Below are 110,708 nucleotides of genomic sequence, written 5' to 3' on the forward strand. Positions count from 1 at the left end.
GCGCCGCGCCGAAGCCTCGCATTGCAACGTGGCGCCGGCATCGCCGCCGGCATCTTGGCGCTTTTGCTGACCGCCAAAGCCGCATTGGACTATGCCAGGACCGCCGAGATCTACAGCGGCGACGCGGAGCAAGGTCTGCTGGCGCGCCAGGTCGCCATGCATGACAACTGGTTTTTCGTGCCGCTGGCACAGTTCGCGCAGGCCGCCACGGTGCTGCCCGCTCCGGCAGCCGGCCGCGCGCAACTGCAGACCGATCTGGCCCTGCTCGACCGCTCGTCCCATGCCTGGGGCGACCCTGGCCTGCTGTCGCGCCGCATGATCGTGCTGCTGCGTTTGGGCGAAACGCAAAAGGCGCTGGATTTGGCGCGCTACACCGCGCACGCGTTCTGGCGCTACGCGCCGCAGACGGCCACCAGCTTCGGCGTTCTGGCCGCCGAAGCCGGGCTGCGAGGCGACCCGGACGTCGCCCGCATTCAGGCCATCCTGCGCAAAGCTCCGGTGTTGCGCAGAATCGTCGTCCCACGGCAATAGGCCATCGCGGCGATAGTGGCAATAGCGCGGGAAACAATGAATGGCGCGAGAAACGACACCCGGCACCGGCAAAGACTTGCGACACAACCGAGCTTGCACAGGCTCATGCCGCGGCGCAAAATCGCTCTGCCGCTGCCGGCTTTGCCGGTTCCCGGCGGCATCCATGCGCTGAGCATGCCCCCAACGGAGACTCCCCTTGCTTGCTGTCCGCCTGCGCCATTTATTGGCCGACCCATCGTTCCGCGAAGGTGCCCGCGACATGAGCGCCGTGGGCCTGGGCGTAAGCGCATGGGGGCTGGTGACCGGTGTGGCCATGGTCAAGTCGGGTCTGAACGTCTGGCTGGCGCTTGCCATCAGCCTCACGGTTTACGCCGGCAGCGCCCAGCTGGCCGCCCTGCCTTTGATCGCCGCCGGCGCGCCTTTGCTTCTGGTGTTCGGCGCGGCCTTTTGCGTCAACCTGCGTTTCGTCGTGTTCAGCGCGCAAATGCGCCCTTATCTCGAACGCCTGAGCCTGTTCAAACGGATGGCGTACGGTTATCTGATTGGCGACGTGAATCTGGTGATGATGCTGCGCCGCCATCCCGTCGCCGACGGCTCGCTTGAGCAGACCCGCTACTTCCTTGGCGGCGGGATGGCCAATTGGGCCTTTTGGCAAATTCCCTCGATCAGCGGCATTTTTCTGGCCAAATTGTTTCCCGATTCCTGGGGGGTCGGTTTTGCGGGCACCCTGGCGCTGTTGGCCATCGTGCTGGGCCTCATGGCCAATCGCGCCGTGGCCGGGGTCATCGTGATGGCCTCGGCGCTGAGCACCACCTTGTTCTGGCTGCCGCTCAAACTCAACCTGGTACTGGCCATCGCGCTGGCCCTGCTGGTGGGCATGAGTTGGGATGCCTGGAGCCAGCGCCGCACCGGGCTTGCGCTCTAGCCTGTCGAAACACGCCATGAACCTCATCACCGAAATGGCCCTGGTCGTGGGCCTCACCGCCGTGACCGTCGTCACGCGCTCCCTGTTCCTGCTGCCGCGCCGGGCGTGGGATTTGCCGTCGCGCCTACGCCTGGCCTTGCGTTATGCGCCGGCAGCGGCATTGGCCGCCGTGGTGGCGCCGGAATTGCTGCTGGCAACGGATCTGGGGCCTTCGTGGATCAAGCTCGGCGCCGCGGGGGTCGCGAGCGGCTACTACATGTGGCGCCGCGGCATCCTCGGCACCATCGTCAGCGGCATGCTGGCCTACTGGGCGCTGCTCGGGCTACAGACCTGGTTGGGCTGAACCTCACTCCCAGGCGGGAGTGACCAAAAGCGGCGTGGCCTGTAGCTCGGGATTCTGGCAAATCGCCCAACGATTCTTGCCGCCCCGCTTGGCGACATACATCGCGTCATCGGCGCGCTGCAGCAGATCGAAGTTGTTGCTCGCATGCTGCGGCACCATGGCCACGCCGACACTGGCCGTGACGAGAACCTGCGCGTGCGTATTTTCGGACGCCTTGCGCACGGCATGCACCAGTTTTTCGGCCAGACGCTCGGCGTCGCGTTCGCTGCGCAGCAGACCCACCACCACGAATTCGTCCCCGCCGAGGCGTCCGACCACGTCATCGCCGCGCACGCTGGCGGCGAGGGCCTGCGCGACATGCTTGAGCAAGCGGTCGCCCTCGTGGTGGCCAAGACGGTCGTTCACCGGCTTGAAGCCATCCAGATCGACGAAACACACGGCGAGCAATTCACCAGGCTGGCGCCGCTCGAGCGCGGCATCCAGGCGCTGCATGATGGCGCGGCGACTGAGCACACCGGTCAGCGCGTCGTATTCGGCCTCGCGCAGCAAACGCGCCTGGCGCCGGACCTGATCCGAGACGTCGCGCACGAAGCACAGCAGCGACACCATCGAGCCCGCCGGATCGCGCAGCGCGGAAAGCGTCCATTCGGTCCAGATGTTCTGGCCGTCGGGTCGCTGGTGCGGGCGTTGCACCACCGTCGATTGCAGTTCGCCGGCCCGGATGCTTTGCAGGACACCCTGCCAGCCAGCAAGTTCGTCGAGCGACACGCCACGGTCCAGGCAGGCCAGTCCCAGGCTTTGCTCGCTGGAATAGCCCAGCAGAGCTTCTGCGGCCGGCGACCAACGCGTCACGCGCAAATCGCCGTCGGTCTCCACCACCCCCCAGGGCGCATTGCGCATGTGCTGCTCGAGCATCCAGTTGGAACGGCGCAGCGCCTCGGCCAGCACCACATCGTTGTGAATGTCGAAAGCGATGGTGTAGACGGCCACGATCTCGCCCTGCGCCGTGCGCTCGGGAAACACCTGCACGCGCCCCCACCGCGGCGGATGCAGATGGGTCAGAAGACGCTCGTAGTCAGCAACCTGGCCGTTGAAGGCTTGCGCAAAAGCGTCGCGGGCTCGGGCCCATGCATCCGGTCCGAAGAGTTCGGCCAAGGTGTAGCCCAGCAAATCCTGCGCGCTGCGCTTGGCCCAGCGCAGATAGGGAGGATTGCAAAAGGTCAGGCGTGCCTGGCGATCCCAGCGGCCGATCGGCAGGTCCACGGCCTCCAGCAATCGCTGGACGGCGGCAGAATCGGCCATATCCTCGGAACGAAAGGCGTCGGACATGCCCTGGCTCAGCGACGGGCACATCGTGTCACGCCCCACGGGATGCGCCCTCGCGCCCCGGCCTGTGATGATGCTCTGCAATATGGCATCCCATCGTTCCCCCTCGCCCCGTCCCGGGCGTGTCCTGTATTTTTGATCTTGTGCGTGCCGTCAAAGCATACGTCTAGATTGGGACACCTTGACGCGAAACTGACGCGATCAGGACCTACACTGCTGCACACTTGTTCACGTTTCTGCCATTTTTCTAGGTTTCAGCGCCGCAAACCAGGTTTTTCCTCCCTCGCCTATCCACGCAGACCTTCCCATGACCCGTGCAACAAAAATCGTGGCCACGATCGGCCCAGCCAGTTCATCCGCCGACGTTCTTGAACGCATCATCCGCGCCGGTGTGGATGTCGTGCGGCTGAACTTCTCCCATGGCAAAGCGCAGGACCACATCGACCGCGCCCAGCTCGTGCGTGAAACCGCCGCGCGCTGCGGCCGCGAGGTCGCCATCATGGCCGACCTGCAAGGGCCGAAAATCCGCGTCGGAAAATTCGCCCAAGGCAAGATCGAACTCAAGCAGGGCAAGCAATTCACGCTCGATGCCAACTGCGAACTGGGTAACGAGGATATCGCCGGCCTCGACTACAAGGATCTGCCGCGCGACGTCAAACCCGGCGACCGCCTGCTGCTCAACGACGGCCTGATCGTGCTGGCGGTCGAGGCCGTGGAAGGTTCCAAGATCGTCACCTCGGTGGTGATCGGGGGCGAGCTGTCGAACAACAAGGGCATCAACAAGCAGGGCGGCGGCCTGACGGCTCCCGCGCTCACCGCCAAGGATATGGAGGACATCCGCACGGCCATGGCCTTCCAGGCCGATTTCCTGGCCGTGTCCTTCCCCAAGAATGCCACCGACATGGAACTGGCCCGGCAACTGGCCTATGTCGCCGGCGAGCCCTACGGGCACAGGCCCTCGCTGATTGCGAAGATCGAACGCGCCGAGGCCATTCCGGCGCTGGCCGAAATCCTCCAAGCCTCGGATGGCATCATGGTGGCGCGCGGCGACCTCGCCGTCGAAGTCGGCAACGCCGCCGTGCCCGCATTGCAAAAACGCATGATCCGCATGGCGCGCGACATGGACCGCGTGGTCATCACGGCCACCCAGATGATGGAGTCGATGATCACCAACGCGGTCCCCACCCGGGCTGAGGTTTCCGACGTGGCCAACGCGGTCCTCGACGGCACCGATGCAGTGATGCTCTCGGCCGAAACCGCGGCCGGGAAATACCCCGTCGAAACGGTGGAGGCCATGGCCAGCATCTGTATGGAAGCCGAACTGTTCGAGGAAATGAAGCTCGAGCATGACTTCGTCGACAAGTCCTTCACGCGTATCGATCAGTCCATCGCCATGGCCGCGCTGTTCACCGCGCATCACCTCGGTTGCAAGGCCATCGTTGCGCTCACGGAGTCCGGCTCGACGGCGCTTTGGATGAGTCGGCACCGCGTGCGTATGCCGATCTATGCGCTATCCCCGCAGATCAGCTCGGTGCGGCGCATGACCCTCTACCGCAATGTGCGCCCGGTGCATATGCAGTTCTCCAGCGACCGCGACGAGGCCCTGAAGCAGGCCGAAATCATGCTTGTGAAAAGCCACGCCTTGGTTGCCGGCGACAGTTATGCCATCACTTGCGGCGAACCCATCGGCACTGCGGGAGGCACCAATATGCTCAAGGTGATGCGCGTGGCCCGTTGATCTCGGGAACGCCCCTTCGCAGAAGGGGGCGGGCAGTTGCGGCCGGACCCGGCCGCAGCGCCTCTGCAAGCCTGGGCTTCAGGCCGGCAAGACTTGCAAGCGTGTGCCGCCCGTCAACTCGATCACATCGCCCGACGACAGCACCGCAGGCACCAGACCCAGAGCCGCGCCATTGATGCGCACGCGCTGTTCGCCCTCGATCTGGCTGAGTTCATAGCCGCGCGGATTGCGCTGGATGTTCACCACCATCACCCCATGCTGGCCGAAAGTGGTTTGCGGCTTGCTCAGGACCAACTCCGTCCCCGCAGCCGACCCGCTGACCACGCGGATCTTGAACGCCGGCAAATTGGATGCGTCATGGTGCTGCGTCTGGCTGAAGCTGGACGTGGTGTCCCCGCCCCGCGAATTACGAAAACCCGAGGCGCCGCCTGCGGAATTGCCAAACCCCGTGGGGCCGAAGCGGGAATTGCCGAAACGCGACCCGGAAAAGGCCGACTGCCGCGAATCCAGCAGCAGGCGCAAGGTGTACTTGCCGATGTCGAGGGAATCGCCCTCGTTGAAAACCGAACGCTTGATGGGTTTGCCGTTGATGTAAGAGCCGTTGGTGCTGCCCAGGTCCTGCACAACGTAGCCCTCGCCCTCGCGCAATAGCACGGCGTGCTCGCCGCTGACGGCGAGGTTGTCGATCACCACGTCGTTGTGCGGGCGTCTGCCAAGGGTGATGCGATCCTTGTTCAGAACCACTTCCTTGAGAACCTTATCGTCGAGAAAGATGACCAGTTTGGCCATGGCGATCCACCTTGTCTGTCAAGAAATTGTTCGCGATGTGAATCGGGAGTCGCGTCGGATTGGGGAGTATCGGTATCTTATTCGCGCGAATCCGGGTGTACGAGCACGATAATGACCGAAATATTATCGCGCCCGCCGGCCAGATTCGCCTCTTGCACCAAACGGCGCGCCGCAGCCGCAGGCGCGCCCTCATAATCGTTCAGGATGGTTTGAATGCTGTTGTCGGACAGCATATCGCTCAGCCCGTCCGAGCACAGAAGAATTTGGTCACCCGTCAGAACCGGATGCATGCCGAGTTCGGGCTCCAGCGCCAAATCCACCCCCAGGGCGCGCGTCACCAGATTCTTCACGGCTTTGGCGCTCTCCTCTTCGCCGCGCACCAAGCCCATGTCGATCTGCTCTTGCAACAGCGAATGATCCTTGGTGATTTGGGCAAGGCGACGCTGGCGCAGCAGATAGGCGCGCGAATCCCCGGCGTGCCCCAGAACCACGACATTGCCGGTAAACGCCGCCGCCACCAAAGTCGTCCCCATGCCCGAGTAGCGCAGGTCCTGCTTGGCCGACCGGTAGATCTGGCTGTTGACTCGCAGGATGGACTCGCGCATGGCGTTCGACAAATCCATGGCGCTGATGCGCGGATATTCGGCTTTCATGCGGCTCAGATCGGCATTGATCTGTGCCGCGGCGACCCCGCTGGCCACTTCGCCCGCCGCGTAGCCCCCCATGCCGTCGGCCAGGACCGCCACGCCCGCCATGGGGTCGCAGGCAATCGCATCCTCGTTGTGTTCGCGCACCCGGCCCATGTCTGTGCAACTGGCCATTTCAAGGCGCGTGGCATAGGGTTTCGACGCAGCAAGGGAAGCCATCGTGCCTGCTCTCTGTTAATCGGTCGAAGCAAGCCGGCGGTGCCTGCTGCGTATCCATTGTCCGATGCCCCAAACCAGCATGGCGCCCGCTGCGCCGGCGAGCATGCCCGCCCGCTGGCCCCAACTCTGGGCATGCACCCAGGATTCGGCGGCCGGATCCGTGACGACCAGACCGCCGGCGATCCAGCCCAGCAGCATAGCGCCCAGTGTGATGATGACGGGATAACGCGTCATCAGCCCGATGACCATCTGGCTGCCCCAGACAATGATGGGCACGCTCAACACCAAGCCGAAAATCACGAGAATCAAGCTATGGTCGGCCCCGGCATTCTGCGCCGCGCCGGCAATGGCGATCACGTTGTCCAGGCTCATGACTAAGTCGGCGACGATCACGGTCTTGACCGCAGCCCATAACTTGTCGGCCGCCTGCACGCTGCCATGCCCCCCTTCCGGCTCATCGTCCGGTTGCATCAGCTTGACACCGATCCACAGCAACAACACTGCGCCGATGATTTTCAAGAAGGGCAACTTGAGCAGGCTGAGCGCAAAAAAGATCAGCACCACGCGCAAGGCCACCGCGCCGATCGTGCCCCAGAAGATGGCCTTGCGCCGCTGCAGCGGCGGCAACTTTCTGCTGGCCAGCGCGATGACCACGGCGTTGTCACCGCCGAGCAGGATGTCGATCAGAACGATCTGGCCCAGTGCGGCCCAGAAAACGGGGGTGAGAAAGGACTCCAACGGCAAGGGAAGACTCCACTCGATGCGCAACGCGGCAACAACCGCAACGAGGTGCAGCATAACGGGAGGCCGGCAAAAAAGCTGCCCTCGTCAAACGCAACGGCCCCCGCTCGACTCCCTGTGGCGTGATTCAGACGACGCTTGCCGCCGGCTCCGGCACGAAACTCTCTTCAGCCCAATTTTTTCTGGATGAGTTTGCCCATTTCGGAGGGGTTTCGGGTGACGGTGAAGCCGCAGGCGTGCATGACCTCGAGCTTGGCCTCGGCGGTGTCGGCGCCGCCCGAGATGAGGGCGCCGGCATGGCCCATGCGCTTGCCCGGCGGGGCGGTGACGCCGGCGATGAAGCCCACGATGGGCTTGGTCATGTGCTCCTTGGCCCAGCGCGCCGCCTCGGCCTCGTCGGGGCCGCCGATCTCGCCGATCATGATCACCCCGTCGGTGTCGGGGTCGTCGTTGAACAGCTTGAGCACGTCGATGTGCTTGAGGCCGTTGATGGGGTCGCCGCCGATGCCCACCGCGCTGCTTTGCCCCAGCCCCAGCTCGGTGACCTGGCCCACCGCCTCGTAGGTCAGCGTGCCCGAGCGCGAGACGATGCCGATGCGCCCCTTGCGGTGGATGTGCCCGGGCATGATGCCGATCTTGATTTCCCCGGGCGTGATCAGCCCCGGGCAGTTCGGCCCCAGCAGCAGGGTCTTCTTGCCGCCGGCGGCCTCCTTGGCGCGCATCCTGGCGCGCACTTCCATCATGTCGCGCACCGGAATGCCCTCGGTGATGCAGATGACCAGGTCCAGGTCGGCCTGCACCGCCTCCCAGATCGCCGCGGCCGCGCCGGGGGGCGGCACGTAGATGACGGAGACGGTGGCCCCGGTGGCCGCACGGGCTTCGGCCACGCTGGCGTGGATGGGGATGCCCTCGAAGTCCTCCCCGGCCTTCTTGGGGTTGACCCCGGCGACGAAGGCGGCGCGCCCGTGGGCGTAGTCGCGGCACATGCGGGTGTGGAACTGGCCGGTCTTGCCGGTGATGCCCTGGGTGATGACTTTGGTGTGCTGGTCGATGAGGATGGACATACAAGCCTTTCGTCGCAAAGTTTCAGTCGCTGCGCTCCTGCGATACTTTGCGCCGGCTTGGCCAGCGCAAAAAGCTTGGGGCGGCCCTGCGCTTTTTGCGAATGATGTGGATGAGGGGTCAAAGACTGCGGAGGGGATGTGGGCTCAGGCCGCGGCGGTGACGACTTTCTGGGCGGCTTCGGCCAGGGTCTCGGCGCTGATGATGGGCAGCCCGGAGTCGGCCAGCATGCGCTTGCCCAGGTCTTCGTTGGTGCCTTTCATGCGCACCACCAGGGGCACGTTCAGGGCCACGGCCCGGCTGGCGGCGATGAGCCCCTCGGCGATGACGTCGCAGCGCATGATGCCGCCGAAGATGTTGACCAGGATGGCTTTGACCTGGGGGTTGTGCAGCATGATCTTGAACGCGGCGGTGACCTTCTCGGCGGTGGCGCCGCCGCCGACGTCGAGGAAGTTGGCGGGCTCGCCGCCGAACAGCTTGATGGTGTCCATGGTGGCCATGGCCAGGCCGGCGCCGTTGACCAGGCAGGCGATGTTGCCGTCGAGCTGGATGTACGACAGGTCGTGCTTGGAGGCTTCGATCTCGGCGGGGTCTTCTTCGTCGAGGTCGCGCAGGGCCACGAGCTCGGGGTGGCGGAACAGGGCGTTGTCGTCGAAGTTGAACTTGGCGTCCAGCGCCTTGACGCTGCCGTCGCCTTGCACGATGAGGGGGTTGATCTCGGCCAGCGAGGCGTCGTTGTCCCAGAAGGCGCGGTACAGCCCTTGCAGGGCGGCGGCGCCCTGGGCCCGGCTGGCCTCGGGCAGGCCGATCTTGGCGCACAGGGCCAGCGCGTCGGCCTCGGGCAGCCCGCCCAGGGGGTCGACCCAGACTTTGTGGATCTTCTCGGGGGTGTGGGCGGCCACGTCTTCGATGTCCATGCCGCCTTCGCTGGAGGCCATGACGACCACGCATTGCGCGGCGCGGTCGATCACCAGCCCGGCGTAGTACTCCTGGCGAATGTCGGCGCCTTCTTCGATGAGCAGCCGCCGCACGGTCTGCCCGCCGGGGCCGGTCTGGTGCGTCACCAGTTGCATGCCAAGCATCTGCCCGGCCAGCGTGCGCACCTCGTCCACCGAGCGCGCCAGCTTGACGCCCCCGCCCTTGCCGCGCCCGCCCGCATGAATCTGCGCCTTGACCACCCACACCGGCCCGCCCAGCTCTCGCGCCGCGTGCTCCGCCTCGTCCACCGTGTACGCCGCCTCCCCGCGCGGTACAGGAACCCCTCGCTCTCGCAAAAGCGCCTTGCCTTGGTATTCGTGAATCTTCATGGTGTCGTCTCTCCGGTCACTATGGGAATAAGGCCGCTGCGTAGCGGATCAAGTCGATTCGAATTGGGGTTGCGTTTGCGTCGCGGCGCCTGAGTTCGCTTGCGCCGGCGGCTTCGCCCAGCGCGGGTAATAGCGCATGACGGCGGGGCCATCGAGGCGCAAAGCATGGCAACGATCGAGCTGGAAAGGCTGCTGCTCGTCGCTCGCCTGCGGGCGTATCACTTCGCCGGCAAAAGCCTGGATGGCGGCAGTCGGCAGCACGCGCGTGAGTTCGGTGATGTGGGTGCAAGCCAGAACGCCATGCAGCCGCTGCTTGACGGCATGGCTAAAACCACGCAGCAGGTTCAGGCCGATCAGGCTGCGGTACGCCTCGCCATAGTCTTCGCAATACCCGGGATAGGGCGCGGCCAGGGTCCGGGCGCTGGCATCGACCACGTTGAATTCGGTATCGATGGTCAGCCGCAGGAGCATGCTGTGGATGGGCTGGCCGGCACGGCGCGGGCCGGTGGCGAGTTCGAACTCGCGGGTCTTGGTGTCTTCGAGCGTGGCGTCGAGATCCCATAGCAGGCCATCGTGATGCGCGAAGACCTGCACGTCAATGGCCCGCCGATGTACCAGACGGCGGCCAGGTGGGTTCTTGTCGATCATGGAAGAACCTGAAATTGGAACCCCGGCGTGTGGGGTATCGGTCAGGGGCACGGGAATTGATGCGGCGCAAAAAACAGAGTTTAGCAGCGCATCGGCGCCCGACGAATGGATCGGATCAAACCGAGGTGTGATCGTCCGGATCGTCGCCTGGATCGAAGTCGGCCTGCGCGCCCCCGCGCTGCTTCATCGCCTGCCGCACCACGTCGGATGAAAAACCGCGGGCCTGCAAAAAACGCTGCTGCCGGGCGCGTTCCTGGGCGTTCGACGGCGCTGCGGGATGGCGCTTGCACAAGATACGCAACGCGCGCGCCACGTCGTCCGCCTGCCGCGCGATCAGCGGTGCGATGACCTCGGCAGTCAGCCCATGCGTCCGCAACTCCTGCTCGATGCGCTGGCTGCCGTACTTGACCTGGCGCCTGCGCACCAGGGACTCTGCAAAACGTCGCTCATCGAGCAGGCCCAGGGCCTGCAGTTCGTCCAGCAATATGCCGAGCGCGGTGGCGTCGGGCGGCTCCTGGCCCGGCTTTCTCACGCGCGAGAGCTTGCGCTCCAGTTCGGCGCGGCTGTGCTCGCGCAAGGCCAGCAAGCGCAGGGCGCGTGCCTTCAGGCTGGGCGTTGTCGTTTGCATGTGCACCCGCCCGAGATGCGCTGCCTCGCCCCCGCATCGTCGTGCGAGGGGCGCCGGGGGCTGGCGCGCGGGCTCATTCGGTGGTTGCAGCGGCCAGTGTTTGCTGGATCCCCGGCACTCCGAGCTGCTCGCGCACGGCATTCTCGATTTCAGTGGCGATGGCCGGATTCTCCTTCAGGAACTCCCGGGCGTTGTCCTTGCCCTGGCCGATTTTCTCGCCCTTGTAGGCATACCAGGCGCCGGACTTGTCCACCACCTTGGCGGCCACGCCAAGGTCGATGATCTCGCCTTCGCGTGAGATGCCCTCGCCGTAGAGAATGTCGAATTCGGCCTGTTTGAACGGCGGCGCCACCTTGTTCTTCACCACCTTGACCTTGGTCTCCGAACCGATGACCTCCTCGCCCTTCTTGATGGCGCCGATGCGGCGGATGTCCAGGCGCACGGAAGCGTAGAACTTGAGCGCGTTGCCGCCGGTGGTGGTTTCGGGGTTGCCGAACATGACGCCGATTTTCATGCGGATCTGGTTGATGAAAATCACCATCGTGTTGGTGCGCTTGATGCTCCCTGTGAGCTTGCGCAGCGCCTGGCTCATCAGCCGGGCCTGCAGGCCCGGCAGGGCGTCGCCCATTTCGCCCTCGATTTCAGCCTTCGGCGTCAGTGCCGCGACCGAGTCGACGACGACCAGGTCGACCGAACCGGAGCGCACCAGCGCATCGACGATTTCCAGCGCCTGCTCGCCGGTATCGGGCTGGGAGATCAGGAGGTCCTGCAGATTGACGCCCAGTTTTTGCGCATATTGCGAGTCCAGCGCATGCTCGGCGTCGATGAAGGCGCAGACGCCGCCGAGCTTTTGCATCTCGGCAATGACCTGCAGGGTCAGCGTGGTCTTGCCCGACGATTCGGGACCATAAATCTCCACCACCCGCCCGCGCGGCAGGCCGCCGACGCCGAGCGCGATGTCCAAGCCCAGCGAGCCGGTGGACACGACCTGGATGTCCTCCACCACCTCGCCCTCGCCCAGGCGCATGATCGAACCCTTGCCGAACTGTTTTTCGATTTGCGACAGCGCTGCCGCCAGCGCCTTGGCTTTTTCTGCATTCACCATGGTTTTGCCCTGTTCCATTTGTCCAGCCCCGTCTGTTTGGAGATGGGTCGCAATTTATCACAGCTGTATATAAAAAAGGGGTATCCACTTAGCTCCAGTGACGCTTGGATGCTGGATAAATACCCAGTACATGCATTCTATGGCCGTCACCCAAACATTCAAGCCTTTCGCACCACATCGCGGTAGGTCACCGGTGCAGTGGCGACGGCTTGTTGCAGCAACCGGTAGAACAACAGGCCCCGCGAGTTGGACGTGCGGCGGTTGAAACGGAACACGAACTCGTCCAGATAGGCATCCAGGTGTTCGGGCTGCACCGAGCCATGGTGGGTGCCCAGAATCCAGCGTTGCACCAGAGCGGCCACCCGATGCACTCCTGCCATCGAGACATGGGCGGGGACATCGGAGCCCAGCATGACCGTGCGCTGATGGATGAAGCCCAACTCCGTCAACGACCGATAGGCGGCCGAGCCGTCCGTGCGCACCTGTGCGCCTGGCTCGATGACCTCCTGCACGAACGGCATCACACACGAGGCGCAATCGTTGGCAATGCGGCGCAGGCGGATGCGGCCAAACCCCTTGGGCTCCAGCATCTCCACTGCCATCACCACCAGCACCTTGCTCGTGCTGCTCTTGCGCCCTTTGGGAGAGATGGGGGCTTGTCTGTCCGTGATGGACAGGTAGGTCTCGTCAACTTCGACCAACCCCCTGAGTTGCTCGCGGCCCGGGCGAACCATGGCACGACGCAGTCGGTGCAGCATGGTCCACGCGGTCTGGTAGCTGCCCAGCCCCAGCACGCGCTGCAACCCCAAAGCGCTCACACCTTGCTTCTGGTTGGTCAGGTACCAGGCCGCAGCCAGCCACACGCGCAGTGGCGTGCGGGTCTTGTCGAAGATGGTGCCGGCGGTCACCGAACTCTGGTGCTGGCAGCTCGGGCACATCAGCCGGCCACGCGTGGCGCGATAGGCCTGCCCAGCGCAGCCGCAGCGTGGGCAAACAAATCCGCTGGACCAGCGCAATCGTTCCAGGTACGTCAGACACGCCTCTTCGGTGCCAAACCAGTCGAGGAACTCGTTCCAGGTCTGTGGGTAGTCTTTTCCGGGCGTTGGCGCTAAAGTCTGGATATCCATCCAGCTATTCTGCCTTCACTGGAGCTAAGTGGATACCCCTTATATAAAAACAGCCATGGAAAAAGCTTGCCGCATAAAAAAAGGGGCTTGCGCCCCACGTCAATGATGCGGAGCCGCCGATCGACGGCGGGCTGCGCGCCGGCAATGCTCAGAAACTGTAGCCCACGGCGAGCGTGTACACGATGGGATGGAAATTGATGTGCGTCTTGGACTGCGACGTGATGAGCGATGGGTTGGACGGGGAATACGAGGTGGTCGTCAGATCGCTTTGCACATCCGCCACGGCGATGGTTCCCACCACGGCCCAGCGCGCGTCGATGTGGTAGATCAAGCCCGCATGCGCTGCCGCGCCCCAGGAATCCGACAGGCTGATGTCGGTCGGGCCGAGGTGGCTGGTGAGGGAACTCAAGGCCTTGGTGTTGGTGAACCGCGTGTAGTTGATCCCCAGCCCGACGAACGGATACCACTTCGCGTCATGGCCCCAAAAGTGATAGTTGATGAAGGCCGTGGGCGAAACGGCGTCAACGTCGGTGATGCCGGTGCCGGGCTGGATGCCGAGCTTGGCCCAGTTGGCCCCCATCGCATCGGTGCGCACGCGCGGCGGATAGCCCAGCGCCAGCTCGAAGCTCCACGGCCCCGGCAGGTCGCGCACATAGGTCAGTCCCAGCGTCGCGGCATTGCCCACGTTCAGGTTCAGGCCCGGCGGCGTGTTGTAGCCGGACAGGTCGGGCAGGCTCGAATGGTTTTGCATATAGGCCACGCCAACGTAAACGGTGTTGGGCGTGGACCCATCTGCGTAAGCCACCGGCCCTGCCAGCCCCAGGGCCGCAGCGAGCGGCGCGACACGCCAGATCTTGCGCAGAAATGTAGTCATGAGAGGTCTCCTTGTCGTTGTGTGTCGGCGCGCGTCACTGCGCCCAGCCGAAGCCCTTCATGGCCTGCAGGGTTGCGTTGGCGATGACCTGATAGCCGGCGGGTGTGGGGTGGACCGAGTCGGCGAACAGCCAGCTTCCGAGGTTGGCGGTACTCGCCCCAGCCGCGGCGAAGGGCGTATTCACATTGCAGAGCAAGGAGCTGGTCGTGGCCGGATCGCACCACGGTGTCGTCACGTTCGTGAAGCCGAATTGCGCGGGATTCGCCATCTCCTGATTGAGCAGGCTGTAGCCATCGAGCACCTTCACCGGCTGGCCCTGCAGATCGTTGAGCAGGCGCTGGTTGAACAGCTGGACCAAATTGGAAAGCAGGTAACAGGGCTGGGATGGGTCCAGGTTGTTGCACACATAGCCGGCAGGCGGCGCGGCGGGCGGCGTGGCGCCGGTATAGGGCAAGCCGCGGCCGAAGGGTGTCAGCGACGAATCCGGCAAGGTATAGACCAGGACGTACTTGCCGCCCTTGGCCAGAATGCTCTGCACTACGCCGGCAAGCTGGTCGGCCGCCAGCCCGACGGCAGCCTGCGCCTGGGCCACGGCCGTGGCTTGCGGCACGCCCTGGGCGAGCTGGGCGCTGACCGTGCCCAGCGCGGTGAAGATATCGTTGTTGCCGGCCAGCACCGTGACCAGTTGGCCGCTGTTGAAGGTGGTGAACTGGGTCAGGTAATTCTGCACCTGCTGCGTCACGGGGATGGTCATCGCGCCGCCGCTATGGCCGATGCCATTGGGGTTGCTGACCATCGAGCCGCCCTGGGCGAAACCAAAGCAATTCGACTGCACACCAAAAGGACAGTACACGGGCGATGTACTCGGAGCAGGCGCCGTTGACGGGTTGAAATAGTTCCCTGCGTAACCAATCACGTTTGGCGTGATCGGCAACTGCAAAGCTGACGACAAATCACCAATCCAGTTGCCGGTAGACGCGCCATTGACGGTGAACTGCCCGCCACCAGCGTAAGGCGTTGGTGGCGACCAAGTAGGAATATTGCTGTTGTACTGCGGCGAGGCCGGATTGCCGTAGACACTATATGCAGCCAGGGTGTAACTCCCTATATCCGACAAGCTGTCGCCGAAAGACACCACGGCCTTGAATCCGCCCGAAGGTGGCGCGGTCGGTGCCGTGCTTTGTGCGTTGACGCTGCTGACCGTGGCCAGCGTGGGCGCGCTGGGGTTGCCCCCGCCCCCGCAACCCGCCAGCAACACAGCGCTGGCCAGTGCCAGCGCAGACCCATGGATGTATCGCATGCCTCTGTCTCCAAATCTGTAGGGAATGGTCTGCGCGGCGTTGACATGAGCCCGGCAGTTTGACGGGGTCGCGGCAAAAATAGAACGACCGTTCGTGCAAAGCCTAAACCTGTTTCAAGCCCTCCCGCAAGCTCGATAAACCCCTGACTTGCCAAGTTCATGGAATTTTTGCAACAAATAGTTTCCACGCGATGTATTTTGGGCGCCCGCCGCGCGGCATCCCCTCCGCCGGATCAGCGCGAACCGGCTGCCGCGCGTCGCAGGCGATCGTGCACCGCGTCCCAGGCAAAGCCCTCGGGCGGAATTTCGGCCCAGATCTCGGCCAGCCCCTGCGCGTCGAGATCGCGCAGGGCCGCGTACAGGCCATGGGCATAGCCCGCCGCATCGGCGGGCAGCGCAAGCCAGACCGCCCGGGCATTGGCCGCCGGCTGCGCGCGGGGTGCCAGCACACCTACCCGTCGCGCCGCCGGCCAATCGGCATCGACAGCGGCGGCGCAGCGCAGCAGCAAACGGGTCGCGGGCGCGTAGTGCGAAGCCAGCGCCCCCGGCACACGAGGAACCGCGTGCGCCGCGCCATCGTCAGACACGTCGCCCCCGCCCCTGGTTTCATCCGGCGACTCGGCCGACCGATCTGCTGCCAGCCCGCGTTGAAGCTGCTCGGGCCTGCAGCCGAGAACCGCCGCGATCTCCGCCGCGCCCAGCCCGCCGGGACGCAGGATGCGCGGCAAGCCGGTGGCGCCGAGATGGGAGCAATCGACGATGGTGCTCTCGACCCCCACCGAGCAGGGGCCGCCGTCCAACACCAAAGCCACGGCATCCCCGAGTTCGGCGCGCACGTGCGCGGCCGTGGTCGGGCTGATGCGCCCGAAGCGGTTGGCCGAAGGCGCGGCCAAGCCGCCCTGCCCGCCCTTGAACAGGGCCAGCACGACCTGCGCCACCGGGTGATCGGGGCAGCGCAGCGCGATGGTGTCCTGGCCTGCGGCGCACGCCTCGGCCATGCCGGGGCGGCGCGGCAGCACCAGGGTCAACGCGCCGGGCCAGAAGGCCTCGATCAGCTTGCGCGCGACGTCCGGCAACGCGGCGGCCCAGCGCAAGGGGTCGGCATTGCGGTGCAGATGGACGATGACGGGGTGATCCGGCGGGCGGCCCTTGGCGGCGTAGATCTTGGCCACCGCCCGCGGGTTGTCGGCGTCCGCGGCCAGGCCGTACACGGTTTCGGTCGGCAGACCGACGAGTTCCCCAGCCTCCAGCAGGCGCGCCGCCTGCACGATCTCGTCCGGAGACACCGGCGCCTGCGTGACCCGCATGTCAGAACGGCGCGAGGCCGAGCGCCGCACAGGCCCGCAAGGCCCGCGCCCGTGCCTCGTCGGCCTGCTGTGCGGTGAAGGTCAGATGCCCCATCTTGCGGCCGGGACGCGGCTCGCGTTTGCCGTATAAGTGCAGATGGGCGCCGGGCAACGCCAGAACGGCCTGCCAGTCCGGCTCGCGCAGACGGCCCCCGGCGTCGAACCACAGCTCGCCCAGCAGATTGAGCATGACGGCGGCGCTGTGCTGGCGCGGCTCGATCAGCGGCGCGCCGACGAGCGCGCGCACCTGCAGGTCGAATTGGGACTGGTCGCAAGAATCGATGGTGTGGTGGCCGGAATTGTGCGGACGCGGCGCCATTTCATTGGCCACCAGGCTGCCGTCGCCCAACACGAAAAACTCCACGCACAACACCCCCACATACTCCAACCCCTGGGCGATGGCATGCGCCGCGTCGATCGCTCGGCACACCGTGGCTTCGTCCAGCTCCGCGCCCGGCGCGAAGCTGGCGAACAGGATGCCGCCGCGGTGCAGGTTCTGCTGCGGCGGATAGTGCACGATGCGCCCGTCGCGCCCGCGCGCCAGCACCACGGACAACTCGAGTCGCAAGACCAGGCGCTGTTCCAGCACGCAGGTCACGCCCCCCAGCGCATTCCAGGCCTCGGCCAGTTCGGCCAGGGTTCGCACGCCGACCTGCCCTTTGCCGTCGTAGCCCATGCGCGCGGTCTTCAGGATGCCGGGCAACAAGCTTGCCTGCCTGGGGTCCCGCGCGTCCTGCTCGCACGCGATCACGGCATGCGGCGCACACGGCACGCCCAGCCGCGTGAACAAGGCCTTCTCGGCGGCGCGGTCCTGGCACACGGCCACGGCCGGCGCGTGCGGCGCGAGTTGCACATGGGCATCCAGCCATTCCAGCGCTGAAGCCGGCACGTTCTCGAACTCCAGCGTCACCGCGGCAGCCGCGCGGGCGAGCGCATGAAGCGCATCGGTGTCGTCGTAGGCCGCGCGAAGATGGGTGGCGGTGACCTGGGCCGCCGGCGCATGCGCGTCGGGCTCCAGAACATGCACCTGGTAGCCGGCCTCCTGGGCCGCCTGGGCGAACATGCGGCCCAGCTGGCCACCCCCGAGCACGCCCAGACTGGAGCCGGGCGCAATGTAGTCAATCGTCATGGCAAACAGAGGTCTGCATCCAGTCAGGCAAACGCAACGCGGGCGCGGGCCCGCAAAACGCATGCGCACATGCTCAGAGCGCGACGCGCGTGGCTTCGGCCTGCGCGGTCTGCTCGGCGCGAAACGCGTCGAGCCGGGCTTGCAGGGCCGCGTCCCCGGCGGCCAGCATCGCCACGGCGAACAGCGCGGCGTTCGCCGCACCGGCCTCGCCGATGGCGAAGGTGGCCACGGGAATGCCCTTGGGCATTTGCACGATGGACAGCAGCGAGTCCTCGCCCCGCAGGTATTTGCTCGGCACGGGCACGCCCAGCACGGGCACCGTGGTCTTGGCGGCGAGCATGCCGGGCAGATGCGCAGCGCCACCCGCGCCGGCGATGATGGCCGCCAGCCCACGCCGGCGCGCCTGTTCGGCATAGGCGAACATCGCATCGGGCATGCGGTGCGCCGAGACCACGCGGGTTTCGTGCGGCACGTCGAAACGCGCGAGGATTTCCGCCGCATGCCGCAGCACGTCCCAGTCCGAACTCGAACCCATCACCACGCCGATCATGGCCATCGCCCGCTCTCCGCAAAACCCGGCATTTTACGGGGGCCGGTATGCTTCGCGATGATGCCGTGCAGCGACCGGCCGAGCCCGGTGAATTCTGCTCCGACACCCTGGAAATACGCCACCGCGTCCCCACATCGCGTTTTTGGAGAACCCATCATGATCGACGCAACCCTTGCCAATTTCGAAACCGAGGTGGTCGAAACCTCGAAGACCTTGCCCGTGCTGGTGGATTTGTGGGCCCCGTGGTGCGGGCCCTGCCGCAGCCTCGGGCCGGTGCTGGAAAAGCTCGAGACCGCATACGCCGGCCGCTTCAAGCTGGTGAAAGTCAATACCGAGGAGGAGCAGGACCTGGCGGCAGCCTTCGGCGTGCGCAGCATCCCGATGGTGGTGCTGATGAAGAACGGCCAGCCGGTGGACGGTTTCGTCGGCGCCTTGCCCGAAGCGCAGATTCGCCAATTCCTGGACAAGCATGTGCCCAGCGCAGCGGAACAGGAATCGGCCGGGGACGACACCGAGGCGCTGGACGCCCTGGCCGCCGAAGACCCCGATTCGGCCCTTGAAAAGCTGCAGCAGGCCCTGGCCACGAACCCAGCGAACGACGTCGCGCGGGCCGACTATGTGAAGCTGCTGCTGCAGCAGGACCGCATCGACGACGCGCGCCGCGCCTTCGAGCCGCTGGCCGGCAAAGTCGCCATCGACGCCCGCGCCAATGCCCTGAAGCATTGGCTGGACGCGATCGAGGCCGCCGCCCAGGCTCCCGACGAAACCGCGCTGCAAGCCCGGATCGCCGCCGACAAGCGGGACTTTGCCGCACGCTTCCAACTCGCCCAGCGCCACATGGCGGCGCAGCGCTGGACGGCGGCCATGGACGAACTGCTGGAAATCCTGATGCGCGACAGAACCTGGAACGAGGAAACCGCGCGCAAGGCCTACATCGCCATTCTCGAACTCATCGCCCCGCCCGCAGCCAAGCCGGCGGAAGGACAAGCCCCGGCCACGGACCCTACCGTGGAGAGCTACCGCAGGCGCCTCAGCATGGTCGTGCTGAGCTGATCCGCGCGGCACGGGCCGCGCGCCGCGCGAAACCCAGGCTCAAATCCGGGCGGTGAGCCGGTCCAGTGCTTCGCGGTATTTGGCCGCCGTCCCCTCCAGCACCTCGGCGGGCAAGGGCGGGGGCGGGGGCTGCTTGGTCCAGCCTGGCACGGTTTCCAGCCAGTCGCGCAGGAACTGCTTGTCGAAGCTGGGCGGGGAGATGCCCTCGCGCCATTGATCGGCGGGCCAGAACCGGGACGAATCGGGCGTGAGGGCCTCGTCCATCCACACCAGTCTGCCCTGCGCGTCCAGGCCGAACTCGAATTTGGTGTCGGCCAGGATGATGCCGCGGGCCTGCGCATGCGCGGCTGCCCGGTTGTAGATTTCCAGGCTCACATCGTGCACCTGGGCGGCCAATTCGACGCCGACGAGGCGCACCATCTGCCCGAAATCGATGTTCTCGTCATGCTCGCCTAGCTCGGCCTTGGTGGCTGGCGTGAAGATGGGGTGCGGCAGACGCGCGGCCTGTTGCAAACCCGCCGGCAGGCTCACGCCGCAGACCTTGCCGCCGGTCTGATAGTCCTTCCAGCCCGAGCCGGCCAGATAGCCGCGCACGACGGCCTCCACGGGCAGCGGCTTGAGTCGCTTGACCACCAGCGCCCGACCGCGCACCTGCTCGCGTTCGCCGGGCGCCACCACGCTCGCGGGGTCGATGCCGGTGAGGTGGTTGGGCACCACGTCCTCGAGCAGACCGAACCAGAAGCAGGAGATGCGCGTCAGCATTTCCCCCTTGCCCGGGATGCCCTGATCCATCACCACGTCGAAGGCCGAGATGCGGTCGGTGGCGACCATCAGCAGCAAATCGTCGCCCACTGCGTAGTTGTCGCGCACCTTGCCGCGCGAGAGCAATGGCAAGGATGTGATGTTGGTCGAAAGCAGTGTGGGGGTCATGCGTGTCGAAGGTCGCGAACGGTAAACCTTTCAATTGTAGGCCCCGCCCTCGACGCCGCCGCGGGCCGAGCCAGCCGCCGCAATCGGGCGGATGATCGATCTCGAGGCCCAGCAGTGCGGCGAGGGTTTTTCCCATGAGCACAAACCCCGTGACGATCGAAATGCTTCGACACAGCCGATACATGAGCGCAACAACTACTCCACCAAGTATTGGCTAGATTGCATTGCAGCCATGACTCGCTCTCCTCGTTGCCATGGTCAGGTGCGGCAACCAGCCCAGCAGCCCGTTGCCGTGCCGCCCCCGAATCAAGCCGCGCCCGGCGAGAGCCAGGAGACATTCCCCAAGAACAACGGGACAAGCCGAGCGCGACGAAGCATTTCATGCGGCGGTTTCCACGACGCGCCGCGCGGAAGAGGAGTCGGCCTGGATCCCTGCACACGGGCCGACACACGCATGCGTGATCCTGGATGCAGTCAGAGCGTTTTGAACCGAGGAGGAGATGACAAATGAAACTCAAACAATGGATAGGAGCGAGCGTGCTGGGCCTGGGGCTTGCCGCCGCACAGGGCGCCATGGCCATGGACGTGCCTGGCCCGCTGGTCACGCCGCAATGGCTGCATGCGCACCTCAAGGACGTGACGGTGGTCGACATCCGCGGCGGCGGCAGCATGAAGCTGTTCACCGCGCAGCCGCAGTTCGGCAAGGAGCACAGGCTGGAGCGCACCGGCGGTCACATTGCCGGGGCCATCCTGGTGAACTTCAACGACATCCGTGAAACGCGGACGGTCGACGGTGTGAAGCTCAAGGCCATGATGCCCACCGCCGAAGACTTCACCAAGGTGATGGACAACGCCGGCCTCGACACCGGCAAGCCCATCGTCATCGTGCCCACCGGCAACGCCGTCTTCGCGATGGACCGCGGCACGCGTCTGTACTTCCAACTGCGCTATTTCGGCGTGCCGCACGACCAGATCGCCATCCTCAATGGCGGCACCAATGCCTGGATCAATGCGGGCTATCCGGTGAGCAGCAGTCCCGCCCCCAAGACTGCGGGCGACTGGAAGGCCAGCGGCGAAGACAAGGCCATCCTCGCCTCCATGCAGGACGTCAAGGACGGACTGCGCAGTGGCTCCGAGCAGTTCATCGATGCCCGGCCGACCGCGCAATTCCTCGGCATCGCCAAGAAGCCGATCAACAAGACGGCCGGTCATCTGGCTGGCGCGAAGTCGTTCCCCATCGACGCCATCGTCAAGGATGACCACGGTGCGGCGATGTTCATGAGCGCGGCCGACTACAGGAAAATCTTCCACGACTTCAACATCAGCCCCAACACGCCGACCACCACCTACTGCAACACCGGCCACCTGGCATCGGGCGCCTGGTTCGTGGTGCACGAGATCATGGGCAACAAAAACTCCAAGCTCTACGCCGGATCGATGAACGAGTGGACCAATCTGGGCAATCCGACCGTTGGTCTGCCGGGCTGAAACGACAGCGCGCAAGTTTCCGAGTGACTGACCTTACCCCGCCTCGCGCGGGGTTTTTTCATGGCGCCGTCATGCCGCAAGCGCGGCGACGAACCAGGCCGCGAACGCGTGAAGAGCCGGTCAAGACGCGATGCGATCCACCAGCGCGATCAGCGTCACGACGATGATCGCCGCGACGACGATCCCGGCCACCACCACATGCGCCAGCTTCAGGGTGGCGAAGTCCTTCTCGCGGTCCTGCCTGCGGCGCAACCCCACCATCGCCGTGGCCACAGCGCCCAGCGCGCGCAAAGTGCCGCGCAGGAACGACGTTTGCGGCGCGGAGTCCATGCCCGGACTCACTTGCGCTTGCGCCGTGCCTTGACGCCGGCCGCCAGCGCATCGATCAGATCCACCGAGGTATCCCACGGCAGGCAGCCGTCGGTGATGCTCTGGCCGTAGGTCAGGCAGGCGGGATCGTCCTTGCCGGGGGTGAATTTCTGAGCCCCGGCGACGAGGTGGCTTTCCGCCATGACGCCGAAAATGCAGCGCTCCCCGCCCGCAAGCTGCGCCGCGATATTGCGCGCCACGTCGAGTTGCTTCTCGGGCTGCTTCTCGCTGTTGGCATGCGAGCAGTCGATCATCAATCGGCACTCCAGCTTGGCCGCCTCCAGCGCCGCGCAGGCGCCGCGCACATGCTCCGCGTCGTAGTTGGGCGTCTTGCCGCCGCGCAGGATCACGTGGGTATCCTTGTTGCCGCGCGTCTGCACGATGGCCACCTGTCCGCTCTTGTGCACCGAGAGGAAGGAATGCGGGCGACGGGCGGCCTGGATCGCGTCGATCGCGATGCGCAGATTGCCGTCGGTGCCGTTCTTGAAGCCGATCGGCGCCGACAGGCCCGAGGCCAGTTCGCGATGCACCTGACTCTCGGTGGTGCGCGCGCCGATGGCGCCCCAGGAGATGAGGTCGCCGATGTATTGCGGCGAGATCACGTCAAGGAATTCGCTGCCGGCCGGCAGCCCCATGCGGTTGATGTCGATGAGCAGCTCGCGCGCTATGCGCAGCCCCTCGTCGATGCGGTAGCTCTGGTCGAGGTAAGGGTCGTTGATCAAGCCCTTCCAGCCCACCGTGGTGCGGGGCTTCTCGAAATACACGCGCATGACGATCTCGAGTTCCCCCGCGTGCTTGCGGCGCTGCTCGACCAGGCGCTGGGCGTATTCGCGTGCAGCCTTGGGATCGTGGATGGAACAGGGGCCGATGATCAGCAGCAGCCTGTCGTCCTCGCCCTGCACGATGCGGCGCACCGCCTTGCGCGCATCCTGGATGAAGCGCTCCACCGGCGTTCCGGCGATGGGGAAAAAACGAATCAGATGCTCGGGAGGCGGCAGCGGCATGACGTCCTTGATGCGCTCATCGTCGGTGGCGGAGGTCTTCTCGGACGGGGCGGCGCGCCACTCGGGCATCGGGGCGGACGGCTTCGAGGGCATGACGGGCTCTCCTGGCTTGGTGGACGGCTGAAGTGTCGGGATCGGGGTCGGGGTGTCGTCGAACATGGTGGGCTTCCTTGCCGGCCCGGCCAAAAAAAACCGCCGGGCTGGGCCGGCGGTTTTTTCGGGATTCGTTTCAATCAGGCTGCAAGCCGCCCTCTCCCTCCGCCGGTGCGGTGCGAGAACCAAAAGTAAAAGCTGAAACCGGCGTGGTACATGGCTGTTTGCAGAAAATCGTGGGACAAGTGTAGCGGCAAAAGTTTCCGCCCGGCAAGCCGACGCGCCAAACCCGGTTGTTCAAGTCGGCGCAAGATGCGTTCTCCCCCGCCACCGGCCCCATCGCGGCCGCGCAGTCCACGCTTACCATGCACTTTTGTTCGCGACACGCGTCACGTCCATGGACAACCTCAAGAATCTCGAGCAACTCGGCTTCGCACCGAAATCAGCGCCGCGCCTCGATAAGCGCGACACCGCCGTCGACCTTCCCGAATACCAGGACAAGAACGGCGTGGAAATCGAGTTGGCTGCGCTACGTCAGCGCATCGGCGAGATGCAGGACCGCATGTTCACACGCAAGGAGCTGGCGCTGCTCGTCATCCTGCAAGGCCTGGACTCCGCCGGCAAGGACAGTACCACGCAGGCCGTGTTCACCGGCGTCAACCCGCTGGGCATCCGCGCCGCCTCGTTCAGCTTCCCCACGCCGACCGAGCAGCGGCACGACTTCCTCTGGCGGGTGCACGCGCAAGTTCCGCCCAGGGGCTGCATCGGCGTGTTCAACCGCAGCCATTACGAGGACCCGGTGATCAACCGGGTGCATGGCAGCATCGACAAGAACGAATTCGAAGCGCGGCTGGCGCAGATCGCGGACTTCGAGCGCATGCTCGCGGAAAGCGGAACGACCCTCGTCAAATGCTTCCTGCATCTCGGCAAGGACGAACAGCGCGAGCGTCTGCAGGAGCGGGTCGACAACCCGAAAAAACACTGGAAGTTCGACCCTTCCGACCTGAGCGAACGCAAGCTGTGGGACGACTACCACGCCACCTATGAAAGCGCGTTGCAGCTGACCAATGCCAAGCATGCGCCCTGGTACGTGGTGCCGGCGGACCGCAAGCCCATCCGCAACCTGCTGGTGGCGCGGCTGGTGCTGCAGGCCCTGGAGTCCATGCCGATCAAGGATCCGAAGCCGAAACCCGAACTCAGGGCGTTGAAGGTGATTTGAGGGGGGCCAAACCGGCTCGGGCACGCTGCGCTGCCTGGGCCGACGCGTGGATCAGCGCCTCCAGGACACCAGGATGCGGCGCATCGTGCCGTCGCGCAGAACCACCTCGTGGTAGGCCGTGGCCAGCACGTGCAGGCCGATGAGCACCAGCAGACCGATGGCCACGGCCTGGTGCACATCGCCCATCTCATGCCCCCAGGACGAACCGCTCGGCGACAGCGCGGGCAGCGGAATCAAGCCCAGCAGCTTCACGTCCCAGCCGCGCGACGAAGCATTCATCCAGCCCAGCAGCGGCAGGACGATGAAGCCGAGATAGAGCAGCCCATGGGTGAACTTGGCCGCGACGGCCTGCCACTTCGGCATGGGCAATTCCGGCGGCGCCCTGCGCGAAGCCCGCCACAGCACACGCAGCAACATGGCGGCCAGGATCAGGGTGCCGAAGAAGATGTGCCAGGCAATCAGTCCGTGGGGCAAGGTGTCGCGGCGCACGTCGGGCATGGTCCACGCGATCGGGAATTCGATGAGCAGCAGGATGAAAATCGCCCAGTGGAAAAAGCGTGTGGGTGCGCTGTAGGACGGCTGTGGTCGGTGCATGGTGTGGTGGTCGTCATGGGTGAAGCGGGCTGGCCGCGTGTATCAAGCTAAACGCGCAGGCTTAGCGACGGCTTAGGCGCCATGCGCGCAGGCAGCCCCCGCGATCTGCGCCGGGTCCGGCGCCTCAGCCCGTTCCGCCGACGGTCATCTTGTCGATGCGCAGGGTCGGCTGGCCGACGCCGACGGGCACGCTCTGCCCCTCTTTGCCGCAGGTGCCCACACCCGGGTCGAGCTGCAGGTCGCGCCCGATCATGCTCACGTGCGTCAAGGCGTCCGGCCCGTTGCCGATCAGGGTGGCGCCCTTCACCGGATATTGCAGTTTGCCCTTCTCCACCCACCAGGCTTCGCTGGCGGAGAACACGAACTTGCCGCTGGTGATGTCGACCTGGCCGCCGCCGAAGTTCACCGCGTAAAGGCCGCGGTCGAGGCTGGCGACGATCTCCTGCGGGTCCTTGTCGCCCGCCAGCATATAGGTGTTGGTCATGCGCGGCATGGGCACATGCGCGTAGCTTTCGCGCCGCGCGTTGCCGGTGGGCGCGCGCTTCATCAGGCGCGCGTTGAGGGTGTCCTGCATGTAGTCGACCAGAATGCCGTCTTCGATCAGCACGGTGCGCTGGGTGGCATTGCCCTCGTCGTCCACGTTCAAGGAACCGCGCCGGCGCTCGAGGGTGCCGTCGTCCAGCACGGTCACGCCCTTGGACGCCACGCGCTGGCCGAGGCGTCCGGCGAAGGCGCTGGAGCCCTTGCGGTTGAAGTCCCCCTCCAGACCGTGGCCGATGGCCTCGTGCAGCAAGATGCCGGGCCAGCCGGAGCCCAGTACCACGCTCATCTCGCCGGCCGGAGCCGGGCGCGATTCGAGGTTGAGCAGCGCCTGGCGCACGGCCTCGTCCACATGATGTTCGACGGTCGCGGCGTCGAATTCGCTCAAGGGATAGCGCCCGCCGCCGCCCGACGAACCGGTTTCGCGCCGGCCGTTCTGCTCGGCGATGACCGAAACGTTGAAGCGCACCAGCGGGCGCACGTCGGCGGCGAGCACGCCGTCGGAGCGCATCACCATCACCACGTCGTACTCCCCGGACAAACTGGCCATGACCTGCGCCACACGCGGGTCCTTGGCGCGTGCCAACGCATCGGCCCGCTTGAGCAGTTCGACCTTGGCGATGGAATCCAGCGCCGCCAGCGGGTCGATGGCGTCATACAGGGCGCGGCCGTCGGCCGGGTTCGCCCCGCCGCCCAGCTTGACGCGCCCGCGCCCCTGGCGGGCAATGCCGCGCACGGTTCCCGCCGCCTCCATCAGCCGCGCCTCGGAAATGTCGTCCGAGTACGCAAAAGCGGTCTTGTCGCCCTGCACGGCACGGATGCCGAAACCCTGCTCGATGCCGAAGGAGCCCGACTTGACCAGCCCCTCCTCCAGACTCCAGCCCTCGGAGCGCGTGTACTGCATGTAGATGTCGGCATAGTCGAGCTTGTGCTCGAAAGCCCGCGCCAGCGTGCGCTGCAAGGTGGATTCGTCGATGCCATACGGCGCCAGCAACAAGCGACGGGCTTCATCCAGGCGCAACAGCGTGTGATCGGTCAGGGTGTTCATGGGGCGATTGTAGGAACGGGGCTTGTCCCCTGGGTGGGCATGGGTGCACAACAACTGATATTGGGTGCCGCCGTCACCCTGCAAGAGCCTAGGGCGACGGCGGTTCGGCCTGCCAATGTCCGCTCTTGCCACCGGCCTTCTCGAGCAGGCGGATGTCGGTCATCAGCATGCCGCGGTCCGCGGCCTTGCACATGTCGTAAACGGTGAGCAGGCCGACCTGGACGGCGGTGAGGGCCTCCATTTCCACGCCGGTGCGGCCGCGCGTTTCGGCGCGCGCGGTGCAGTGCACGCTGCTGTGGTCCGGGTCGATTTCGAACTTGACCGTCACGCGCGTGAGGGCGATGGGGTGGCACAAGGGAATGAGATCGGCGGTGCGCTTGGACGCCATGATGGCGGCGATGCGCGCCACGCCGAGCACGTCGCCTTTCTTGGCGCTGCCGGACTGGATCAGCGCCAGCGTGGCGGGCCGCATGCGAATGGTGCCGGCGGCCACGGCCACGCGCTGGGTTTCGGCCTTGTCGCCCACGTCCACCATATGCGCCTGGCCAGCGTGGTCGAAGTGGGTGAGCGGGGATGAAGCGGGAGTTTCGGGCATGGGAGGACAGGTCTTCAGACCGGCAGCGCGGCGGCGATGGCCTGGCGCAACCGCGCGGCCTCGGTGCGCGCGGCCGATGCATAGTCGGCGTCGGCGCTGGCATAGAGCACGCTGCGCGAGGCGTTGATCAGGAAGCAGCGGCGTGCGGCGCCGACGGTGGCTTGCAGGTCGCCGCCCTGCGCGCCGATGCCGGGAATGAGCAGGGGCGCGTCCGGCGCGATGGCGCGGATGCGGGCGATGTCGTCGGGCCGCGTGGCGCCGGTGACGAGGCCGATCTGCCCGCTGCGGTTCCACGGGCCGGTGGCCAGGCGCGCGACGCGCTCGAACAGGCGCTCGGCGCCGAGGTGGGGATGCGGCCCGCCGTCGGCGAGTTGCAGCGCCTGCAAATCCTCGCTGCCGGGGTTGGATGTGCGGCACAGCACGAACAGGCCCCGGTCCGGGTGGCTGTCGATGTACGGGTCGAGCGAATCGGAACCCATGAAGGGCGAAACGGTCAGCGCGTCGGCGCCGTAGCGCTCGAAGGCTTCGCGCGCGTAGTGCCGCGCCGTCGAGCCGATATCGCCGCGCTTGGCGTCGAGGATCACCGGCACGCCGGGCGCATTGCGGTGGATGTGGGCGACCAGGCGCTCGAGCTGGGCCTCCGCGCCCACGGCGGCGAAGTGCGCGATCTGAGGCTTGAAGGCGCAGACCAGATCGGCCGTGGCATCGACGATGGCGGCGCAGAAGTCGTACAGCCGCGTGGTGTCGTGGGTCCAGGGAGCGGGCAGGCGCTCGGGTTCCGGGTCCAAGCCCACGCACAGGCTGCTGGCGTTGCGGCGGGCAGCCTGCTGCCATTGGTCGATGAATGTCATGGGCGGTATTCTAGGAAGCGGTCGTGGCGGGGGCTTGGCGAGGCGAGGCCAGCGTGTCCTGGGCGAAGCACAGGTCGGCCCAGGCCTTCGACTTCTCCAGTGGGCTGCGCAGCAGGTAGGCCGGGTGGTAGCTCACCACCACGGGGATGCCCTGGTAGTCGAACACGCGCTGGCGCAGGCGGCCGATCGGCTCCTGGCTGCCGGTCATCGTCTGCGCGGCGAAACGTCCCAGCGCCAGCAGCAGGCGCGGGCGGACGAGTTCGATCTGCCGCTTGAGAATGGGCTCGCACTGGGCGATTTCGTCCACTTCCGGGTTGCGGTTGCCGGGCGGGCGACACTTGATGACGTTGGCGATGAACACCGTGCGCGCGGGATCGTCGCCACTTCGCGCAAGCCCGACGGACCGCAGCATGTTGTCGAGCAGCTTGCCGGCGGCGCCGACGAAAGGCTCGCCCAGACGGTCCTCCTCGGCTCCTGGGGCCTCGCCGACCACCATCACCTGGGCCTGGGCATGCCCGACGCCGAACACGGCCTGGTGGCGCAGGCCGCCCAGCTTGCAGGCCCGGCAGTCATGCGTGAAAGCGCGCAGGCCGTCCATGTCCAGCGCGGCGATCTGGTCGGCACGCGGGCCGGTGAGCGGCGGGCGCACGACGCGCGGCTGCGGTTCGATCGGCATCGTGGGCATGGCCTTGGGCGGACGGGAATCCGGCGCGGGGCTCGGCGCCTGAATCCGCGCCTGCGGCGCTGTCGGGACAGGCGCACGCGCCGCCTGCGCGCCGGCCTCGACCGCCCAGCCGGGCAACTCCGGCAGCAGGCCGGCCAAGGCATGCGGGCTCAGCAGGCTGCGGCGCACGTACGCCACGGGCAGGCCCAACGCCCGCAGCATGGCCAGGCGGTTCGGGTCGAGAACGGGATGCTCCATGGTGCCCCCGGGCGTCAATTCACGCCGCGGCGCTCGCGCAGCACATCCACCGGGGCCGACATCACCAGTGCGTCCTCCTTGCTGGGCTGGCCGTAGGCGTCGAGCGCCGGATAGTAGTTGCGGCGCTTGGCCACGGCGTGGAAGCCGTAGCGTTCGTACAGCCGGATGGCGCGGCGATTGCTCGGCCTGACCTCCAGCCACAGCAGGTGCGCGCCGTGCATCACGGCGGCCAGCAACACGCCATCGAGCAGATGCAGACCCAGGCCGCGGCCGTGCAGGGCCGGATCGACCGTGATGTTGAGGAGGTGCATTTCCTCCACCCCCGGCATGGCGACGAAATAGCCCAGCACGGTGCCGTCCGGCAGCGCCATGACCTGCACCACGTAGCGCGAGTTGAGCGAATCCGCGAAATTGCCGCGACTCCAGGGGAATTCATAGGCGCGCGTCTCGATGGAGACGACCCCGCGCAGGTCGGACTCGGTCATGTCGCGCAGCGCGGCTTGCCGCAAGGGATCGTCGACCTGCGCGCTCATATGAGCCCCCGGCGCTGCGCGCCGACTTCCGCGAGGGCTTCGCGCTCGACGGTGGTCAGCGCCACCTTGTTGCGCACGTAGACGGGCTGCGCCATGGCTGCCGGCAGCGCCTCGCCGCGCGCATGGGCGGCGCGCGCCAGCGCCGCAACGGCAGCCGCGGACGGAGCGACCGTGCGCGCCGCCGCGAGGGCGGGCGCCCACCCGGCGGGCAAACTGGCGGCAAGCGTGGCGCGGTGCGCGTCCCACGCATTGCCGCAAAGCGTCAGCGTGGATGCGGGCGCAGCGCCCAGTTCAAGGCTCCAGGCCGCAGCCGCGGCCGCAGGAGCATCCACGCGCGCCGCGCCTTGCAGGCGCCAGGTTGCGTCCGCTCGGACGCATCGAGCCCAGTACAACTCGCCCATGCGGGCGTCGTTGGCGACGAGCACATCTGCAGCATTGGGCAATTCGGCCGAAGCCGCCACGGCCAGCAGCGTATGCACGGGAACCACGGCAACGCCCAACCCGAACGCCAGCCCTTGCGCGGCCGCACATGCGGCGCGCAGTCCCGTGAACGCGCCGGGGCCGGCGCCAAAGCCGATGAGTCCGATCTCGCGCAGGGCGATGCCGGCCTCGGCCAGCAGTTCCTGCACCAAGGGCAGCAGGCGCTGCGAGGCTCGCGCGCCGCCCGGTTCGGTGCGTGCGACAACCCGGCCCTGCCCGAGGTCGAGCGCGACCGACAGCCACTCGGTACTGGAGTCGAAAGCGAGCACGTGCAGGGGGGAGGTCATGCGGTCGGGCGGGCGTGGAAGGCGGGAACCGTTGGGGCGGCCCATGGGCGCGGCGCGGTGGAATGCGAGCGAGTTTAGCCGCCCCCTGTTTCACCTTCAGCGCCCCAGCCATGCGACCGCCCGATCCGCGCTCGCCGCGGCGATGCGATGCACGGCGCCCGCGCTGCGCGCCGAGGGGTTCAGGCCGGCTTCAGCCAGGGCGCGGACAACGGCCTTAGCATGCTCCGCTGATCTGCGCCCCCCAGCCTTTGCCCATGAATCCGACCCGCCGCGCCTTGTGTTCGAGCCTGGCCCTGGCCGCCCTGCCCCTGGGCCTTCCTGCGGCCGCGCGAGAGCGCCCCCGACACCCCGCAGCGCCCCCCACCCGCTTGCCGACGGCCGTGGCCAGCGCCCTGGCGCAAGCGCGCATTCCCGCCTCGGCCTGCAGCTTTGTCGTGCAGGCGCTGGACGAGGCGCGGCCGAGCCTGGTCTTCAATCCCGCGCAGGCCATGAACCCCGCCTCGGTGATGAAACTCGTGCCCACCTACGTCGCGCTGAACATGCTGGGGCCCTCGTACCGCTGGAAAACGCCGGTCTATGCCGTCGGCCCCCTCGAGGACGGCGTGCTATCGGGCGACCTGGCCTTCGTCGGCAGCGGCGATCCGCATTTGATGGCCGACAACCTCTGGACCCTGGCGCTGCGCCTGCGCGACCTCGGGCTGCGCAAGCTCGACGGCAACGTGCTGGTCGACCGCAGCGCCTTCGACCTGCCCCCGCACGACCCCGGCGGCTTCGACGGCGACGCGCTGGCGCCCTACAACGTGGGGCCGGATGCGTTTCTCGTCAACTTCAAGGCCATGCGGCTGGGCTTCCAGCCCGCGGCCCAGGGCGGCGCGGTCGACGTGACGGTGGAGCCGCCGATGGCCGGCTACGCGGTCCGACACCCACCACGGCTCGACCAGGGCGCATGCGGCGCCTGGAAGGACCGGCTGGGCGCGGACTTCAAACAGCCTTTCGCCCCCAGCTTCGACGGCCGATATGCCGCGTCCTGCGGCGACCAGACCTGGAACATCGCCGCGCCGATGCCGGCCGACACCTTCGTCCAGGGCATGCTGGCCGCGCTGTTCGCCCAGGTCGGCATTCAATGGCATGGGCAAGTCGTCTCTGGCCGGCTGCCGGCCAGCGCCACGCTGCTGACCACCTGGGACTCGCCCCCGCTGGCCGTGGTGGTGCGCGACATCAACAAATACAGCAACAACGTGATGGCCCAGCAGGTGTTCCTCACGCTGGCGTTGCAGACCTATGGCCCCCCGGCCGATTTCGCCAAGGCCGCACAGGCCACCACCCAGTGGCTGGATACGCATGGCCTGCCCATGCCAGACCTGGTGCTGGACAACGGCTGCGGGCTGTCGCGCATCGCGCGCATCTCGGCCGACGACATCAACCGCCTGCTGCGGGCCGCCTGGGCCAGCCCGGTGATGCCCGAGTTCATCGCCTCGCTGCCGCTGGCCGGCGAGGACGGCACGCTCAAACGCCGTTTCGACGGCAGCCCCGAAGCCGGCCTGGTGCATGCCAAGACCGGCAGCCTGCGCAATGTGCTGAGCCTGGCCGGCTATGTGCAGTCCCCAGGCGGACGGCGCTCCACCGTGGTGGCGCTGATCAACGATCCGCGGGCGGCGGGCGGTTGGGGCGCCATCGAGGCCCTGCTCGACGTGGCGCTGCGCACGGCTTGACGCCGCGATGGTGCAGCGCAACCGGGCCTGGCCGCCCGATGCACGCGCCACCGGGCAGATGATCGAGGGGTGCGAATATATTCTGATTAATAATCTATAAAACTATAGTAATTTGAAATTATATCTGTTTATTTTGGGTTGAAATTGTCTTACAATTTAGTTTGTAATGATTTCTCGCCACAAGTCTCGCTTGTGAGTACGCGGCGGTCACGCTAACCCAGTTTCGCGCCTTCCGGGCGCGACGCAACATCCGGCGCCAGACCGCGCGCCGCGATCTTCCCGCCATCCAGGCGCGCCCTGATGCGCGCGCCTTCGGTGCCGTGCGGCCCAACGCACGGCCCACCCAAGTCGCCATGGCCGGCACAAGACGGCCATCCTGCAACGGGTGCGCTCCAACAGCCACCCACGACTGAGGAGATGCGATGTACGCGATCATCGACACCTTTGACGCCCCCATCGGCCAGGTGGACGGCGCCTGCCCGCCGCCCATCGCCAGGGTTGCCGTCCTGGGCTCGGGGGCCTGGGGTACGGCGCTGGCAGTCGCCCTGCGCCGCAGCGGCGCCCGCGTGGCGCTGTGGACCCGGCGCGCCGATCTGGCGCATGCCATTCAGACCCAAAACCGCAATCCGCGCCATTTGCCCGGCATCGACCTTCCGGCCGGGCTGCGTGCGGACACCGACATGGCCAAGGCGCTTTGCGATGCGGATTGCGTGATCATCGCCGTGCCGTGCGCGGCCCTGCGCCAGGTGGCCCGGCGCGCCGCGGGCCTGCTGGGGCGGCATCGGGTGCCGGTGCTGGCCGCATGCAAGGGCATCGAGCACGGCACGGGCGCTCTGATGACCGAGGTTCTGCGCGAGGAACTGGGCCGCGGCACGCCGGTCGGGAGTCTCGGCGGGCCGAGTTTTGCCCATGAGGTGGCCCAGGGCCTGCCCACCGTCCTGACGCTGGCCATGCCAGCCTTGAACGCCGCAAGTCCGGATGCCAGGCTTGCGCGCGACTTCGCCCGCAAGCTGCACCGCCAGCTGGCCCCGGCCGGGATTGGACTGGAGTTGACCGACGACGCCGTGGGCGCCCAGGTGGGCGGTGCGCTGAAGAACATGATCGCCATCGCCTGCGGCATGGCCACGGCCCGCGGCCTGGGCGAGAACGCACGCGCGGCCATCGTCACGCGCGGCCTGGACGACATGCGCCGCCTCACCGTCGCCCTGGGCGGCCGGGTCGAAACCCTGTTGTCGAGCTGCGGCGCGGGCGACTTGTTCCTCACCTGCTCCAGCGAACAGTCGCGCAATACGCGTTTGGGCCTGCGCCTGGGACGCAACCAGGCCGCGGGCGACACCGAAGAGCTTGCGGAAGGCGTCGCCAGCAGCGTGTCGGTGCGGGTGCTCGAACAACGCCTCGGGCTGCGGCTGCACGTGGCCCGCGCGGTGCGTGACGTGCTGATGCAGCACGTCACGCCGGAACGCGCCCTGGAGCGCCTGATCCATGCCGCGCCTGCCGATCAAACCAAGATGACGATCGCCCAGGCCCTGACGTCGGCGCCGAAGACGGCACACGAAACCGGCACGCTGCGTCCGGCGGCGCAGCGCCAGCCCTGCCTTCACGCGCAATAAGGGCGGACCATGGAACAGACCATCCTCGCCACCGATCTGGACGGCACCTTTCTCGGCGGCAGCCCTGCGCAGCGCGCCGCGCTGTACGACTGGATCGCCCGCCACCGCGCGCGCATCGTGCTCATCTTCGTCAGCGGCCGCGGCCAGGACTTCATGCGCCAGCTGGCCAACGAGCTCCCGGTCCGGCCCGACCACCTGATCGGCGACGTCGGCACCAGCGTGGCCGTCGGCCCGGCCTACGCGCCGCTGCCGGCGGTGGAGCGATGGCTCGATGCCCGCTGGCCCGCGGATGCCGGCGCGCAGATCGACCGCGTCATGCGGCGGCATCCAAACCTGCGCCCGCAGTCGGTCGTCAGCGGGCGCAGGCGCTCCTACGACTACGAAGACCCGGCGCACGCGCTGCAGGCGTGCGGCGACGTGCAGCGCCTGGGCTTCGACACCCTGCTTTCCGACGGCCGCTTCTTCGACGTGCTGCCGCGCGGGGTGCAAAAGGGACCGACCCTGCTGCGCACCCTCGCCGCGCTTGGGCTTCCCGCCCGCCGCACTTTGGTCGCCGGCGACACGCTCAACGACCTGTCCATGTTCCAGACCGGCCTGGCCGGCGTGGCCGTGGCCAACCGGGAAGCCGCGCTGGACGCCGCGATCCGGAACAGCAACAACGTCTACCGCAGCCCGCACCCGGGCGCAGCCGGCGTGCTCGACGCCTTGCGGCGTTTCCATCAACCGGGGGATGCAAATGGCTTCATCGCTGGTCATCGTCTATCACAGGCAACCGTATGAGGAAGACGTCGAGAACGGCAAGACCGTCCTGAGGGAAAACGCCAGCCCCAACGGCATCGTCCCCGCGCTCAAGGGCTTCATCGGCCGGGTCGCGCGGGCGAGCTGGATCGCGTGGAAAAAATCGCCGGCGGGCAAGCCGCCGAAATTCGAGCGCCGCATCGGCATCACCGACAGCTTCGGCAGCTACGACGTGGTCCGCCTGCCGCTGTCGGCCGAGCAAGTGCACCAGTTCTATCACGTCACGTCCAAGGAGGCGTTATGGCCCATCCTCAACGCCTTCCCCAGCTTGTACAGCTCGGCCAACACCGATTGGGCCACGTTCCGCGAAGTCAACCGCCTGTTCGCGCAAGCCGCGTGCGAGGAAGCCGCGCCGGGCGCGGTGGTCTGGGTGCACGACTACAACCTGTGGCTGGTGCCGCGCTTCGTGCGCGAACTACGCCCGGACGTGCGCATCGCGTTTTTCCATCACACGCCGTTTCCGCCGCCCGATGTGTTCAACGTGCTGCCGTGGCGCGACGAAATCCTCGACAGCCTGCTCGCGTGTGACCTCATCGGCTTTCACATCCCGCGCTACGCGCGCAACTTCGCGGCGCTGGCGCAGAGCCTGCGGACTGTGGACGACATCGTCGAGCGCGACGTGCCGGCCGAACTGCGCGGCGGCCGCACCGCGCTGGCCGAACCCCGCACGCCGGTGTGCATACGCTTGCGAGGGCACTCCGTGCACATCGACGCCACCCCGATCGGCACCCATGCCGAGCTGATTCGCGCCACGGTGCAACGCCCGGAGAACCTGGCGCGCGCCGCCCAGATCCGCGCCGAACTCGGCGCGGACAAACTCATCGTCTCGGTCGGCCGGGTGGATTACGCCAAGGGCACGCGCGAGCAGCTCGCCGCTTTCGAGCGCCTGCTCAAGCGCCGCCCCGAGTGGCTGGGCCGCGTCAAGCTGCTGCTCACCGCAGTCGCACCCGCCGAAGGCATGACCGCGTACCGCGCCACGCAGACCACGATCGAACAGCTGGTCGGCCGCATCAACGGGCATTTCGGCACCCTGAGCTGGCAGCCCATCGTGTTCTCCACCACGTCCATGCCGTTCACCGAAACCCTGTGCCACTACCGCGCCGCCGATATCGCGTGGATCACGCCGCTGCGCGACGGGTTGAACCTGGTGGCCAAGGAATTCGTCGCCGCGCACGTCAACGACAGCGGGGTGCTGGTGCTGTCGGAGTTCGCCGGCGCCGCGGTGGAGCTGGCCGACGCCGTGCTGGTCAACCCCAACAGCATCAGCCAGATGGACGCCGCGATCGACCGCGCGCTCGACATGCCGATCAACGAACAACGCCAGCGCATGCAGCGCCTGGACGCCGTCGTCTGCCAGCGCGACATCGGACACTGGACCCGGCACATGCTCGCCGCCTTCGGCGCCCTGCGGCGCCCGCAAGGTGGGAAAGCCAAGGCCGCCTGAGGCGATGGGCGCGGCCACGGCACTCCACACACTGGATTGGGCGGCGATCCGCGCCTGGCTGCCGCGGCTTCCGGCCGACACCTGGGCCTGGGCCGCGCTCGTCGCGCTGGCGATCGTGGCGATCCTGTGGGTGTTTCGATGAGGCGCGCACGGCCATGAACGATCGCGTTGCGCCGCTGCTGCAAGCCCTGGCCTGGGCCACGTCACACCGGCCTGAAACCCTGGCGATGGCGCTGGCCCTGTTGGCGGCCCCCGCATGGCTGCTGCTGGAGCAGCTCGTGCGCAGGCCGCTGCGGCGGCACCCGGTCGCGCTGGCCTTGGCGCAGCGCCTGCGCTGGGCGCTGCGCGCGCTGTGGCTGGCGCTGGTGTTGCGCGCCGAGGTCGTGCTGCTGCACGCCCATCTGCGAGAACTCGACTGGCTGCCGCCGCTGATGCGCCTGTTGCCCATCGGCGTGCTCACCTGGCTGACGATCCGCCTGGTGCAAGCCGCCGGCGAAGTGGCGCTGCTGCGCCGCGGCGGCGTGCAACTGCCCGACGATCCCCGGCTGCTCGACGTCGACCTTCACGCCCGCGGCGCGATCACGCGGGCGCGCGTGTTCACCCGCGTGGCCAGCCTGCTCATCGCGCTGGTGGGTCTGTCGGGGATGCTCATGAGCATCCCCGACGTACGGCAGATCGGCACCAGCCTGCTGGCCTCCGCCGGCATCGCCGGGGTGGTGGTGGGCTTTGCCGCGCGGCCGGTGCTCAGCAACCTGCTCGCCGGCCTGCAGATCGCGCTGACCGAGCCCATCCGCATCAACGACGTGCTGATCGTCCAAGGCCAGTGGGGCCGGGTGGAGGAAATCACCGGCACTTACGTGGTGTTTCGCATCTGGGACGAGCGGCGCATGATTTTTCCGCTGCAGTGGTTCATCGAAAACCCGTTCGAGAACTGGACGCGCACCAGCGCCAGCCTGCTGGCGAGCGTGTACGTCTGGGTCGATTACGCGATGCCCATCGAGCCCATCCGCGCCGAGTTGCAGCGCCTTTGCGCGCAAGACCCGGACTGGGACGGACGGCTGACCAAGGTGCACGTCACCGACGCCAACCAGTTCGGCCAGCAGGTGCGCCTGCTGGTGAGCGCCGCCAACTCGGCGCGCTCCTGGGAGCTGCAGTGCCGGGTGCGCGAAGGGGTGATCGCCTACTTGCAGCAGCACTGGCCGCAGCATCTGCCGCGGCATCGGCTGCAACTGCAACCGGACGCGCCCGGCCCGCACGATCCTCCCGGCCCGCGACCCGTTGATTGATGTCGTTCAAAGGATCTGCGCGTCGAAAGGCAGCCTGCGGACTGGGGATCGCAGTTTCGACGTGTTCGGGCGCCGCGCGGGACCACGGTGTCCCTAGAATCAACCTCACATGACCCGCCAAGCGGCACCCACAACGAGGAGACAGCGATGCGCATCCTGATCGCCGAAGACGACCAGGTCCTGGCCGACGGCCTGACCCGGTCGCTGCGCGCCAGCCACTATGCCGTCGATCAGGTCGCCGACGGCGCGGCGGCGGACTCGGCCCTGCAGACCAGCGAGTTCGACATGCTGATCCTCGACCTCGGCCTGCCACGCCTGTCCGGCTTCGAGGTCCTGCGCCGCCTGCGCAGCCGCGGCAGCCTGCTGCCCGTGCTCATCCTCACCGCGGCCGACAACGTGGAAGACAAGGTGCGCGGCCTCGACCTCGGGGCCGACGACTACATGGCCAAGCCTTTCGAGCTGGCCGAGCTGGAAGCGCGCGTGCGGGCGCTGACCCGCCGCGGCATGGGCGGCGCCAGCTCCATGATCCGCCACGGCCCCCTGAGCGTGGATCTGAGCGGGCGCGTGGTGATGCTGGACGACCGCGTGGTGGACTTGTCCGCGCGCGAACTGGCCCTGCTCGAAGTGCTGCTGCAACGCGCCGGTCGCCTGGTGAGCAAGGACCAGTTGGTCGACCACCTCTGCGTGTGGGGCGAGGAAGTCAGCACCAATGCGATCGAGGTCTATATCCACCGCCTGCGCAAGAAGATCGAGGTCGGTCCGGTGCATATCGCCACCGTGCGCGGCCTGGGTTACTGCCTGGAAAAAATCCCGGGCAACCCGCAACAGACCGCCTGAACCGATGGCGGTCAGCGCCGCCAACCCACCAGCCCGAACCATGGCGAGCCTGCCCAAGACCACCGAGCATGGCGATGCGCCGCCAAACACCGCGCCGCTCGATGAAGTCGCGCATCCGCGGCGCAGGCCCAGGCAACGCTCGTTGTTCGGTGAAATCCTGGACTGGATGCTGGTGCCGCTGCTGCTGGTGTGGCCACTGTCCATCGGCATCACCTACCTGGTGGCGCAGGCCATCGCCACCCATCCCTTCGACCAGGGCCTGGAGCGCCGCGTAGCCGTCCTGGCGGAACTGGCGCAGCGCAGTCCCGCGGCCGCGCTGCCGCTGCTGCGGCGCACGCAAACCGATGCCCTGTCCAGCGGCGATCGGGTCTTCATGCAGCTGCGCGGCGCGGGGGGACAGGTCTTGGGCGGCGACCCGGCCATCCCGCCGCCGCCCGACGCCGCCGCGCCATGGACGGGAGGCGTGCACATGCGCGACGCCGAGGTGGGCGGCCGCACGCTGCGCATCGCCTGGCGCTGGATCCCCGCCCCCGCGGCACGCACGGCAGGAGCGGCAAGCCCCGCGCCGGCCTTGCTGCTGGTTCAGGTTGCCGAGGGGCTGGAAAGCCGAACGGCGCTGGCACGGGAGATCGTGCGCGGGGTCATCCTGCCCCAGTTCGTCATCGTGCCCATCTCGATTCTGCTGGTGTGGTTCGGCCTCGGCCAGGGCATCGTGCCGCTCAATGAACTGCAGGCCCGCATCCGCCGGCGCCAGCCCGGTGACCTCAGCCCCATCGACCAGTGCGAGGCGCCCGAGGAAATCGCGCCGCTGGTGGACTCGATCAATGGCCTGCTCGGCCGGCTGGAGCAATCCATCCTCACGCAAAAGCGTTTCATCGCCGATGCCGCGCACCAGCTCAAGACGCCGCTGGCGGGACTGCGGATGCAGGCCGAGCTTGCGGCGCGCCAAACCGATCCGCAGGAATTGCGCGCCAGCCTGCGCCAGATCAGCCTCTCGGTGGTGCGAACCACGCGACTGGTGAACCAGTTGCTCCTGCTTGCTCGCGCCGAAAATCAAGGTGTCGCGGCACTCGGCGCATCGGCCACGCTGGATCTGCGCCGCCCGGTGCGCGACGCGGTGCAAGAACTGGCGCCGATGGCCCTCGACAAGGGCCAGGACCTGGAGTTCGACGCCCCGGACGCGCCGCTCTGGATACGCGGCCACGCCTTGCTGCTGCACGAGCTCACCAAGAACCTGCTCGACAACGCCATCGCCTACACCCCGCGCGGCGGCAGCGTGACCGTGCGCCTGCAGGCCGATGTCGCGAACTGGCGCGTCGAACTGAGTGTGGAAGACAGCGGGATGGGCATCGCGCCCGCCGAACGCGAACGGGTGTTCCATCCGTTCTACCGCGTCCTCGGCACCGGCCACGACGGCAGCGGCCTGGGGCTGTCCATCGTGCAGGAAATCGCGCGCCAGCACGGAGCCGGCGTCGAACTCGGCGACAACCCGGCCTGCGCGGGGCGGGAGGCGCCTGGGCTGGTCGTGCGCTTGCGTTTCGCCGCGGCCGACCCGGCAGAACTGGGACGGCGCACGATCTAGGGCCTGTCAGCCCGCGGCCTTGCGAGTTCCGGCCTTGCGCGCAGGGGCCTTGCCGGCTGCTGCCGATTTGACCGCGGCTGCGGGACGCGGCGCGAACTCGAAACCGACCTTGCCGTCCGGCTGGCGCACGAGGAAGGCCTTGAACTTGCGCTTGGTGCGCGCGGAAACAAAACCGTCGAGCAGGTCGGTGCGGCCGTCGCGCAGCAACTTTTGCATCTGCGTGGGTTCGACGGGTTGCTGCAGGATGATCTTGCCGCTGCGGAAGTCGCACGTCGGCGCCGGACCCACGCTGTGTTCGCAGACATAGGCATTGCCGGCATCAAAGACCGCCCCGCTGCACTTGGGGCAGGCGCCCAGCGGCTCCTGGCCGGTGAAATCCGGGGCCTCGGAGCCTTCGCCGCTGATGGGCTGGCCGAAGTCGAATTCGAGCTTCCACTGTCCCGCCTCGCCTTCGCGGGCGAGTTTGAGCTCGGCGGCGAAGGGCCGGCCCATCTTGCTGCGAAAACCGGTGAGCGGGCCCAGGCGCTTGTTGGCCAGCAGTTGCTCGACCTCGGCGATCTCGAAACTGCGCCCGGCCGGGTGTTTGCCGATGGAAAAATCGCATTGGGTGCAGGCGAAGCGGTGATAGTTTTCCTTCACCACGCCGCCGCAGCTCGGACAGGGCGTCTCGAGCGTGGCGTAGTCGCCCGGCACGCTGTCGCGGCTGTATTCCTTGGCGCGCTTGACGATGGCCTCGGTCATCGCGGCGATTTCCTGCATGAAGGCGTCGCGCTGCATCTGGCCGCGCTCCATCTGCGCCAGCTTGAGCTCCCATTCGCCGGTCAACTCGGGCTTGGTCAGTTCCTCCACGCCCAGGCCACGCAAGAGGGTCATGAGCTGGAAGGCCTTGGCGGTGGGCACCAGTTCGCGACCTTCGCGCAGCATGTACTGCTCGGCCAACAGGCCTTCGATGATGCTCGAGCGCGTGGCAGGCGTGCCCAGTCCCTTGCCGGCCATGGCTTCGGCATAGTCCTCGTCATCGACCATCTTGCCGGCGTTTTCCATCGCGCTCAGCAGCGTGGCCTCGGTGTAGCGCGCCGGCGGCTTGGTCTTGTGCTCCAGCAGTTCCACCGTTTCGGCGGCGACCTTCTCGCCGGGCTCGACCGCGACCAGATTGGCGTCGTCGCCCTGTTGCGCGCGGCCATATATTTCCAGCCAGCCGGGCACCACCAGCACGCGGCCCTCGGTGCGGAACTGATGCGCGTCGATGCGGCTGATGCGGGTGGTGACGTGGAACTCGGCCGCCGGGAAAAACACCGCGAGGAAGCGCCGCGCCACCATGTCGTACAGCTTGGCCTCGGCCTCGCTCAGCGCCTTGGGCACTTGCGGCGTGGGAATGATGGCGAAGTGGTCCGACACCTTGGCGTTGTCGAACACCCGCTTGTTCGGCTTCACGTAGCCACGCTCCAGCGCGGTGCGGGCAAAACCGGCCAGCGGCGCCGCGGCGCCCTCGCCCGCCCCCAGCACCTTGAGGGTGTCGCGCGCCACGGCCACGTAGTCTTCGGGCAGGTGGCGCGAGTCGGTACGCGGATAGGTCAGCGCCTTGTGCTTCTCGTACAGCGACTGCGCCAGCGCCAGCGTCATCTTGGCCGAAAAACCGAAACGCGAATTGGCCTCGCGCTGCAGGGTTGTGAGGTCGAACAGCGCGGGCGAGATCTGCGTTGCCGGCTTGGATTCGTCGGTGACCTCGGCCGTCTTGCCGATACACGCCGCGACGATGGCGTCGGCCTGGGCGCGGTCCCACAAGCGGTCGGCGCGGCGGTCGCCGTCGTCGGCGTCCTTCTTGAACGCCGGGTCGAACCACTTGCCGTTGTAGTTCCCGGCGGCGGCGGCGAAACCGGCCTGCACTTCGTAGTAGGGCCGCGCAACATGGCGCCGGATCTGTTCCTCGCGTGCCACCACCACCGACAGCGTCGGCGTCTGCACCCGACCCACCGGGGTGAGGAAAAAACCGCCGTCGCGCGAGTTGAACGCGGTCATCGCCCGCGTTCCGTTGATGCCCACCAGCCAGTCGGCCTCGCTGCGGCAGCGCGCGGCCGCAGCCAAGGGCTGCATCTCGGCGTCGCTGCGCAAATGCGCGAAACCGTCGCGTATGGCTTGTGGCGTCATCGACTGCAACCACAGCCGCTGCACGGGTTGCCGGGCAGCGGCGTATTGCTGGATCAGACGGAAGATGAGTTCGCCCTCGCGCCCGGCGTCGCAGGCGTTGACCACAGCGCTCACGTCCTTGCGCTTGAGCAGTTTGACGATGGCCGACAGGCGCGACTTGGTCTTCTCGATGGGCTTGAGGTCGAAATGCGGAGGCACCACCGGCAGATGCGCGAAGCTCCACTTGCCGCGCTTGACTTCGAAGGCCTCGGGCGCGCCGATTTCCACCAGATGGCCGACGGCCGAGGTGACCAGATAGGTGTCGTTCTCGAAAAATTCGTCGCGCTTGTCGAACTTGCCGGCAACGGGCGTGAGGGCGCGGACGATGTCCTGCGCCACGCTGGGTTTTTCCGCAATGACCAGAGTCTTGCTCATGAGGGACCTAGAAAAATTAGAGGTGCTTGGCGATGCCGGCGATATCTTCCGGGAAGATCTCGCCGGACTCGGCCATCTTGACCCGGCCGTCCCGCCCGATGACGATGGTCACCGGCAGTCCTGGCGGCTTGGGCAATGTCTTGGCCAGTTCGGGCGACAGCCAGGCGACCGGGAAGGTCGTGCCGCGCTGCTTGACATAGGGCAGCACATCGGCGGCTTTCTTGTCGATGGACAGCCCCAGCACCACCAGGCCCTGCTTGTGGTGCTGGGCGTACAGCTTCTGCATGTGGGGCATCTGCCTGGCGCAGAACGGGCACCAGGTGGCCCAGTATTCCAGCACCACCACCTTGCCCTTGAGGTCGTGCGCCGAAAGCGTCCTGCCATCGATCAGTTCGATGCTCGGCGGCCGCGGCAACGCCGCCGGCAAGGGCCTTGAGATGCAAACGACGCTGCTGACGCATGATGGTGCTCCTACAATTCCAGCGCAAGAAGCGCCGGCACTCCTGTCTCCCGCGGGTAGCCCGCACCGCGCCGGCACGGCGCCGCTGCATGGCGCCGCAGTGCCGCGGCCGATCTCCCACTCCTTTTTTTACTTTAACCAGTTTCCCGTCGCAGGTGAAACCGCAAGGCCGCGACATCCTTCTTCCCATGCCTCCAACCAAGACCGCCCCTGCCTCGAAGGTTCCCTCCCATGGCCCGCGCACCGAGGTGCGATCGTCCCCCGTGCACGGCAAGGGGGTGTTCGCGCGCAGGCCCATCGCCGCCGGTTCGCGCATCCTCGAATACCGCGGCGAGCGCATCGCCTGGAAAGAGGCCCTGCGCCGCCACCCGCACGACCCGGCCCAACCCCATCACACCTTCTATTTCTCGCTCGACGACGGCCGCGTGATCGACGCCAACGTCGGCGGCAACAGCGCGCGCTGGATCAACCACGCCTGCGCGCCCAATTGCGAGGCCAGGCAGGAAGGCGAACGGGTCTACATCCACGCGCTGCGCGACATCGCTCCCGGCGAGGAGTTGTTCTACGACTACCGCCTGAGCCTGGACGCCCGCTATACCCCCAAGCTCAAGCGCGACTATGTCTGTCGCTGCGGCGCCGTCGCCTGCCGCGGCACCATGCTCGCGCCCAAGCGCTGAACGCCATGACCGCCCCCCCATCGCGCCTCGCCGATGATCCGCAGCACGCGCAGGCCTTGCAGGCCGCGCTCGCGGCCCAGAACCTGCGCTGCGCCGTCGCCTGGACGCCCGAGACCGCATCGACCAACGCCGATCTGCTCGAGCGCGTGCGCAGCGACAACTGCGCGCTCGACCCCCAGTTGCGCGTGGCCGGGCACCAGACCGCCGGACGCGGGCGTCAGGGCCGGCCCTGGCTGGATGGCAAGCGTGACGGCAGCTTGTTGTGCTCGCTGGCGTGGCCCTTCGCGCCCGGCACGCCCATTGCCGGCCTGAGCGTGGCGGTGGGAGTCTGGCTGGCGCAAAATCTGCACGCGCTGGGCGCCTCCGGCGCGCAGCTGAAGTGGCCCAACGATGTGCTGCTGCAAAACCGCAAACTTGCCGGAATCCTGGTTGAACTGGCCGATACCGCGCAGGCGCGCTGGGCCGTGATCGGCATCGGCCTGAACCTGCAGACCCCGCCCGAATGGCCCGAGGCCGTCGGCCTCGATGCCTGCGGACTGCGCACCAGCCGCTGGGACATGCTGCGCCTGCTCGCCCCCGCCATGCTCGCCGGTCTTCCGATCTACGCCCAAACCGGCTTCTCGCCCTGGGCCGAGGCCTGGAACCGGCTGCATGCCTGGCGCGGCGAGAGCGTCGCGGTGCTGGACCACGGCGAGCGGCATACGGCGGGGCTGGCATTGGGCGTCGACGACCAAGGCTGCCTCTTGCTGCAAACACCGCAAGGACTGCGACGCGTGGCCAGCGGCGATGTTTCGCTGCGCCGCGCGGCGGACCTGCGAACGACCACCCCGTCCTGAGCCACAATCCACCCATCCCGCCGGTCCCATGCCATTTCCACCATGCTGCGTTCCTTCGTCCTGCTGCTCATCCTGGCCAATCTGGCGTTCTATGCCTGGTCGCACGGCTACTTGCGCGCTGCGGGTCTCGGCCCGCACGACGTGGCCGAACCCCAGCGCTTGACGCAACAAATCCACCCGGAGCGGCTGGTGATCGCCGCACCCGAATCGGGCGCCTCGGCCCCCGCGTCGAGTCCGGCATCCGGCGCCGCGTCCGCCGCCTCTGCGCCTGCGCCGCCTTCCGCCGCTTCGGCGGCGAAACCCGCCGCATCAAACGCGGTGAGCGCCGCCGCGGGGCCGAAGCTCTGCCTGCAAGTCGGTCCCTACCTGACCGCCGGCCCTGAGGTCGGCGCGGCGCTGCGCGCAGCCGGCCTGGCTCCCGTGGAAAAACAGCAAGCACTCGGCCCGCAATGGATGGTGTTCATGGGCCCCTACCCGGACGCGGCGGCCCTCAAGAGCAAGCTGGCCGAATTGCAGCGCCTGGAACTTAAGGAAGGCAGCTACGGCGCCGTCACCGACCGTCCACGGTATATGCCGGGCATTTCGCTGGGCATTCTGCCCACGCAAGCCGCCGCGCAACAGCAATTGAAGTTGATGCAGGCCAAGGGCGTGAAGAGCGCGCAGGTGGTGCCGCGCAATGCCGGCATGTCGGCGGTGGTCTGGGTCCTCGACGGTCTGACGCCGGCACAGGCCGCAACCCTGCGCCGGCTGGATCCCGCCCTGCTGAAGGACCAGAAGCCGCAAGCCTGCAAGACGGGTTGATGCCGAGACGGCGGCGACCTCAAGCTTGCGCCAGCCACCGCCGGCTGAGTTCGACCCAGAAGCTCGCGCCCAGGGGAATGATGTCGTCGTTGAAGTCGTAGCTGGCGTTGTGCAGGGTGCAGGGACCGGCGCCGTGGCCGGGGCTGCGATGATCCCCGCCGCCGTTGCCGATGATGACGTAGGCCCCTGGGCGCTTCTCCAGCATGAAAGCGAAGTCCTCGGCCCCCATCGAAGGTTCGAATTCGTGGATCGCCTCCTCCCCCACCAGTTCGGCCATGACGCGATGCGCGAAAGCGGTTTGCGCGGCGTGGTTCACGGTGGGCGGGTAGTTGCGCACGAACTCGAAATCGCATTGCACGCCAAAGGCGGCCGCGATGTGCGTGGCGATTTCGCGCATGCGGGTTTCGATCAGGTCCAATAGGGCGGTGGTGAAGGTGCGCACAGTGCCCTGGATCTCGGCCGTGTCGGGCACGACGTTGGTGGCTTCGCCGGCATGGATCATGGTCACCGAGATGACTCCGGCCTCCTGCGGGTTCTTGTTGCGCGTGAGGATGGTCTGGAAGCCCTGCACCATCTGACAGGCCACGGGCACCGGGTCCAGACCCAGGTGTGGCATGGCGGCGTGCGAGCCCTTGCCGCGCACGACGATGCGGAACTCGTTGCTGGAAGCCATCACCGGCCCGGCCTTGAGCGCGAAATGCCCGGCCGGCAGTCCGGGCCAGTTGTGCATGCCGAACACGGCATCCACCGGAAACTTCTCGAACAAACCGTCCTTGATCATCTCGCGCGCACCCCCGCCGCCCTCCTCGGCCGGCTGGAAGATGCACACCACGCGACCGGCGAAATCCCGGTTCGCGCACAAGTGGTGGGCTGCCGCCAGCAGCATCGCGGTATGGCCGTCGTGCCCACAGGCGTGCATCTTGCCCCGGTGGACGCTGGCGTGGGCGAAGGTGTTCTTCTCGGTCACGGGCAGGGCGTCGATGTCGGCGCGCAAGCCGATGCTGCGCCCTGGTCCGCGCGAGCCGGAAATCACGCCCACCACGCCGGTCTTGCCCAGCCCGCGATGCACGTCGACGCCCCATCCGGCCAAGAGCGCGGCGATGGTGTCGCTGGTGCGGACCTCCTCGAAGCACAGTTCGGGATGCGCATGGATGTCGCGCCGGATGTCGCGAAAGCGCGCCGCCTCGGTGGCGATGGAATCGATGATCTTCATGGTTGTCCCCTGCTTTGTCGCGTCGGTCCGTGGCATTTTCGCCCAAGCCTCGCCCGTCTGCCGAAAGCCTGCGCCGCCGCCATGGGCTGAGGCGGCCTAAACTCGACCTGTGCTTCAGCCCAGCCATCCGACGAACCCCATGCCCAACGCCACCGCCCCCGAAACCATCGTCCGCGCGGCCTGCCCGCACGACTGTCCGGACACCTGCGCCCTGCTCGTCACCGTGCGGAATGGCGTGGCGGTTTCCGTCCGCGGCGACCCGGAACATCCCACGACCCATGGCGCGCTGTGCACCAAGGTCTCGCGCTACACCGAGCGCACCTACCACCCGGACCGCTTGCTGCACCCGCTCAAGCGCAGCGGGCCCAAGGGCAGCGGGCAATTCGTGCAGGTGGGCTGGGACGAGGCGCTGGACGACATCGCCGCCCGGCTCCGGACGATTGCCGCGCGCGATCCGCAGGCCATCGTGCCCTACAGCTACGCCGGCACCATGGGCCTGGTGCAAAGCGAATCGGTCGCGTCACGTTTTTTCCACCAGCTCGGCGCGAGCCGGCTCGACCGCACCATCTGCTCGGCCGCGGGCGGCGCCGGCCTGGGGACGGTTCTCGGTGGCAAGGTGGGCATGGACGTCGAGCAGTTCGAGCACAGTCGGCTTATCCTGATCTGGGGCAGCAACAGCATCACCAGCAACCTGCATTTCTGGACCTACGCGCAGCGCGCCAAGCGCGCCGGCGCCAAACTGGTGTGCATCGATCCCTGGCGCAACGACACCGCCGAGAAATGCCATGAGCATGTGCAGCTGCGCCCCGGTACCGATGCCGCGCTGGCCTATGCGCTGATGCACGAACTCATCACCCACGACTGGCTGGACCACGATTACATCGGGCGCCATACCCTGGGTTTCGACGCCCTGCGCGAGCGCGCGCTGCAATGGCCGCCGCAGCGCGCGGCGTCCTTGTGCGGCGTGCCGGCCGAGCAGATCCGCGCCCTGGCGCGCGACTACGGCACCACGAAGCCTGCGGCCATTCGCGTCAATTACGGCCTGCAGCGCGTGCGCGGCGGCGGCAATGCCGCGCGCGCCATCGCCTGCCTACCCGCGCTCGTGGGCGCATGGCGCGACGCGGCAGGGGGCTTGCTGATGTCCGCGTCCAGCCATTTCGCCGTGAACGGCAAGGCGCTGGAGCGGCCTGACCTGCTCGCCGGGCGCATGCCGCGCACCATCAATATGGTCACCATCGGCGACGACCTGCTGCGCGACTCCAGTGCTGCGTTCGGACCGAAGATCGAGGCGCTGATCGTCTACAACAGCAACCCGGTCGCCGTGGCTCCCGAGAGCGCGAAAGTCGCGCAGGGCTTCGCCCGCGAAGACCTCTTCACCGTGGTGCTCGAGCATTTCCAGACCGACACCGCCGACTACGCCGACTACGTGCTGCCGGCCACCACCCAGCTCGAGCACCTGGACGTGCACAAGGCCTACGGCCACCGCTACTGGCTGGCGAACAACCCGGCCATCGCCCCGCTGGGGGAGGCTCGGCCGAATAGCCGGATTTTCCGCGACCTCGCGGCGCGCATGGGGTTCACCGCCCCCTGTTTCGCCGAGACCGACGCGCAGATCGCGGCCCAGGCCATCGCGGCCGATGCCCGCAACGGCAAGATCGATTTCGACACCTTGCGCGAGAAAGGCTGGATGAAGCTCGCCGTGCCCGACGCACCCTTTGCCGCGGGCGGATTCCCCACCGCCTCGGGGCGTTGCGAATTCTGGTCGGCCGGCGAACAGGCCGCCGGACGCGATCCCCTGCCCGAGGTGCTGCTGCCCTATGAATGCGCCGAAACCGCGCCCGAGCTGGCGGCGCGCTTTCCCCTTGCGATGATCTCGCCGCCGGCGCGCAACTTTCTCAATTCCAGCTTCGTCAACGTGACCTCGCTGCGCCAGGCTGAGGGCGAGCCGCTGCTGCTCATCCACGCCGACGACGCCGCGCCGCGCGGCATCGTCGACGGCGCCATGGTGCGCTGTTTCAACGAGCGCGGCAGCTATCGATGCCGGTCGCGCATCAGCGACCGCACCCGCGCCGGCCAGGTGGTGGCGTTCGGCATCTGGTGGCGCAAGCTCTCGCCGGCCGGCGTCAACGTCAACCAGCTCACCCATCAACACCTGACCGACCTCGGTGCCGGCCCTTGTTTCTACGACTGCCTGGTCGAGGTCGCCCCGGCCGACACCGACGCCGCCTGAATGCGAAGAGACCCGCACAAGGCGGGTCTCTTCAAGGCTTTCGTACAGGCTGAGTTCAGACGCCGGCGCGCTGCATGGAATTCAGGAACGTCTTGGCGTCCTCGAAGCCGACCACCCTCCCGACCTCCTTGCCGCCCTTGAAAAAGATGATGCCGGGCGGACCGAACAACTCGAAACGCTTGAGCAGTGCCTTGTCGTCGGCGTTGTTGGCGGTGACGTCGGCCTGCAGCAGCGTCATGCCCGCCATCTGCTGGATCACGGCAGGATCGGTAAAGGTGAAATGCTCCATCTCCTTGCACGACACGCACCAGTCGGCATAGAAGTCCAGCATCACGGGCTTGCTGCTGTTGGCGACGATCTGGTCCAGTTCCGCGACGGTTTTCACGCGCTGAAACTGCGGTGTCACGCCTTCCTGTGCGACAGCGCCCCCCGCCATTCCGCCCATGCCCGCCAAGGGCTGCAGCAAATTGGTGCTGCCGCCTGCCAGGCCCACCACCAATACGGCTCCCACCAGCGCCAACACCACGCCAAAGCCCTTGAACAAGCGCCGCCAGCCCGACGCATCGTCCGGAAGACGGTCGAAGGCATGGAGATAGGTGGCGCTGACGATGAACAGCGCGGCCCACGCCAGCATCAGCAGCCAGCCTGGCAGCACGGGGGCGACCATATACAGCGCCGTGGCGAGCAGGAGCACGCCGAAGAAGTATTTCACGCCGTCCATCCAGCCGCCGGCTTTGGGCAGCAAAGCCCCCGCGCTCCAACCCGCCAGCAGCAGCGGCACGCTCATGCCCGCGGCCAGCGAGAACAGCGCGATGCCGCCGATCACGGCATTGCCCGTCTGGCTGATGTAGAGCAGGGCGCCTGCCAACGGTGCCGCGACGCAGGGGCCGACGATCAGCGCCGAAATACCGCCCATGATGAACACGCCGGCGAAATGGCCGCCGTGCAGTTTTCCCGACGTGGCCGACAGCTTGCTTTGCCAGCTGGCGGGAATCTGCAATTCGTAAAAACCGAACATGGACAACGAGAGCAACACCAGCAACAAGGCGAACACCGACAGCACCCAGGGGTTCTGCAGCGACGCCGCGAGCCCTTGGCCGAGCAGCCCGGCGGCGACGCCGAAGGCGGTATAGACGAGTGCCATGCCCAGCGAATACACGGCCGCCAGAAACAGCCCGCGCAGGTGCGAAACCTTTTCGCCGTGCCCGACGATGATGCTGGAGAGAATGGGGATCATGGGCAGCACGCAGGGCGTGAGCGCCAGCAGCAGGCCGAACACCAGGAACATGGGCACGATCGTGATGAGACTGCCGGATTTGAGCGCCGCACCGATACGCGATGATTCTCCGCTGGTGGCCACTCCCGTCGCGGCTGGAGCCGGAGCCGCCGTTGCAGGACTCGACGCCGTGGTCGCCGCGCTCGGCGAGGACGCCGCGCCGCTTGGCCCTGCGCCCATCAGCCGGCCCAGCAAGCCCCCGGAGGCTGCCGCCGTGGACTGCCCCTCGTCACCTTCGATGCTGGCGGTGCCCTTGCCACCAAAACCCTGCAGACTGACGTCGACGGTTTTGTCGATGGGCGGATAGCACAGCCCCGCGTCGGAGCAGCCCTGATAGGTCACCTGCAGCTTGAAATCCGCCGGAGCGGCCTCCACCGGCAAGGGAAACACCACCTGATTGCGGTAGTGGAACACCTCGTGCCCGAGGTTCTTGTCGAACAACTTCTCCGCCGGGGGAAAACCCGGCTTGCCCAAGGTCACGCCAGGCGTTTGCGGCTCGAAGTGGAACCGCTCCTGGTACATGTAATAGCCCTTGGCGATGTTGAACGTCAGCAGCAGGGTCTTGGGGCCTTGCGGCTTGATGCTGAACTGGAACGCCTGGTCGGGTGGGAGGAATTTCCCATCCTGGGCCTGGGCGGGCCAGGCGCCGAACAGCGTGACCAACAGCACGACCACGCCACCGAGCCGACCCCACAGGGATCGGGCGGCGAGCGTGCGCAAGGCATGGAACCGGCAGCGCGCGGCGTGCTGGGAAGGATTCATGTAGGCGTCTCCTGATCCGTCTTGATGCATCGCTTGACGCGGGGGCAAGCACCCCGCGTTGGGAAAAGGCGAGGCATCGACGTATCGTGAAATATAAGCTGAGATCGATATTCCCATACGCTGTGAGCCCTTCGGGCCACTGTCGTTCCCCGCGTCCGGGCGAATTCCGAGCTCTAAAGCCACGATCAGGCCGCGAACCGGCGGTGTGTCAGCCAGCGGGCGATGAACCAGCCTGCCGCCAGATAGGCCAGCAAGACGGCGAGATGCTGCGGTGCGTGGGCGTCCCAACGACCGAAGAACAACGGGCGCACGAGTTGCACCGCGGCCTGCAGCGGCAGTACGCGCGCCAGATCCTGCAACCAGCTTGGCATGGCCGACAAGGGAAAGAAGATGCCCGACAGAAAGGTCATGGGCGTCAGCACCAGCGTGAAGTAATAGGTGAAGAAGTCATAGGACTTCGCCAGGGCGTTGATGATGAGTCCCAGCGCCGAGAACATCATCCCCACGAGCGCCAGCAGGGGCAGAACCGCGAGCAATGTGGGTTCCCGGCTGATCCCCAGCAGCGCCACGACCGCCACCAGCGCCACGCCGCTTGTCAGCGCCTTGGTCGCGGCCCAGAGCAACTCGCCGAACAGCACGTCGTCCAGCCCGGTAGGTGTCAGGAGTATCGCATCCCAGGTCTTTTGCACATGCATGCGCGAGAACGCGGAATACAAGGCCTCGAAGCTCGCCGAATTCATCACGCTCATGCTGACCGTGCCCGAAGCCAGGAACAGGATGTACGGCACCCCATCCACGCTGCCGACCAGCGAGCCGACACCCCAGCCAAAAGCCGCAAGGGTCAGCAAGGGCTCGGCGATATTGCCCAGCAGACTGGGCAATGCGAGCTTGCGCCAGACCAGGGCATTGCGCCGCCATACCGGCCAGAAGCGCCAGCGCGGCAAGACAAGCTCCGGTTCGGGCGCGTCGGCGGATGGTCCGGCCGGTGTGCGCTGTGCAGGGTCCGCGTTCATGTCGTGGGCAGTGTGGGGAAGCGGGATCTTGGGAAGGGACGCGAAAACCTCGTCCGTGAAGCACGGGGCATCTGCGAGGGCCTCAATCGCGCAATTGCCGGCCGGTCAGCTTGAGGAACACATCCTCCAGATTCGCCGACCGATGCAGGATGCGCAAGCCGTCCGCCAGCGGCTGCACGGCGGCCAGCACGGGCGTGGCGTCATGCGCGTAGGCGAACAGGGTGTCGCCGCTGCGCTCCAGGCGATGGGCATGCGCGGACGCCAGCGCTTCGGCCTCATCGACACGCGGCCCGTACATTTCGATAACCTCGGGTTCGACATGGCGCGAGATCAGAGCCAGAGGCGCATCTTCGTCCAGGCTCAGCCCATGATCCAGCACCAGCAGGCGTTGGCACAGCCGTTCGGCCTCGTCCATGAAATGCGTCGTCAGGAGAATGGATTTGCCTGCCGCCACCAGGGATTTCAGCCTGTCCCAGATGAGGTGACGCGCCTGCGGGTCCAGCCCCGTGGTCGGCTCGTCGAGAAACAGGATGTCGGGATCGTGAATCAATGCGCGCGCCAGGCTCAGCCGTCGCTTCATGCCCCCCGAAAGCTCGGCAATGCGCGCCCTGGCCTTGCCCTCCAGGGCGGCAAACGCGAGCAGGCTCGCAATACGCGGCTGCATCTGCCGAACGGACATGCCAAAGTAGCGCCCGTAGATCAGCAAATTCTCCTCGACGGTGAAGTCCGGATCGAGGCTGTCGAACTGGGTCACCACCCCCACGCGCATGCGCGCCAGCCTGGCGTCCCGAGGAATGTTTCGCCCCATCAAGGCGATGCTGCCGGCATCCGGCGTGGCCAAACCCAGGCAAAGACGGATGGTGGTGGTTTTCCCGGCGCCGTTGGGACCGATGATTCCGTAGCATTCGCCGGCCTTGATATGGAAGCTCAGCCCACCCACCACCTCCTGGGCGCCATAGCGCTTGCGCAGATCGCGCACGTCCAACAGCGTCCGCCCGGCTTGCGCTTGGGATTGCGCCCGGGGTGCGGGCGCAAGCGGCGTTGTCGTGCTCATGCGCGTATTCGTTGATGGTTGTGCGGACGGGTTAGATGGCCACGGCGCGCCAGGCACAAATGAAAAAACCGGATCGAGCCCGAGATGAGGCCGGATCCGGTTTGCCGGCAAGCTCCGCGGAGCTTGTCATGGGCGGTCTTACTCGCCTTGGGATGCTGCCTTGTCCGCGCCTGTCGCGGTTTCGTCGGGACGATCCACCAGTTCGACCAAGGCCATGGGAGCGTTGTCGCCCACGCGGTAGCCAAACTTCAGAATGCGCGTGTAACCACCCGGGCGCGTCTTGTAGCGCTCGCCGAGTTCGCCGAACAGTTTGACCACGGAGTCGCGATCGCGCAGGCGATCGAAAGCCAGGCGGCGATTGGCGAGCGACGGCTTCTTGCCCAGTGTGATCAAGGGCTCGACGACCCGGCGCAGTTCCTTCGCCTTGGGCAGCGTGGTCTTGATGGCCTCGTGGGCAATCAGCGAGTTCGCCATATTGCGCAACATGGCCAGCCTGTGGCTGGATGTGCGGTTGAGTTTGCGTAAACCGTGTCCGTGACGCATGGTGCTTTCCTTTCTTTATCGAGATGGGCCAGCCGGATCAGGTACTGGCCTTGCACTGTACGGCGGCATGAGCAAACCATGCCGACCGCGGTTGACGTGAAGAACCTTGCACAACAAGGCCCGACACAACAATCAGCTGGCGCGCTTTTCCAGTTCCGCGGGCGGCCAGCTTTCCAGCTTCATGCCCAGGGTCAGGCCACGCGCGGCCAGAACTTCCTTGATTTCGTTGAGCGACTTGCGCCCCAGATTCGGGGTCTTGAGCAGCTCGGTTTCGCTACGCTGGATCAAATCGCCGATGTAATAGATATTCTCGGCCTTGAGGCAATTGGCCGAACGCACGGTGAGTTCCAGATCGTCCACGGGACGCAGCAGAATGGGGTCGAACTGCTGGGCGCTGGCCGAACCGCCCGTTTCCAGCGTCTTCTCGGCACCTTCCAGGCTGGCGAACACCGATAGCTGTTCGACCAGAATGCGCGCGGAGGTACGGATGGCTTCTTCGGCACTGATGGAGCCGTTGGTCTCGATCTCCATCACCAACTTGTCCAGGTCGGTGCGTTGCTCGACACGCGCGTTTTCCACGGCGTAGCTGACGCGGCGCACCGGCGAGAATGACGCGTCCAGCACGATGCGACCAATGGTCTTACCGCCCTCGTCGGCATAGCGGCGCAGATTTCCAGGAACGTAACCACGCCCCTTCTCGACCTTGATCTGCATGTCGATCTTGCCCTGCTGGGACAGATGGGCAATCACGTGCTCGGGATTGATGATTTCCACGTCATGCGGCGTCTGAATATCGGCCGCGGTGACCACGCCTTCGCCTTCCTTGCGCAGCGACAGGGTGACTTCATCGCGGTTGTGGAGCTTGAACACGACGCCCTTGAGGTTGAGCAAGACGGCGATGACGTCTTCCTGCAGGCCATCGACCACCGAATACTCGTGCAACACGCCGTTGATACTGACTTCGGTGGGCGCGTAGCCCACGAGCGACGACAACAGCACACGCCGCAAGGCGTTGCCAAGCGTATGGCCGTAGCCGCGCTCGAACGGCTCAAGCGTGACCTTGGCGCGCAAGGGGCCCAGGGCTTCGACTTGGATGGATTTGGGGCGCAACAATGCAGTTTGCATGAATTTCCTTTCAAGACCCTCCGCTCGTTACACGGATAAGGCTGATGGAGTCAAAAGACAAAGGGCGCTTGAAGCGCCCGGGCGAAAAACCCGCCGCAAGAGGCGGGTCGAACTTTAGCGGGAATACAGCTCGACGATGAGCGATTCGTTGATGTCGCTGCCGAACTCGTCGCGGTCCGGAGTCTTCTTGAACACACCTTCCATTTTGCTGGCGTCAACCTGGACCCAGGCGGGAAAACCGTTGCCTTCGGCGAGCTTGAGCGCGTCGGCGATGCGCAACTGCTTCCTGGCCTTCTCGCGCACGGACACGGTCTGGCCCGGCATCACGCGGGCGGACGGAATGTCCAGCACCTGACCGTCGACCAAGATGGCCCGGTGGCCAACCAACTGGCGCGCCTCGGCGCGGGTCGAGGCGAAGCCCATGCGGTAAACCACGGTATCCAGCCGCGACTCCAGCAAGGTCAACAGATGCACACCGGTATTGCCACGCAGGCTCTGCGCCTTCTCGTACGTGCGGCGGAACTGCTTCTCCAGCACACCGTACATGCGCTTGACCTTCTGTTTCTCACGCAGCTGGGTTGCGTAATCGGATTGCCGCGCACCCGATGTGCGGCCATGCTGGCCAGGCTTGGTATCGAATTTGGCTTTTGATTCGATACCGCGACGCGCGCTCTTGAGAAAGAGGTCGGTGCCTTCGCGGCGGGAAAGTTTGGCCTTCGGGCCTAGATAACGTGCCACTTTCTTGTCCTTTCAATTAACTGCCGCAACACGAAATTGCGGGAGCTGGAGCCCGCAGGCTTCAGCAGTGGGCTTTGCGATGCAGAGATTATTAGATACGCCGGCGCTTCGGAGGACGGCAGCCGTTGTGCGGCACAGGCGTGACGTCGGCAATCTGAATCACCTTGATGCCGAGGCCATTGAGCGCGCGCACCGCTGATTCACGACCAGGGCCGGGGCCCTTGATGCGCACTTCGAGCTGCTTGATGCCGCATTCGATGGCCTGGCGACCGGCGTTTTCCGCGGCCACCTGCGCAGCGAACGGCGTGGACTTGCGCGACCCCTTGAAACCCTGGCCACCGGACGAAGCCCAGGACAACGCATTGCCTTGGCGGTCGGTGATGGTGATGATGGTGTTGTTGAACGATGCATGCACGTGCGCAATACCGTCCGCAACATTCTTGCGAACCTTCTTGCGCGCGCGCTGCGCGGAACCTTGAGTTGGGGCTTTAGCCATGACTATTCCTTGTGTCCTTATTTCTTCAACGCCACGCCGCCCTTGCGTGGTCCCTTGCGGGTGCGCGCGTTGGTGCGCGTGCGCTGACCGTGGACCGGAAGGCCGCGGCGATGGCGCATGCCGCGGTAGCAGCCGAGATCCATCAGGCGCTTGATATTGATCGACACCTCGCGCCGTAAATCACCTTCGATCACGTATTGACCAACCTGCTCGCGAACCCGCTCCAGTTCGGCGTCGGTGATGTCCTTCACCTTGGTCGAATACGCGATACCAGCTGCTTCGCAGATTTTGCGCGCCGTGGTACGGCCAATGCCATAAATCGCAGTCAGACCGATCTCGGCGTGCTGATGCGGTGGAATGTTGATACCAGCAATACGGGCCATGGAATTCCTCGTCTCAGATTAGGCCGATCAACCCTGGCGCTGCTTGTGGCGCGGGTCTGTGCAGATTACGCGAACGACGCCTTTGCGGCGAATGATTTTGCAATTTCTGCACATCTTTTTGATGGACGCACTAACTTTCATGATTTACCTCGTTTATTTGGCGCGGAATACAATCCGCGCTCGCGTCAAATCGTAGGGCGTCAGTTCAACGGTGACCTTGTCGCCCGGCAAAATACGGATGTAATGCATACGCATCTTTCCCGATATATGGCCGAGCACAACATGGCCATTCTCGAGCTTGACGCGAAACGTCGCATTGGGGAGATTTTCCAAAATCTCACCCTGCATTTGAATGGCATCGTCCTTGGACATAGATTCTTTTTTGGGCTCAGCGCAAGGTCATGCCACTTTTGAAATTCGCACGCTTCAGCAAAGCATCGTATTGATGCGACATGGCATAAGCCTGCACCTGCGCCATAAAATCCATGGTCACCACCACAATGATCAACAAGGACGTGCCGCCAAAATTGAACGGCACGTTGTACTTCAAAACGAGAAATTCAGGCAGGAGACAGACCAAAGTGATATAGAGGGCGCCCGCCAAGGTGAGACGCATCAAAATTTTATCAATGTAGCGGGCAGTCTGGTCGCCAGGTCGAATACCAGGAATGAAAGCTCCGCTCTTTTTCAAATTATCCGCGGTTTCACGGCTGTTAAAAACCAAGGCTGTGTAGAAAAAACTGAAGAAAATGATCGCGGTCGCGTACAGCGCGATATAAATTGGCTGTCCGGGCGATAGCAGCGCCGCAGCATCCTTCAACCAATTCATGCCCGGGCTCGAACCAAACCAGCTCACGACGGTCGCGGGCAGCAGAATGATGGATGACGCGAAAATCGGAGGAATGACGCCCGACATATTCAACTTTAGTGGCAAATGCGAGGATTGCCCGCCGTAGACCTTGTTGCCGACCTGACGCCGTGCGTAATTGACCAGAATCTTGCGCTGGCCCCGTTCGACGAAGACAACAAAATAGGTCACCGCCACCACGATGGCCAAGACGAAAATGGAAACGAGAATACTCATTGCGCCGGTGCGGACCAACTCCAGCAACCCCCCTAGCGCGGTCGGCAATCCCGAAGCAATGCCCGCGAAAATAATGATGGAAATACCATTCCCCAATCCGCGCTCCGTGACCTGCTCACCCAGCCACATCAGAAACATCGTCCCTGCCGTCAGGCTGACCACCGCCGTCAGTGTGAAGCCAAGCCCGGGGTTGATCACCAAACCCTGCGTGGACCCCAGCGCGACAGAAATGCCAAGCGATTGAAAAACCGCGAGCACAAGCGTGAAATATCGCGTGTATTGCGTGATCTTGCGCTGTCCGGCCTGTCCCTCTTTTTTCAGGGCCTCCATCGATGGGATGACATAAGTCAGCAACTGCATGATGATGGAAGCCGAGATATAAGGCATGATCCCCAGCGCAAAGACCGTGAATCTAGACAACGCCCCGCCAGAGAACATATTGAACAACCCGAGGATGCCCCCGGAATTATTCTGGAATAACTGCTGCAACTGCTGAGGGTTGATGCCCGGCACAGGGATATGCGCGCCAATCCGGAACACAATCAAAGCGCCCAGCAGGAACACGAGACGCTTGGTCAGGTCCCCGTACTTCCCACCTCCGAGTGCGCTGGATTGATTGGCCATGAGTGAACTCGGTCTCAGTCCTGCTGCGCGACGATACGACCGCCCGCCGCCTCAATGGCGGCGCGTGCCCCGCGGGTCACGAAAACGCCGGATACGGTGAAGGCGCGAGACACTTCGCCGGAGGCAAAAATTTTCGCCGATTGCGCCTGATCGGAAATCAGCCCGGCAGCCTTCAGCGTCAACAAATCCACTTGATCGCCTGCAACAGCAGCAAGCTCGGACAAACGCACCTCGGCCTTGAATTTTGCCGATAACGACTTAAAACCGCGCTTCGGCAAACGGCGCTGCAAAGGCATTTGACCGCCCTCGAAACCAACTTTGTGGTAACCGCCCGAACGTGATTTCTGGCCCTTGTGGCCGCGCCCCGCAGTTTTCCCTAGACCTGAGCCGATCCCCCGCCCAACGCGCTTATTGCTATGGCGTGAACCTTCCGCAGGTTGAATGGTGTTGAGTTGCATGCTGAATCTCACAAATAGAGGGCGGCAATATGCCAGTTTAGGCAATGACCTTAACCAAGTAATCGACCTTACGGATCATGCCACGCACCGAGGGCGTATCTTCCAAAGTGCGCTCATCACGAATATGGCGCAAGCCGAGGCCGCGCACTGTATCGCGGTGATCAGCACGTGTGCCGATCACACTCCGCACCAACTTCACTTTGACGACATTCTTGTCTTGCATGATGTGCCTCAACCGAGTATTTCTTCGAGAGTCTTGCCGCGCTTCATGGCGATTTCCGACGGCGTATTCGCCTTGGTCAACCCGTCCAGCGTTGCGCGAACCATGTTGTACGGATTCGTTGAGCCATGGCTCTTGGCGACCACATCGGTGATGCCGACGACCTCGAAAATGGCGCGCATGGGGCCGCCCGCGATGATGCCCGTGCCCTGCGGCGCAGGCGACATCATGACGTCGGAAGCGGCATGGCTGCCATACACCTGGTGATGCAAGGTGCCATTCTTGAGTTTGATCTTGATCATGTTGCGCCGTGCCTGATCCATCGCCTTCTGGACAGCCACAGGCACTTCGCGCGCCTTGCCCTTGCCCATGCCGATACGGCCATCGCCGTCGCCAACCACGGCCAGCGCAGCGAAACCAAGAATGCGACCGCCCTTGACCACCTTGGTCACACGGTTCACGGCGATCATTTTTTCCCGCAACCCATCATCACGGGCTTCGGTATTCATCTTTGCTTGGACTTTGGCCATCTCAACCTCAGAATTTCAAACCGGCTTCACGAGCGGCTTCAGCCAAGGCTTTGACGCGGCCGTGATACTGAAAACCAGAGCGATCGAAAGCCACTTGCTCGATGCCTGCGGCACGGGCCTTCTCAGCGATGCGTCGACCGACGATTTGCGCCGCACCGACGTTCCCACCCGAGCCTTGCAGCTGCTGACGCACCTCGGCTTCTGCGGTCGATGCCGTCATCAGGACACGGGTGCCATCATCGGAAATGATGCTGGCGTAGATGTGGGCATTCGAGCGATGCACAGCCAAACGCGTCACATGCATGCGTGCAATGTGCGAACGGGTGGCCTTGGCGCGGCGCAGACGGGCTTGCTTCTTGTTCAACATGTCACAACCCCTTATTTCTTCTTGGTTTCCTTGATCACCACGACCTCATTGGCGTAGCGCACACCCTTGCCCTTGTAAGGCTCGGGGGGACGGATCGCGCGAATATCCGCAGCGACTTGACCGACAAGCTGCTTGTCAACGCCCTTGAGCACGATTTCAGTCTGCGTTGGCGTTTCGACCTTGATCCCCGCGGGCATGTCGCGAATGACCGGGTGCGAAAAACCCAGCGACAGATTGAGCTTGGCCCCCTGGACTTGAGCCTTGTAACCCACCCCGACCAAGGTCAGCTTCTTTTCGAAGCCCTTGTCCACTCCAGCCACCATGCCGGCAACCAGCGCACGGTAGGTACCGGACAGGGCATGCGCCTCACGGCTCGCATCAGACGGAGCGAATGTCAGAGCACCGCTCTGCAACTCGACCTTCACCAAGGGGTTCAAGGGACGCTCGAGACGACCCAGACCGCCCTTCACGGCAATCTGCTCCTGCGTCAAGGACACCTCAACGCCTTTGGGCACGACTATAGGATTTTTGGCGACACGCGACATGGCCAGCCCTCAATTAGGCAACATAGCAAAGGACCTCACCGCCAACACCCACTTGACGGGCCTTGCGATCGGTCATCACGCCTTGCGGCGTGGAAACAATGGCGACACCCAACCCGTTGAGCACCTGTGGGATGGCGTGACGCCCGCGGTAAATTCGAAGCCCGGGGCGACTGACACGCTCAATGCGCTCGATGACCGGACGCCCGGCGTAATACTTGAGCGCAATCTGCAGGTCCGCCTTGGCTCCGTCGCGCAACAGCTCGAAGCCGTCGATATAGCCCTCGTCTTGCAGCACTTGCGCAATGGCAGCCTTCAACTTGGAGGCCGGCATCCTGACCGTAGCCTTCTCGACAAGCTGCGCATTTCGAATGCGAGTCAGCATATCGGCAATGGGATCACTCATGCTCATTGAAATATTCTCCGGTGAGTTCCGATAGCCGCATTACCAGCTTGACTTGGTGACGCCAGGGATTTCCCCGCGGAACGCCAACTCACGAATCTTGTTGCGTGCCAGCCCGAACTTGCGAAACGTGCCGCGCGGACGACCTGTCAGGGCGCAGCGGTTACGCAGACGCGTGGGATTCGCATTGCGGGGCAATTGCTGCAGGGCCAGGCGCGCTTGCAAATGTTCCTCATGCGACTTGGCCGAATCGGCAATGATGGCCTCCAGAGCGGCGCGCTTGGCTGCAAATTTTTGAACCAGCTTCTCGCGCTTCTCTTGCCGGTTGATCAGTGAAAGCTTTGCCATGGCGATCTCAATTCTTGAAAGGAAAGCGAAAAGCGGAAAGCAGCGCCTTGCACTCATCGTCGGTCTTGGCGGTCGTGGTGATGCTGATATTCAAGCCCCGCAGAGCATCCACCTTGTCATACTCAACCTCAGGGAAAATGATCTGCTCTTTCACGCCGATGTTGTAATTCCCGCGCCCATCGAAGGCCCGCGACGAAACGCCACGAAAGTCGCGCACCCGCGGCAGCGCCACGGTCACGAGGCGGTCAAGAAATTCGTACATGCGGCGACCGCGCAAGGTGACAGAGCAACCAATCGGCATGCCCTCGCGCACCTTGAATGCGGCGATTGCCTTCCTGGCCTTGGTCACGACGGGCTTTTGCCCCGCGATCTTGGTCAAATCCCCCACCGCATGCTCGATGACCTTCTTGTCAGCCACCGCCTCGGATACGCCCATGTTCAGCGTGATCTTGGTAATGCGCGGAACTTCCATGACCGACGCATAGCCGAACTGCTTTTGCAGACCCGGCACGACTTGACCTGTGTAAAACTCTTGCAAGCGCGACATAACGCCCCCAGTTAGACCTTGATCTCTTCACCACTCGAACGGAACACGCGCACCTTGTTCCCATCCGAGAGCAAACGAACACCAACACGATCGGCCTTGCCGGATGCCGGATTGAAAATGGCCACATTGCTTTGATGGATCGGCATCTCCTTGGAAACGACACCGCCCGGCTGGTTTTGCATCGGATTGGGCCGGGTATGCCGCTTCACCAGGTTCACACCCTCGACGAGCACATGCTCATCACCATGGCGAGCCAGCACTTTCGCACGACGCCCCTTATCCGCACCAGCAATCACGACGACCTCGTCGCCCTTATGGATTTTGTTCATGACTTACCTCTCAAAGCACTTCCGGCGCGAGGGAAACAATTTTCATGAAGCGCTCGGTGCGCAACTCGCGCGTGACCGGGCCAAAAATGCGCGTGCCGATCGGCTCAAGCTTGGCATTGAGCAACACCGCAGCATTGGCGTCAAACTTGATGAGCGAGCCATCCGCACGCCGCACGCCCTTGGCAGTACGCACCACGACGGCATTGAAAACCTCGCCTTTCTTCACGCGCCCACGCGGAGCCGCCTCTTTGATGCTGACCTTGATCACATCCCCAATGCCAGCATAGCGGCGCTTGGAGCCGCCGAGCACCTTGATGCACATAACGGTTTTTGCGCCAGTGTTGTCAGCAACATCCAGCCTTGATTGCATCTGAATCATGTGGAATCCTTTTCCCAACTTGCCCGCAGCATCAAGCAGCGGCGTGCAGTCTTGGGCCCAGCTCGTGGGTCAATGAAGCGCCAAAATGGCGAACTTGTAATTTTTACCGAAAAAAATCAGGCCGTCAAGACCTGTTTTGATCTTCTTGCCCGCCGCCACAGTCTAGAAGTGCGGCGGCAGACGATCTGAAGATCGGCGCGACTGTGCGCCAGACTGCGCACGCGCGCCGACAACGCCTGGCGTTCAAACGAGCGTCGATTTCTCAAGAAGTCGGGTGACAACCCAGGACTTCGTCTTGGAGATCGGACGCGACTCAGCAATCTCGACCAGATCGCCAAGATGGAATTGGTCCTGCTCATCATGCGCACTGTACTTCTTCGAGCGCACGATGTACTTGCCATAAAGCGCATGTTGCACGCGGCGTTCGACAAGCACGGTAACCGTCTTGTTACGCTTGTCGCTCACCACACGCCCCGTCAACACGCGGGTCAAACTCTCAGCTGCCGACATCATGACTCCTGCATAGTGTTTTGGCGAATGAGCGTACGGATTCGCGCGATATCGCGGCGCACCTTCGTCAATTGGCTGGTGTTTTGCAACTGTTGCGTTGCCTTTTGCATGCGCAGGCCCATGTGCGCCTTGAGCAAAGCATTGAGCTCATTTTGCAAACCAGCCGCGTCCAATTTGCGCATCTCTTCTAGATTCATCATCTCACCTCAAAGGCCAAAGCGGCGACCGACGAAAACCGTGCGAAACGGCAGCTTGGCTGCCGCGAGCTCGAAAGCTTCGCGCGCCAGTTGCTCGGGCACACCGTCAATTTCGTACAGGACCTTCCCCGGCGTGATTTCAGACACGTAATACTCGGGGTTGCCCTTGCCGTTACCCATACGCACTTCCGCGGGCTTGATTGAAATGGGTTTGTCCGGGAACACACGGATCCAGATGCGCCCACCACGCTTGACATGCCGGGAGATGGCGCGACGCGCAGACTCGATCTGGCGCGCGGTCAAGCGTCCGCGTGTCGTCGCCTTCAAACCATACTCACCGAAAGCCACCGAGGCGCCGCGTGTTGCAACGCCCTTATTTCGGCCCTTTTGCTCCTTGCGGTATTTACGACGCGCAGGTTGCATCATGACGATTCTCCTTGCTTGCTCGGCACGGCGGCCGGCGATTCAGGTTTACTGACTTTGCGTACACGCTTTTCGGGCGCTGCTGCAGGTGCTGCGGCCGCAGGAGCCGCATGTGCGTCACCACGTCCGGAATCTGCACGACGGTTACGGCGTGGATTGGTTTTGTCGTCACGACGGGGGCGGCGCTCGACTTCTGCGGCTTCAGCCGGCTTTTGCGCCAAAGCGCCACGCCCCAGGGTGTCGCCCTTATAGACCCAGACCTTGACACCGATGACGCCATAGGTGGTCTTCGCCTCCGAAAATCCATAGTCAATATCGGCGCGCAAGGTCTGCAGCGGAACACGGCCTTCTCGATACCATTCGGTACGGGCGATTTCGATACCATTGAGCCGCCCCGAAGACATGATCTTGATGCCCTGGGCACCAAGGCGCATGGCGTTCTGCATCGCGCGCTTCATCGCACGGCGGAACATGATGCGCTTTTCCAGCTGCTGGGTGATGGAGTCGGCGATCAGCTTCGCATCGATTTCGGGCTTGCGCACCTCTTCGATGTCGACCGCCACGGGAACCCCCAGCCGCTTGGTCAGTTCGGCCTTGAGCGCCTCGATGTCCTCACCCTTCTTCCCGATCACGACACCAGGCCGCGCACTGAAAATCGTGATCCTTGCATTCTTCGCGGGGCGCTCGATCACAATGCGCGAAACCGACGCCGCCTTCAGCTTTTTCGCAAGAAATTCGCGAACTGCAATATCCTCATTGAGCATTTTGGCGAATTGCGCTCCGCTGGCGTACCAGCGCGAGGTCCAATCATGCGTGACCGCCAGCCTAAAACCGGTTGGGTTAATTTTCTGTCCCATCTCGTGTCCTTAGTTCCCAACGGTGATATAGATATGGCAGGTCGGCTTCACGATCCGATTGCCTCGCCCTTTGGCCCGCGCCGAAAAACGCTTCAATGAAGCGCCGCGCTCGACCATGATGGACTTCACCTTCAACTCGTCGATATCGGCGCCATCGTTGTGCTCGGCATTCGCAATCGCAGACTCGAGGACTTTCTTGATGATTTGGGCGGCCTTCTTCGGCGTGAAAGCCAATGTATTGAGGGCATGGTCGACCTTTTTTCCCCGGATGAGGTCAGCGACCAGACGGCCTTTTTGCTCTGACAAGCGGACGCCGCGCAGAATTGCTCGTGTTTCCATGGTTTCTTACCTCTTGGCAGCCTTCTTGTCCGCGGGATGGCCCTTGAACGTCCTGGTCAGGGCAAACTCACCGAGTTTGTGGCCCACCATCTGGTCCGTGATGTAAACAGGCACATGTTGACGTCCGTTGTGTACGGCAATGGTGACGCCAATGAACTCGGGCAACACCGTGGAACGGCGCGACCAGGTTTTGATGGGCTTCTTATCTTTCGTGGCGACAGCGCTTTCGATCTTCCGGATTAGATGAAGATCGCAAAACGGGCCTTTTTTGAGAGAACGAGTCATAGTGGCCTCTTACTTACTTCTTGCGACGCGAGACGATCATGCCCTGCGTGCGCTTGTTCTGGCGCGTGCGGTAGCCCTTAGTCGGCGTGCCCCATGGGCTGACAGGGGTGCGACCTTCACCGGTCTTACCCTCGCCGCCACCATGGGGGTGATCGACCGGGTTCATTGCCACACCGCGTACCGTGGGACGTATGCCCTTCCAGCGCTTGGCGCCGGCTTTGCCATATTGGCGCAGGCTGTTTTCCTCGTTGCTCACCTCGCCAATCGTGGCGCGGCACTCGACGTGGATTTTGCGCACCTCGCCGGAACGCAAACGGACCTGGGCATACACGCCTTCGCGCGCCATCAGGACCGCCGAGGATCCTGCCGATCGAATCATTTGCGCCCCCTTGCCAGCCAAAATCTCGACGCAGTGTATGGTCGAACCCACGGGGATGCTGCGGATCGGCAAGCAATTGCCGACCTTGATCGGCGCCTCAGAGCCACTCACAAGAGTCGCCCCGACTTCGACTCCTCGCGGAGCGATGATGTAGCGCCGCTCGCCATCGGCGTAACACAACAAAGCGATGTGCGCCGTGCGGTTCGGGTCATATTCGATGCGCTCGACCTTGGCAGGGATTCCATCCTTGTCACGACGGAAATCGATCACGCGGTAGTGCTGCTTGCTGCCGCCGCCACGATGGCGCACCGTGATATGGCCGTTATTGTTGCGGCCGGCATTCTGCTTCTGCGGCTCCAGCAGGCTCTTTTCCGGCGCGCCCTTGTGCAGATGCTTATGCACCACCTTCACGACAGCGCGACGCCCGGCCGAAGTGGGCTTGACTTTGACGACAGCCATGGTTAGACACCCTCCTGGGCGAAATTCAATTCCTGTCCTGCAGCCAAGCTGACATAGGCCTTGCGGACGTTATTGCGATGGCCCACGCCGCGCGCCGTGCGCTTGACCTTGCCTTTCTGGTTCAGAACCTGCACACAGGTCACCTGGACCTTGAAAAAAGCTTCGACGGCCGCCTTGATCTCCTCCTTGCTCGCGTCCTGGCGGACACGGAAAGCAACTTGGTTACGCTTCTCGGCAAGCATGGTGGCTTTTTCAGAAATGATGGGCGCAAGCAGCACCTGCATCAGGCGCTCTTCACGTGTCTGTTGCTGGTTCATGACAGCATCTCCTGCAGCTTGGCAAGCGCACCCTTGGCGATCAAGACTTTCTTGTAATAAATCAGGGAAAGCGGGTCCATATAGCGTGGCTCGACCAGCAAAACATTGGGCAGATTGCGCGCCGCCAGCATCAAGGTGTCATCGATGTCATCGGCGATGTAGAGCACCGAATCCAGACCCATGGCGCGAAGCTTGGTCGCCAGAAGCTTGGTTTTGGGAGCCTCGACGGCCAGCTCGTCGACCACCATGACCCGCCCCTCCCGCGCCAATTGGGACAGGATCGAGCGCATGCCGGCCCGATACATTTTCTTATTGATCTTCTGCGTGAAATTCTCATCCGCAGAATTCGGGAAAATACGCCCGCCCCCACGCCACAGAGGTGAACTGGTCATTCCAGCGCGGGCGCGACCCGTGCCTTTTTGGCGCCACGGCTTACGCGTGGAATGCTTGACTTCGGCGCGGTCTTTCTGCGCACGATTGCCTGCCCGCGCATTGGCCTGGTAGGCAATCACGATTTGATGGATCAAAGCCTCGTTGTACTCACGACCGAAAATCGTATCGGGCGCCTCAAAAGCAGGGCCTTGCGCGCCATCCGCAGCAACGTAGTAGAGCTGAGTCATGACTGAACCCCCGCCTTCTTCACAGCCGGCCGGACCGTCACGCAGCCCGAATCCGCACCAGGGATGGACCCCTTGACCATGATCAGATCGCGAGCCTCGTCGACACGCACAACCTCAAGATTCTGGACCGTGACATTCACGCCGCCGAGCCTGCCGGACATACGCTTGCCCGGAAAGACGCGCCCGGGATCCTGAGCCATACCGATGGAACCCGGCGCACGCGTCGTGACGGAGTTGCCATGAGATGCGCGGTTAGACGAAAAATGATGGCGCTTAATTGCACCGGCATAACCCTTACCGATCGTGACGCCACGCACATCAACCCGCTGCCCGACCGCAAACAGCGTCGCCGGCAGCTTGGCACCGGACTGATAGTTGGCGGCGACCTCTGCGGGAACGCGGAACTCGCACAGAACCTTGGCGGGCTCGACGGCCGCCTTGGCCAAATGCCCGGCCTCGGCCTTGGTCAAAGAGGAGGATTTGGCCGCACCGAAGGCAACCTGAATGGCGCTATAGCCATCCTTATCGGCTTGGCGAATTTGCGCCACAGCATTGCGGGACACGTCCAAAACGGTGACCGGGATCGAGACCCCATCGGCCGTGAACACCCGCATCATGCCGACCTTGCGCGCAACAAGGCCGAGTGCTTGCGTACTCATTGTTTTCTCCATGCCAGCTGCGATTGGCTGGCGTCATTTGATCATTGGAGTGAGCCCCCGACCCCGCAAGGCCGGACCACGCACTTCAGTTTTGCACCCAGCGCAAGTTGTCAAACAAGGCGCCGCGATGCGGAAAAGCCAAGCAGTATAACGAGACGCGAACTGCTTGGCTAGTGCCTACTGCAACTTAATTTCAACATCCACGCCTGCGGGCAGATCCAGCTTCATCAGCGCATCCACGGTCTTGTCCGTCGGATCGACAATGTCCATCAAGCGCTGATGTGTGCGGATCTCGAACTGATCGCGCGAACTCTTGTTCACATGGGGTGAACGCAGAATATCGAAACGCTGCAGCCGCGTCGGCAGGGGCACCGGTCCCTTGACGATGGCACCGGTGCGCTTGGCTGTTTCGACGATCTCCAGCGCGGATTGGTCGATGAGTCGGTAGTCGAAGGCTTTGAGGCGAATTCGGATTTTTTGACTTTGCATTGCAGTTCCAAAGAGCGAGGAAGACGAGGCGCGCCTCGGATTTACTCGATGATTTTTGCGACGACGCCGGCGCCGACGGTGCGGCCGCCTTCGCGGATGGCGAAGCGCAGGCCTTCTTCCATGGCGATGGGGGCGATGAGCTTGACGGTGATGCTCACATTATCGCCGGGCATGACCATTTCCTTGTCCTTGGGCAGTTCGATGGCGCCGGTGACGTCGGTGGTGCGGAAGTAGAACTGCGGGCGGTAGTTGTTGAAGAAGGGGGTGTGGCGGCCGCCCTCGTCCTTGCTCAGCACGTACACCTCGGCGGTGAAGTGGGTGTGGGGCTTGATCGAGCCGGGTTTGCACAGCACCTGGCCGCGCTCGACTTCTTCGCGCTTGGTGCCGCGCAGCAAGATGCCGACGTTGTCGCCGGCCTGGCCCTGGTCGAGCAGCTTCCTGAACATTTCCACGCCGGTGCAGGTGGTCTTGAGGGTGGGCTTGAGGCCGACGATCTCGATTTCCTCGCCGACCTTGATGATGCCGCGCTCCACACGCCCGGTGACCACCGTGCCGCGCCCGGAGATGGAGAACACGTCTTCCACGGGCATGAGGAAGGCGCCGTCGACGGCGCGCTCGGGCGTGGGGATGTAGGTGTCCAGGGCCTCGGCCAGCTTGAGAATGGCGCCTTCGCCCAGTTCGCCCTTGTCGCCTTCGAGGGCCAGCTTGGCCGAGCCCTTGATGATGGGGGTGTCGTCACCGGGGAAGTCGTACTTGGACAGCAGCTCGCGCACTTCCATCTCGACGAGTTCGAGCAGCTCGGCGTCGTCGACCATGTCGCACTTGTTGAGGAACACGATGATGTAGGGCACGCCCACCTGGCGCGCCAGCAGGATGTGCTCGCGGGTCTGGGGCATGGGGCCGTCGGCGGCGGACACGACCAGGATGGCGCCGTCCATCTGGGCCGCACCGGTGATCATGTTCTTGACGTAGTCGGCGTGGCCGGGGCAGTCGACGTGGGCGTAGTGGCGGTTGGCCGTCTCGTACTCGACGTGCGCGGTGTTGATGGTGATGCCGCGCGCCTTTTCTTCCGGCGCCGCGTCGATCTGGTCGTACGCCTTGGCCTCGCCGCCGAACTTGCTCGACAGCACGGTCGTGATCGCCGCCGTCAGGGTGGTCTTGCCGTGGTCCACGTGACCGATCGTCCCCACGTTCACGTGTGGCTTGGTCCGCTCAAACTTGCTCTTCGCCATGATGAATGCCTCTAGAACTTGGAAAGAATCAACTGAATTATTTGCTTGAACGCGCGCTGATGATGGCTTCCGCCACGTTACGCGGAGCCTCTGCGTAATGCTTGAATTCCATGGAATACGTTGCACGACCCTGCGACATCGAACGCAGGGTGGTCGAATATCCAAACATTTCGGATAAGGGAACCTCGGCACGAATCACCTTGCCGCCCGTCACGATTTCATCCATACCCTGAACCATGCCGCGGCGGGAAGAAAGATCACCCATCACGTTGCCTGCGTAGTCTTCAGGCGTCTCGACCTCGACGGCCATCATGGGCTCAAGGATCACAGGATTGGCCTTGCGACACCCTTCTTTGAAGCCAATGGACGCCGCCATCTTGAATGCCTGCTCGGAAGAGTCGACTTCGTGATACGAACCAAAGTGCAGCGTTACCTTGACGTCGACCACGGGATAGCCGGCAAGCACGCCGGAATTTAGCGTCTCTTCGATGCCCTTTTGCACTGCGGGAATGTATTCACGCGGCACCACGCCACCCTTGATCGCGTCCACGAACTCAAAGCCCTTGCCGATCTCATTCGGTTCGATCTTCAGAACGACGTGGCCATACTGCCCCTTACCACCCGACTGGCGCACGAATTTACCCTCGGCGTTGTCGACAGTCTTGCGGATCGTTTCCCGGTATGCGACTTGCGGCTTGCCGACATTGGCCTCGACGCCGAATTCACGCTTCATCCGGTCGACAAGAATCTCCAAATGAAGTTCACCCATCCCGGAAATAATGGTCTGGCCCGACTCCTCATCCGTCTTCACGCGGAAGGACGGATCCTCCTGCGCGAGCCGTTGCAACGCAATACCCATTTTCTCCTGATCGGCCTTAGTCTTGGGCTCAACGGCCTGAGAGATCACAGGCTCCGGAAACACCATCTTTTCCAGTGTGATGATGGATTCCGGATCACACAAGGTTTCACCAGTCGTGATTTCGCGCAGCCCGACGCAGGCGGCAATGTCTCCCGCGCGCACTTCCTTGATTTCATCGCGCTGGTTGGCGTGCATTTGCAGCAAGCGACCAATACGCTCCTTTTTACCCTTAATCGGGTTGTAAACAGTATCCCCCGACTGAAGAATGCCAGAATAGACGCGGATAAAGGTCAGCTGCCCCACATAGGGGTCTGTCATTAGTTTGAACGCAAGCGCAGAAAATTTTTCATCATCGCTAGCTCGGCGCACAGTATCATGTTCGTTGTCATCCGTCCCGTGCACTGGCGGAATGTCAACCGGAGAAGGAAGAAAATCAATGACGGCGTCCAACATGCGCTGCACGCCCTTATTCTTGAAGGCCGTGCCGCAAAGCATAGGCTGGATTTCACCCGCGATCGTACGCGTTCTCAAGCCAAGCTTGATTTCTTCTTCCGACAATTCGCCGGACTCAAGATAGCGATTCATCAATTCTTCATTAGCTTCTGCCGCGGCTTCAACCATGGCAGAACGCCACTTTTCGGCATCGGAAAGGAGTTCCGCAGGGACCTCCTGATACTCGAATTTCATGCCCTGGGAGGCCTCATCCCAAATGATGGCCTTCATCTTCAGAAGATCGATAACGCCTCTGAAATTTTCTTCAGCACCAATGGGGAAAACCACGGGCACGGGGTTGGCCTTAAGCCGCCCCTTCATTTGGTCGTAGACCTTGAAAAAGTTTGCGCCGGTGCGGTCCATCTTGTTGACGAATGCAAGGCGAGGAACTTTATATTTGTTGGCCTGGCGCCAGACCGTTTCAGATTGCGGCTGAACGCCACCGACAGCGCAATAGACCATGCAGGCCCCATCGAGAACACGCATGGAACGCTCCACCTCAATGGTGAAATCCACGTGACCCGGGGTATCAATGATATTGATCCGATGCTCTGGCAGGGAAAGATCCATCCCTTTCCAAAAACAAGTTGTGGCAGCCGATGTAATCGTAATGCCACGCTCCTGCTCCTGCTCCATCCAGTCCATGGTGGCCGCGCCGTCATGGACTTCGCCGATTTTGTGATTCACACCGGTATAAAACAGGATGCGCTCGGTCGTGGTGGTTTTACCAGCGTCGATATGCGCGGAAATTCCGATATTTCGGTACCGCTCGATTGGAGTTTTTCTAGCCATCATGAGCCCCGAAAATTAAAACCGGAAATGCGAGAAAGCCTTATTGGCTTCGGCCATGCGATGCACCTCATCGCGACGCTTCATGGCCGCCCCGCGCCCCTCCGACGCTTCCACCAATTCATTGGCAAGCCGCTGCGCCATGGATTTTTCCCCACGCTTCTTGGCTGCTTCCCGAATCCAACGCATTGCCAATGCCGCACGTCGCTGAGGCCGCACCTCGACGGGAACTTGATAATTGGCACCGCCAACACGGCGCGACTTGACCTCGACCATAGGCTTGACGTTACTCAAGGCCTGACTGAAGATTTCAATCGGGTCTTTACCCGTCTTGTTTTGAATGGCTTCGAAGGCGCCGTAGACGATGCTTTCGGCGATGGCCTTTTTGCCAGACAACATCACCACATTCATAAATTTGGCAACATCGAGATTACCAAATTTCGGGTCGGGAAGAATTTCGCGCTTGGCGATAACACGACGGCGAGACATAGCAGTTCCTTATTTTCAGTCGGGCAAAATGCCCAAGCCCCGGCAAAGCCGGGGCACTTACTCAACTCCACGTGCAGGAGTTGAACAGGATGGCCAATAAATTATTTCTTGGGTCGCTTGGCACCATATTTGGAGCGGGATTGCTTGCGATCCTTCACACCTTGCAAATCGAGAGAGCCGCGCACGATGTGATAGCGGACGCCAGGAAGATCCTTCACACGGCCACCACGCACCAATACGACGGAGTGCTCCTGAAGATTATGCCCCTCACCACCGATGTAGGAGATGACCTCGAAGCCATTCGTCAGACGCACCTTCGCAACCTTGCGAAGTGCAGAGTTGGGCTTCTTTGGCGTTGTCGTATAGACACGGGTACAGACTCCTCGGCGCTGAGGAGAATTCTCCATCGCCGGGCTTTTGGATTTGATCGTTTCCGCAACACGCCCTTGGCGAACCAACTGATTGATGGTTGGCATTATGGTTCCTTGTAGGAGGTACTTCTAGAAATCATCCAATAAAACATGACAAAAGCCCGGCCATTCAGTAAATGGCCGGGCTTGATGGTGTGCCTGACGATGTCCTACTTTCACACGCGAATGCGCACTATCATCGGCGCTGAGGTGTTTCACTGTCCTGTTCGGGATGGGAAGGAGTGGGACCACCTCGCTATGGTCATCAGGCGTAACTTGTCGGCGCAGAGCGCCCAATTCGAAAAGCTGTTGCGATTACATCAATCTTAAGTCAAAGTTATAGGATCAAGCCTCACGGGCAATTAGTACTGGTTAGCTCAACGCATTACTGCGCTTCCACACCCAGCCTATCAACGTTGTCGTCTTCAACGACCCTTTAGGGAGATCAAGTCTCCAGGGAAGCCTAATCTTGAGGCGAGTTTCCCGCTTAGATGCTTTCAGCGGTTATCTCTTCCGCACATAGCTACCCGGCGATGCCACTGGCGTGACAACCGGTACACCAGGGGTGCGTCCACTCCGGTCCTCTCGTACTAGGAGCAGCCCCTCTCAAGCTTCCAGCGCCCACGGAAGATAGGGACAAAACTGTCTCACGACGTTTTAAACCCAGCTCACGTACCTCTTTAAATGGCGAACAGCCATACCCTTGGGACCGGCTACAGCCCCAGGATGAGATGAGCCGACATCGAGGTGCCAAACACCGCCGTCGATATGAACTCTTGGGCGGTATCAGCCTGTTATCCCCAGAGTACCTTTTATCCGTTGAGCGATGGCCCTTCCATACAGAACCACCGGATCACTATGTCCTGCTTTCGCATCTGCTCGACTTGTCAGTCTCGCAGTTAAGCACGCTTATGCCATTGCACTATCAGCACGATTTCCGACCGTACCTAGCGTACCTTCGAACTCCTCCGTTACGCTTTAGGAGGAGACCGCCCCAGTCAAACTGCCCACCATGCACTGTCCCCAGTCCTGATTCAAGGACCAAGGTTAGAACCTCAAACACACCAGGGTGGTATTTCAAGGTTGGCTCCACCGGAACTAGCATCCCGGCTTCAAAGCCTCCCACCTATCCTACACAGATCTGTTCAAAGTCCAATGCAAAGCTACAGTAAAGGTTCATGGGGTCTTTCCGTCTTTCCGCGGGGAGATTGCATCATCACAAACATTTCAACTTCGCTGAGTCTCGGGAGGAGACAGTGTGGCCATCGTTACGCCATTCGTGCAGGTCGGAACTTACCCGACAAGGAATTTCGCTACCTTAGGACCGTTATAGTTACGGCCGCCGTTTACCGGGGCTTCGATCAAGAGCTTGCACCCCATCACTTAACCTTCCGGCACCGGGCAGGCGTCACACCCTATACGTCCACTTTCGTGTTTGCAGAGTGCTGTGTTTTTAATAAACAGTCGCAGCCACCTTTTCACTGCGGCCCCATTCTGCTCAGCCTGTACGGCGTCACATACTAGGGGCGTACCTTATCCCGAAGTTACGGTACAAATTTGCCGAGTTCCTTCTCCCGAGTTCTCTCAAGCGCCTGAGAATACTCATCTCGCGCACCAGTGTCGGTTTGCGGTACGGTCACGTCTAGCTGAAGCTTAGTGGCTTTTCTTGGAAGCAGAGTATCAGTTACTTCAGCGGCAAGCCGCCTCGTCATCACATCTCAGCTTAGCCCCCCGGATTTGCCTAAGGGGCACGCCTACCTGCTTGAACCAGGACATCCAACACCTGGATAACCTAACTTTCTCCGTCCCCACATCGCACTAGACAGTGGTACAGGAATATTAACCTGTTTCCCATCAGCTACGCATTTCTGCCTCGCCTTAGGGGCCGACTCACCCTACGCCGATGAACGTTGCGTAGGAAACCTTGCGCTTACGGCGAGGGGGCTTTTCACCCCCTTTAACGCTACTCATGTCAGCATTCGCACTTCCGATACCTCCAGCATTCCTTACAGAACACCTTCGCAGGCTTACGGAACGCTCCTCTACCATGTGCTTACGCACATCCGCAGCTTCGGTATATAGCTTAGCCCCGTTACATCTTCCGCGCAGGACGACTCGATCAGTGAGCTATTACGCTTTCTTTAAAGGATGGCTGCTTCTAAGCCAACTTCCTGACTGTCAAAGCCTTCCCACTTCGTTTCCCACTTAGCTATATTTAGGGACCTTAGCTGGCGGTCTGGGTTGTTTCCCTCTTGTGTCCGGACGTTAGCACCCGGTGCACTGTCTCCCGTGCTGACACTCTTCGGTATTCGGAGTTTGCCTTGGTTTGGTAAGTCGCCATGACCCCCTAGCCAAAACAGTGCTCTACCCCCGAAGGTGATACACGAGGCACTACCTAAATAGTTTTCGAGGAGAACCAGCTATTTCCGGATTTGTTTAGCCTTTCACCCCTATCCACAGCTCATCCGCTAATTTTGCAACACTAGTCGGTTCGGACCTCCAGCTGGTGTTACCCAGCCTTCATCCTGGCCATGGATAGATCATCCGGTTTCGGGTCTACACCCAGCGACTGAACGCCCTGTTCGGACTCGGTTTCCCTACGCCTTCCCTATTCGGTTAAGCTTGCCACTGAATGTAAGTCGCTGACCCATTATACAAAAGGTACGCCGTCACCCTTGCGGGCTCCGACTTTTTGTATGCATACGGTTTCAGGATCTATTTCACTCCCCTCCCGGGGTTCTTTTCACCTTTCCCTCACGGTACTTGTTCACTATCGGTCGACTACGAGTATTTAGCCTTGGAGGATGGTCCCCCCATGTTCAGACAGGATTACACGTGTCCCGCCCTACTTGTCGTACGCCTAGTTCCACGCAAATATTTTTAGGTACGGGGCTATCACCCACTGTGGCTCTCTTTTCCAAGAGATTCCCCTGATATCTACGCTAAAACGTACAGGCTGGTCCGATTTCGCTCGCCACTACTTTCGGAATCTCGGTTGATTTCTTTTCCTCGAGTTACTTAGATGTTTCAGTTCACTCGGTTCGCCTTCTTTGCCTATGTATTCAGCAAAGAATACCCTTGCGGGTGGGTTTCCCCATTCGGACATCTACGGATCAAAGCTTGATTGCCAGCTCCCCGCAGCTTAACGCAGGCTTCCACGTCCTTCATCGCCTGTAGTCGCCAAGGCATCCACCGTATGCACTTAGTCGCTTGATCCTATAACCTTGACCTAAGCCAAAGAAATAGTACGTTGACAAAGTTTTGATGCAATCGCAAATGCATATACAAATGCAATTATCAGCTTTTCGAATTGTTAAAGAACGCAGCCTATTGAAAATCAAACGCAAATACACAAATAAAATATGCACTTGCGTTTGATGGTGGAGGTGAACGGGATCGAACCGATGACCCCCTGCTTGCAAAGCAGGTGCTCTCCCAGCTGAGCTACACCCCCAGGTGAATCGCACCAATCGTAGGGTGGTGGGTCTGGTTGGGCTCGAACCAACGACCCCCGCCTTATCAAGACGGTGCTCTAACCAGCTGAGCTACAGACCCAAGAGGGCTGCAATGAAACGCCACCAATCACCGCAAACATTGTTGCAGGCTGCCGAGCCGATAAGCGTGAGCGCTTGACCTTCAAGCGTTTTCCAGAAAGGAGGTGATCCAGCCGCACCTTCCGATACGGCTACCTTGTTACGACTTCACCCCAGTCATGAAGCCTACCGTGGTAATCGCCCTCCTTGCGGTTAGGCTAACTACTTCTGGTAAACCCCACTCCCATGGTGTGACGGGCGGTGTGTACAAGACCCGGGAACGTATTCACCGCGGCAAGCTGATCCGCGATTACTAGCGATTCCGACTTCATGCAGTCGAGTTGCAGACTGCAATCCGGACTACGAACGGTTTTATGGGATTGGCTCCCCCTCGCGGGTTGGCAACCCTCTGTACCGTCCATTGTATGACGTGTGTAGCCCTACCCATAAGGGCCATGATGACTTGACGTCATCCCCACCTTCCTCCGGTTTGTCACCGGCAGTCTCATTAGAGTGCCCTTTCGTAGCAACTAATGACAAGGGTTGCGCTCGTTGCGGGACTTAACCCAACATCTCACGACACGAGCTGACGACAGCCATGCAGCACCTGTGTTCTGGCTCTCTTTCGAGCACTCCCAAATCTCTTCGGGATTCCAGACATGTCAAGGGTAGGTAAGGTTTTTCGCGTTGCATCGAATTAAACCACATCATCCACCGCTTGTGCGGGTCCCCGTCAATTCCTTTGAGTTTTAACCTTGCGGCCGTACTCCCCAGGCGGTCGACTTCACGCGTTAGCTTCGTTACTGAACAGTTTCCCGTCCAACAACCAGTCGACATCGTTTAGGGCGTGGACTACCAGGGTATCTAATCCTGTTTGCTCCCCACGCTTTCGTGCATGAGCGTCAGTACAGGTCCAGGGAGCTGCCTTCGCCATCGGTGTTCCTCCGCATATCTACGCATTTCACTGCTACACGCGGAATTCCACTCCCCTCTACCGTACTCCAGTCGGGCAGTCATAAATGCAATTCCTAGGTTGAGCCCAGGGCTTTCACATCTATCTTTCCCAACCGCCTGCGCACGCTTTACGCCCAGTAATTCCGATTAACGCTCGCACCCTACGTATTACCGCGGCTGCTGGCACGTAGTTAGCCGGTGCTTATTCTGCGGGTACCGTCATCAATCCGTGGTATTAGCACAGACCATTTCTTTCCCGCCAAAAGTGGTTTACAACCCGAAGGCCTTCTTCCCACACGCGGCATTGCTGGATCAGGCTTTCGCCCATTGTCCAAGATTCCCCACTGCTGCCTCCCGTAGGAGTCTGGGCCGTGTCTCAGTCCCAGTGTGGCTGGTCGTCCTCTCAGACCAGCTACGGATCGTTGCCTTGGTGAGCCTTTACCTCACCAACTAGCTAATCCGGCATCGGCCGCTCCATCGACGCAAGGCCTTGCGGTCCCCTGCTTTCACCCGTAGGTCGTATGCGGTATTAGCAACGCTTTCGCGCAGTTATCCCCCATCGATGGGCACGTTCCGATGCATTACTCACCCGTTCGCCACTCGCCACCAGGGTTGCCCCCGTGCTGCCGTTCGACTTGCATGTGTAAGGCATGCCGCTAGCGTTCAATCTGAGCCAGGATCAAACTCTACAGTTTAATCTTGGTTTGCCAATTAAGGCTAGCTCTTCAAGGAATTACGGATTTTTCCGTACTTCTTTGCGAGCGTTTAACTTTTGATTGCTCTCAAGCCAAACGCCCACACTTATCGGCTGCTTTTTTTTAATGAACCCGCTTATTTGCGGCTGCTGCATCAGCAGCGGAGAATCGATATTCTTGCACAACTTTTATTTCCGAGTCAAGCGTAAGGTTTATTTTTAACCAAACTTGCTTAACTTAACTCTTGCCGCTTGCAGTGGCTTGCAGGTGCTTTTGCAGGCCTTCGCCGCGAGCAACGAAGAACGAAATTTTGCATCACCCCAGACGGTCTGTCAACATCTATTTGCGGCTCGAGACCGAAGCCGCGAGCTTGTCCATTGCCACTCCCTCTCTATCTATACATACACAGCCCCGATGCACAGCACGAACGCCTATTCCTTCGAGGGGTTCCGCGGCGCCTCGGGCCCATACAAGCGGCGTTCGACTTCCTCGACAAGCTTGACGTGCCGCTGTTGGGCTTGCGCTTGGCGTGTGAGCCACATCCGCAATGTGAGTGCAGGATTCTGCGAACCGATGCGCGCCATTGCCCAGAGCGCCTCGAGTGTGCGTGCGTCTTGATTCAGGCCGATCGCAGTCCATCGTCGTTTTTCTCTGCTCGCCTGGAACACCTTGTAGGCGGATCCGGCGACAGCGGAAAATCCGATGAAGGAAAGGATAGCGAGCGCCCATTGACGCAAGCGACGCGCCCCAGGATCATCGACCTGAACGCGCCCCCAGTTGGCCTCTGCGGCTTGCGGCGCGCCGAGCTCTGGATCCTCATAAGGCAAACGCAGGATGGGATATCGCACCAGGCCGGCGCGCTCCACGCGAAATGGCCAATCGATCAGCCATATCTGTTGCAAACCTTGGTCCGGCGCATCGAGTTGGCGGATGCGTGGCGGGTACATGTTCAGCCCATCGGGCACCACGGACGCCGCAACGATGCTTTCCAGCATCTGCGCACTCAGCCCCACTGCGCGGAGCCGGACCCGCAAGATGCCAAGCCCGCCGACATGCAACTGCCCCGGGGCCGACGGGGCGAGGAATTGCGGACGCCCCACAGGCAGCCCGGCTGGCCAAAATGCGGGCAGGGGCCGGACCTGGAAAACGAGTTTTGAGGGCGGGTAAATCAGCAGTTGGCCGAAGCGCCTGGCCTCGAGCAAGCCGAAATGCATCGTGAGCGGCCCTGGGCGTAGCGGCAGGAGGTCCCATACATAACGCCATTGCGTCGCTGTATCGCCTCGGGCCGAGGACGCCGTGTCGGTGGCGGAAAGCTCACGCAGGCTGGCGTTCGTCGCCTGGGCGACGATGGGCCCCCAAACCACCCCCCCGGGCCCGCCGAGATCGAGCTCGATTCGCGTCATCTGCCCCACCATCGGCCGGGCTGGCGCGATACGCGAAGCCATACGCAACGGCGCCTCTCCCGGCGCATGCCCAGCGACATCGATCTGGGTGGCAGCGCAATGCAGACCGCCGATATCCAATGACGGCAGCTTCAATCCGCCCGACGCCATGGGATAGAGGGTGATTTCCGCCGATTGGAGCGTGTGCCCCCTGGAGTCGACCGATCGTGAGGTGCTTTGCCCATGCAAGAGCCAATCCTCACCAAAATCGCCAGGGCGCCAGTCGGGCAGAGGCTGCGACAGATCCAGACCGCGAATTCTCCAAAGAACGGGTTGGCCGAGCACGGGGTGGGCGGGCTCGGATCGGCAGGTCAAGATTGCCGCCGCTGCCGGATCGGCATGCATGTAGCGCAGCAAAGCCGCCGCGCACAACACATGGCGGATGATTCGCGTCGCCGCAACGCGTGCGGCGCCTGGCGCGCATCGAATCATCATCATGGCGTCGATTGCACGGCCAACACTGCGCGCCTGTTGTCCTGCTCCAGCAAGCCCCCAAGCAGTTGCGCGGCATGATCGTGAAGCAATTGCATTTTGCGCAGGGCAGGCTGCAAGTCGATGACCGGCGGGGATAGGTCGTGACGCGAATCCCGCGAAAGCTCGTCTTGCTGCAGCAAACCTCCCGCCTGCAGGGACTGGTCGCTTGCAACAAGCCTGGAGTCGGCCTCGGGCTTGTGGTCCATTTGACTGGGCGGTCGCCCGCTGTCCACGCCGAAATGATCGTGATGCGACGCCGGACCGCGCTTGCGTATCCCGGTGATGGCACTTTCCGGATGCTCCTGGCTCCATTGCGCCTCAGCCAAGCGCAAGTTGCGTAGCGTCGCTGAATCAGCGGGGGCGAGAACCAGACTGGCCCGGTAGGCATCGATGGCTTCACGCAGATGGCCGGGAAGATGAAACGCCGCATTCCCCAAATTGAAGAGTGCCTGGGTGCGCTGGACATCAGTATGCGCATCGAGCATGGCGCGGCGATAGGCCTCGAGTGCCGGTCCGAACGCACCGAGGCGGTAGGCGCTGCCGCCCTCGCCCATGCGCGCATGAAATCCCGGGATGGCGGCATACAAGCGCATGGCCTGGGCGTAGCGTCCGCCGCGCCAGGCCTGCCAGGCCGACCAGGCTTGCGTGTTCGTGTCCTGCGCATGGGCCGGTTGCGGCGGCACGGCAAGGAGGCACGACACGGCGATCGGCAGCGTCAGAGCAGACGCCCGGGCACCCAAACCCCTGCGGACATCAACGAAGGCGAGCAAGAATGTCAGGGCCATGGCGCACAACAGCGGTATTCCATAAAGCTCCCTCCAGCCCGCCAGCGCGGCAGGCGGAATCGGATTGGAAGGCAGGCGTGCCAAGCCATCGCCGTAGAGCACCGGCCATGGATCCGCGTCGAGGCCGACCGCCATGCCTCCTGTTGCTTGCGCGAGGCGCTCGATCGGGTCCGCATCGAGCCGCGATGCGGACCGACTGAACCAAGAGCGCTGCTGCAGCAGCAGCGCAAAAACAGGGACGCCGTCAGCGCGCAATCTCACCGCCTGCTGCCGCAATTGCGCCTGCAGGCGCGCGCTGGCCGGACTGGCCGGATCGGCCCCGGCGATCAACAGCACGGCACGGGAAGCCCCGGGCGTGCGCAGCAACGCACGCCGGGCGAGTTCAAGAGCCCCGGGCAAACCGGCGCTTTGCGATGCCTGCAGCAGTTCCGGCCCCGCTTGCTGCACGCCCAGGGTGAAGATATGCATGTCATCCGTGCAGGGAAGCAATTCACCCGCGCCCTTTCCGTAGACGGTCAGCCCAAGCCGCTCGCCACGCAGATGCGGCAGCAAGTCCAGCAACGCGAGGCGTGCCCGTTCCATCAGCGAGACGCCATCGGGCCCGGCGGCCTCCATTCCCGGCGAGGCGTCGAGCACGACCATGACGTTCACGGCATGCCGAGTCTGAGGCGGCCCCCCTGCGGTCCGCGCGAGCGGCAGACGCGGACCGGCCAGGCTCGCGGCAAGCAGCAACCCGACGAGCACTTGCATGACTTGTCGCCAGACAGGCTGAGCGCCTGATCCGGTACGAACGGCCCAGGGATGGAGATGCGCATCGGCGTAGGCGAAGGCGTCATGGCGCGACCGCGACGCACGCCACAACCTCAAGCCCGCGACAGCAAGAGGCAAGGCTGCCAGCCCCCAGGCCCAGGGATGCGCCCACTGCAACCCTGTGAACCACGTCACGTTCACCGCGTCACCTCGCGCCTGGCGCCCTGCCGAGCCGCCAGCCCATACGCGGCCATGGCCACTGCGCCAAAAACCAGAGCAAGACACCCAGACCCAGGGGCCAGGCATAGAGTTCCTCCGTCATGCGCCGATGCGGCGGCGGCTGCAGCGTGGGCGTGAGCTGGCCGATCGCGCGAATGGCCGCTTCCTGCGCGCCCGCCGATGAGGCGTAGAAAAACCGGCCTCCGCTCTGCGCGGCAATCCCGAGCATGTCGGGCTGCGGCCCACGGTACGCAGGCACGTCGTAGGGCTTGCCACTGGCGGGGGTATCACCCACCTGCACGGTGAAAATGCGCACGCCGAGGGCGCGTGCCAGCGCCACGGCCTGGGCCGGGCTGATCTGTCCGGCGTTGCTGGCGCCGTCGTCCGAATACAAGATGATCACGGGTTTGAGCCGGCCTTCGGGTCGAACCTGACGCAGTGCGAGACCGATGGCATCCCCCAGCGCAGTGTTGTCGCCCAGCATGCCGACGCGGGTGCGCTCCACCATGGCGGCGGCGAGCTGGCGGTCGAAGGTGGGCGGCAACATGGTGGCAGCGTGTGAACCGAAGGCGATGATGCCGAAACAGTCGCCCGCGCGCGCCTGGACGAAGCGGGAGAACACCTGCTTGACCACGGCCAGGCGTTCGGCAGGTTTGCCGTTCCAGCGCAGGTCGTGGATGCTCATGGTGAGGGAAGTGTCGAGCAGGACGACGATGTCGCGGCCCTGCGGCGGCGGCAAGATCCAGGCCCCCGGCCGTTGCGGCCGCGCCAGCGCCAGCACCATGCAAACCAGCGCCAGGGCCGGCAGCATGCGGCGGAAAACGCCGCCGGAGATACCGCTCTCATGCCGCCCGTGCAACAAACCATGCAGATCGGGATGGAGCAGAACCGGGCGCGACGCGGCACGCTCGTTTTCCGGCGCACGACGCAAGCGCAGCCAGGCCAGGATCAGAGGCAGCGGCATCAAGATGAAAGCCAGCGGCTCACCCCACTGCAAGTCGCGCAGGAATTGCCAGGCGATGACGACGGGAGATAGCACCGGACTCATGGCGCTTGCTTCCCGCGCGGATGAGCCCCCTGCACAGAAATGGCGCGAGCAGGCGAACTCTTCGCCTGCTCGCGCGGGCCTGACGGAGCCTCGGCCGCGTTCGAGGCCGGCGCGCGCCGGGACACCACACGCAGCCAAGCCACATCGCGCAAGGCCGCGTTCAAAGCGCTGAACACGGGCTGCAAGTCCGCGCCGGTCAGACCCGGCCTCTGGTAACGCAGGGCGTCGAGCTGGGCGCGACACGCTGCCGGCAAGTCATGCGCCTCGACGCCTCCCCGCTGCGCGCAGGCGAGCGCCGCGCTGGCCGCAAAGCCGATCTGGTCCGCGGCAGGCGGGCTGGCCAATGACCTCTTTCGCAAACGGCGCAACGCCCGCAGTGCGCGCAGCTGGCCACGTGTGCGCCAGACCGCCCAAATCAAACACAGCGCAGTGCACAGCAGGGCGCCGGCAAGTGCGGCACCCCATGGCCCGAACCACCAGGGCTGGGGCGGGGGCGGCATGGCGGGTGCCGGCGGCACGATATCGGCCAGCGCTGCGATACGGTCGATCATGTCGGCATGGCCGGTTTGCGCGGGGCACCGGCCGTCTGCGCGGCCAGACCGCCCGAGCCGGTTTGGGTCCGCGCCGGCAAGGCCAGGGCTTGCAGGATTTCGGCGGCATTCTCCGGCGTCAGCACTTCGCCCAGCGGCACGCCGATGCTGCGCAAGGCGCGGGCGCGGGCCGCCGCCGCGCCGGCTGCCGCGTTGGCATGGTGTTGACGCGCGGCTGAGTCGAGCTCGACCCAACCGCAAACGCCTCCGGCCGCGTCCTCGAACCAGGCGCCGGGCATGGCGGGCAGCTCGATCTCGGCCGGGTCGCGCACGCGCGTGGCGCGCACATCGACGAAAGCCGCGACCCGCCATAGCGTGGCATCGGTCTGGGCATCGGCCCAGGACCAGTCGCTCGCCAAGGCCAATCGCGACGGGCCCGGCTGCCCGGCCAGCAGCGACTTGACCCAGGATGCAAAGGCCTCGCGCGGCCGATCCGCACGATCATCCTGGCCCGCGACGGCGCCGGGGGCCGGCAGGGGCTCGGCCATCAACCACGCCGCCAGGCGCCGCACGGCGACGGAGCCACGCCCAAAGCCGCGCCCATGTAATCCGTCGGCACGCCACAGGGTGCAGGCGATCAGGGTTTGCGGCGAGGCCAGCGCCTGCAATCCGGCCGCGAGCAGCGCAACGCGCGCCGCCTGCTGCGCCTTGGTGCGCACGCGGGTGCCGAACAACATGGGGCCTCGCATGTCGATCAAACCATGCCAGGATCCGGCATGCTCCTCGTGATACAGCTTGACGTGAGGCTTGCCGGTGCGCGCCAGCAGTTGCCAGTGCATGCTGCGCATGTCGTCACCGGCCTGGTAAGGCCGGCTTTCGGCGTAGTCCATGCCGCGCGCGACGAAGATCGAACGGCCCTCGCCCGGGTTGCGCTGGGTCAAAGGCCTCGCTGCCGCGTCGGCGACGGCACGCTGACGCAGAACGGCGCGAATTTCGATCCAGTCCACCACATGCAACAAGCGGCCCGTTTCCGCGCCATGCACTGGCGTGGTCCCTCGCCGTCGAAGGCGAAGGCGCATGGCCTGCAAAGCTGCGCGCATGGGGGAGACGGTCTCCGTCGGCTAGGGCCCGCCGGCCCTCAAGGCACGGGAATGGCTTGCAGCAGCGCTGCGATCAGGTCATCGCGGCTTTGTCCCTGCAAATCCGCCTCCAGCGCCAGCACGATGCGATGCCGCAGCACGTCCGGTGCCAGTTCGATGATGTCGTCCGGCAGCACGAAGTCGCGCCCGCGCAGATACGCCAACGCCTGCGCCGCATGCGCCAGCGCCAGGACCGCGCGCGGCGACGCCCCCGCTTCCACCATGCCTTGCAGGCGCGGCACCTGCGCGCCTGGGTTGCGCGTGGCGCGCACGAGTTCGACGATGTAGTGCCGCAGGACGGGCGCCAGGTGGATGCGCCGCACCGCTTGCCGCGCCTCCAAGACCGCCGCGGCATCCATCGCCGGCGCGTTGCCGGGCGCCGCGCCGGGCTCAGGATCGGTCGCGTTGCGCTGCAGGTCTTGGTCGAGAATGCGCAGTTCCTCGTCGGCCTGCGGATAGTCCAGCACGACATGGAGCAGGAAACGGTCGAGTTGCGCCTCGGGCAGGGGGTAGGTGCCGGACTGCTCCAGCGGGTTCTGCGTCGCCATGACCAGGAACAGCGGCGCAAGCGTGCGCGTGACGCCCCCCACCGTGATCTGCCGCTCCTGCATGGCCTCGAGCAGCGCCGACTGCACCTTGGCCGGGGCGCGGTTGATTTCGTCGGCCAGCACGATATCGTGGAACAACGGTCCCGGCACGAAGCGCATCGAACCCTCGGCCGGCAGGTAGACATCGGTGCCGGTGAGATCGCCCGGCAACAGATCGGGCGTGAACTGAATACGCTGGAAACTGGCATGCACCGCGGCCGCCAAGGCCTTCACCGCCGTGGTCTTGGCCAGCCCGGGCAACCCCTCCACCAGCAGGTGTCCGCCGGTGAGCAGGGCGATGACCAGGCGGTCGAGCAGGGCCTGCTGACCGACGATGGAGTGTCCGAGTCGCTCGCGCAGGACGTTGATGGAATGTTGCGGGTGTGCTGTCATGCGGATGGCTTTGTCGTTGCAGGCGCCGGCAGGTCGACTATCGACGCTCCAGCCAGCAGGGGAATGCTAGCGCCGCGCGCATCGGCACATGCATCGGCCCATATTGCGTCTGGCATCGGGATCAACCAGAAGCCGCCTTGCCGGCCGCATCGCCCTCGCCCTATCCCAGCACAGAAATAACCAGGCCAAGCGCGGCACAGGCCCCCACCACCTGCATGATGCCCGCACCGCCCCGCCACAAGGCGACGAATGCGCCCAGCGCGATCAGGGCCGGCAGCACTTGGAACCCGCCCGCGAAGGGCGCCGCAGATGTGGCATGCGGCCACAACACATGCCAGGCAAAGAACAGGGCCAGATTCAGGACCACGCCGACCACGGCGGCCGTCACGCCTGTGAGCGGCGCGGTGAAACGCAAGTCGTCGCGCGTGGCCTCCACCAGCGGGCCGCCGGCGAGAATGAACAGAAAGCAGGGCAGGAAGGTGAAAAAAGTGGCCACCACGGCACCCACCGCTCCAGCCAGCAACAGCGAGTGCGGGCCGAACACCTGGTGCGTCCAGGCGCCGACGAAACCGACGAAGGCCACCACCATGATCAACGGCCCCGGCGTGGTTTCGCCCAGCCCCAGGCCGTCGATCATCTGCGGGCCGCTGAGCCAGTGAAAATGCCCGACCCCGGCCTGATAGACATAAGGCAGCACGGCATAAGCGCCGCCGAAAGTGACGTAAGCGGCCTTGGTGAAGAACAGCCCCATGTCGCGCAGCGCGCCAGCGGGAAGCAGCGCGAAAGCCCCCGCCCACAGCGCCAGGAAAATGGCCAGCAGCGCGACCAGGCGCCAGGGCCGGAAGCGGGCGTGCGCGGGCGTCGGCGTGGCGTCGTCGATCAGGGCCGGGCCGTACGCGGCGTGCGCCGCGGCGTGGCCGCCGCCGATCTGGAACTTGCCCGGGATGATGCGTCCGCCGATCCAGCCGACCACCCCGGCGCTGAGCACGATGGCCGGAAACGGCAGGCCCAGCGCGAAAATGGCGATGAATGCCGCCGCCGCGATCAGCCACAGCACCCCGTTCTTCAAAGCGCGCGAGCCGATGCGCCAGACCGCGAACGCCACCACTGCCACCACTGCCGGCTTGACCCCGGCGAACGCGCCCAGCACCAGCGGCTGGTTGCCGTAGGCCATGTAGACCGCGCTCAGGCCGATGAGGATGACCAGCGAAGGCAGCACGAACAACACCCCGGCAGCGATGCCGCCGCGCGTGCGATGCAGCAGCCAGCCCATGTAGATGGCAAGTTGCGTCGCCTCCGGCCCTGGCAGCACCATGCAGTAATTGAGCGCGTGCAGAAAACGCCGCTCGGAAATCCAACGCCGACGCTCGACCAGTTCCTGGTGCATCACCGCGATCTGCCCGGCCGGGCCGCCGAAGCTGATGAAGCCGAGCTTGAGCCAGAACAGCAGCGCTTCGGTGAAACGCGGGCTCACAGGCGGTGCGGTGAGCGGCATGAGCGCGGACGGCGGCGAGGCGGGGGAAACGGGGTTCGGTGAACTCATCGGGGCTCCGTTTGATTGCTCTGCAGCAGCCAGTCGAACACCTTCATCGCTTCGGTCAGCAAGGCGTCGTCGTCGGGCTGGCTGACGCGCAGACCGGTCAGTAGCGCCTCGACCCCGGGAGCTTCGGCCACCTGCAAACCGCCCATATCCAGCGCATGCACCAGGGCACCCAGGCGCGCGAGCGGAGCTTCGGCGTCCAGGCCGAAGCTCGCCAGCAGGGTTTCGAAAGTGACACGGGCTCCGACATGGCTGAATGCTGCGCCGTCGAAATCGAAGCCCAGCCAATCGGGCTGGCAATCGGCAGGAGCAGCCAGCCAGACGATGCGGGCCTGCGGGTCGATGCGGCGGCGAATCAGCCAGGCCGACGCCAGCCGATCCACCCAGGGGCGGGCGCGTGCCGCCCAGACGCGCCCCTGGTAATCCGCCGGGTTGAGACGGACGATAGGGCCGGCAGATGCCGCATGGGGCTCGTCAGGAGTGAAATGGCGACTCAGCATCGTGCGCAAATCCTCCAGTCGTGCGCCGATTTGGCGCCGTGTTTCTCCAGCGAAATAGTCGACTGCGCAAATCTGGGCAAAGCGGCGCTCCAGCGTTTGCAGCCGTCGCTGCGCGGTGCCAACGTCCAAGACACCCAGGCCGCTTTGCAGGTCGCGCAAGGCCGTTGCCAACGCGGCGTAATCGGAGCGACGGTCGAACAAGGCGCGTAAGGCAACGTCCTGCGCCGGATCACGGCCACTGAGATGGAAGATTTCCGCCGTACCCTTGGCGGCCAACACTGCGGCGGCGACTGTCTCCAGCGCCTGCGCATGTTCCGGTGCGTCCGGCAGCAGGTAAACACCATCGCGCAAGGTGGCGCAACCCAGCGCTTTGAGTTCGCGCCACACCCGCATGCGACCGGTGCCCGCCTTGGCGGGCAGGCTGAGGAAAAGGGCGAGCCAGGTCATGGTGTGCGCGGAATGGGGAAGCGAAAGCGACAAACACGACGTTTGTAATAGTTAATACTATAACGCTATAGTTGAAACAAACATCGGATCTCCTGGCTCCTCGTCGTTGATCGGAACACTCATGCAGCCCATCACCCGCTTTCTGCTTTTGCTGGTCGCGCTGCTATTGCCGAACCTTGCTAGCGGCCGCGGCAGCCCGCCCGACACCATGCAGCGCATGGCCGAAATCGTGCTGCCGGGCGCGGCGGGCCGCTTCGACTACATGGGGCTGGATGCGGCCAAGGACCGCCTGTTCATCAACCAAATGGGCGCTGGACGCACCCTGGTGTTCGACCCGCGACAGCAGCGCCTGATAGGTCAGATTGTCGGCCTGGCTGCGCCCACCGGCATCACTCTCGCTCCGGCGCTGCACCTGGCGTTCATCAGCGATCCCGGCGCTGGACTGGATCGGGTCTGGGGCGACGGCCGCGTAGTGGCGGTCAGCCTGCGCACCTTGGCAGTGGTGCAACGGTTTGCTGCGGGCGGCTTTCCCGACGGCAGCGCCTGGGTGCCGGCCTTGGGTCGATTGTTCGTTTCGAATGAGCGCGGCGGCGTGGAAACCGTCATCGGCGGTGATGCGCCCCTGCGGGTGGAACAAACCCTCGAACTTGGCGGCGAGGCAGGCAACAGCGCGTTCGACGCGGCCTCAAACCGGGTGCTGGTGAATGTGCAGTCCCGCGGCCAAATCGTCGCCATCGACCCCGAAACGATGGAGATTGAGGACCGAGTCACCCTGCCCGCGACCTGCCAGCACAACCACGGCCTGCTGGTGGACGACGCCGACCATCTGGCCTTCGTCGCCTGCGATGGCAACGCCCGCTTGTTGACCCTCGGCTTGCCCAGCCTGCGCCCGGTACAACTCAACCGCCTCGGCCGCGACCCCGACGTGCTGGCGCTTGATGCGCGGCGTCAGCGTCTGTGGGTTGCCAGCGAAAGCGGGGTGGTGAGCGTGTTCAGCATCGCTGCCGGCAAGCTGCGGACGCTGTGGCGCGGTTTCGTTGGGCCTGACGCGCATAGCGTGGCCATCGACCCGACCACTGGTTGGGCCTGGTTCCCGCTGGCGAACGTGGGCGGCAAGCCAGTGCTACGCGCCATGTGCTTGACCATGGGTTGATCCTGCGAACGCCCTTTGCACGCAAAACTCACAACACCACGGCGACCATCGGATGGGAGGTCAGCGCCGTGTAAAGCGCGTCAAGCTGGGCGCGGCTGGTGGCGCGGATGGTGCAGGTGCAGCTGAGGTAGTTGCGTCCGCTGGACGGGCGCAGTTCCACGCTGGCGGGGTTGAAGTCGGGCGCGTGCTGCAGGACCACGGCGATCACCGCATCGGCAAAACCATCGGCATTGCGGCCCATGATCTTGATGGGAAAGTCGCTGGGATATTCGATCAAGCTGGCTTCCGGCTTGGAGGTCAGTTGGCTCGCGGACTTGAGGGTGTTCATGATGGCAGTGGCCCGGCGCCGCATCTTCAGTGGGCAGGGCGCGGAAAGACTCGAATGCGTCGATTGTCCCCCAGATCACGCGCCACAACCGGCATGGGGATTCCTGACGGTCGGCGGTGTTGTCCCGGGACAACGGCCAGGTCCTGCAAGCAAACCGGCCTGGGCCGCCTCGCAAGAAAACGCCGGGCGGCTCCCAAGCGTTCTTGAGTCCCAACGGGCGGGGTGGGGTGCCGAACCTGGTGACTCAGACGGTCTGTTTCGCCGCCTGATAAGCGGCGTGCAGCGCGGCATAGACCGGGCCGGGGCGCCCCGTGGCCACAGCGCGTCCGTCGAGCGTGGTGACCGCGAGAACCTCCTTGGTCGCCGAGCTGAGAAGAATCTCGTCGGCACAACGCAGCTCCCACTCCGCCACCGGGCGACGCTCCAGGGGCACGCCGGCGACTTGCGCCAGTTCGTCCATCAGCCCCACGCGCACGCCCTCGAGCTTGAGGTTGTCCATCGGCGGACACACCAGGCGGCCATGGCGCACCAGCCACACATTCGAGGCCGAAGCCTCGGTGAGCCAGCCATCCCGGATCAGAATGGTTTCCTGCGCGCCGAGTTCGGCCGAAGCCTGCCGCGCCAGCACATTGCCGAGCAGCGCGATGCTCTTGATGTGCGCGCGCAGCCAGCGCGTGTCGGGCAGGGTGATGCAGGCTGCGCCCTGCTCGCGCAAGGCCTGCGGCACGTGCGGAAAAGGAAAGCTGTAGGCGAACACCGTCGGCGCGGTCGCATCCTTGGGGAAGGCGTGGTCACGCCGGGCCACGCCGCGCGTGATCTGGATGTAGATGCATTGATCGGCGGGATCGTTATCCGCCAGCAGGCGCGTCACCAGGGCCCGCCAGGCCTCGCGCCCGAGCGGGTCCGCCATGCCGATCTCGCGCAGCGAGCGGCCAAGGCGGGCGATGTGCTGCTCGAACCGGAAGGGGCGGCGGGCATAAGCCGGCACCACCTCGTACACGCCGTCGCCGAAGATAAAGCCGCGATCGAGCACGGACACGCGGGCCTGGTCCAGCGGCAGGTAGTCGCCATTGAGGTGGCAGATGGATTCGCGCATCTTGTGCCGTTGTCAGCGCACCAGGCCGCGGCGCGCCGCCTCCAGCGCGGCCTCGGCGCGCGAGGAGATGTCGAGCTTGCGGTAGATTTGCTTCACGTAGTCGGCCACGGTGTGACGCGACAAGCCCAGTTGCAGCGCGATCTCGGGCAGGGTGTAGCCCTTGCCCACACGCTGCAACACCTCGGTTTCGCGCTCGGTCAGCACCACCTCGGGCTCCTCCACCATGCCGGGCCGGGCGTTGGCCTGGGGGCTGAGGTAACGCGCCAAGTCCTGTGGATCGGTCGGCGGGTTGCCGCCCACGTCGGTCACGCGGCGGCCCCATTTCACGGGATTGCCCTGGCCATCGGTCTGGCTGACAGCCTGCTTGATCGCCGTGAAGTGCTGCAGCATGCGGCGGGCGATGGTGGAGCTCAGCGGCGGCTCGCCTTCCTGGATGCGCCGCAACTGCGCCACCAACTCGATCTCGGGACGATCCTTGAGCACGTAGCCGAACGCGCCGGCCTGCAGCGCGGGAAACAAGTGGGAGTCGTCATCGAACATCGTGACGACCACCCCGCGCGCTTCGGGCTGGTTGGTGTGAAGGAAGCGCAACACGTCCAGCCCGCTGCCGTCCGGCAGGCCGAAATCGATCAGGGCCAACTCAATGGGGCGGGAACGGATCAGGGTTTCGGCCTGCGCGCGCGTGCTGGCTTCGCACACGGGCAGATCGGGCAAAACCTGGCTCAGCAGGCGCGCCAATGCGGTCCGCGACTCTGGCAAATCTTCGACGATCAGGGTGCAACGCGAACCTTGGGGCATGGGCAGTGTGCAGAAAGATCGGGATACGTAGGGGATGCGTAAGCATCCGATTGTAAGGACGGCGCACAGCCACCCCCAAACCCCATGCGCCAGACCGGCTTGCCGCACAATGTGGCCTCGATGCCGGGCCGGCATCAGCTCACCGGATGCGACACACCCTTGATTCTTCGACACCAGTTCTCGCCTGCCGACAACGTCCGGCTCGCCCATTTGTGCGGGCCTCTGGACGAAAACCTGCGGCAAATCGAAATCGCTTTCGACATCGCCATCCGCCATCGTGAGCAGCATTTCACGCTGGAAGGCGCGCGCGCGCGTTCGGCGCTGGCCCTGTTGCAGGCCTTGTGGCTGCGTGCCGAGCGGCCGCTGAACCTGGACGACATCCAGCTCGAACTCACCCAGGCCGCGCAGGGACAGGAGCCGCAACTGCAAACGGCGGACGACGAGCCCGTGCTGCACACCCGGCGCGCCGGCCTGCATGGACGCACCGCGCACCAGAGCGAATACATCCGCAACATCCTCGGCCACGACCTGACCCTCGGCCTGGGACCGGCCGGCACCGGCAAGACCTTCCTGGCCGTGGCCTGCGCGGTGGACGCCCTGGAGCGCAACGCGGTGCAGCGCCTGGTGCTCACGCGCCCGGCGGTGGAGGCCGGGGAGCGCCTGGGTTTTCTGCCCGGGGATCTGGCGCAGAAAATCGATCCCTATCTGCGCCCGCTGTACGACGCGCTCTACGACCTGCTCGGCTTCGAGTCGACGCAAAAGTTGTTCGAGCGCGGCACCATCGAGATCGCGCCGCTGGCCTTCATGCGCGGGCGCACGATCAACAGCGCCTTCATCATCCTCGACGAGGCGCAGAACACCACGCCCGAGCAGATGAAGATGTTCCTCACCCGCATCGGCTTCGGCTCGCGCGCCGTCATCACCGGCGACCTGAGCCAGGTCGACCTGCCGCGCGGCGCGCAAAGCGGCCTCACGCAAGCCGAGCGCATCCTGCGCGGCGTGCGCGGAGTGGCCGTCACCCGCTTCACCACGGTGGACGTGGTGCGCCATCCGCTGGTCGCGCGCATCGTCGAAGCCTACGAGCGGGCCGAGAGCCAGGCCCAGGCCGAAGAAGCACGGCCAGACCGGCGCGCGCGCCCCGTGGCGGCGCAACGCAGACCGCGCAGCGCGCCCGAACCGGCCGCAACAGCGGTCCCCGAAACCGACGACGCGCCAGCGCCTCGCCAAACCCGCGCACGCCGCAAGCCCCCCGCCTGAGCCGCCGCATGCGCGCCCCGCCCCCTGCCCTGCGTCTCTCGGTGCAGTTCGCCAGCGCCGCGCACCGCGCCGAACTGCCCCGTCACCGGCTCGCGCGCTGGGTGCGCGCGGCGCTGCGCGCCGGCCCCGCCGAGCCTGGCTTGCGCGACGCCGCTTCGCCAGACGCCGCTGCGGAGATCACCCTGCGATTCGTGACCGCCGACGAAGGCCGCGAGCTCAACCGCAGCTACCGCGGCAAGGACTACGCCACCAATGTGCTGACCTTCGACTACCAGCCCTGGCCACCGGCGGCCGACATCGTGCTGTGCGACGCCGTGGTCGCGCGCGAGGCCGCCGAGCAGGGCAAGCCCCTGCAGGCGCATTACGCCCACATGGTTCTGCACGGCGTGCTGCATGCCATGGGCTGGGATCACGAAAACGAAGCCGACGCCGAACGCATGGAAGCCGCCGAACGCGAACTGTTGCGCACGCTCGGTTTTGCCGATCCCTATGCCTGAGAAACGCCCCGCCCTGCCCGATCACCCGCCGTCCATCCGCCTCTGGAGCGGCCGCCGCCGTTTGTCGCAAGGAGTCCGGCCATGAAACCGAATCTCGCTGCCACCCGCTGGCGAGGCCTGTCCTCCGCCCTGCTCGCCCTGCTGCTGGGCCTGGCGCTGGCGCAAACCTTCGGCCGGCCCCGGTTCGGTCCGTTCTCGGTCCTGGCACTGGCCATTTTCATCGCGCTGCTGTGGCGCACGCCCGCCGCCAGCGCCACAGCGCGCGCCCGGCGCGGCGCCGCACTGGGCCTGGCGTTCGGCCTGGGCTGGTTCGCCGGCGGCGTGTGGTGGCTCTATATCAGCATGGCCGTCTACGGCGGCATGCCGCCGCCCCTTGCAGGGGGCGCGGTGCTGCTGTTCAGCGCCTACCTGGCCATCTACCCGGCCCTCGCCAGCGCTCTCGCCGCGGCGCTGGCCCCGCCCGCAGCGCGGCAGCCCTGGCACGCGCTGCGCGCGCTCGGCGCGGCGCTGGCCTTCGCCGGGGCCTGGGCGCTGTCGGAAGTGCTGCGCGGCACCGTGTTCACCGGCTTTCCCTGGCTGGCGCTGGGTTACGCGCAGGTGGGCAACCCGCTGGCGGGCTATGCGCCCATCCTCGGCATGTACGGCGTGGATTTCGCCGCCGCGCTGACCGCCGCGCTGCTGGCCCTGCTCACCCAGGTGAGTCTGCGCGGCGCCGGGTTGAGCGTGGCACTGATGCTGGCGCTGACCGCCGGCGGCCAGCAGCTCGCCAAGGTGCGCTGGACCCACCCCGAAGGCCCGCAACTCACGGTGGCGCTGTTGCAGGGCGACGTGCCGCAGAGCGAGAAATTCCGCCCGGAGCGGCTCAAACCCACGCTCGACCTGTACGGCGACTGGCTCACCACGCTGCGCGCCGACCTCATCGTCACGCCCGAAACCGCGGTGCCCGTGCTGCCCGAGGATCTGCCGCCAAGCTATCTGCGCGCCCTGACTTCCGCGTTGATGGCGCACCACGCCCATGCCCTGCTCGGCATCCCGCTCACGCGCGGCGCCGACCAATACACCAACAGCGTGCTGGGCCTCGGCGGGGCCCAGCCCTACCGCTACGACAAGGCGCACCTGGTGCCGTTCGGCGAATTCATTCCCTACGGCTTCCACTGGTTCGTGCGTCTGATGGACATGCCGCTGGGCGATTTCGCGCGCGGCACGCTGGACCAGCCTTCGTTCGACGTGCATGGCGTGAAGGTGGCCCCCACCATCTGCTACGAGGACTTGTTCGGCGAACAACTCGCGCAGCGCTTCCGCGATCCCCGGCAGGCGCCGAACATCATCGCCAACCTGACCAATCTGGCCTGGTTCGGCGACACCATCGTCATTCCGCAACATCTGGAAATCGCCCGCATGCGCTCGCTGGAATTCCAGCTGCCCACGATACGCGCCACCAACACCGGGGCCACCGCCATCCTCGACGCGCAGGGCCGCGTGCAGGCCATGCTGCAGCCCTACACCGTGGGCGTGCTGAGCGGCCACGTGCAGGGCTACGCGGGACTCACGCCCTTCGCCTGGCTGGCCTCGCGCTACGGCTATCTGCCCATCGTCGGCCTGAGCCTGCTCGCGCTCGCGGCGGGCGCGGCGCTGGCGCGCAAGCGGGCTTCTTAAAATCGCAATTTCATCTCCGAACCGACGCGCCGTCTTCCGTGTGGTGCTTCGAGCCTTTCAAACGCCCGCTCATGCTCACTTTCCAACAGATCATCCTCACCCTGCAGCGCTACTGGGCCGAGCAGGGCTGCGCCCTGCTGCAGCCCTACGACATGGAAGTGGGCGCCGGCACCAGTCACACCGCCACCTTCCTGCGCGCCATCGGCCCCGAACCGTGGAGCGCGGCCTATGTGCAGCCCAGCCGGCGCCCGAAGGATGGGCGCTACGGCGACAACCCCAACCGCCTGCAGCACTACTACCAGTTCCAGGTGGTGCTCAAGCCCGCGCCGGCCAACATTCTGGATCTGTACCTGGGCAGCCTGCGCGCACTGGGTTTCGACCTGCGCGCCAACGACATCCGCTTCGTCGAGGACGACTGGGAGAACCCCACGCTGGGCGCCTGGGGGCTGGGCTGGGAAGTGTGGCTCAACGGCATGGAGGTCACCCAGTTCACCTACTTCCAGCAGGTGGGCGGCATCGACTGCAAGCCCCTCACCGGCGAGATCACCTACGGCCTGGAGCGTCTGGCCATGTACCTGCAGGGCGTGCAAAGCGTGTACGACCTGGTGTGGACCGAAACGATGGTCAACGGCACCAAGCGCCCGCTGCTCTACCGCGACGTCTATCACCAGAACGAGGTGGAGCAGAGCGCGTACAACTTCGAGCACAGCGACGTGGACTTCCTGCTGCAGGCCTTCGGCGCCCACGAGCGCCAGGCCAAGCACCTGATGGGCGCGCAGCTGGCCCTGCCCGCCTACGAGCAGGTGCTCAAATGCGCCCACACCTTCAACCTGCTGGACGCGCGCGGCGCGATCTCGGTCACCGAACGCGCCGCCTACATCGGCCGCATCCGCAACCTGGCACGCGGCGTGGCGCAGGAATACCTCGACAGCCGCGCCCGCCTCGGTTTCCCGATGGCGCCGAAACCCTGGGCCGACGAGGTCCTGGCGCAGCTGGCGCAGAAAAAAGCCGCGTGATCCCTACCCAGACGCTCCAAGCGCCGAGGACTGTGGCCCTTGCGCGCCAAGCCCGGCCAGCCCCGGCCCCGACCATCACACCATGAACAATCTGCTCGTCGAACTCCTGGTCGAAGAACTTCCGCCCAAGGCCCTGTCCGCGCTGGGCGAATCCTTCGCCAACACCCTGGCCCACCGCCTGAAGGAACAAGGACTGGCCCCGGCCGACGCCGTGGTCACACCCTACGCCAGCCCGCGCCGGCTGGGGGTGCATGTCACCGGGGTCTTGCCCCGTGCGGCCGACCGGCCCCTGGCGCAAAAGCTCATGCCGGTCTCGGTGGGCCTGGACGCTGCGGGTCAACCCACGCCAGCGCTGATCAAGAAACTCGCCGCGCTGGGCCTGGACCCACAATCTGTGCAAAAACTGCGGCGCGAAGGCGAAGGCAAGGCCGAGACCCTGTTCATCGACACCATGGCGGCCGGCGCGCAACTGGCGGACGCCCTGCAGAAAGCCCTGCACGACGCCATCGCCAAACTGCCCATCCCCAAGGTGATGAGCTACCAGCTCGCCGACGGCTGGACGACGGTGAAGTTCGTGCGCCCGGCCCATGGGCTCGTGGCGCTGCATGGCGCCAACGTGGTTCCGATCGAAGCCCTCGGCCTGCACGCCGGGCGCCAGACCCACGGCCACCGCTTCGAAGCGCAGGCCGACCCCATCGTGCTGCGCGACGCCGACAGCTACGCCGCGCAACTGCGCGACGAGGGCGCGGTGATCGCCAGCTTCGCCGAGCGCCGCGCCGAAATCCGGCACCAGCTGCGCGCCGCGGCGGCGGAAGTCGCCGCCGAGCATGCCGGGTCCACGGCTGGCGAGGTCAAGCCCATCGAGGACGACGCGCTGCTCGACGAAGTCACCGCGCTGGTCGAACGCCCCAATGTGCTGGTGTGCGAGTTCGGCCGCGAATTCCTCGACGTGCCGCAGGAATGTCTGATTCTGACGATGAAGGCCAACCAGAAATACTTTCCCCTGCTCGACGCGCAAGGCAAGCTGACCCACCGCTTCCTGGTGGTGAGCAACATCACCCCCATCGACCCTGGCGCGGTCAAGCTCGGCAACGAACGCGTGGTCCGCCCGCGCCTGGCCGACGCCAAGTTCTTCTTCGACCAGGACCGCAAGAAAATGCTGGAAGACCGCGTGCCGGGGCTGGACAAGGTGGTCTACCACGCCAAACTGGGGTCGCAGGGTGAACGGGTGCGGCGCGTGCAAGCGATTGCGCGCGGTATTGCAGAGCAGATCGGTTGGGCGCCTGATCAAGTGGCCTTGGTCAACCGCGCAGCCCTGCTGGCTAAAGCCGACCTGCTCACCGACATGGTGGGCGAGTTCCCCGAACTGCAAGGCATCATGGGCCACTATTACGCCCTGCATGACGGCGAAGAGGCGCAGGTGGCCGAGGCCATCGAAGACCACTACAGGCCGCGCTTCGCCGGCGACGATCTGCCGCGCAACGACGTCGGGCTGGTGCTGGCGCTGGCCGACAAGTTGGAAACCCTGGTCGGGTTGTTCGGCGTCGGCGAAAAGCCCAGCGGCGACAAAGACCCCTTCGCGCTGCGCCGCCATGCCTTGGGCGTGATCCGCATGCTGATGGAACGTGCAACAGGCATTTCTCTGACCGACACGCTCAAGAAGGCAGCAGAGTCCTTCGCCGGGGTGCCCGGTTTTGCCGACCCCGTTGCCGCCGTGCGAGATTTCATGTTCGACCGCCTCGACAATCTGCTGCGCGAGCAGGGCTTCTCAGCGCCGGACGTGGACGCCGTGCTCGCGCTGCGGCCGGACATCCTGGCCACCGTGCCGCAGCGCCTGCAGGCCGTGCGTGTCTTCGTCTCGCTGCCTGAAGCCCCGGCGCTGGCGGCGGCGAACAAGCGCGTCGTCAACATCCTGAAAAAGTCCGAGCAGCCGGCCAACCCTGCCGCGTTGCGCGACGACCTCCTCCTCGAGCCGGCGGAGAAGGCCTTGGCGCAGGCGCTCAGGACGGTGGCGCCTGCCGCCGACAGCGCGTTCGATCACGGCGATTACACGCAATCCCTGAAATATCTCGCCGCCCTCAAAGTCCCGGTCGACGCCTTCTTCGACCACGTCATGGTGAATGTGGAGGACCCCGCGTTGCGTGCCAACCGCCTCGCCTTGCTGGCACGGTTGCAAACCGCGATGAACCGCGTGGCCGACCTGTCGCGTCTGGCCTCCTGAGCGCTGCGGGACAATAGCGGCATGAAACTCGTCATCCTCGACCGCGACGGTGTAATCAATGAAGACCGCGACGACTACATCAAGTCGCCCGACGAATGGGTGCCGGTGCCCGGCAGCCTGGCGGCCATCGCGCGGCTGCACCATGAGGGCTGGCGCGTGGTGATCGCCAGCAACCAGTCGGGATTCGGACGCGGCCTGTTCGACATGAACACCCTCAACGCCATTCACCTCAAGATGCAGAAAAGCCTGGCGACGGCCGGCGGGCGCCTGGACGCCATCTTCTTCTGCCCGCACGCGCCGGAAGATCACTGCAATTGCCGCAAACCCAAGCCCGGCCTGTTCCAGGACATCGCCAACCGCTACGGGCTGGACGACCTGCGCGACGTCCCCGCGGTGGGCGACAGCCTGCGCGACCTGCAGGCCGCGCAGCCTCTGGGCTGCGGCCTGCATCTGGTGCGCACCGGCAAGGGCGAGCGCACCCTGGCGGCCGAAACCTTGCCCACCGGCACGCACGTGCACGACGACCTCGCCGCCTTCACCGACTGGCTGCTGTCGCAGCCGGCCAAGCCGCAAGCCACGGCATGAGAAAACCCACGTTCGATGCGGACTGGCTGGCGGCGCGGGCATGCCCGCGCGCCGTCGCGCCGGGGCCATCCGCCTGCTTGCGCCCATGATGCAACCCGAAGCCGAATCGACGCGCCGGCGAGCCACCGCGGACCTGCCGCCCGTCACGCTCGGGCTGTGGCTGCGCTCGGCCGCCTATATGGCCTGGCTCATCGGCACCGTGATCCCCTACGGGACCGCGGCGGTGCTGATGTCCCTGTTCGTGCGCGGCACGCCGCTCTACCGTTTCTGCATCGGCTGGGTGCGCATGGCGCTGTGGGGCGCGGAGGCCATCTGCGGCATGCGCGCGCATGTGCAGGGCATGGAGAATCTGCCGAATGGTCCCGTCATCCTGCTGGCCAAGCACCAGTCGGCCTGGGAAACGCTGGCCTTCCCGGTGATGATGCCGCGCCCCATGAGCTTCGTGTTCAAGCGCGAACTGCTCTACGTGCCTTTTTTCGGCTGGGCCCTGGGTCGGCTCGACATGGTCCACATCGATCGCAGCCGCCGCGCCGAGGCCTTCAGCCGGGTGGAAAACCAGGGCCGCAAGCTGCTGGAGCAAGGCAACTGGATCATCATGTTCCCCGAAGGCACGCGCATCGTGCGCGGCGCCAAGGGCAGCTACAAGCTGGGCGGGGCCAAGCTGGCGACGGTGACCGGCGTACCCGTGGTGCCCATCGCCGTGACATCCGGCCGCTGCTGGCCGCGCCAGGCCTTCATCAAGCGGCCCGGTGTCATCGAGATGTCGATCGGACGACCGATCGACTCGGTCGGCCGCACGCCCGCCGATCTCATGCTTGAAGTGGAAACATGGATCGAGGCCGAAATGCACCGGCTCGACCCGCTGGCCTACGCCGAACCCGCGCCGAACCATGCCGCAACCCGTCCGGCCGCCTGAACCGCGCATGAACGACAAGACCGAACCCAGCAAACAACTCAGCCTGTTCGACGGCGTGGACCTGGCGATTCCCGCCCTGCAGCCGAGCCCGCCGCCGACGCCTTTCCCCCAGGCCCCGGCGCCACGCCAAGCGCCGCAGGTCGAGGCGCCCGAGCCGCCGGCCACGCGGCGCTACGACGACGGCAAGCACCGTTTCGACTACGTGCTGCGCCGCGCCAGCCGCCGCTCCATCGGCATCCGCATCGACGACCAGGGCATCGTCGTCAGCGCGCCGCGCTGGGTAGGCCAGGGTCAGGTGCAGGCGATGCTGGCCGACAAGGCAGCCTGGGTGATGCGCCAGCACGGCCTGCGCGAGCAACGCCGCCAGGCGCAGCAGGCCGCCCGCATCGACTGGCGTGAAGGCGGCCGGCTGCCCTATCTCGGCCGCACGCTCACGCTGCGCCTGGGCGCAAGCGGAAGGGACCCTCGCCTGCTCAGCGAAACCGGCGAACTGCACCTACCCTTGCCAGCCGATTGCGATGCGCGCCGCGTGCGCGACAGCGCCCAGGCCTGGATGCAGCGCGAGGCCATGGCCCTGTTCGCGCAGCGCACCGACCATTTCGCGCGGCAACTGGGCGTCACGGTCAAGGCCATCAAACTCACCTCGGCCGCCACGCGCTGGGGCAGCGCCACGGCCTGCGGCACGCTGCGCCTGCACTGGAGGCTGCTGCACTTCTCGCCCGCCATCGTCGATTACGTGGTCGCGCACGAAGTGGCTCACCTGCGCGAAATGAACCACAGCCCGCGCTTCTGGCAAACCGTGGGCGAACTCTTCCCCGAATGGCGCGACGCGCGCAGCGAACTTCGGCATAGCCTGCTGCCCCCGTGGTAAGACCGCGCGGCGCCCTGCACGCCGCGGCGGATTTGCCGACAATGCCGGTTTGCCCCGCCGATCACCCGCGATCGGCCCAACCGGAGTTGATTCATGCACATCCTGCACACCATGCTGCGCGTCGGCGACATGCAGCGCTCCATCGATTTCTACACCCGCGTGCTCGGCATGAAACTGCTGCGCACCACGGACCGCCCGGCGCAAAAGTACAGCCTGGCCTTCGTCGGCTACGAAGCCAACCCGATGCAGGCCGAAATCGAACTGACCTACAACTACGGCGTCGACCACTACGACCTTGGCACGGCGTTCGGCCACATCGCGCTCGGCGTGGATGACGCCTACGCCGCCTGCAGCCGGATCAAGGCCGCGGGCGGCAAGGTCACGCGCGAGGCCGGTCCGGTGGCCGGCGGCAGCACGGTCATCGCCTTCGTCGAAGACCCGGACGGCTACAAGATCGAACTGATTCAGAACGGCACGCTCTGAGCGCCCCCAGGGCCGGGCCGCGCCCGGCCCGCCCCCCGTGGAGTCAACCAAAATTGGGGCGGCCCGGCGTTTCCTTGAGATGACCACGGCGCCACGCCGCGCGGGCGCCAACCCGGCTAAGTGAGTGCTCGGCCAAGGCTAAGCGCGGGCTCATTCGCCTGGCGGAAACTCCTCCTCGTCCGCGAACCGTTTGCGGCATGCCGGCCACGCCGGCCATCCAGCCTTCACACCAGGAGTTCTCATCATGGCAACGCCACGCAACATCATCTCCGCTTCCCTGCTCGTTCTCGGCGTCCTCGTAGCGTCGGCTTCGGCCTGGGCCTTCGACGGGCAGCCACTCGCCAAGGAAGCCAAGCTCAGCCTCGAGCAGGCGCGCGCCGCCGCGCTGAAGCAGGTCCCCGGCGGCACCATCGCCGACGAGGAACTGGAACGCGAGCCGGGCGGCAGCGGTCTGCGCTATTCCTTCGACATCAAAGCCGGCAAAACCGTGCGTGAAGTCGGCGTCGACGCCAAGACCGGGGCCGTGCTGGAAAACAGCGTCGAAAGCGCGAACGCGGACTGATCCGTCCGCGCCCTGGCCGTTTCGCACGGCCCGGGCGCGCATGCCTATGATGCGCGGAAACCATAAGACTCCCGCGCATGAACGCAACCCTCCCCGACACCGACCGCGCCCGTCTCGACCAATGGCTGTGGGCCGCGCGCTGGTTCAAGACCCGCGCGCTGGCCGCCGAGGCTTGCGAACGTGGCCGGGTTCACGTCAACGACGCGCCGGCCAAACCGGCCAAGGCATTGCGCATCGGCGACAGTGTCGATCTGCAGATCGAGCGCGGCCGCTTCCGCGTCGAGGTGCTGGCGCTCGGCACCCAGCGCAAGTCGGCCAGCCTGTCCCAGGCGCTGTACCGCGAAACCGAGGCGAGCCGGCTGGCGCGCGAGCAGGCCGCCGAACTGCGGCGCCTGAGCCCCGAGCCTGAAGCCACACGCCATGGCCGCCCCACCAAGCAGCAGCGCAGGGCCTTGCAACGCCTGCGCGACGGCGCCTAGCCTCGGCCGTGCGCACCCATTTTGGCCTCGTGCCCAGCACACGCCACGTCGCGCTTGATGGCGCTGACCGGCCTTCTCGACAGCTCGGAGATCACGTATGACGCGCACCGCGCAGCTGCTGCCACACCATCCAGCAACCTTCCGCCCCCTGGTTGGCGTGCGCGTGCTCAGCCTGGCGCTGAATCTGCCCGGGCCGGTGGCGTTGGCCAGGCTGCGCGCGCTCGGCGCCCACGTGCGCAAGATCGAGCCACCCTCCGGCGACCCGATGCGGAGCATGTCCGCCGCGCTCTACCGCGCCATGCACCGCGGCGTCGCCGTGCAGGCGCTGGACCTGAAGACCGAGCCCGGCCAAGCCGCCCTGCACGAGGTGCTGCGCGCAAGCGATCTGCTGCTCACGGCGTTCCGTCCGCCGGCTCTGGCGCGTCTGGGTCTGGACCGCGCAACGCTCTCGGCCGCGCATCCCCATCTCTCCACGGTGTCCATCGTCGGCCACCCGGGGCGACGCGCGAATCAGCCCGGCCACGACCTGACCTACCAGGCCGAAGCCGGATTGCTCGACACCGCGCGCCTGCCGTCAACCCTGCTGGCGGACATGACCGGGGCACTCGTGGTCATGGAAGCCGCCATGGGCGCCGTCATGCAAGCGCGCGCCAGTGGTTGCGGCGTGCATCTGCAAGTGGCCTTGTCCGATGCCGCGGGGTTTGCGGCACTACCCCGCGACGTCGGCCTCGCCGGAGCCGGCGCCTTGCTCGGCGGAGGACTGCCGGGCTACGCCGTGTACCCCTGCCGCGACGGGCTGGTCGCGCTGGCCGCGCTGGAGCCGCATTTCGCCGAATCTCTGGCCCGGATTGCCGGCGGCGCCAGCCGCGCCGCCATCGCACGCTGGTGCAGGGCGCATGGCGCCGCGCAACTCGAGGCCCTGGCCGCAGAACACGATCTCCCGCTGCGGGCTTGGCCGCTGGAGCGGGCGAAGCCCCGCCGGCCCGGTCAAGTCAACACATAATGCCGGGGCGCGGTGGGCTGAGGCAAATCGGTTTCTCCCAGCATTTCGCGCAGTGTGATCTCGATGCCCAGGGTCAAGTGGTCAAGCGGAAGGTCGTTGGGCAAGGTCCCGAAGGGCTCCTCCAACTCCTCGTTGAGGGCGTCGAGGGCAAGAAAGGTGTAGGCCACGAAGGTCACGATCAATGGCGTCATGAGCCCGATGCTGCCGACCAGGCCGAAGGGGAGCAGAAAGCAATAAAGGTAGACCGTGCGGTGCACGATGACCGAGTAGGTATATGGAATGGGCGTGTTGGCGATGCGCTCGCAGCCGCCGAGAACGGCTGTCAGATCGCTCAAGGTCTGGTCCATGCGGGCAGCGAGCTGGGGATGCAGCCTGCCCTGCGCGCCGACCTGGCCGAGCATCTCCCCGAGGTGCAACAGAAGCATGGCGGGCTTGGCGCGCGCCGTGACCAGCCGCTTGGTCCGTTCGGCGCCGAGCAGCACACGCAATTGCGGTTCCGGATCCGAACCCCTGAGTTGGTGCCGCAGCGCGTGGGCAAAGGCGATGATGCCGTACACGAAGTCCCGGGCATCGACCGGATGATCGACCCATGTGAGGTACTGGCGCGTCAGCGAGCGCGACGCATTGAGGAGTTCCCCCACCAGCTTGCGCGCCTCCCAGTATCGCTCGTAGCTGGCGCTGTTGCGGAAGCCCAGGAAGATGGCCAGGGCAATGCCGATCAGGCTGAACGGCACGAAGGTCAGGCCCACCTTCCAGCCCAGCAACTCGCCGCCGCTGAGCGTGATGCCGGCGGCGATGGCCGCAATCAGCATGAGCTGGAACGCAATTTTCGGCAGCACGGATCCGTGCAGCACCAGCAGCATGCGGAACCAATGCAAGCGGGGACGAACGATCATGGTGTCGGGAGGCGGGTATCGGTGAGCGCCATACTTTACGAATTTGCGCGCGTGCGCGCCGGACGGTCGTGGGAGACGTAACGCGCGTAACGCGATGTCAGGGCTGATTGACCAGCGCATGGCGGCGAGCCTAATGTGGCGGGCCTGTGGGCGTCGTTCCACCCCATCACCGGAGTTCCGCATGGTCAAGGCCACCTCAACCCGCCCCGCGCACCTGTTGCGGCGCAGCCCTCTTCACATCGCCGCGATGGTCGGCGCGGCCGCCTGCATGGCGGGAACCGCGCAGGCGGCCGTACCGCCGGTCTACGTGCACATGAACGGCGCAAACATGTTCCTGGAAAACGTGGTCGCGGTGCGCCCGGGCCAGCCGGTGGTGTTCGTGGACGAAGACACCGGCGCGCACACCATCATCGGCTTCAACCCCGCAACCGGCGCGACCAGCAAACGCTTCGAAGGCGCAGTCCAGGGCACGCCCGGACCCGGGCACCCCGTGCATACCTACTCCATCACCTTCAAGCATCCGGGCCTGAAGTTCTATTACTGCTCGGTGCATGCCGAATTGACCCAGGAACCCGGCGGACGCTACGTGGCCAAGAAGCGGCCGACGGTGCATGGTTTCGGCGACCCGATGGCCGGGCTGATCATCGTCACCACGGACCCGCACCTGCTGGCCGACGACCCGAAGACGTCCAGCGAGAAAATCCTGCCCGGCTATTTCGGCGGTTGACGCCACGCGCCGGCAAGCGCTGGCATGGATCCCGAACCTGACGCATCATTGCCCCATGTGGGCGCGTGAACGCCCTTGGCAAGGGGGCCGCGTCTGGGGCCGGGGCTTCGCGGCAGCCGACATTTCAAGCGCGGGCAGGCAGGAGACATCCGAATGAACGAAACGGGTTGCACACGGCGCGAGGTCTTGCGCGGTTTGGCATGGGCCGGCGTCGCCGGCCTCGGGCTTGGCGCGCGGGTGCCGGCCTATGCGGCGGGCGGCGAGGCGCAGCAAGCCGACCGTCTGCACCTGCTCCCGCCGGGGGCGGATTTGCTGGAGGCCCTCGGCAAGAAGCTTGCCGCGGCACCGCGGCGGCGCGATTTCAAGACCGTTCCAATGACGCTGACCGATCCCGACGCATGGGACGACCAAGCCATGCAGGACGTGTTGCACTACCCAGGCAACCCGAAGATGGTGTGGCACAACACCGAACTCGGCGGCCCCTGGTTGAACCTGATGCGGCTGACCCTGAATTCCCAGATCTGGGCGTTCAAGCATCCGAACTTCCTCATCGCCTCCGTCACCCACAGCTCGGCCGCGCTGGCGCTGTTCGATCAGGCGGCCTGGGACAAGTACAACTTCGCCAAGCTGACCAAGGGCAAGTTCAAGCGCAACACCTTCATCGACATACCCTCGGCCGCGCTGGCCGACCCGGCGAACTTCCAGAACCCCGAAGGCCCCTTCTCGAAAAAGGCCACCAGCATCACCGTCCTGCAAAAGCGCGGCGTGGTCTTCCTGGCCTGCCACGACGGCATCTGGGGGCTGGCCGCGCACTTGCGCAAGGAGCGCCAGAACCCGGACAAGCTGTCACACGGAGAACTGGCGGCGGACCTCACCAACCACCTGATTCCGGGCGTGATTCTGACGCCGGACGTGGTGGGCGAACTCGTCGAACTGGAACTGGCCGGCTTCACCTACGCCCATAGCTGAAGCGCGGGGTGCCGGTGCACGGGGTCTCAACCGCCCGCGCCGTGCAAAAAAGCCCAGACGACCACCGCCGTCATCACCACGACGTAGAGCCGCAAACCCCAGAACACAGCTTGCTGCCGGGACGTGAGTTGCACGCGCCGCACATCCGGCAGCGGCTCATGCCAGCCCTCGTCCTCGACCAGGCGACGCACGTCTTCGGTGTCGAACTCATGGAGTTGCTTCATGCCTCAACCTCCGAGCGCGCGAGGGAACAAGGTGGCGATGCCATACAGGACATTGCACGTGATCAGCCCGGCCATGATGGCGACCGAGGCCATGTTGCGGCGTGCCGAATTGACATGCGCGCCCATCAGTTCCCGGTCGTTGAGCAGCATGAGCAGGAACAGCATCGCGGCCGGCATGAACACCGTGGCGATGACCTGCACGCTGATGTTGAGGAAGCCCAGCGGCAGGCCCGGACTCAGCACGGCGATGGCGGCCAGGGCCGTGCCGACGATCGCCGGCAGGTAAAACCCGATGGCCTTGCGCGGCGACGCGTTGATCGAACGGTCGATCTCGAACGCCTCGCCCACGGCCCAGGCGGTGCTGGCGGTGATGACGATGGAGGCGATCAGACCGGCCTCCATCAGCCCCAGGGCGAACAAGGCCATCATGCCGTCGCCCAGCCGGCTGCGAATGGCGCCGAGCACGAGGTCGGCGTCCAGATTCTGCACCTTGGGCACGCCCTTGAGGGTTTGCGCGGCCAGGACGATGATGGCCATGGCGACCAACACCATGCCGACCACCCCGAGCATCAGATCGCGCCGGCCGGCGCGGATGTCCTGGGGCAGCAGCCCCTTGTCGACGACGCAGGATTGCTGGAAGAACAGCTGCCAGGGCGCGATGGTGGTGCCGATATTGGCCGAGATCAGGACCAGAAAGGTCAACGACAGGAACCCGCCCGGCACGATCCAGCCATGCCCGACGAAGGCCTGCGCCACCGCATGCCAGTTCGGATGCGAGAGCAGGGCCAAGGGCACGAAGATCAGATTGAACACCGCGATGAACAGAGAGATGCGCTCCCAGGTCCAGTAGCGCAGGAACACCAGCACATAGGTGATGAAAACCAGCGAGGCGGGCACGGTCAACCAGGGCGAAAGCCCCAGCGCCTGGCCACCCAGGCGGATGCCGATGAACTCGGTCATCAGGGTCAGCACGTTCGCCACCACCAGGTCGATGAGCGAGAACCAGCCCCAAAAGGCGCCGTAGCGTTTCCAGATCAGCTCGGCATGGCCGCGGCGCGTGACGGCGCCCAAGCGGACGGTCATCTCCTGCACCACATAGGCGACGAAGCCCAAAAGAATCATCATGGGAAGAAAAATGCCCAAGCCATAGGTCGCACCAGTCTGGGCATACGTGACGACACCGCCGGCGTCGTTGTCGCCCAGCATCACCAGCACGCCGGGGCCGATCAGGGCCAGCCCCAGCGCCAGACGGGTGCGCCAGTTCTGCTTGCCGCGGCGCAGTTCGTCCAGGTACAGGCGATCGCGCAGACGGTGTTCGAGGTCGTCGGGCAGGGGCGCACGCTCCGGGCGGAGCTTGGAATCGAGGACCGCGATTTCGGTGTTCATGCGCGGACCTCGGCACCGGTGGCGTCACGGCGTTCGAGCGTGCCCGACTGTTCCAGCACGATGCTCAGGGACGCCAGACGCATGTCGACCAACGCGATGCGCGAGGCCGCACACCAATCCGCCGGCGGGCTTGAGGCTGCTCGGACCTCCGAGTACGAGGGCCGGGCAAACATCGCTATCTTTTTCTTGAACACAAACATCGTGTCCTCCTGTCTCGTGGGAAGGCTGAACAGGTCGCGCGCAAGCGTCTACGAAACGCACGCGCGTCGACTCACACGAAGAGGGGGGAGGTATAAGGACGCGCTGGGCGTCCCGGGGCCACCGCCAGCCTGAAGGCGGCGGCGACGCAGACAGAGTCTGGTGTCGAAAGCCTTCAGGCGGTCACTTCAACGATCGACAACTGTCACTGTCCATGGGGTCGGGTTGGGCCGCATCGCGGCTCGAAGTCAAAACATCCACTATCGTAAAAGCCCGCGCAGCCGGGCGTCAAGCGTGGTCTTGTCGCTGCGCCGCTGCGACCAGTTGCCGCACGGCGGCGCCAGCGGCGGACCGGCCAAGAAATCTTCGGGAGCGTCGAAAAATCGATGAGAGGGCGGAGGCGAGTTCGCGGGTCAGAGCCCACGTGCCCAAGGCCCCAGAGCCACGCGCTCAAGCTCTCCCAACTTGCGCTCAAAGCGAGCCGAGGCAAGCAGCGAGCACTCGATCAGGCCGGCTCGGACAGCGCTGGCGTATTGCTCGCGCATGGCATCGAACGGCACGCGCAGAAACGTCTTGGCTGCGCTGGTAAACGGCGCGGGATTGTCCGTTCGCGCCAGGCCTGCCGGCGATTGGGAGCCCTGAATTGGATCGCGGCCAGACGTGCAGGCAATTACCACAGCGCCCTCCGACCTTGGCGCGCGGGGAATGCCGCATGCAGCGGAAAGCTCTGCTGCTCGGTGCCCCGGTACTCCAGTTCGTGGATGCGACGCTCAAGGTCCGATGCGTCGACAGATTGCGCCAAATAGTCTTCATCGCGTTGCTCTTGCGATTCGATACCTGAAAAAATCTTGTGGAGGAATTGCGTGAACGTGCTCATGATGTATCTCCCTTGTGAGAAGAACCTTGCGTGGTGATTAGGGTTAACCCTAATCTAGCAGGTCCCGGCCACGATTCAAGAGCCCTCACACTATTTGTTGCTTTGCAGCATCAAAGCAGGGCATGCGCGCGTCACCAAGCCAGCCGAGGGTCATGCCCCCGTAGCGTCATGCCAATCTCATTCGGCGCGGGCGTCGCCATGGCTGGGACCGCGGCAACGCCCAAACCGGCCTCGACGAGGCCAAGCAGCGTGGTGCCGCTTTGCGTTTCGTACGTGATCTGCGGGCGCTCCGCGATTCCGGCGAGCGCCCGGTCGAGCAATAAACGGATTCGGCCAGTTCCTCGGAGGCAACCGCCAGCTCAAATGACGTAGTGGAATCCGTTGCGCTGCATCACGGCAACGGTGGCGAGAATGCCTGGGGTGAGCACGGCGCCCTCGACAAGGTGGTTGGTCAGGTCGGCTGCGAGTTGTCCGTGCGATAGCTTGTCAGGGTTGTGGCCAGACTTCATCAGGGCTTCGCTGAGTTCCCAAATCGCGTTATGGCAAGCCAGGAATACCACGCCGCGGCGCTGAAGCGCGGGGATGTTGTTGCCAACCGCGGAAAAAGGACCCGTTTCATTCTGGACATCGTCGGCTGATGCTTTCGCCACAGATTTTTCCTCGATGAAGGTGTTTCTGTCGATTTTCTTATCCAGCTTCCGGGCGATGAACCCTGGTAGGTTGTATTTGTCCCAAACGTGCTGGTCGTATAAGGCCATGGCCGCAGGACCGTGGGTGGCTGAGGTGGCGAGGAAATCAGGCTGCTTCCATGCATACACCATGGCGTTCATGGTATTGCGCATGAGGTTCAGCCAGGGTCCAAAAAGATCCGTGTTATCGAAGATCTCTTTGGGCTGCCCGGCATAGGCGAACAGCAGTTTCAAGGCCTTGTCGTCCCAGTCAGACGGGTCCGTCAGAATCATGGGCACTTCACGAAAATCACGACGCCCGACATTCGCCTGCAGAGCGCTCATCAGGCCGCGGAGATTCTTGGCGGAAACCGGCTCGGGATTCGCCTCGGCGGCGATAGTCGCCGAACTGGTGCCAGCCATGACGGCGCCGACGGTTGCAAGACCGGCGCTCTGGAGAAGCTGGCGACGGGATACTGGAGACTGTGAAGACTGTTGCATGATTTTGTAGTCCCTTGCAGGTTGTGCGCTGCGTTATCCCTTGGTCGATGCCTAGCACCGTGCTCTTGCCGCAAGCGCTCAAGGCTGAGCATGAAACCATGGGAGAAAGCCGTGAATGCGTTTAAAGCGATGCTTTTCGACTGTTTCGCCAGATACTGATGGCAGTATCACAAGAGCGCCGCGGCATGGGCATGATGTACGACAAACTGCAAGCAGAAAATCCTTGTGGCCGAGGTGACAGCACACCCGAATCCGAGTGTGCGCAGCAACTGGGGGCCCGTCTGGCTCTCGGGCTCAATCGGCGGCCAGAGGGAAGTCGAGCACCAGCTTGCTGCCGCCTACCGGGTCAGCAATGCGGTACGCAACGCGAGGGCGCCCAGAACGATGAACATGACGGCCGCGACGGCATGAATCCACCGGCTTGGCAAGCGATCCGCGAACCGGTGTCCGAATAGCACCACCGGAACGTTCGCCAAAAGCATGCCCAGCGTCGTGCCGGCCACCACGGGGATCCACGCGCTGAAACGCGCAGCCAGCGCGATGGTCGCCACCTGGGTCTTGTCGCCCATCTCGGCAAGGAAGAACGACAGCGCGGTCGTCAGGAAAATGCCTCGCGCGCTGCGCTTGGACAGGTCCTCCTCATCCAGCTTGTCGGGAACCAGAATCCACAGCCCCATGGCGACGAAGGACAGGACGACGGCCCAGTTCAGGATCGACGGTTCCAAGACACGGGCGAGCATGTCGCCCACGCCGGCGGCGATTCCATGGTTCGCCAGGGTTGCCACCAGGATACCCAGGACGATGGGGATGGGCGCGCGATAGCGGGCCGCCAGCAACAGTGACAGGAGTTGCGTCTTGTCGCCAATTTCGGCCAGGGCGACCAGAGCGGTCGAGGTGAGGAAAGGATGCATGCGTCGATCACCAGGAGGAATAGGGGGGTAGGCTATGATAGGCGGATGAGCCACACCATTCGCCAGAAAACAAAGCTCCTGAATCGGGTGCGCCGCATCCGCGGACAAGTCGACGCCATCGAGCGCGCACTCGAGTCCGAGGCGGGGTGCGAGCAAGTGATGCATGTGATCGCCGGTTGCCGCGGTGCGCTCAACGGCCTGCTCGGCGAGGTCGTCGAGGAACATATCCAGAGCCATCTCGTCGAGCCCTTGAAGGACAAGGATCCGATGGCCGCCGGCGCGGCCGAGGAACTTGTTGACGTGTTCAGAAGCTATTTCAAATGAACGCCACCACGCCACTCACGGTGCCGGACCACGAGCATGTGTTCCTCGGCGAAGGCCATGATCGCAACGCGCGCAAAACCTGGTCGGTGATCGCCCTGTGCAGCGTCGTGATGGTGGTCGAGATCGTCGGCGGCCTGCGCTTCGGTTCCCTCGCGCTGATCGCCGACGGCCTGCACATGAGCACCCACGCCGCAGCGATGTTGATCGCGGCCCTGGCCTACGCCTATGCGCGCCGCCACGCGCGCGACAATCGCTTCAGCTTCGGCACGGGCAAGGTCGGCGATCTCGCCGGGTTTTCCAGCGCGATCATTCTGGCGATGATCGCGCTGTTGATCGGCTACGAGGCGGTCGACCGTCTACTCCATCCCGTGCGCATCGATTTCGACGAAGCGATCGCAATTGCCTTCCTCGGACTGGCCGTGAACATCGTCAGCGCCTGGATGCTCAGCGGCGGCGACCATGGTCACGGTCACGGCCATGGTCACAACAACCATGCGCACGAGGATGAACCACGCGTGCTCGACACCCCCGCCGGGCGGCTGCGTCTGAGCATCGAAGAAGATGGGGTGCCACCGCGCTTCCAGGTGCGCCATCTCCAGGAGCCCGGCCCGGCACACGCGCTGCGTGCGGCCGACGTCACGCTGACCACGGTCCGCGCCGATGGCCGGCAACAGCGTTTTGCCTTGCGCGATGCCGGCAACTGCTGGGAATCCGTCGACGAGATTCCCGAGCCACACGATTTCGACTTGCACGTCGACCTCGGGGCGCGCTTCGCGCCGTTCGGCGCAACACTGCATTACGAAGAGCCTGCACACCCGGCGCATGGCGAACACCACCGCGACCACAACATGCGTGCGGCGTTCGTTCACGTGGCGGCGGACGCGGCGGTCTCGGTGCTCGCGATCCTGGGCCTGGCCGCAGGCAAGTTCTTCGGCCTAAATTTCATGGATCCGGTCATGGGCATCGTCGGCGCACTGGTGATCGCGAATTGGTCCTTTGGCCTGGTTCGCGACACCGGGGCGATCCTGCTCGACATGAACCCTGACCGTCGGCTCAGCCACGACATCACCATGCTGGTGAAAGCGCAGGGTGACAACATCCGCGATCTGCACCTCTGGCGCCTCGGCCCCGGCCACCTGGGCGCCATCGTCGCGGTGCAAAGCCAGGACGTTGCCAGAGATTGCGCGCATTACCAACGCCTGCTGACCCGCTTCACCGATTTGTCCCACGTGACGGTGGAGGTCAGGCGCTAGATTTGCCGAGATCGATGCGCGGCGGGAAGCGCCCCTGTTACCCCAAACCTGCCGACTTGCTCTGGGCTGAACAACACTTCGCAGGCGTGCGTTGCGAAGAACGGATGTGCAGCCATACGCATGTGGCGTTCGACCAGAACATCCACGGCACACGGGTGGTGAGCAATCCGCGCGGCTATGACGAAAAGTCCACGGAGTTCGATGCGGGGAAGGTGATCGTGTTGGCAGGGAATGTCTCGATCGCTTCTGATGCCTGAGTGTTGGTGCCGATGCCGAATTGACCAGGGTGCCGGCAAAGTTTTGACCAGAGGTGATCGCCAGTACCTGCATCACCCCAATGTCGATGGGTAATGTCCCGCCGAGTGGTGTAAGTCTTTGGCGCGGTGAGCTGCTCCGGGCTAC

The 110,708-nt window shown here is 64.7% G+C and carries 119 protein-coding genes, 2 tRNA genes, 3 rRNA genes and 1 pseudogene (1 of these 125 only partly in view); 37 read left to right on the forward strand and 88 right to left on the reverse strand.

Annotation, left to right across the window (positions count from 1 at the left end; translation table 11 throughout):
• From THIARS_RS00340 to THIARS_RS00350, 3 genes are all read left to right on the forward strand, one after another.
• Positions 1–531: the end of a PglL family O-oligosaccharyltransferase gene (locus THIARS_RS00340; RefSeq protein ID WP_094158998.1), read on the forward strand. Its footprint begins 1,335 nt before the window's first position; only the last 531 of its 1,866 coding nucleotides appear in the window; its start codon lies beyond the left edge, outside the window; it ends in the stop codon at positions 529–531.
• 196 nt (positions 532–727) lie between these two features.
• Positions 728–1,456 (forward strand): AzlC family ABC transporter permease, encoded by a 729-nt coding sequence (locus tag THIARS_RS00345; protein WP_245845407.1) that lies wholly within the window; start codon positions 728–730, stop codon positions 1,454–1,456.
• A gap of 16 nt (positions 1,457–1,472) precedes the next feature.
• Complete coding sequence (locus tag THIARS_RS00350; RefSeq protein WP_094158999.1) at positions 1,473–1,799, forward strand: AzlD domain-containing protein; 327 nt, start codon at positions 1,473–1,475, stop codon at positions 1,797–1,799.
• A gap of 3 nt (positions 1,800–1,802) precedes the next feature.
• Here the strand turns inward: THIARS_RS00350 and THIARS_RS00355 are convergent, their stop codons facing one another.
• Entirely contained in the window at positions 1,803–3,128 is a 1,326-nt protein-coding gene (locus tag THIARS_RS00355; RefSeq protein WP_245845408.1) for a sensor domain-containing diguanylate cyclase, read from the reverse strand.
• A gap of 304 nt (positions 3,129–3,432) precedes the next feature.
• Between THIARS_RS00355 and pyk the strand changes: the two genes are divergently transcribed.
• Positions 3,433–4,863, forward strand: a complete 1,431-nt coding sequence (pyk, locus tag THIARS_RS00360) for a pyruvate kinase (RefSeq protein ID WP_094159001.1) — start codon at positions 3,433–3,435, stop codon at positions 4,861–4,863.
• 78 nt (positions 4,864–4,941) lie between these two features.
• Here pyk and THIARS_RS00365 read toward each other — a convergent pair whose 3' ends face one another.
• From THIARS_RS00365 to purE, 14 genes are all read right to left on the reverse strand, one after another.
• Entirely contained in the window at positions 4,942–5,652 is a 711-nt protein-coding gene (locus tag THIARS_RS00365) for an FHA domain-containing protein (RefSeq protein WP_094159002.1), read from the reverse strand.
• A gap of 77 nt (positions 5,653–5,729) precedes the next feature.
• The gene (locus THIARS_RS00370) at positions 5,730–6,518 is read right to left on the reverse strand and encodes a Stp1/IreP family PP2C-type Ser/Thr phosphatase (RefSeq protein ID WP_094159003.1); all 789 of its coding nucleotides are present in this window, start codon (positions 6,516–6,518) and stop codon (positions 5,730–5,732) included.
• A 15-nt stretch (positions 6,519–6,533) separates the two neighbouring features.
• Positions 6,534–7,256 carry a TerC family protein gene (locus THIARS_RS00375; protein ID WP_094160530.1) on the reverse strand — a complete coding sequence of 241 codons (723 nt, stop codon included), beginning with the start codon at positions 7,254–7,256 and terminating at the stop codon, positions 6,534–6,536.
• 170 nt (positions 7,257–7,426) lie between these two features.
• A complete protein-coding gene (sucD, locus tag THIARS_RS00380; protein WP_094159004.1) occupies positions 7,427–8,323 on the reverse strand; it encodes a succinate--CoA ligase subunit alpha in 897 nt (298 codons plus the stop codon).
• A gap of 144 nt (positions 8,324–8,467) precedes the next feature.
• Positions 8,468–9,628, reverse strand: coding sequence for an ADP-forming succinate--CoA ligase subunit beta (sucC, locus tag THIARS_RS00385; protein WP_094159005.1), 1,161 nt, complete (start codon positions 9,626–9,628; stop codon positions 8,468–8,470).
• A gap of 48 nt (positions 9,629–9,676) precedes the next feature.
• On the reverse strand, positions 9,677–10,276 hold the full coding sequence (locus tag THIARS_RS00390) for a DUF2889 domain-containing protein (RefSeq protein ID WP_094159006.1): 600 nt from the start codon (positions 10,274–10,276) through the stop codon (positions 9,677–9,679).
• A gap of 115 nt (positions 10,277–10,391) precedes the next feature.
• A complete protein-coding gene (locus THIARS_RS00395) occupies positions 10,392–10,904 on the reverse strand; it encodes a regulatory protein RecX (RefSeq protein WP_094159007.1) in 513 nt (170 codons plus the stop codon).
• 73 nt (positions 10,905–10,977) lie between these two features.
• The gene (recA, locus tag THIARS_RS00400) at positions 10,978–12,027 is read right to left on the reverse strand and encodes a recombinase RecA (RefSeq protein ID WP_094159008.1); all 1,050 of its coding nucleotides are present in this window, start codon (positions 12,025–12,027) and stop codon (positions 10,978–10,980) included.
• A 140-nt stretch (positions 12,028–12,167) separates the two neighbouring features.
• Positions 12,168–13,136, reverse strand: a complete 969-nt coding sequence (locus tag THIARS_RS00405) for an IS1595 family transposase (protein WP_094159009.1) — start codon at positions 13,134–13,136, stop codon at positions 12,168–12,170.
• A gap of 148 nt (positions 13,137–13,284) precedes the next feature.
• Positions 13,285–14,010 carry an OmpW/AlkL family protein gene (locus THIARS_RS00410; protein WP_094159010.1) on the reverse strand — a complete coding sequence of 242 codons (726 nt, stop codon included), beginning with the start codon at positions 14,008–14,010 and terminating at the stop codon, positions 13,285–13,287.
• 34 nt (positions 14,011–14,044) lie between these two features.
• A complete protein-coding gene (locus THIARS_RS00415) occupies positions 14,045–15,310 on the reverse strand; it encodes an SGNH/GDSL hydrolase family protein (RefSeq protein ID WP_094159011.1) in 1,266 nt (421 codons plus the stop codon).
• A 233-nt stretch (positions 15,311–15,543) separates the two neighbouring features.
• Positions 15,544–16,617, reverse strand: a complete 1,074-nt coding sequence (locus tag THIARS_RS00420; protein ID WP_094159012.1) for an L-threonylcarbamoyladenylate synthase — start codon at positions 16,615–16,617, stop codon at positions 15,544–15,546.
• Between the two features lies 1 nt (position 16,618).
• A complete protein-coding gene (locus tag THIARS_RS00425; RefSeq protein ID WP_094159013.1) occupies positions 16,619–17,785 on the reverse strand; it encodes a 5-(carboxyamino)imidazole ribonucleotide synthase in 1,167 nt (388 codons plus the stop codon).
• A 73-nt stretch (positions 17,786–17,858) separates the two neighbouring features.
• The gene (gene purE / locus THIARS_RS00430; RefSeq protein WP_094159014.1) at positions 17,859–18,341 is read right to left on the reverse strand and encodes a 5-(carboxyamino)imidazole ribonucleotide mutase; all 483 of its coding nucleotides are present in this window, start codon (positions 18,339–18,341) and stop codon (positions 17,859–17,861) included.
• Between the two features lie 150 nt (positions 18,342–18,491).
• On the opposite strand from purE, the gene trxA reads away from it, so the two are divergent.
• The gene (gene trxA / locus THIARS_RS00435) at positions 18,492–19,388 is read left to right on the forward strand and encodes a thioredoxin (RefSeq protein ID WP_094159015.1); all 897 of its coding nucleotides are present in this window, start codon (positions 18,492–18,494) and stop codon (positions 19,386–19,388) included.
• A 39-nt stretch (positions 19,389–19,427) separates the two neighbouring features.
• Here the strand turns inward: trxA and THIARS_RS00440 are convergent, their stop codons facing one another.
• The gene (locus THIARS_RS00440; protein WP_094159016.1) at positions 19,428–20,318 is read right to left on the reverse strand and encodes a phosphoribosylaminoimidazolesuccinocarboxamide synthase; all 891 of its coding nucleotides are present in this window, start codon (positions 20,316–20,318) and stop codon (positions 19,428–19,430) included.
• A gap of 507 nt (positions 20,319–20,825) precedes the next feature.
• On the opposite strand from THIARS_RS00440, the gene THIARS_RS00445 reads away from it, so the two are divergent.
• Positions 20,826–21,806 carry a sulfurtransferase gene (locus THIARS_RS00445; RefSeq protein WP_094159017.1) on the forward strand — a complete coding sequence of 327 codons (981 nt, stop codon included), beginning with the start codon at positions 20,826–20,828 and terminating at the stop codon, positions 21,804–21,806.
• A 120-nt stretch (positions 21,807–21,926) separates the two neighbouring features.
• On the opposite strand, the gene THIARS_RS00450 is transcribed toward THIARS_RS00445, so the two are convergent.
• Positions 21,927–22,136 (reverse strand): DUF2970 domain-containing protein, encoded by a 210-nt coding sequence (locus THIARS_RS00450; RefSeq protein WP_094159018.1) that lies wholly within the window; start codon positions 22,134–22,136, stop codon positions 21,927–21,929.
• Positions 22,137–22,144: 8 nt separating this feature from the next.
• Entirely contained in the window at positions 22,145–23,272 is a 1,128-nt protein-coding gene (locus tag THIARS_RS00455) for a 3-deoxy-7-phosphoheptulonate synthase (RefSeq protein ID WP_094159019.1), read from the reverse strand.
• A 397-nt stretch (positions 23,273–23,669) separates the two neighbouring features.
• On the opposite strand from THIARS_RS00455, the gene THIARS_RS00460 reads away from it, so the two are divergent.
• Positions 23,670–24,491: a PPK2 family polyphosphate kinase gene (locus tag THIARS_RS00460; protein WP_094159020.1), complete on the forward strand. Its 822-nt coding sequence runs from the start codon at positions 23,670–23,672 to the stop codon at positions 24,489–24,491.
• A gap of 51 nt (positions 24,492–24,542) precedes the next feature.
• On the opposite strand, the gene THIARS_RS00465 is transcribed toward THIARS_RS00460, so the two are convergent.
• From THIARS_RS00465 to tsaB, 7 genes are all read right to left on the reverse strand, one after another.
• Positions 24,543–25,085 (reverse strand): cytochrome b, encoded by a 543-nt coding sequence (locus THIARS_RS00465; protein WP_094159021.1) that lies wholly within the window; start codon positions 25,083–25,085, stop codon positions 24,543–24,545.
• A gap of 124 nt (positions 25,086–25,209) precedes the next feature.
• Entirely contained in the window at positions 25,210–26,673 is a 1,464-nt protein-coding gene (tldD, locus tag THIARS_RS00470; RefSeq protein WP_094159022.1) for a metalloprotease TldD, read from the reverse strand.
• 88 nt (positions 26,674–26,761) lie between these two features.
• Positions 26,762–27,268 (reverse strand): cyclic pyranopterin monophosphate synthase MoaC, encoded by a 507-nt coding sequence (moaC, locus tag THIARS_RS00475; protein WP_094159023.1) that lies wholly within the window; start codon positions 27,266–27,268, stop codon positions 26,762–26,764.
• Between the two features lie 14 nt (positions 27,269–27,282).
• A complete protein-coding gene (pyrF, locus tag THIARS_RS00480; RefSeq protein WP_094159024.1) occupies positions 27,283–28,119 on the reverse strand; it encodes an orotidine-5'-phosphate decarboxylase in 837 nt (278 codons plus the stop codon).
• A gap of 10 nt (positions 28,120–28,129) precedes the next feature.
• Complete coding sequence (locus tag THIARS_RS00485; protein WP_245845409.1) at positions 28,130–29,041, reverse strand: uracil-DNA glycosylase; 912 nt, start codon at positions 29,039–29,041, stop codon at positions 28,130–28,132.
• A 14-nt stretch (positions 29,042–29,055) separates the two neighbouring features.
• Complete coding sequence (rimI, locus tag THIARS_RS00490; protein WP_094159025.1) at positions 29,056–29,574, reverse strand: ribosomal protein S18-alanine N-acetyltransferase; 519 nt, start codon at positions 29,572–29,574, stop codon at positions 29,056–29,058.
• Complete coding sequence (gene tsaB / locus THIARS_RS00495) at positions 29,571–30,341, reverse strand: tRNA (adenosine(37)-N6)-threonylcarbamoyltransferase complex dimerization subunit type 1 TsaB (protein WP_186436524.1); 771 nt, start codon at positions 30,339–30,341, stop codon at positions 29,571–29,573. The genes rimI and tsaB overlap by 4 nt, the downstream gene beginning before the upstream one ends.
• Before the next feature lie 254 nt (positions 30,342–30,595).
• On the opposite strand from tsaB, the gene dacB reads away from it, so the two are divergent.
• The 8 genes from dacB (at position 30,596) to THIARS_RS00530 (ending at position 39,610) form a co-directional block, all read left to right on the forward strand.
• Positions 30,596–32,053, forward strand: a complete 1,458-nt coding sequence (gene dacB / locus THIARS_RS00500; RefSeq protein ID WP_094159026.1) for a D-alanyl-D-alanine carboxypeptidase/D-alanyl-D-alanine endopeptidase — start codon at positions 30,596–30,598, stop codon at positions 32,051–32,053.
• A 422-nt stretch (positions 32,054–32,475) separates the two neighbouring features.
• Complete coding sequence (locus THIARS_RS00505; protein WP_094159027.1) at positions 32,476–33,663, forward strand: NAD(P)H-dependent glycerol-3-phosphate dehydrogenase; 1,188 nt, start codon at positions 32,476–32,478, stop codon at positions 33,661–33,663.
• 9 nt (positions 33,664–33,672) lie between these two features.
• Complete coding sequence (locus THIARS_RS00510) at positions 33,673–34,443, forward strand: HAD family hydrolase (protein WP_094159028.1); 771 nt, start codon at positions 33,673–33,675, stop codon at positions 34,441–34,443.
• Complete coding sequence (gene ggpS, locus THIARS_RS00515; protein WP_094159029.1) at positions 34,400–35,905, forward strand: glucosylglycerol-phosphate synthase; 1,506 nt, start codon at positions 34,400–34,402, stop codon at positions 35,903–35,905. Before THIARS_RS00510 ends, ggpS begins: the two co-directional genes overlap by 44 nt.
• A 4-nt stretch (positions 35,906–35,909) precedes the next feature.
• Positions 35,910–36,047 carry a hypothetical protein gene (locus tag THIARS_RS18485; protein ID WP_186436525.1) on the forward strand — a complete coding sequence of 46 codons (138 nt, stop codon included), beginning with the start codon at positions 35,910–35,912 and terminating at the stop codon, positions 36,045–36,047.
• 13 nt (positions 36,048–36,060) lie between these two features.
• Entirely contained in the window at positions 36,061–37,191 is a 1,131-nt protein-coding gene (locus tag THIARS_RS00520; RefSeq protein ID WP_094159030.1) for a mechanosensitive ion channel family protein, read from the forward strand.
• A 147-nt stretch (positions 37,192–37,338) separates the two neighbouring features.
• Positions 37,339–38,028: a response regulator gene (locus tag THIARS_RS00525; protein ID WP_094159031.1), complete on the forward strand. Its 690-nt coding sequence runs from the start codon at positions 37,339–37,341 to the stop codon at positions 38,026–38,028.
• Between the two features lie 40 nt (positions 38,029–38,068).
• Positions 38,069–39,610, forward strand: a complete 1,542-nt coding sequence (locus THIARS_RS00530; protein WP_094160533.1) for a sensor histidine kinase — start codon at positions 38,069–38,071, stop codon at positions 39,608–39,610.
• Between the two features lie 6 nt (positions 39,611–39,616).
• Here THIARS_RS00530 and THIARS_RS00535 read toward each other — a convergent pair whose 3' ends face one another.
• Together THIARS_RS00535 and THIARS_RS00540 are read right to left on the reverse strand one after the other, a co-directional pair.
• Positions 39,617–42,172: a DNA topoisomerase III gene (locus THIARS_RS00535; protein WP_094159032.1), complete on the reverse strand. Its 2,556-nt coding sequence runs from the start codon at positions 42,170–42,172 to the stop codon at positions 39,617–39,619.
• Between the two features lie 16 nt (positions 42,173–42,188).
• Positions 42,189–42,599 (reverse strand): TlpA family protein disulfide reductase, encoded by a 411-nt coding sequence (locus THIARS_RS00540; protein WP_245845411.1) that lies wholly within the window; start codon positions 42,597–42,599, stop codon positions 42,189–42,191.
• Positions 42,600–42,820: 221 nt separating this feature from the next.
• Between THIARS_RS00540 and THIARS_RS00545 the strand changes: the two genes are divergently transcribed.
• From THIARS_RS00545 to THIARS_RS00555, 3 genes are read left to right on the forward strand one after another with little or no spacing between them, the layout of a single operon-like run.
• Positions 42,821–43,309 (forward strand): SET domain-containing protein, encoded by a 489-nt coding sequence (locus THIARS_RS00545; RefSeq protein ID WP_094160534.1) that lies wholly within the window; start codon positions 42,821–42,823, stop codon positions 43,307–43,309.
• Positions 43,310–43,314: 5 nt separating this feature from the next.
• Positions 43,315–44,145: a biotin--[acetyl-CoA-carboxylase] ligase gene (locus THIARS_RS00550; RefSeq protein WP_094159034.1), complete on the forward strand. Its 831-nt coding sequence runs from the start codon at positions 43,315–43,317 to the stop codon at positions 44,143–44,145.
• Positions 44,146–44,187: 42 nt separating this feature from the next.
• Complete coding sequence (locus tag THIARS_RS00555) at positions 44,188–44,946, forward strand: hypothetical protein (RefSeq protein WP_094159035.1); 759 nt, start codon at positions 44,188–44,190, stop codon at positions 44,944–44,946.
• 19 nt (positions 44,947–44,965) lie between these two features.
• On the opposite strand, the gene THIARS_RS00560 is transcribed toward THIARS_RS00555, so the two are convergent.
• The gene (locus THIARS_RS00560; protein ID WP_094159036.1) at positions 44,966–46,159 is read right to left on the reverse strand and encodes a M20 aminoacylase family protein; all 1,194 of its coding nucleotides are present in this window, start codon (positions 46,157–46,159) and stop codon (positions 44,966–44,968) included.
• 139 nt (positions 46,160–46,298) lie between these two features.
• Here THIARS_RS00560 and THIARS_RS00565 point away from each other — a divergent pair, with 139 nt between their 5' ends.
• Entirely contained in the window at positions 46,299–48,389 is a 2,091-nt protein-coding gene (locus THIARS_RS00565; RefSeq protein WP_094159037.1) for a molybdopterin-containing oxidoreductase family protein, read from the forward strand.
• A 55-nt stretch (positions 48,390–48,444) separates the two neighbouring features.
• Here the strand turns inward: THIARS_RS00565 and dsbD are convergent, their stop codons facing one another.
• From dsbD to THIARS_RS00810, 49 genes are all read right to left on the reverse strand, one after another.
• On the reverse strand, positions 48,445–50,427 hold the full coding sequence (dsbD, locus tag THIARS_RS00570; protein WP_094159038.1) for a protein-disulfide reductase DsbD: 1,983 nt from the start codon (positions 50,425–50,427) through the stop codon (positions 48,445–48,447).
• 185 nt (positions 50,428–50,612) lie between these two features.
• Positions 50,613–51,440, reverse strand: coding sequence for an ABC transporter permease (locus tag THIARS_RS00575; RefSeq protein WP_094159039.1), 828 nt, complete (start codon positions 51,438–51,440; stop codon positions 50,613–50,615).
• A gap of 82 nt (positions 51,441–51,522) precedes the next feature.
• Positions 51,523–52,494, reverse strand: coding sequence for an ATP-binding cassette domain-containing protein (locus THIARS_RS00580; RefSeq protein WP_094159040.1), 972 nt, complete (start codon positions 52,492–52,494; stop codon positions 51,523–51,525).
• Positions 52,495–52,632: 138 nt separating this feature from the next.
• Complete coding sequence (gene rplQ, locus THIARS_RS00585; protein WP_094159041.1) at positions 52,633–53,037, reverse strand: 50S ribosomal protein L17; 405 nt, start codon at positions 53,035–53,037, stop codon at positions 52,633–52,635.
• 132 nt (positions 53,038–53,169) lie between these two features.
• Positions 53,170–54,162 carry a DNA-directed RNA polymerase subunit alpha gene (locus THIARS_RS00590; protein ID WP_094159042.1) on the reverse strand — a complete coding sequence of 331 codons (993 nt, stop codon included), beginning with the start codon at positions 54,160–54,162 and terminating at the stop codon, positions 53,170–53,172.
• A gap of 114 nt (positions 54,163–54,276) precedes the next feature.
• Positions 54,277–54,900: a 30S ribosomal protein S4 gene (rpsD, locus tag THIARS_RS00595; RefSeq protein ID WP_094159043.1), complete on the reverse strand. Its 624-nt coding sequence runs from the start codon at positions 54,898–54,900 to the stop codon at positions 54,277–54,279.
• A 91-nt stretch (positions 54,901–54,991) separates the two neighbouring features.
• The gene (rpsK, locus tag THIARS_RS00600) at positions 54,992–55,396 is read right to left on the reverse strand and encodes a 30S ribosomal protein S11 (protein ID WP_094159044.1); all 405 of its coding nucleotides are present in this window, start codon (positions 55,394–55,396) and stop codon (positions 54,992–54,994) included.
• Positions 55,397–55,413: 17 nt separating this feature from the next.
• Positions 55,414–55,779, reverse strand: coding sequence for a 30S ribosomal protein S13 (gene rpsM, locus THIARS_RS00605; protein ID WP_094159045.1), 366 nt, complete (start codon positions 55,777–55,779; stop codon positions 55,414–55,416).
• A 27-nt stretch (positions 55,780–55,806) separates the two neighbouring features.
• The gene (rpmJ, locus tag THIARS_RS00610; protein WP_081858059.1) at positions 55,807–55,920 is read right to left on the reverse strand and encodes a 50S ribosomal protein L36; all 114 of its coding nucleotides are present in this window, start codon (positions 55,918–55,920) and stop codon (positions 55,807–55,809) included.
• Positions 55,921–55,932: 12 nt separating this feature from the next.
• Positions 55,933–56,151 (reverse strand): translation initiation factor IF-1, encoded by a 219-nt coding sequence (infA, locus tag THIARS_RS00615; protein ID WP_031408885.1) that lies wholly within the window; start codon positions 56,149–56,151, stop codon positions 55,933–55,935.
• Between the two features lie 16 nt (positions 56,152–56,167).
• Positions 56,168–57,487, reverse strand: a complete 1,320-nt coding sequence (gene secY / locus THIARS_RS00620) for a preprotein translocase subunit SecY (protein ID WP_094159046.1) — start codon at positions 57,485–57,487, stop codon at positions 56,168–56,170.
• Between the two features lie 14 nt (positions 57,488–57,501).
• On the reverse strand, positions 57,502–57,945 hold the full coding sequence (gene rplO / locus THIARS_RS00625; RefSeq protein WP_094159047.1) for a 50S ribosomal protein L15: 444 nt from the start codon (positions 57,943–57,945) through the stop codon (positions 57,502–57,504).
• Between the two features lie 37 nt (positions 57,946–57,982).
• A complete protein-coding gene (rpmD, locus tag THIARS_RS00630) occupies positions 57,983–58,168 on the reverse strand; it encodes a 50S ribosomal protein L30 (RefSeq protein WP_094160535.1) in 186 nt (61 codons plus the stop codon).
• A gap of 8 nt (positions 58,169–58,176) precedes the next feature.
• Entirely contained in the window at positions 58,177–58,695 is a 519-nt protein-coding gene (gene rpsE / locus THIARS_RS00635; protein WP_094159048.1) for a 30S ribosomal protein S5, read from the reverse strand.
• Between the two features lie 7 nt (positions 58,696–58,702).
• Complete coding sequence (gene rplR / locus THIARS_RS00640; RefSeq protein WP_094160536.1) at positions 58,703–59,059, reverse strand: 50S ribosomal protein L18; 357 nt, start codon at positions 59,057–59,059, stop codon at positions 58,703–58,705.
• Between the two features lie 14 nt (positions 59,060–59,073).
• On the reverse strand, positions 59,074–59,607 hold the full coding sequence (gene rplF / locus THIARS_RS00645; RefSeq protein ID WP_094159049.1) for a 50S ribosomal protein L6: 534 nt from the start codon (positions 59,605–59,607) through the stop codon (positions 59,074–59,076).
• A gap of 13 nt (positions 59,608–59,620) precedes the next feature.
• A complete protein-coding gene (rpsH, locus tag THIARS_RS00650; RefSeq protein WP_094159050.1) occupies positions 59,621–60,016 on the reverse strand; it encodes a 30S ribosomal protein S8 in 396 nt (131 codons plus the stop codon).
• A gap of 33 nt (positions 60,017–60,049) precedes the next feature.
• Positions 60,050–60,355: a 30S ribosomal protein S14 gene (gene rpsN / locus THIARS_RS00655; RefSeq protein ID WP_094159051.1), complete on the reverse strand. Its 306-nt coding sequence runs from the start codon at positions 60,353–60,355 to the stop codon at positions 60,050–60,052.
• 7 nt (positions 60,356–60,362) lie between these two features.
• Positions 60,363–60,902 (reverse strand): 50S ribosomal protein L5, encoded by a 540-nt coding sequence (gene rplE, locus THIARS_RS00660; protein WP_094159052.1) that lies wholly within the window; start codon positions 60,900–60,902, stop codon positions 60,363–60,365.
• A gap of 11 nt (positions 60,903–60,913) precedes the next feature.
• On the reverse strand, positions 60,914–61,231 hold the full coding sequence (gene rplX / locus THIARS_RS00665) for a 50S ribosomal protein L24 (protein ID WP_094159053.1): 318 nt from the start codon (positions 61,229–61,231) through the stop codon (positions 60,914–60,916).
• A 10-nt stretch (positions 61,232–61,241) separates the two neighbouring features.
• A complete protein-coding gene (gene rplN, locus THIARS_RS00670) occupies positions 61,242–61,610 on the reverse strand; it encodes a 50S ribosomal protein L14 (RefSeq protein WP_094159054.1) in 369 nt (122 codons plus the stop codon).
• A gap of 243 nt (positions 61,611–61,853) precedes the next feature.
• On the reverse strand, positions 61,854–62,123 hold the full coding sequence (gene rpsQ, locus THIARS_RS00675; protein ID WP_094159055.1) for a 30S ribosomal protein S17: 270 nt from the start codon (positions 62,121–62,123) through the stop codon (positions 61,854–61,856).
• On the reverse strand, positions 62,120–62,317 hold the full coding sequence (gene rpmC / locus THIARS_RS00680; RefSeq protein WP_094160537.1) for a 50S ribosomal protein L29: 198 nt from the start codon (positions 62,315–62,317) through the stop codon (positions 62,120–62,122). Before rpmC ends, rpsQ begins: the two co-directional genes overlap by 4 nt.
• A 9-nt stretch (positions 62,318–62,326) precedes the next feature.
• The gene (gene rplP, locus THIARS_RS00685; RefSeq protein WP_031408911.1) at positions 62,327–62,743 is read right to left on the reverse strand and encodes a 50S ribosomal protein L16; all 417 of its coding nucleotides are present in this window, start codon (positions 62,741–62,743) and stop codon (positions 62,327–62,329) included.
• A complete protein-coding gene (rpsC, locus tag THIARS_RS00690) occupies positions 62,740–63,597 on the reverse strand; it encodes a 30S ribosomal protein S3 (RefSeq protein ID WP_094159056.1) in 858 nt (285 codons plus the stop codon). Before rpsC ends, rplP begins: the two co-directional genes overlap by 4 nt.
• 9 nt (positions 63,598–63,606) lie before the next feature.
• Entirely contained in the window at positions 63,607–63,936 is a 330-nt protein-coding gene (rplV, locus tag THIARS_RS00695; protein ID WP_094159057.1) for a 50S ribosomal protein L22, read from the reverse strand.
• 6 nt (positions 63,937–63,942) lie between these two features.
• Positions 63,943–64,221: a 30S ribosomal protein S19 gene (gene rpsS, locus THIARS_RS00700; RefSeq protein ID WP_094159058.1), complete on the reverse strand. Its 279-nt coding sequence runs from the start codon at positions 64,219–64,221 to the stop codon at positions 63,943–63,945.
• 13 nt (positions 64,222–64,234) lie between these two features.
• The gene (gene rplB / locus THIARS_RS00705; protein ID WP_094159059.1) at positions 64,235–65,059 is read right to left on the reverse strand and encodes a 50S ribosomal protein L2; all 825 of its coding nucleotides are present in this window, start codon (positions 65,057–65,059) and stop codon (positions 64,235–64,237) included.
• A 2-nt stretch (positions 65,060–65,061) separates the two neighbouring features.
• Positions 65,062–65,376 (reverse strand): 50S ribosomal protein L23, encoded by a 315-nt coding sequence (rplW, locus tag THIARS_RS00710; RefSeq protein ID WP_094159060.1) that lies wholly within the window; start codon positions 65,374–65,376, stop codon positions 65,062–65,064.
• Positions 65,373–65,996, reverse strand: a complete 624-nt coding sequence (gene rplD / locus THIARS_RS00715) for a 50S ribosomal protein L4 (protein WP_094159061.1) — start codon at positions 65,994–65,996, stop codon at positions 65,373–65,375. The genes rplW and rplD overlap by 4 nt, the downstream gene beginning before the upstream one ends.
• Positions 65,993–66,655, reverse strand: coding sequence for a 50S ribosomal protein L3 (gene rplC / locus THIARS_RS00720; protein WP_094160538.1), 663 nt, complete (start codon positions 66,653–66,655; stop codon positions 65,993–65,995). Before rplC ends, rplD begins: the two co-directional genes overlap by 4 nt.
• A 177-nt stretch (positions 66,656–66,832) precedes the next feature.
• Positions 66,833–67,144 carry a 30S ribosomal protein S10 gene (gene rpsJ / locus THIARS_RS00725; protein WP_094159062.1) on the reverse strand — a complete coding sequence of 104 codons (312 nt, stop codon included), beginning with the start codon at positions 67,142–67,144 and terminating at the stop codon, positions 66,833–66,835.
• A 41-nt stretch (positions 67,145–67,185) separates the two neighbouring features.
• Positions 67,186–68,376 (reverse strand): elongation factor Tu, encoded by a 1,191-nt coding sequence (gene tuf, locus THIARS_RS00730; RefSeq protein WP_094159063.1) that lies wholly within the window; start codon positions 68,374–68,376, stop codon positions 67,186–67,188.
• A gap of 37 nt (positions 68,377–68,413) precedes the next feature.
• Complete coding sequence (gene fusA, locus THIARS_RS00735; RefSeq protein ID WP_094160539.1) at positions 68,414–70,519, reverse strand: elongation factor G; 2,106 nt, start codon at positions 70,517–70,519, stop codon at positions 68,414–68,416.
• 15 nt (positions 70,520–70,534) lie between these two features.
• The gene (gene rpsG / locus THIARS_RS00740) at positions 70,535–71,005 is read right to left on the reverse strand and encodes a 30S ribosomal protein S7 (RefSeq protein ID WP_094159064.1); all 471 of its coding nucleotides are present in this window, start codon (positions 71,003–71,005) and stop codon (positions 70,535–70,537) included.
• Between the two features lie 101 nt (positions 71,006–71,106).
• On the reverse strand, positions 71,107–71,481 hold the full coding sequence (gene rpsL / locus THIARS_RS00745) for a 30S ribosomal protein S12 (protein ID WP_094159065.1): 375 nt from the start codon (positions 71,479–71,481) through the stop codon (positions 71,107–71,109).
• A gap of 91 nt (positions 71,482–71,572) precedes the next feature.
• Positions 71,573–71,685, reverse strand: a 5S ribosomal RNA gene (gene rrf / locus THIARS_RS00750).
• A gap of 71 nt (positions 71,686–71,756) precedes the next feature.
• A 23S ribosomal RNA gene (locus THIARS_RS00755) occupies positions 71,757–74,631 on the reverse strand.
• A gap of 162 nt (positions 74,632–74,793) precedes the next feature.
• Positions 74,794–74,869: transfer RNA gene (locus tag THIARS_RS00760), tRNA-Ala, on the reverse strand.
• A 24-nt stretch (positions 74,870–74,893) separates the two neighbouring features.
• Positions 74,894–74,970 (reverse strand) — tRNA-Ile (locus THIARS_RS00765).
• 96 nt (positions 74,971–75,066) lie between these two features.
• A 16S ribosomal RNA gene (locus THIARS_RS00770) occupies positions 75,067–76,597 on the reverse strand.
• Together the 16S, 23S and 5S rRNA genes with 2 tRNA genes alongside form the textbook arrangement of a ribosomal RNA operon.
• A 431-nt stretch (positions 76,598–77,028) precedes the next feature.
• Positions 77,029–78,396: a hypothetical protein gene (locus THIARS_RS00775; RefSeq protein ID WP_141202304.1), complete on the reverse strand. Its 1,368-nt coding sequence runs from the start codon at positions 78,394–78,396 to the stop codon at positions 77,029–77,031.
• A gap of 77 nt (positions 78,397–78,473) precedes the next feature.
• Positions 78,474–80,048 carry a VWA domain-containing protein gene (locus THIARS_RS00780; protein ID WP_094159067.1) on the reverse strand — a complete coding sequence of 525 codons (1,575 nt, stop codon included), beginning with the start codon at positions 80,046–80,048 and terminating at the stop codon, positions 78,474–78,476.
• Positions 80,049–80,253: 205 nt separating this feature from the next.
• The gene (locus tag THIARS_RS00785) at positions 80,254–81,315 is read right to left on the reverse strand and encodes a VWA domain-containing protein (protein WP_094159068.1); all 1,062 of its coding nucleotides are present in this window, start codon (positions 81,313–81,315) and stop codon (positions 80,254–80,256) included.
• Positions 81,312–81,866 (reverse strand): hypothetical protein, encoded by a 555-nt coding sequence (locus THIARS_RS00790; RefSeq protein WP_094159069.1) that lies wholly within the window; start codon positions 81,864–81,866, stop codon positions 81,312–81,314. The genes THIARS_RS00785 and THIARS_RS00790 overlap by 4 nt, the downstream gene beginning before the upstream one ends.
• The gene (locus tag THIARS_RS00795) at positions 81,863–82,855 is read right to left on the reverse strand and encodes a DUF58 domain-containing protein (protein WP_245845720.1); all 993 of its coding nucleotides are present in this window, start codon (positions 82,853–82,855) and stop codon (positions 81,863–81,865) included. The genes THIARS_RS00790 and THIARS_RS00795 overlap by 4 nt, the downstream gene beginning before the upstream one ends.
• Positions 82,856–82,983: 128 nt before the next feature.
• A complete protein-coding gene (locus THIARS_RS00800; protein WP_094159071.1) occupies positions 82,984–83,964 on the reverse strand; it encodes an AAA family ATPase in 981 nt (326 codons plus the stop codon).
• Between the two features lie 160 nt (positions 83,965–84,124).
• Complete coding sequence (chrA, locus tag THIARS_RS00805) at positions 84,125–85,507, reverse strand: chromate efflux transporter (protein WP_094159072.1); 1,383 nt, start codon at positions 85,505–85,507, stop codon at positions 84,125–84,127.
• Complete coding sequence (locus THIARS_RS00810; RefSeq protein ID WP_094159073.1) at positions 85,504–86,451, reverse strand: chromate resistance protein ChrB domain-containing protein; 948 nt, start codon at positions 86,449–86,451, stop codon at positions 85,504–85,506. Before THIARS_RS00810 ends, chrA begins: the two co-directional genes overlap by 4 nt.
• A 121-nt stretch (positions 86,452–86,572) precedes the next feature.
• Here THIARS_RS00810 and THIARS_RS00815 point away from each other — a divergent pair, with 121 nt between their 5' ends.
• Positions 86,573–87,604 carry a YncE family protein gene (locus THIARS_RS00815; RefSeq protein ID WP_094159074.1) on the forward strand — a complete coding sequence of 344 codons (1,032 nt, stop codon included), beginning with the start codon at positions 86,573–86,575 and terminating at the stop codon, positions 87,602–87,604.
• A gap of 28 nt (positions 87,605–87,632) precedes the next feature.
• Here THIARS_RS00815 and THIARS_RS00820 read toward each other — a convergent pair whose 3' ends face one another.
• The 3 genes from THIARS_RS00820 to THIARS_RS19070 form a co-directional block, all read right to left on the reverse strand.
• Positions 87,633–87,932: a YbeD family protein gene (locus THIARS_RS00820; RefSeq protein WP_094160540.1), complete on the reverse strand. Its 300-nt coding sequence runs from the start codon at positions 87,930–87,932 to the stop codon at positions 87,633–87,635.
• 244 nt (positions 87,933–88,176) lie between these two features.
• Positions 88,177–89,028, reverse strand: coding sequence for a D-amino acid aminotransferase (locus tag THIARS_RS00825; protein ID WP_094159075.1), 852 nt, complete (start codon positions 89,026–89,028; stop codon positions 88,177–88,179).
• Positions 89,029–89,040: 12 nt separating this feature from the next.
• On the reverse strand, positions 89,041–89,826 hold the full coding sequence (locus tag THIARS_RS19070) for a response regulator transcription factor (RefSeq protein WP_094159076.1): 786 nt from the start codon (positions 89,824–89,826) through the stop codon (positions 89,041–89,043).
• A gap of 120 nt (positions 89,827–89,946) precedes the next feature.
• Here THIARS_RS19070 and THIARS_RS00835 point away from each other — a divergent pair, with 120 nt between their 5' ends.
• The 12 genes from THIARS_RS00835 (at position 89,947) to THIARS_RS00890 (ending at position 101,372) form a co-directional block, all read left to right on the forward strand.
• Positions 89,947–91,083, forward strand: a complete 1,137-nt coding sequence (locus THIARS_RS00835) for a PhoH family protein (RefSeq protein ID WP_186436623.1) — start codon at positions 89,947–89,949, stop codon at positions 91,081–91,083.
• Between the two features lie 8 nt (positions 91,084–91,091).
• Positions 91,092–91,580 (forward strand): rRNA maturation RNase YbeY, encoded by a 489-nt coding sequence (gene ybeY, locus THIARS_RS00840; protein ID WP_094159077.1) that lies wholly within the window; start codon positions 91,092–91,094, stop codon positions 91,578–91,580.
• 81 nt (positions 91,581–91,661) lie between these two features.
• Positions 91,662–93,236: an apolipoprotein N-acyltransferase gene (gene lnt, locus THIARS_RS00845; RefSeq protein WP_094159078.1), complete on the forward strand. Its 1,575-nt coding sequence runs from the start codon at positions 91,662–91,664 to the stop codon at positions 93,234–93,236.
• A 71-nt stretch (positions 93,237–93,307) separates the two neighbouring features.
• On the forward strand, positions 93,308–94,252 hold the full coding sequence (glyQ, locus tag THIARS_RS00850; RefSeq protein WP_094159079.1) for a glycine--tRNA ligase subunit alpha: 945 nt from the start codon (positions 93,308–93,310) through the stop codon (positions 94,250–94,252).
• A gap of 82 nt (positions 94,253–94,334) precedes the next feature.
• Positions 94,335–96,473 carry a glycine--tRNA ligase subunit beta gene (glyS, locus tag THIARS_RS00855; protein WP_094159080.1) on the forward strand — a complete coding sequence of 713 codons (2,139 nt, stop codon included), beginning with the start codon at positions 94,335–94,337 and terminating at the stop codon, positions 96,471–96,473.
• Positions 96,474–96,494: 21 nt separating this feature from the next.
• On the forward strand, positions 96,495–97,058 hold the full coding sequence (gene gmhB, locus THIARS_RS00860; RefSeq protein ID WP_094159081.1) for a D-glycero-beta-D-manno-heptose 1,7-bisphosphate 7-phosphatase: 564 nt from the start codon (positions 96,495–96,497) through the stop codon (positions 97,056–97,058).
• Between the two features lie 178 nt (positions 97,059–97,236).
• Complete coding sequence (locus tag THIARS_RS00865; RefSeq protein ID WP_245845725.1) at positions 97,237–97,974, forward strand: lysophospholipid acyltransferase family protein; 738 nt, start codon at positions 97,237–97,239, stop codon at positions 97,972–97,974.
• Positions 97,949–98,845 carry a M48 family metallopeptidase gene (locus tag THIARS_RS00870; RefSeq protein ID WP_245845414.1) on the forward strand — a complete coding sequence of 299 codons (897 nt, stop codon included), beginning with the start codon at positions 97,949–97,951 and terminating at the stop codon, positions 98,843–98,845. The genes THIARS_RS00865 and THIARS_RS00870 overlap by 26 nt, the downstream gene beginning before the upstream one ends.
• 93 nt (positions 98,846–98,938) lie before the next feature.
• A complete protein-coding gene (gloA, locus tag THIARS_RS00875; protein ID WP_094159083.1) occupies positions 98,939–99,328 on the forward strand; it encodes a lactoylglutathione lyase in 390 nt (129 codons plus the stop codon).
• Between the two features lie 244 nt (positions 99,329–99,572).
• A complete protein-coding gene (locus THIARS_RS00880) occupies positions 99,573–99,890 on the forward strand; it encodes a PepSY domain-containing protein (RefSeq protein WP_094159084.1) in 318 nt (105 codons plus the stop codon).
• Positions 99,891–99,967: 77 nt separating this feature from the next.
• Positions 99,968–100,369 carry an RNA-binding S4 domain-containing protein gene (locus tag THIARS_RS00885; RefSeq protein ID WP_094159085.1) on the forward strand — a complete coding sequence of 134 codons (402 nt, stop codon included), beginning with the start codon at positions 99,968–99,970 and terminating at the stop codon, positions 100,367–100,369.
• Between the two features lie 97 nt (positions 100,370–100,466).
• Positions 100,467–101,372, forward strand: coding sequence for a CoA transferase (locus THIARS_RS00890; protein WP_094159086.1), 906 nt, complete (start codon positions 100,467–100,469; stop codon positions 101,370–101,372).
• On the opposite strand, the gene THIARS_RS00895 is transcribed toward THIARS_RS00890, so the two are convergent.
• The gene (locus THIARS_RS00895) at positions 101,357–102,268 is read right to left on the reverse strand and encodes a bestrophin family protein (RefSeq protein WP_094159087.1); all 912 of its coding nucleotides are present in this window, start codon (positions 102,266–102,268) and stop codon (positions 101,357–101,359) included. The two genes, THIARS_RS00890 and THIARS_RS00895, sit on opposite strands and share 16 nt — an antisense overlap.
• Before the next feature lie 181 nt (positions 102,269–102,449).
• Between THIARS_RS00895 and THIARS_RS00900 the strand changes: the two genes are divergently transcribed.
• A complete protein-coding gene (locus THIARS_RS00900; protein ID WP_245845416.1) occupies positions 102,450–102,995 on the forward strand; it encodes a cupredoxin domain-containing protein in 546 nt (181 codons plus the stop codon).
• Between the two features lie 153 nt (positions 102,996–103,148).
• A complete protein-coding gene (gene tetH / locus THIARS_RS00905; RefSeq protein WP_094159088.1) occupies positions 103,149–103,964 on the forward strand; it encodes a thiosulfate dehydrogenase in 816 nt (271 codons plus the stop codon).
• Between the two features lie 26 nt (positions 103,965–103,990).
• On the opposite strand, the gene THIARS_RS00910 is transcribed toward tetH (THIARS_RS00905), so the two are convergent.
• The 7 genes and pseudogenes from THIARS_RS00910 to THIARS_RS00940 form a co-directional block, all read right to left on the reverse strand.
• Complete coding sequence (locus tag THIARS_RS00910) at positions 103,991–104,188, reverse strand: hypothetical protein (RefSeq protein WP_094159089.1); 198 nt, start codon at positions 104,186–104,188, stop codon at positions 103,991–103,993.
• A 3-nt stretch (positions 104,189–104,191) separates the two neighbouring features.
• Positions 104,192–105,574, reverse strand: coding sequence for an NRAMP family divalent metal transporter (locus THIARS_RS00915; RefSeq protein WP_094159090.1), 1,383 nt, complete (start codon positions 105,572–105,574; stop codon positions 104,192–104,194).
• Positions 105,571–105,774, reverse strand: coding sequence for a hypothetical protein (locus THIARS_RS00920; RefSeq protein WP_094159091.1), 204 nt, complete (start codon positions 105,772–105,774; stop codon positions 105,571–105,573). Before THIARS_RS00920 ends, THIARS_RS00915 begins: the two co-directional genes overlap by 4 nt.
• 668 nt (positions 105,775–106,442) lie before the next feature.
• Positions 106,443–106,649 carry a DUF3563 family protein gene (locus THIARS_RS00925; RefSeq protein ID WP_094159092.1) on the reverse strand — a complete coding sequence of 69 codons (207 nt, stop codon included), beginning with the start codon at positions 106,647–106,649 and terminating at the stop codon, positions 106,443–106,445.
• Positions 106,650–106,837: 188 nt separating this feature from the next.
• Positions 106,838–106,975 (reverse strand): annotated as a pseudogene (locus THIARS_RS00930) (LysR substrate-binding domain-containing protein); the annotation flags it as partial.
• 33 nt (positions 106,976–107,008) lie between these two features.
• Positions 107,009–107,818: a thiosulfate dehydrogenase gene (gene tetH, locus THIARS_RS00935; protein ID WP_094159094.1), complete on the reverse strand. Its 810-nt coding sequence runs from the start codon at positions 107,816–107,818 to the stop codon at positions 107,009–107,011.
• A gap of 338 nt (positions 107,819–108,156) precedes the next feature.
• Positions 108,157–108,729: a TMEM165/GDT1 family protein gene (locus tag THIARS_RS00940; RefSeq protein WP_094159095.1), complete on the reverse strand. Its 573-nt coding sequence runs from the start codon at positions 108,727–108,729 to the stop codon at positions 108,157–108,159.
• 45 nt (positions 108,730–108,774) lie between these two features.
• On the opposite strand from THIARS_RS00940, the gene THIARS_RS00945 reads away from it, so the two are divergent.
• The 3 genes from THIARS_RS00945 to THIARS_RS18150 are packed head-to-tail and all read left to right on the forward strand — an operon-like array spanning position 108,775 to position 110,563.
• Positions 108,775–109,053 (forward strand): metal/formaldehyde-sensitive transcriptional repressor, encoded by a 279-nt coding sequence (locus THIARS_RS00945; RefSeq protein WP_094159096.1) that lies wholly within the window; start codon positions 108,775–108,777, stop codon positions 109,051–109,053.
• Positions 109,050–110,306, forward strand: a complete 1,257-nt coding sequence (gene dmeF, locus THIARS_RS00950) for a CDF family Co(II)/Ni(II) efflux transporter DmeF (protein WP_094159097.1) — start codon at positions 109,050–109,052, stop codon at positions 110,304–110,306. The genes THIARS_RS00945 and dmeF overlap by 4 nt, the downstream gene beginning before the upstream one ends.
• 56 nt (positions 110,307–110,362) lie before the next feature.
• Entirely contained in the window at positions 110,363–110,563 is a 201-nt protein-coding gene (locus tag THIARS_RS18150) for a hypothetical protein (protein ID WP_141202305.1), read from the forward strand.
• The last annotated feature ends 145 nt before the right edge of the window (positions 110,564–110,708 follow it).

This window comes from Thiomonas delicata (assembly GCF_900088825.1).
Taxonomy (GTDB): Bacteria; Pseudomonadota; Gammaproteobacteria; order Burkholderiales; family Burkholderiaceae_C; genus Thiomonas_A; species Thiomonas_A delicata.

Coding starts and splice junctions, on each gene's coding strand:
- THIARS_RS00450 (WP_094159018.1), bottom strand. CDS start 22,136: ATGGACTCCGCGCCGCAAACGTCGTTCCTGCGCGGCACTTTGCGCGCG.
- THIARS_RS00835 (WP_186436623.1), top strand. CDS start 89,947: ATGCCGGGCCGGCATCAGCTCACCGGATGCGACACACCCTTGATTCTT.
- tldD (WP_094159022.1), bottom strand. CDS start 26,673: ATGAACACCCTGACCGATCACACGCTGTTGCGCCTGGATGAAGCCCGT.
- rpsJ (WP_094159062.1), bottom strand. CDS start 67,144: ATGCAAAGTCAAAAAATCCGAATTCGCCTCAAAGCCTTCGACTACCGA.
- rpmJ (WP_081858059.1), bottom strand. CDS start 55,920: ATGAAAGTTAGTGCGTCCATCAAAAAGATGTGCAGAAATTGCAAAATC.
- THIARS_RS19070 (WP_094159076.1), bottom strand. CDS start 89,826: ATGCCCCAAGGTTCGCGTTGCACCCTGATCGTCGAAGATTTGCCAGAG.
- THIARS_RS00940 (WP_094159095.1), bottom strand. CDS start 108,729: ATGCATCCTTTCCTCACCTCGACCGCTCTGGTCGCCCTGGCCGAAATT.
- rplB (WP_094159059.1), bottom strand. CDS start 65,059: ATGGCTGTCGTCAAAGTCAAGCCCACTTCGGCCGGGCGTCGCGCTGTC.
- rpsQ (WP_094159055.1), bottom strand. CDS start 62,123: ATGATGTCGGCAGCTGAGAGTTTGACCCGCGTGTTGACGGGGCGTGTG.
- secY (WP_094159046.1), bottom strand. CDS start 57,487: ATGGCCAATCAATCCAGCGCACTCGGAGGTGGGAAGTACGGGGACCTG.
- THIARS_RS00350 (WP_094158999.1), top strand. CDS start 1,473: ATGAACCTCATCACCGAAATGGCCCTGGTCGTGGGCCTCACCGCCGTG.
- THIARS_RS00810 (WP_094159073.1), bottom strand. CDS start 86,451: ATGACCTGGCTCGCCCTTTTCCTCAGCCTGCCCGCCAAGGCGGGCACC.
- THIARS_RS00925 (WP_094159092.1), bottom strand. CDS start 106,649: ATGAGCACGTTCACGCAATTCCTCCACAAGATTTTTTCAGGTATCGAA.
- THIARS_RS00870 (WP_245845414.1), top strand. CDS start 97,949: ATGCCGCAACCCGTCCGGCCGCCTGAACCGCGCATGAACGACAAGACC.
- chrA (WP_094159072.1), bottom strand. CDS start 85,507: ATGAGTTCACCGAACCCCGTTTCCCCCGCCTCGCCGCCGTCCGCGCTC.
- THIARS_RS00445 (WP_094159017.1), top strand. CDS start 20,826: ATGAAACTCAAACAATGGATAGGAGCGAGCGTGCTGGGCCTGGGGCTT.
- sucD (WP_094159004.1), bottom strand. CDS start 8,323: ATGTCCATCCTCATCGACCAGCACACCAAAGTCATCACCCAGGGCATC.
- THIARS_RS00780 (WP_094159067.1), bottom strand. CDS start 80,048: ATGCAAGTGCTCGTCGGGTTGCTGCTTGCCGCGAGCCTGGCCGGTCCG.
- dmeF (WP_094159097.1), top strand. CDS start 109,050: ATGAACGCCACCACGCCACTCACGGTGCCGGACCACGAGCATGTGTTC.
- THIARS_RS00815 (WP_094159074.1), top strand. CDS start 86,573: ATGCAGCCCATCACCCGCTTTCTGCTTTTGCTGGTCGCGCTGCTATTG.
- THIARS_RS00370 (WP_094159003.1), bottom strand. CDS start 6,518: ATGGCTTCCCTTGCTGCGTCGAAACCCTATGCCACGCGCCTTGAAATG.
- fusA (WP_094160539.1), bottom strand. CDS start 70,519: ATGGCTAGAAAAACTCCAATCGAGCGGTACCGAAATATCGGAATTTCC.
- rpsH (WP_094159050.1), bottom strand. CDS start 60,016: ATGAGCATGAGTGATCCCATTGCCGATATGCTGACTCGCATTCGAAAT.
- THIARS_RS00420 (WP_094159012.1), bottom strand. CDS start 16,617: ATGCGGGTCACGCAGGCGCCGGTGTCTCCGGACGAGATCGTGCAGGCG.
- rplD (WP_094159061.1), bottom strand. CDS start 65,996: ATGACTCAGCTCTACTACGTTGCTGCGGATGGCGCGCAAGGCCCTGCT.
- THIARS_RS00910 (WP_094159089.1), bottom strand. CDS start 104,188: ATGAAGCAACTCCATGAGTTCGACACCGAAGACGTGCGTCGCCTGGTC.
- THIARS_RS00800 (WP_094159071.1), bottom strand. CDS start 83,964: ATGACAGCACACCCGCAACATTCCATCAACGTCCTGCGCGAGCGACTC.
- rplF (WP_094159049.1), bottom strand. CDS start 59,607: ATGTCGCGTGTCGCCAAAAATCCTATAGTCGTGCCCAAAGGCGTTGAG.
- rplQ (WP_094159041.1), bottom strand. CDS start 53,037: ATGCGTCACGGACACGGTTTACGCAAACTCAACCGCACATCCAGCCAC.
- rimI (WP_094159025.1), bottom strand. CDS start 29,574: ATGAGCGCGCAGGTCGACGATCCCTTGCGGCAAGCCGCGCTGCGCGAC.
- THIARS_RS00505 (WP_094159027.1), top strand. CDS start 32,476: ATGTACGCGATCATCGACACCTTTGACGCCCCCATCGGCCAGGTGGAC.
- THIARS_RS00825 (WP_094159075.1), bottom strand. CDS start 89,028: ATGCGCGAATCCATCTGCCACCTCAATGGCGACTACCTGCCGCTGGAC.
- tuf (WP_094159063.1), bottom strand. CDS start 68,376: ATGGCGAAGAGCAAGTTTGAGCGGACCAAGCCACACGTGAACGTGGGG.
- rplX (WP_094159053.1), bottom strand. CDS start 61,231: ATGAACAAAATCCATAAGGGCGACGAGGTCGTCGTGATTGCTGGTGCG.
- rplE (WP_094159052.1), bottom strand. CDS start 60,902: ATGTCGCGCTTGCAAGAGTTTTACACAGGTCAAGTCGTGCCGGGTCTG.
- THIARS_RS00575 (WP_094159039.1), bottom strand. CDS start 51,440: ATGAACGCGGACCCTGCACAGCGCACACCGGCCGGACCATCCGCCGAC.
- THIARS_RS00425 (WP_094159013.1), bottom strand. CDS start 17,785: ATGACGATTGACTACATTGCGCCCGGCTCCAGTCTGGGCGTGCTCGGG.
- tsaB (WP_186436524.1), bottom strand. CDS start 30,341: ATGACCTCCCCCCTGCACGTGCTCGCTTTCGACTCCAGTACCGAGTGG.
- glyS (WP_094159080.1), top strand. CDS start 94,335: ATGAACAATCTGCTCGTCGAACTCCTGGTCGAAGAACTTCCGCCCAAG.
- THIARS_RS00460 (WP_094159020.1), top strand. CDS start 23,670: ATGGACAACCTCAAGAATCTCGAGCAACTCGGCTTCGCACCGAAATCA.
- THIARS_RS00895 (WP_094159087.1), bottom strand. CDS start 102,268: ATGATCGTTCGTCCCCGCTTGCATTGGTTCCGCATGCTGCTGGTGCTG.
- rplW (WP_094159060.1), bottom strand. CDS start 65,376: ATGAACCAGCAACAGACACGTGAAGAGCGCCTGATGCAGGTGCTGCTT.
- rpsN (WP_094159051.1), bottom strand. CDS start 60,355: ATGGCAAAGCTTTCACTGATCAACCGGCAAGAGAAGCGCGAGAAGCTG.
- dacB (WP_094159026.1), top strand. CDS start 30,596: ATGAATCCGACCCGCCGCGCCTTGTGTTCGAGCCTGGCCCTGGCCGCC.
- THIARS_RS00545 (WP_094160534.1), top strand. CDS start 42,821: ATGCCTCCAACCAAGACCGCCCCTGCCTCGAAGGTTCCCTCCCATGGC.
- infA (WP_031408885.1), bottom strand. CDS start 56,151: ATGTCCAAGGACGATGCCATTCAAATGCAGGGTGAGATTTTGGAAAAT.
- THIARS_RS00865 (WP_245845725.1), top strand. CDS start 97,237: ATGGCCTGGCTCATCGGCACCGTGATCCCCTACGGGACCGCGGCGGTG.
- THIARS_RS00390 (WP_094159006.1), bottom strand. CDS start 10,276: ATGATCGACAAGAACCCACCTGGCCGCCGTCTGGTACATCGGCGGGCC.
- rpsL (WP_094159065.1), bottom strand. CDS start 71,481: ATGCCAACCATCAATCAGTTGGTTCGCCAAGGGCGTGTTGCGGAAACG.
- recA (WP_094159008.1), bottom strand. CDS start 12,027: ATGGAACAGGGCAAAACCATGGTGAATGCAGAAAAAGCCAAGGCGCTG.
- moaC (WP_094159023.1), bottom strand. CDS start 27,268: ATGCCCGAAACTCCCGCTTCATCCCCGCTCACCCACTTCGACCACGCT.
- lnt (WP_094159078.1), top strand. CDS start 91,662: ATGAAACCGAATCTCGCTGCCACCCGCTGGCGAGGCCTGTCCTCCGCC.
- rplP (WP_031408911.1), bottom strand. CDS start 62,743: ATGATGCAACCTGCGCGTCGTAAATACCGCAAGGAGCAAAAGGGCCGA.
- ggpS (WP_094159029.1), top strand. CDS start 34,400: ATGGCTTCATCGCTGGTCATCGTCTATCACAGGCAACCGTATGAGGAA.
- THIARS_RS00565 (WP_094159037.1), top strand. CDS start 46,299: ATGCCCAACGCCACCGCCCCCGAAACCATCGTCCGCGCGGCCTGCCCG.
- THIARS_RS00785 (WP_094159068.1), bottom strand. CDS start 81,315: ATGAGTCCGGTGCTATCTCCCGTCGTCATCGCCTGGCAATTCCTGCGC.
- THIARS_RS00440 (WP_094159016.1), bottom strand. CDS start 20,318: ATGACCCCCACACTGCTTTCGACCAACATCACATCCTTGCCATTGCTC.
- rpsE (WP_094159048.1), bottom strand. CDS start 58,695: ATGGCCAAAGTCCAAGCAAAGATGAATACCGAAGCCCGTGATGATGGG.
- tetH (WP_094159088.1), top strand. CDS start 103,149: ATGAACGAAACGGGTTGCACACGGCGCGAGGTCTTGCGCGGTTTGGCA.
- THIARS_RS00365 (WP_094159002.1), bottom strand. CDS start 5,652: ATGGCCAAACTGGTCATCTTTCTCGACGATAAGGTTCTCAAGGAAGTG.
- pyrF (WP_094159024.1), bottom strand. CDS start 28,119: ATGACATTCATCGACCAATGGCAGCAGGCTGCCCGCCGCAACGCCAGC.
- THIARS_RS00890 (WP_094159086.1), top strand. CDS start 100,467: ATGACGCGCACCGCGCAGCTGCTGCCACACCATCCAGCAACCTTCCGC.
- pyk (WP_094159001.1), top strand. CDS start 3,433: ATGACCCGTGCAACAAAAATCGTGGCCACGATCGGCCCAGCCAGTTCA.
- THIARS_RS00525 (WP_094159031.1), top strand. CDS start 37,339: ATGCGCATCCTGATCGCCGAAGACGACCAGGTCCTGGCCGACGGCCTG.
- rpsS (WP_094159058.1), bottom strand. CDS start 64,221: ATGACTCGTTCTCTCAAAAAAGGCCCGTTTTGCGATCTTCATCTAATC.
- THIARS_RS00920 (WP_094159091.1), bottom strand. CDS start 105,774: ATGTTTGTGTTCAAGAAAAAGATAGCGATGTTTGCCCGGCCCTCGTAC.
- sucC (WP_094159005.1), bottom strand. CDS start 9,628: ATGAAGATTCACGAATACCAAGGCAAGGCGCTTTTGCGAGAGCGAGGG.
- THIARS_RS00915 (WP_094159090.1), bottom strand. CDS start 105,574: ATGAACACCGAAATCGCGGTCCTCGATTCCAAGCTCCGCCCGGAGCGT.
- THIARS_RS00945 (WP_094159096.1), top strand. CDS start 108,775: ATGAGCCACACCATTCGCCAGAAAACAAAGCTCCTGAATCGGGTGCGC.
- rplN (WP_094159054.1), bottom strand. CDS start 61,610: ATGATTCAGATGCAATCAAGGCTGGATGTTGCTGACAACACTGGCGCA.
- THIARS_RS00410 (WP_094159010.1), bottom strand. CDS start 14,010: ATGACTACATTTCTGCGCAAGATCTGGCGTGTCGCGCCGCTCGCTGCG.
- THIARS_RS00820 (WP_094160540.1), bottom strand. CDS start 87,932: ATGAACACCCTCAAGTCCGCGAGCCAACTGACCTCCAAGCCGGAAGCC.
- THIARS_RS00455 (WP_094159019.1), bottom strand. CDS start 23,272: ATGCCCTCGAAGCCGTCCGCCCCGATGCCCGAGTGGCGCGCCGCCCCG.
- rplV (WP_094159057.1), bottom strand. CDS start 63,936: ATGGAAACACGAGCAATTCTGCGCGGCGTCCGCTTGTCAGAGCAAAAA.
- THIARS_RS00880 (WP_094159084.1), top strand. CDS start 99,573: ATGGCAACGCCACGCAACATCATCTCCGCTTCCCTGCTCGTTCTCGGC.
- THIARS_RS00885 (WP_094159085.1), top strand. CDS start 99,968: ATGAACGCAACCCTCCCCGACACCGACCGCGCCCGTCTCGACCAATGG.
- THIARS_RS00590 (WP_094159042.1), bottom strand. CDS start 54,162: ATGCAAACTGCATTGTTGCGCCCCAAATCCATCCAAGTCGAAGCCCTG.
- THIARS_RS00580 (WP_094159040.1), bottom strand. CDS start 52,494: ATGAGCACGACAACGCCGCTTGCGCCCGCACCCCGGGCGCAATCCCAA.
- rpmC (WP_094160537.1), bottom strand. CDS start 62,317: ATGAATCTAGAAGAGATGCGCAAATTGGACGCGGCTGGTTTGCAAAAT.
- THIARS_RS00550 (WP_094159034.1), top strand. CDS start 43,315: ATGACCGCCCCCCCATCGCGCCTCGCCGATGATCCGCAGCACGCGCAG.
- rpmD (WP_094160535.1), bottom strand. CDS start 58,168: ATGCAAGACAAGAATGTCGTCAAAGTGAAGTTGGTGCGGAGTGTGATC.
- THIARS_RS00395 (WP_094159007.1), bottom strand. CDS start 10,904: ATGCAAACGACAACGCCCAGCCTGAAGGCACGCGCCCTGCGCTTGCTG.
- THIARS_RS18485 (WP_186436525.1), top strand. CDS start 35,910: ATGGGCGCGGCCACGGCACTCCACACACTGGATTGGGCGGCGATCCGC.
- purE (WP_094159014.1), bottom strand. CDS start 18,341: ATGGCCATGATCGGCGTGGTGATGGGTTCGAGTTCGGACTGGGACGTG.
- trxA (WP_094159015.1), top strand. CDS start 18,492: ATGATCGACGCAACCCTTGCCAATTTCGAAACCGAGGTGGTCGAAACC.
- THIARS_RS00530 (WP_094160533.1), top strand. CDS start 38,069: ATGGCGAGCCTGCCCAAGACCACCGAGCATGGCGATGCGCCGCCAAAC.
- THIARS_RS00510 (WP_094159028.1), top strand. CDS start 33,673: ATGGAACAGACCATCCTCGCCACCGATCTGGACGGCACCTTTCTCGGC.
- rpsM (WP_094159045.1), bottom strand. CDS start 55,779: ATGGCCCGTATTGCTGGTATCAACATTCCACCGCATCAGCACGCCGAG.
- glyQ (WP_094159079.1), top strand. CDS start 93,308: ATGCTCACTTTCCAACAGATCATCCTCACCCTGCAGCGCTACTGGGCC.
- THIARS_RS00405 (WP_094159009.1), bottom strand. CDS start 13,136: ATGGATATCCAGACTTTAGCGCCAACGCCCGGAAAAGACTACCCACAG.
- THIARS_RS00355 (WP_245845408.1), bottom strand. CDS start 3,128: ATGTCCGACGCCTTTCGTTCCGAGGATATGGCCGATTCTGCCGCCGTC.
- gmhB (WP_094159081.1), top strand. CDS start 96,495: ATGAAACTCGTCATCCTCGACCGCGACGGTGTAATCAATGAAGACCGC.
- tetH (WP_094159094.1), bottom strand. CDS start 107,818: ATGCAACAGTCTTCACAGTCTCCAGTATCCCGTCGCCAGCTTCTCCAG.
- THIARS_RS00555 (WP_094159035.1), top strand. CDS start 44,188: ATGCTGCGTTCCTTCGTCCTGCTGCTCATCCTGGCCAATCTGGCGTTC.
- THIARS_RS00790 (WP_094159069.1), bottom strand. CDS start 81,866: ATGATCGACCGTATCGCAGCGCTGGCCGATATCGTGCCGCCGGCACCC.
- THIARS_RS00560 (WP_094159036.1), bottom strand. CDS start 46,159: ATGAAGATCATCGATTCCATCGCCACCGAGGCGGCGCGCTTTCGCGAC.
- THIARS_RS00900 (WP_245845416.1), top strand. CDS start 102,450: ATGGTCAAGGCCACCTCAACCCGCCCCGCGCACCTGTTGCGGCGCAGC.
- rpsC (WP_094159056.1), bottom strand. CDS start 63,597: ATGGGACAGAAAATTAACCCAACCGGTTTTAGGCTGGCGGTCACGCAT.
- THIARS_RS00465 (WP_094159021.1), bottom strand. CDS start 25,085: ATGCACCGACCACAGCCGTCCTACAGCGCACCCACACGCTTTTTCCAC.
- THIARS_RS00485 (WP_245845409.1), bottom strand. CDS start 29,041: ATGGAGCATCCCGTTCTCGACCCGAACCGCCTGGCCATGCTGCGGGCG.
- rplC (WP_094160538.1), bottom strand. CDS start 66,655: ATGAGTACGCAAGCACTCGGCCTTGTTGCGCGCAAGGTCGGCATGATG.
- gloA (WP_094159083.1), top strand. CDS start 98,939: ATGCACATCCTGCACACCATGCTGCGCGTCGGCGACATGCAGCGCTCC.
- THIARS_RS00535 (WP_094159032.1), bottom strand. CDS start 42,172: ATGAGCAAGACTCTGGTCATTGCGGAAAAACCCAGCGTGGCGCAGGAC.
- ybeY (WP_094159077.1), top strand. CDS start 91,092: ATGCGCGCCCCGCCCCCTGCCCTGCGTCTCTCGGTGCAGTTCGCCAGC.
- rplO (WP_094159047.1), bottom strand. CDS start 57,945: ATGCAACTCAACACCATTCAACCTGCGGAAGGTTCACGCCATAGCAAT.
- dsbD (WP_094159038.1), bottom strand. CDS start 50,427: ATGAATCCTTCCCAGCACGCCGCGCGCTGCCGGTTCCATGCCTTGCGC.
- rpsG (WP_094159064.1), bottom strand. CDS start 71,005: ATGTCTCGCCGTCGTGTTATCGCCAAGCGCGAAATTCTTCCCGACCCG.
- THIARS_RS00415 (WP_094159011.1), bottom strand. CDS start 15,310: ATGCGATACATCCATGGGTCTGCGCTGGCACTGGCCAGCGCTGTGTTG.
- THIARS_RS00520 (WP_094159030.1), top strand. CDS start 36,061: ATGAACGATCGCGTTGCGCCGCTGCTGCAAGCCCTGGCCTGGGCCACG.
- rpsK (WP_094159044.1), bottom strand. CDS start 55,396: ATGGCTAAAGCCCCAACTCAAGGTTCCGCGCAGCGCGCGCGCAAGAAG.